Raw genomic sequence first — 111997 nt, 5'->3', positions numbered from 1 at the left:
CGCGCCCTCGCAGCGCACCTTGACCGTAACCCGGCCCAGTGGCGTGGCCGGGCTCTCCAGGGACGCTGTCAATTCCTTGTCGCACATGGGCATGCGCAGCCGCGGATCAATCTGCTTGACCTTGATCTCGTAGCGGCCTTCCGTTTGACTGGTCGCCAGATAGTCTTCTACGGTGAATTCAAGAAAGCCCTGGGTGACGCCGATAAGCATGTCAGGCAAGGTAACCGCGTTAGCAAGGGCAGGGCAGCCAGCGTTGAACAGGCAGACGGCCGACACCGCGCAAAGTAATTTGCGGGTGTTTGATGTCAGGCGTCGGAAAAATGTCAGTTCTGTGTTCATAAGAGTTAAAAAGCAAGCGCCGTGCCGTTTAGTGATGAATGCGCGTCGCAACACACTTAAGCGTTGGTGTAGGAGTCTTTGCATGGCTGGTGTAATGGATGCGGTAAACCAGCGCACGCAACTGGTAGGGCAGAATCGCCTTGAGCTGTTGTTGTTCCGTCTCGACGGTCAGCAGCTGTATGGGATCAACGTGTTCAAGGTTCGGGAGGTGCTGCAATGCCCCAAACTGACGCTGATGCCAAAATCCAGTCCTGTCGTGTGCGGTGTGGCAAATATTCGGGGGGCGACCATTCCGATTCTTGATCTGGCCATGGCGACCGGTTCCGGTGCGCTGAAAGATCAAAGCAATCCCTTCGTGATCATCACGGAGTACAACACCAAGACTCAGGGGTTCCTGGTGCGATCAGTGGAACGCATCGTCAACATGAATTGGGAGGAGATTCATCCGCCACCCAAGGGCACGGGACGCGATCATTACCTGACGGCTGTGACTCGGGTCGACAATCAGTTAGTCGAAATCATCGACGTCGAGAAAGTGCTGGCGGAAGTATCACCGACACCGGAAGCGATTTCCGTTGGCGTGGTGGATGTCGAAACCCAGCACAAGGCGCTCTCTTTGCGAGTACTGACGGTCGATGACTCGTCGGTGGCGCGCAAGCAGGTGACCCGTTGCCTGCAGACGGTCGGTGTCGAAGTGGTGGCGTTGAACGACGGTCGGCAAGCGCTGGATTACCTGCGCAAGCTGGTCGACGAAGGCAAGAAGCCGGAAGAAGAGTTCCTGATGATGATTTCCGACATCGAGATGCCGGAGATGGACGGGTACACCCTCACGGCCGAGATCCGCAACGACCCTCGCATGCAAAAGCTTCACATCATCCTGCATACTTCGTTGTCGGGTGTATTCAATCAGGCGATGGTCAAGAAGGTCGGTGCCGATGACTTCCTTGCCAAATTCCGTCCTGATGACCTGGCATCCCGGGTAGTCAACCGGATCAAAGCAGCAGACATCAGTTAGGGGCCTTCTGCCCCTAACGGTTAACACGATTTAAGAGGCGGTATCTTTGTCTACGGGTAATTTGGATTTTGAACAGTTCCGGGTCTTCCTGGAAAAAGCCTGTGGCATTTTGCTCGGTGAAAACAAGCAGTACCTGGTATCGAGCCGTCTCAACAAACTGATGGAACAGCAAGGCATCAAGTCCCTGGGTGAGCTGGTCCAGCGCATCCAGACCCAGCCGCGCAGCGGTTTGCGCGAAATGGTGGTGGATGCCATGACCACCAACGAAACCCTGTGGTTTCGTGACACCTATCCGTTTGAAGTCTTGAAGAACAAGGCATTGCCGGCAGCGATCAAGGCTGCCCCTGGCCAGCGTCTGCGGATCTGGTCGGCGGCCTGTTCGTCGGGTCAGGAACCGTATTCGCTGTCGATGTCGATCGATGAGTTCGAACGCGTGAACATGGGCCAGTTGAAGATGGGCGTGCAGATCGTTGCCACTGATCTGTCCGGCACCATGCTGACCAACTGCAAGACCGGCGAGTACGACAGCCTGGCCATCGGCCGTGGCCTGTCGCCCGAGCGCCTTCAACGTTACTTTGACCCGAAAGGGCCGGGGCGCTGGGCAATCAAGGCACCGATCAAGAGCCGGGTGGAGTTTCGTTCGTTCAACCTGCTGGACAGCTACGCGAGTCTCGGCAAGTTCGACATCGTGTTCTGCCGCAACGTGCTGATCTACTTCTCCGCCGAGGTGAAGAAGGACATCCTGTTGCGCATTCACAGCACGTTGAAGCCAGGCGGTTATCTGTTTCTTGGTGCTTCCGAGGCGCTGAATGGTTTGCCGGATCATTACCAGATGGTCCAGTGCAGCCCGGGAATCATTTACCAGGCGAAGTGATTCGTTGGCGTTATCAAAAAACGGGAGTCCTCAGGGGTTCTCGTTTTTTTTGCCTGCTCATTTCTCAATCCCTCCCCCCACTGGGTCAGGTGGTGCTCTCCAGACCGTGCAAAGCGGCAGAAAAGCGGCAGGCGGCGGAAATCGGTTGCCGCTTTTCTGGCATTGCCACGTTGCCACTGCCCGCAAAGCCCCGGTTTACGGCCTTTTATCAATTGGCACGACGCTTGCTATGTCCCTGTTACGAAAAATCAGGTCACCCGAAGGTTTCCGACATGAGCATCAGCTTCGATAAAGCGCTCGGTATCCACGAACAAGCCCTGGGATTTCGCGCCCAGCGTGCCGAAGTCCTGGCCAACAACATCGCCAACGCCGACACCCCGAACTACAAGGCTCGGGATCTGGACTTCTCGAAAGTGCTCGCCGCGCAGAACGAGAAGACCAAGAGCGGCACTTTCGCCTTGAACATGACCAACAGCCGTCATATCGAAGCCGAAGGCCTGGGCAATGGCGACGAGTCGCTGCTGTATCGCACGCCGATGCAACCGTCGATCGACCAGAACACCGTGGACGCCCAGCTGGAACAGTCGAACTACGCGGAAAACGCGGTCAACTTCCAGGCCAGCTTCACCCTGCTCAACAGCAAATTCAAAGGGCTGGTGTCAGCCCTTCGTGGAGAGTAAGTCATGTCTCTAGCCAGTGTTTTCAACATTGCCGGTAGCGGTATGAGTGCCCAGACCACTCGCTTGAACACCGTCGCCAGTAACATCGCCAACGCTGAGACCGTCTCGTCGAGCATCGATCAGACCTACCGTGCGCGGCACCCGGTATTCGCCACGATGTTCCGGGGCGGCCAGAGCGGCGGCAGCGGTTCGTTGTTCCAGAACCAGGACGCCGCCGGCCAAGGTGTGCAAGTACTGGGCGTGGTCGAAGACCAGAGCAACCTTGACGCACGCTACGAGCCGAACCATCCGGCGGCCGACGCCAAGGGCTACGTCTACTACCCGAACGTCAACGTGGTGGAAGAAATGGCTGACATGATTTCCGCGAGCCGTTCGTTCCAGACCAACGCCGAAATGATGAACACCGCCAAAACCATGATGCAGAAGGTCCTGACCCTCGGTCAGTGATAAGGGGCGACTCAGATGAGTGTTACCGATACCACCAGTGGTTTGAGCCTCAAGGACATCCTGGCCAACTCCTCGATCAAGACCAACACCAGTGCCGACGGCTTGGCGGTGGCAACGAACAGCGCCACCGGCAACAAGGCCCTGGGCAAGGACGCGTTCCTGCAGTTGCTGGTAACGCAACTGAAAAACCAGAATCCGCTGGAACCGCAGGACAACGGTGAGTTCGTCGCCCAGTTGGCCCAGTTCAGTAGCCTGGAAGGCATCACCACGCTCAACGACACCGTCAGTGGCCTGGCGAGCAACTACAACTCGTCCCAGGCGTTGCAGGCGTCGTCGCTGGTCGGGCGTTCGGTTATTGCACCGGGCGGCACGGCGGTGGTCGATACCGCCAAGAGTTTCAGCGGCACCATTGCCGTACCGGCGTCGGTGGACCCGGTGAAGGTCAAGATCACCGATGCCGATGGCAAGGTTGTCCGCACCATCGACCTGGGCAGCCAGGCGGCCGGTACTTCCACTTTCATCTGGGACGGCAAAGACGATGCAGGCGAAGTGGCCAAGGCGGGTACCTATACCTTCGGCGCCACCGCAACTTACGACGGCCAGGCAACCTCGCTGGTGACGTACCTGCCGGCAACCGTCAACAGCGTGACCATCAGCCAGACCGGCGGTGAGTTGATGCTCAACCTGGCCGGGCTGGGCAGCATCGCGCTGTCCAAAGTACAAACCATTGGTATGTAGAGCCGACTAACACGGCACAAAGGAGTGGAATATGTCTTTCAATATCGGCCTTAGCGGTCTCTATGCAGCCAACAAACAACTGGACGTGACCGGCAACAACATCGCCAACGTCGCGACCACCGGTTTCAAATCGTCCCGTGCGGAATTCGAAGACGTTTACTCTGCGACCAAGCTGGGTTCGGGCAGCAAAACCATCGGTAACGGTGTGCGCCTGGCCAACGTTTCCCAGCAGTTCACCCAGGGCGACATCAATAACACCGGCAACGTGCTGGACTTGGGTATCAACGGTTCCGGCTTCTTTGTGCTGAACACCAATGGATCGTTGTCCTACACCCGTGCCGGGACGTTCAAGGTCGACAAGGACGGTTACGTCACCAACACCGATGGTACTGCGCGTCTGCAGGGTTACGGTGTGGATGCCAATGGCAAGATCCTTAATGGCGTGTTGACGGACTTGCGCATCGATACCTCGAACCTGGCGCCCAAAAACACCTCCACGGTATCGTCGACGATCAATCTTAACTCCACAGCACTGGAAATCGATCAGGCTGTCATCCCGTTCGACCCGACCAAAGAAGCGTCCTTCACCAAGCAGTTCAGTACCCCGATTTACGACACTCAGGGTAACTCGCACGTCATGGACCAATTCATGGTCAAAACGGGCGCGAACACCTGGAAGACCTACACGCTGATTGATGGTCGCAACCCGGATGGCACCGACCCTAGTCCTACCGCGGTTCCGGCGAACCCACCGGTCGCTTCGACCATGGCGTTCGATGCATCAGGCAAACTTGTGTCCGTCACCACTCCAGCCACCCCTACGCCGATTGTCAGCCCCGACCTGAAGGTCACCGGATGGGTTCCCGGCACCGTGACCAATGGCGTATGGAAAGCCAACGGCGCTACCTCCGGTGTTGTGACGGTCTCCATGGACAAAACCACGCAGTACAACGCTGACACCGCGCGTTCGATTCCTTCGCAGAACGGTTACGCCACTGGCCAGATCACCAACCTGACCATCGACGGCAGCGGTGTGATGCTCGCCAACTTCAGCAACAGCCAGACCAAGGCCATCGGCCAGATCTCGCTCGCCAGCTTCACCAACGAACAAGGATTGCAGCCTGTAGGCGGCACCAGTTGGAAAGAAACCTATTCGTCGGGTATCCCGGGTTACGATGCGCCGACCACCGGTACCTTGGGCGAGATTCATTCCAATTCGCTGGAAGAGTCCAACGTCAACCTGACCAATGAGCTGGTCGACCTGATCAAGGCGCAGAGCAACTACCAGGCGAACGCTAAGACCATCTCGACGCAAAGCACCATCATGCAGACCATCATTCAGATGACCTGATGCAGATTGGCTAAAAGTGCTGCACAAAGAGCCCCTCAATCGAGGGGTTTTTTTTGTGGTCGCAGGGGCCCCATCGTCGGGCCGCTACTTTCCTTGTGACAAAAGAAGACCCCCGACAAGCCAGAGGCCTATCGGGGGTTATTGGTCTGATCCAGGATGGAGGATTACTCGGCGGGAGTGTTGAGGTACATCTGGTGAATGTGCAGCCACTTTTACCAACTCGAATCGCACACGACATGAGCGACGACGAGGTTGGTCGTTACTACGGTGATAAAAGTGCTGAGGACTCACAAGAAGCTGAGGCGCTTATGAAGCAAGAAGGGATTGCATTCGCACTCCATACCTTGCAAGGCGATGCAGCCAGCCAAATTGTGGCGTGCTCGCATTCCCTGGGATGTGACAGCATCATCCTAGGTTCACAGGGTAACGGTTTTCTGGCGGGGATCTTTCTGGGCTCTGTCGCGGCAAAGGTGATTCAACTCTCGGATATACCAATCACCTTGGTCAAATAAGAGACCGTGAGTTGATCGTTGATGTTTTCTGAATCAAATACCCTCTCGATAATGACTTGATATCGAATAGCCTCGGATTGCTACCTTAGAAGCCCTCGGTGAATCCAATTATTGCTCAGGGCCTTTTTGACCCTGTTATCGCGTTGTTTGCGTGATGGGCGGGGTCGCGTCGGCACTTGTTTTCTCATCGATGCCGGGGCATAAGTGACCCCTGCTTCAATTTGGGCAATTCTCAGAATATCCAGCACATCATCGCCAACGACGTCGCTGTCTAGGTACTCGACAGTTGTACGAGTGGGTAGTCGGGCGCTTATCCATAGTGATAGCAGGGCGGGAATATAGAAACTTCGTTTTTTGCTGTAAACCAAAAAAAACCCCTGTTTTATCAGGGGTTTTTTTGGTTTCTAAAGCTTAGTGTATCCGCTTATTTGTACCTGGCTGTCATTGGCAAGCTTCACAATCCGGCTCGTCGATGGCGCAAGCTTTCGGCACTGGAGCAGGGCCGGCAGGCGCTGCCAGGACCGAATCTTCACCGTGGTTGCCGCCGCTGGAAACAGCGTTCAGCTTGCCGGTGTTGATGGTCGACTTCTCAGTGCTGGTCGCGGCCAGGGCACGGAGGTAGTAAGTGGTTTTCAGGCCACGGTACCAAGCCATGCGGTAGGTCACATCCAGTTTCTTGCCCGATGCGCCGGCAATGTACAGGTTCAGCGATTGAGCCTGGTCGATCCACTTCTGACGACGGCTTGCCGCGTCAACGATCCACTTGGTGTCCACTTCGAAGGCCGTCGCGTAGAGCTCTTTGAGTTCTTGCGGGATGCGCTCGATCTGTTGCACCGAACCGTCGTAGTACTTCAGGTCGTTGATCATGACCGAGTCCCACAGGCCGCGAGCCTTCAGATCGCGAACCAGGTACGGGTTGATCACGGTGAATTCGCCCGACAGGTTCGATTTCACGTAGAGGTTCTGGTAGGTCGGTTCGATCGACTGCGATACGCCAGTGATGTTGGCGATGGTCGCGGTCGGTGCGATGGCCATGATGTTGGAGTTACGAATGCCTTTCTGAACGCGGGCACGAACCGGTGCCCAGTCCAGGGATTCGTTCAGGTCAACGTCGATGTACTTCTGGCCACGTTGCTCGATCAGGATCTGTTGCGAATCCAGCGGCAGGATGCCTTTGGACCACAGCGAACCCTGGAACGTCTCGTAGGCGCCGCGCTCGTCGGCCAGGTCGCAGGAAGCCTGGATTGCGTAGTAGCTGACCGCTTCCATCGACTTGTCGGCGAACTCGACGGCAGCGTCGGAACCGTAAGGAATGTGCTGCAGGTACAAAGCGTCCTGGAAGCCCATGATGCCCAGACCGACCGGACGATGCTTGAAATTGGAGTTCTTCGCTTGTGGCACCGAGTAATAGTTGATGTCGATAACGTTATCGAGCATGCGAACGGCGGTGTTCACGGTGCGTTCCAGCTTGGCGGTGTCGAGCTTGCCGTTGGTGATGTGGTTCGGCAGGTTGATCGAGCCCAGGTTGCAAACGGCGATCTCGTCCTTGTTGGTGTTCAAGGTGATCTCGGTGCACAGGTTCGAGCTGTGAACCACGCCAACATGCTGCTGCGGGCTGCGCAGGTTGCACGGGTCTTTGAAGGTCAGCCATGGGTGGCCGGTTTCAAACAGCATGGACAGCATTTTGCGCCACAGGTCTTTGGCCTGGATGGTCTTGAACAGCTTGATCTTGCCCGGGTACTCGGACAGGGCTTCGTAGTACTCGTAACGCTCTTCGAAGGCCTTGCCGGTCAGTTCGTGCAGGTCCGGCACTTCGGACGGCGAGAACAGGGTCCACTTGCCGTCATCGAAGACGCGCTTCATGAACAGGTCAGGGATCCAGTTGGCAGTGTTCATGTCGTGGGTACGACGACGATCATCACCGGTGTTCTTGCGCAGCTCGATGAACTCTTCGATGTCCATGTGCCAGGTTTCCAGGTAGGCACACACAGCGCCTTTGCGCTTGCCACCCTGGTTGACGGCGACGGCGGTGTCGTTCACGACTTTCAGGAACGGAACAACGCCCTGGGATTTGCCGTTGGTGCCCTTGATGTACGAACCGAGTGCACGAACCGGGGTCCAGTCGTTGCCCAGGCCGCCCGCAAATTTCGACAACATGGCGTTGTCGTGGATCGCGTGATAGATGCCCGACAGGTCATCCGGCACGGTGGTCAGGTAGCAACTCGACAGCTGTGGACGCAGAGTACCGGCGTTGAACAGGGTCGGAGTCGACGACATGTAGTCGAAGGACGACAACAGGTTGTAGAACTCGATCGCACGGTCTTCTTTGTTTTTTTCTTCGATCGCCAGGCCCATGGCCACGCGCATGAAGAAGATCTGCGGCAGTTCGAAGCGGATACCGTCCTTGTGGATGAAGTAACGGTCGTACAGGGTTTGCAGGCCCAGGTAAGTGAACTGCTGATCGCGCTCGTGGTTGATCGCCTTGCCGAGTTTTTCCAGGTCGAAGGTCGCCAGGATCGGGTTCAGCAATTCGAATTCGATGCCTTTGGCGATATAGGCTGGAAGCGCCTTGGCGTACAGGTCGGCCATTTCGTGGTGGGTCGCGCTTTCGGCGACTTCCAGGAAGCTCAGGCCTTCGGCGCGCAGGGTGTCCATCAGCAGGCGGGCGGTCACGAACGAGTAGTTCGGCTCACGCTCGACCAGTGTACGGGCAGTCATCACCAAAGCGGTGTTGACGTCGGTCAGGGCCACGCCGTCGTACAGGTTTTTCAGGGTTTCGCGCTGGATCAGGTCGCCGTCGACTTCTGCAAGGCCTTCGCACGCTTCGGTAACGATGGTGTTCAGGCGGCCCATGTCCAGAGGAGCAAAGGTGCCATCGGCGCGGGTGATGCGGATCGACGGGTGAGCGTTGACAGCTTCTTCGGCCGGCGCGTGGGCGGCGCGTTCTTTCGAACGACCGTCACGGTAGATCACGTAGTCGCGCGCTACTTTCTGCTCGCCGGCACGCATCAGGGCCAGTTCGACCTGATCCTGGATTTCTTCGATGTGGATCGTGCCGCCCGAGGGCATGCGACGCTTGAAGGTCGCGGTGACTTGTTCGGTCAGACGGGCAACGGTGTCGTGGATTCGCGACGAAGCGGCAGCGCTGCCGCCCTCAACTGCGAGAAACGCTTTGGTGATCGCGACGGTAATCTTGTCATCGGTGTAAGGAACGACAGTGCCGTTACGCTTGATCACGCGCAGCTGGCCAGGCGCGGTGGCGGACAGATCCGAAGTCGAATCAGCGGCCTGCGGCAAGGTGCCCTGCGGGTTCTCGCGAGTTGTGTCGGTTTGCATGGGGGGTTGTCTCCACATTCTCTATGTTTGTTTGGGCACCATCACGGTGCCCACCGTTCCGTCCTGAAGCACTACAACCGGCAAAGGGCCGGGCATACCAACTTCGGGACAGATCAGGAAGGGGCAATTGGGGCGCCGCTTCCATGCCGAAGTCTTTGGTCACAGGCCTTGAGCCTGAAACCGGGATCCATTTGGGTGACAGTAATTGACTGCAACACCCGTACCGTTAACGCCGTTTTCGGGTCAAAAACAGTAGCCATCCGCACGCGGGGTTTGGTCTTTCGAAACTACGTTTGGTTCAACCGGACAGAGGCAATAAAAGCGCTTGAAATCGATGTCTGGTTTGTGTTTGGTTTTTTACGCAAAACCCTACATGTAGGGTTTTTTTGGCGCCGGGGTACAAGATAATGCGTTTTGGGGGGTGTTGCAACGTACTACCTGTGGATAAACCTGTGCGTAAATTGTGTGTGAAAGGTGGAACAGGCGTGTAGGCCGCGACCTAGCTGGAGCGGACCGTTTTTCACTGATTTTCAATGATTGAAAACGGCCATTTGAATTTTTAAGGGCGCGAACCCTATCACAAAAAACCGCGTTGTCCGAACGCATTTACCGGCTTGTGTTCTTGGCGAGCGGCGTTTATACAATCGGCCAATGCAGATGCATTCTTATCCTCCCCCATCATGACAAAAAGACGGGCGGATCCTTCCTTATTAAGTGTTGTTGGCAAGCAGAGGTCACCGTGGAGCAAGAAGCCTGGCAGGTATTGATTGTCGAGGACGACCAGCGTCTGGCCGAACTGACCCGCGACTACCTGGAAGCCAATGGTCTGCGCGTATCGATCGAGGGCAACGGCGCCTTGGCCGCGGCACGGATCATCAAGGAGAAACCGGACCTGGTGATCCTCGACCTCATGTTGCCGGGCGAAGACGGACTGAGCATCTGCCGCAAGGTCCGCGACAAGTATGACGGCCCGATCCTGATGCTCACCGCCCGCACCGACGACACCGATCAGATTCTTGGCCTGGACCTGGGCGCCGACGACTACGTGTGCAAACCCGTTCGCCCACGCCTGCTGCTGGCGCGCATCCAGGCCCTGTTGCGACGCAGTGAAACACCTGAAGTGGCGCCGGAAAAACAACGGCGTCTGCAGTTCGGTCCCTTGGTGGTCGACAACGCATTGCGCGAAGCCTGGCTGAATGACAACGGCATCGAGTTGACCAGCGCTGAGTTCGATCTGCTCTGGCTGCTGGTCGCCAACGCCGGGCGTATCCTGTCCCGGGAAGAGATTTTCACTGCATTGCGCGGCATTGGCTATGACGGCCAGGACCGTTCCATCGACGTGCGCATCTCGCGCATTCGCCCCAAAATCGGCGATGACCCGGAGCATCCACGGCTGATCAAGACCATCCGCAGCAAAGGTTATCTGTTCGTTCCACAAGCCTGCACGCTGTGAACTCTATCTTCCTGCGCATTTATGGCGGCATGTGCGCGGCGCTGATTCTGGTGGCGGTACTCGGCGTGCTGGCCTTGCACCTGCTTAACCAGGTGCGCGGCGAGCAATACCGCGAACGCCTTGCCCATGGCACGTTCTCGCTGATGGCCGACAATCTGAACCCGATGAACGAAACCGAGCGCCACCGAGCCTTGCTGGTGTGGGAACGGTTGTTGGGAATTCCTCTGGCGCTGAAGACCTTTGCTCAAACCGACCTCGACCTCACCCAGCGTACCCGCGTGCTTCGCGGGCAGGCGCTGGTGGAACAGACCGGTCCGCATGCGGCGAGGGTTTACCGGTTGGTCAGCGACAAGGAACAGTTGGTGCTGACCGGCGAAGTTCAGCAGATCAGCGAGCAACTGGCCCGGGCGACTATTTACCTGCTGGCCGATGAACTGGTGCGCTACCCGGTCGCCGAGCAACCCGAGCGCCTGGCGCAGTTGAAGCGCGATAAAGGGTTTGGTTTCGACTTGCGGCTGGTGACGATCGAGCAGGCGGACATGGACGAGGACCAGAGTCGCCGGGTGTCCGAGGGTGACACGGTGATGGCGCTGGGCAAGGGCGGCGATTCGATCCGGGTGTTTGCCGGCATGGTCGGTACGCCGTGGGTGCTGGAAATCGGCCCGTTGTATCAGATGAATCCTTATCCGCCAGAGTGGCTGGTGCTGATCGCCGCGCTGGGTTTGAGCCTGATCGGTTTGATCGTCTATTTGTTGGTGCGCCAACTTGAGCGCCGCTTGCGTGGCCTGGAAGCGGCCGCCACGCGCATCGCCAAGGGCAGCCTGGAAACCCGCGTGCCGGCACGCGGCGCCGACTCGGTGGGACGGCTGGCCTCGGCGTTCAACGGCATGGCCGAGCACTTGCAGCAGTTGCTGGCGATTCAGCGTGAGCTGGTGCGCGCCGTGTCTCATGAGCTGCGCACACCCGTGGCGCGGTTGCGATTTGGTCTGGAAATGATCGGCTCGGCCACCACGCCGCAAGCGTTGGAAAAATACTGCGAAGGCATGGACCACGACATCGAAGATCTCGATCGTCTGGTGGATGAGATGCTCACTTACGCACGACTGGAACAGGGTTCGCCGGCGCTGAATTTTCAGCGGATCGATCTGGATGCGTTGGTCAATCAGGTGATCGAAGAACTGGCGCCGTTACGCGCCGAGGTCACGGTGCAGCGCGGTCTGTGTTTGTCCGCCGCTGACAACGACGACGCGTGGGTCGAGGCCGAGCCACGCTACCTGCACCGGGCGTTGCAGAACCTGGTGAGCAACGCCATGCGCCACGCCCAATCACGGGTGACCGTCAGCTATCAGGTCGGGCAGCAGCGCTGTCGAGTGGATGTCGAGGATGACGGGCCGGGTGTGCCGGAAACGGCCTGGGAGAAGATTTTCACACCCTTCCTGCGCCTCGATGACAGCCGTACCCGTGCCTCCGGTGGGCATGGGTTGGGGTTGTCCATCGTACGGCGAATCATCCATTGGCATGATGGCCGGGCGTTGATCAGCAAGAGCAAAAGCCTGGGCGGGGCGTGTTTCAGCCTGAGCTGGCCGAGGAATCAAGAGAAACGTTGAGCTTGGCGCTTGCCCTGTAACAGCCTTCGGTAGCGGCTACAGAGGAAGCGTTCTCAGGCCTTGATGCTGACCAGACTCAACAACTGCCCATCAATGACCCCGAACTGCGCATCCAGCTCAGTGCCATTGCGCCATTCGCTGGACAGATCTGTCAGCAGCCGCAGCCGTACTTCACCGCTTTCGGCCCACTCCAGAACTTCGGCATGTTCAAAATAAAAGCGCTGCTGAACGATCGGATACAGCGCCTTGAACAGGCTTTCTTTCACCGAAAATGTCAGGGTCACCAGCATCGCCAATTGATCGCGACGGCCGGCGGTCATGCGTTGCAACTCTGGCGGGGTGAGGATTTCCCCGGCCAGTCGCTCGGCCCGTTCAGGGTTGAGCAGGTTTTCCAGGTCCATTCCCAGGCCGCGCCAGTGGGTTTTCTTCGCGACAATCGCCGAGGCCCGGCCGGTGCTGTGAGTGATCGAGCCTGAAATATGCGTCGGCCACACCGGCGCCCGGTCCTCGCCGATGGCCGGGATAAAGCTCAGCCCTTCCAACTGTTGCAACGCCGCTCGAGCGCAAACCCGCCCGGCGAGGAACTCCGCCTGACGCTTGGCGACCGAACGCTGGATGGTGGGCGGCAGCTCGATGGCGCTGCGCTGGAAATCATCACTGGCCAGTTGCGAGGGATCGAAGTGAGTGCTCAACAGCACCGTATCGGGCAGCGCAAACGGCAGCGACCAATGGGCATCAAGTGGAGTACAGCAGACGGGTAGGGCGGGGGCGCGATTCATGCGGGGCATTTTGCCGGGTTGCTCTCAGGCTGGGTAGCACAAAGCTTTGGATTGGCGTCGCGGCCATAGGCTGACAAATTTATAGTCAGCCCGCTCAAGGCCAGCAAGACGAAAGCGAGAAACAAGCGCATGGTCGGATCTCCTGACGGAAAAGTTGTCAAAAACAGCTGGGTCGATCTGGTTCAGCTCAGGTTCAGAGTGCGTTCAGGGGGAGTTCAGGGCCGGGTGAGTAACCTTGCCCCGTACCCAAATAGCAAATAGCACATAAGGAACTCTCCTATGACTGGCTTCAAAAAACTGCTTCTGGCTTTCACTGTCCTGAGCGCAAGTACCGCGGCTTTCGCTTCCGACGACAATTTCGCCAGCCTTACTTTTGGGCAGACCAGCGACAAGGTCAAAAAATCCCACGCCCTGAACGACAACCTCAACAGCCCGAACGCCGACGGCGTGATCGGCAAGAACAACACCTGGGGTGTGCGTCTGGGCCAGCAAAACAGCCAGCGCCGCTACTACGCCACTTACGACAACGTGTCGGGCTCGCACAATGGCATTAAACTGCGTCAGGAAAACCTTCTGGGCAGTTACGATCTGTTCTACCCGGTGGGCGGCAGCACCAAACTGTTCGGCGGCGCCACGGCCGGTTTGACCAAAATGACTCAGGATTCGCCAGGTTTCAGCCGCGACAGCGACATCGGTTACGCCATCGGCGGCCAATTGGGTGTCCTGCAACAGGTCTCGCAAAACACCTCGGTAGAACTGGGTTACCGTTACCTGCGCAGCAACGCCAGCACCGAGATGAGCGAGCGCGGTGGCGGCAAACAGGGTTCGCTGAACCTGACCAGTAGCGCCCAGACTTACCTGTCGGCGAACTACGCTTTCTAAGAAGCGTTGCGCGAAAGGCCTGCGCCGGATCAATCCCAAGGACTGATCCGGCGTCGCCCTGTTAGCCATTGAGGTACGCGTGCCATTGGGTGAGTCGAGCCTCTGGAGATGATGATTTGCCTGGGAGAGCGTTATGAAACTGCTGGTCGTTGAAGATGAAGCGCTGTTGCGCCATCACCTGCAAACCCGCCTGACGGACAGCGGCCACGTGGTCGAGTCCGTGGCCAATGCCGAAGAGGCGCTGTACCAGACCGAGCAGTTCAACCATGACCTGGCGGTGATCGACCTCGGCCTGCCGGGCATGGGCGGGCTCGACCTGATCCGCCAACTGCGTTCGCGCGGCAAGACCTTTCCGATCCTGATCCTCACCGCTCGTGGCAACTGGCAGGACAAGGTCGAAGGCCTCGCCGCCGGCGCCGACGATTATGTGGTCAAGCCGTTTCAGTTCGAAGAACTCGATGCCCGGCTGAACGCGTTACTGCGCCGCTCCAGCGGTTTCACCCAGTCGACCATCGTCGCCGGGCCGTTGCTGCTGGACCTGAACCGCAAACAGGCGTCCCTCGATGAACAACCGCTGGGGCTGACGGCATACGAGTACCGGATTCTTGAGTACCTGATGCGTCATCACCAGCAAGTGGTGGCCAAGGACCGCTTGATGGAACAGCTCTACCCGGACGACGACGAGCGCGATCCGAACGTGATCGAAGTGTTGGTCGGCCGTCTGCGGCGCAAACTTGAAGGTCCGGCCGGCTTCAAACCGATCGATACCGTGCGTGGTCTCGGCTACCTGTTCAATGAGCGCTGCACTTGATTCGTTCCCTTCGTGTCCGTTTGATGCTCGCCGCCACGATCCTGGCGGTGTTGTTCATGCTGGCGTTGCTGCCAGCGATGCAGGGCGCGTTCAGCATGGCGTTGCAGGACTCGATTGAACAGCGCCTGGCGTCAGACGTCACCACGCTGATCTCCGCCGCCCGGGTGGAGAACAACCGCTTGCAGATGCCGGCGCAGTTGCCCGATGAGCGTTTCAACCTGACTGACGGCCGTTTGCTTGGCTACATCTATGACCGCGAAGGGCACCTGGTCTGGCGCTCGAAGGGCACCCAGGAAGAGCACATCAACTACACACCGCGTTACGACGGACGCGGTAACGAGTTCGCGAGAATCAGCGAAGCCAACGGCCAGGAATTCTTCGTCTATGACGTCGAGGTCAAACTGCTCGGCGGCAAGAGCGCGGCGTTCAGCATCGTCGCGCTGCAACCGGTGCGTGAGTACGAAGCCACCCTCGAAGGTCTGCGGGAAAACCTTTACCTGGGATTCGGTGCAGCCTTGCTGGTGTTACTCGCGCTACTGTGGATCGGCCTGACCTGGGGCTTGCAAGCGTTGCGCCGGCTCAGTCAGGAGCTGGACGAGATCGAAAGCGGCACCCGCGAAAGCCTCAGCGAACAACACCCGCGCGAACTGTTGCGCCTGACCGGCTCCCTCAATCGCTTGCTGCACAGCGAGCGCGAACAACGCAGCCGCTATCGCGATTCCCTCGACGACCTGGCTCACAGCCTGAAAACCCCGCTGACCGTGTTGCAAGGCGTCAGCGAAGACATGGCCCAGCGCCCGGCCGATCGTGATCAGGCCTGGGTGCTGCAAACCCAGATCGAGCGCATGAGCCAGCAGATCGGATATCAACTGCAACGCGCCAGCCTGCGCAAAAGCGGTCTGGTGCGCCATCAGGTACGCCTGCGTCCGGTGCTGCAAAGCTTGTGCGACACACTGGACAAGGTCTACCGCGACAAGCGCGTGCGGGTCGCGTTCGATCTGCCAGAGCAGTGTTATGTGCCGATCGAGCAGGGCGCCTTGCTGGAAATGATGGGCAACCTGCTGGAAAACGCCTATCGGCTGTGCCTCGGCGAAGTACGCATCAGCGTGAGCGAAAGCCTTGGCGGGGTTGAATTGTGTGTTGAGGATGACGGGCCGGGCGTGCCACCGGATCAGCGAGCGCGGATTCTGCAGCGGGGGGAACGGCTGGATCGCCAGCATCCGGGGCAGGGGATTGGGCTGGCGGTGGTCAAGGACATTATCGAGAGCTACAACGCGAAGCTGATGCTGGGGGATTCGTCGATGGGTGGGGCGGCGTTTCGGATTCATTTTCCGGTGGTTTGAGATCGGTGCGATCTCTTGACCTTAATTATCCTTGGCGCGGTAGGCCCCCGGCGTCAACCCGGTCCACTTCTTGAACGCCCGGTGAAACGCCGAAGGCTCGGAAAACCCCAGTTGCTCGGCAATCTGCTGCAACGACAAATCCGCCCGCCCCAGGTGATAAATCGCGATGTCCCGGCGCAGCTGATCCTTCAACGCCTGAAAACTCGACCCTTCCTCCCGCAAATGCCGACGCAAGGTTTGCGGACTGATGTGCAGATGCGCGGCCACTGCTTCCAGGTCCGGCCAGCGTGAACTGTCGCGGCTGAGCAATCTTCGCAGCTGGCTGCTCAAACTGTCACCGTCATCCGGGCGCGACAACAGGTCGGCGGGGGAGTGTTCGAGGAAATGTTTGAGCGTCCGTTCGTCCTGCAACAGCGGCATGTTCAGGTAGCGACTGTGAAACAGCAGGCTGCTCTGCGCGCTGGAAAAGATCATGGGGCAGGGGAACAGCAAATCGTATTCGGCGCCGTGTTCGGGTGTCGGGTAGCTGAACGTCACCTGATCCAGCCGAATGCGCTGGCCGATCAGCCAACTACCGAATCGGTGCCACACCATCAACTGGCTCTCGGTGAGAAAGTGGTCCGGGTCGCGGAACTGCGAATCGTCGAGGCTCAGGCGAATCATGTCGTCTTCGCGGGTCAGGGTCAGACGCGGGCTGTCGGGGAATAAGCTGTAAAACAATAGGCCGCGTTGGAGGGCTTTCTCCAGATTACGGCAGTGGATCACTGCATGGCACATCATCGCGAAGCTGCCGGTTTTGCTCGGAACCGGCCCGAAGCCCAGGTATTCGTCGTCCAGTGCCAACCACAGTCCCTGGATCAATCGGGTGAACTGTTCAGGCGCGATTCTCGCTCGTGGCTCTTCAAGCAACTCGGGGCTGATGCCGAGTTGTTGCAGCAAATGTGAATAGTCATAACCCAGCCGGCGTGCGCCCCCGAGGGCGGCACGGGCGAAATGACTGGCGATGGTGCGTTCGCGCATAGAAGGCAAGTCCGTCCATTGAGCGACGGATGGTAGCCGTGGTGCCTGATGATCAACAAGGCGGATATCCGCCAAATTGTAGGACGAGGTCTGGTCGATGGGCGGAAATCCGCCACTTTGCCGTAACCGTTTGGTGACCAAGAAAAACCCGCAACCCTTGAGGTCAACAGGCTGGCTGGCGATTTGACGAAGGTGGCACGGGGCTTGCGATACAACCCGCAGATGCCTGCCGTTGCGCAGCTCGATAAAACAAATCCCTCCAGTGCAGGAGGGTTCGCAATTGAAGTGTCTTTGGCAACAGATGGATGTTGTCACCGGGCACTTTTGAGGAACTTTACAATGACGACTCGTCAGCCACTGTACAAATCCCTGTATTTCCAGGTGATCGTTGCTATTGCCATCGGCATCCTGCTCGGTCACTTCTACCCGCAGACTGGTGTGGCCCTCAAGCCGCTGGGTGACGGGTTCATCAAACTGATCAAAATGATCATCGCCCCCATCATCTTTTGCACCGTCGTCAGCGGTATCGCGGGCATGCAGAACATGAAGTCGGTTGGCAAGACCGGCGGTTACGCGCTGCTCTACTTCGAAGTCGTTTCGACCATCGCCTTGCTGGTCGGTCTGGTGGTGGTCAACATCGTGCAGCCGGGTGCTGGCATGCACATCGACGTTACTACGCTGGATGCCTCCAAAGTCGCTGCTTATGTAGCGGCCGGTGCTGATCAAAGCGTCGTTGGCTTCCTGTTGAACGTGATCCCGTCCACCATCGTCGGCGCGTTCGCCACGGGCGATATCCTGCAAGTGCTGATGTTCTCGGTGATCTTCGGTTTCGCCCTGCATCGTCTGGGAGCCTACGGCAAGCCGATCCTGGACTTCATCGATCGCTTCGCCCACGTGATGTTCAACATCATCAACATGATCATGAAGCTCGCGCCAATCGGTGCCTTCGGTGCCATGGCGTTCACCATCGGTGCCTATGGTGTGGGTTCGCTGGTGCAACTGGGTCAGTTGATGGCGTGCTTCTACATCACTTGCGTGCTGTTCGTTCTGGTCGTGCTGGGCAGTATCGCTCGCGCTCACGGCTTCAGCGTGCTGAAAGTGATCCGCTACATCCGCGAAGAGTTGCTGATCGTGCTGGGTACGTCTTCTTCGGAATCGGTGCTGCCACGCATGCTGATCAAGATGGAACGTCTGGGTGCGCAGAAATCCGTTGTGGGTCTGGTGATCCCGACCGGTTACTCGTTCAACCTCGACGGCACGGCCATCTACCTGACCATGGCAGCGGTGTTTATTGCTCAGGCAACCGACACCCAAATGGACATCACTCACCAGATCACCCTGCTGGTGGTGTTGCTGCTGTCCTCCAAAGGCGCTGCGGGCGTGACCGGTAGTGGCTTCATCGTGTTGGCGGCCACCTTGTCCGCCGTTGGCCACTTGCCGGTTGCCGGCCTGGCGTTGATCCTCGGTATCGACCGCTTCATGTCCGAAGCCCGTGCCCTGACCAACCTGGTCGGTAACGCTGTTGCCACTCTGGTGGTGGCCAAGTGGGTCAAGGAGTTGGATGTTGACGTGATGCACGCCGAGCTGGCTTCTGGCGGTCGCGGCATCGCCGACACCCGTCCTGAAGATGACCTGGGCGTGGCCGAAGGCCCGACCCCAATCAACGTCAAATAAGACGGCTGCACTGAAAAAACCCGCTTCGGCGGGTTTTTTCATGCCTGCGATTTGAGCGCAACGGTCAGCGCATCTGACGCATAAGGTGATTGCTGCAATGCCGTCGGCTGCCTAGTCTGGAAACATCGTTTACGGAGAACGGCCATGCTCGGTCCACTGGCATCACTCAAGGTTCTGGATTTCTCGACACTGCTGCCGGGGCCGTTCGCTTCGCTGTTGCTGGCTGACATGGGCGCCGAGGTGCTGCGCATCGAATCGCCAACGCGCATGGACCTGCTGCGGGTATTGCCGCCTCACGATCAGGGCGTCTCCGCCAGCCATGCCTACCTCAATCGCAATAAGCGCAGCCTGGCGCTGGACCTCAAGCAGCCTGAGGCGCTGGAGGTGATCAAGCAGTTACTTGTCGAGTACGACATCGTGCTGGAGCAGTTCCGCCCCGGCGTGATGGACCGATTGGGCCTGGGTTATGAAGCCTTGAAGGCGATCAAGCCAAAACTGATCTACGTGTCGATCACCGGTTATGGCCAGACCGGCCCCTACAAGGACCGCGCCGGCCACGACATCAACTACCTGGCGCTGGCGGGGCTGGCGAGCCACACCGGTCGCGCCGACAGCGGACCGCTGCCGTTGGGCATGCAAGTGGCGGATATCGCCGGTGGCTCGTTGCACGGGGTGATCGGGCTGCTGGCGGCGGTTATCGCCCGGCAGCAAACCGGGTTGGGGCAACACTTGGATGTGAGCATGACTGACTGTGTGTTCAGCCTGAACGCAATGGCCGGCGCCGGGTATCTGGCCTGTGGCAAGGAGCCGGGAAGGGAAGATCAGATGCTCAACGGTGGCAGTTTCTATGACTATTACCGTTCCCGTGACGGGCGCTGGTTTTCGGTGGGCAGTCTGGAGCCGGCGTTCATGAAGCAGCTGTGTGCAGCGTTGGGACTGGAAGCACTGGAAACCTTGGGGTTATCGCCTGAACCCGCCTTGCAAAAGGCGCTGAAGAACGCGCTGAGGATTGAGTTCGAGACGCGCGATTTCGCCGAGTTGTGTGCACTGTTTTCCAGGTTGGATGCGTGTGTCGAGCCGGTGTTGAGTTTGGGCGAAGCGGTGCGGCATCCGCAGTTGAAGGCTCGGGCGATGGTGGCCGATGTGCCGCGTGGTGACGGGACGACTCAGGCGCAGATGGCGTGTCCGTTGAAGTTTTCGCAAGGGTTGCCCGAGCCACGGCATATCGGCGCGACGTTGGGCCAGCATACCGATCAGGTGTTGGGGGCGTTGGGATACAGCGCTGAGCGGATTGAAGCGTTGCGCCGTGGCAGGGTCGTTACTTAGATCGTGCCCACACAGAGCGCTGGAACGATCAGACGGTCACTCGACGCGCATTTCCCCACTGAACACCAACGTACTCCGGCATCGCCGACACAAATACCGCCGCCCTTGCCGCACCAAACCATGGCGCTGGGCCGAAAACGGAAAGTCGCTGTCCACACACGGGCATTTGTAGATGTAGCGTGTCACGCTGCGGCGTTTGACGTCGTAGGTGTGGCAGCGATTGGGCGGCAGTTCATACACGCCGCGCATGATCAGTTGCCACTCTTCGCCATGGGGCTGGATGCGGTCGCCGAACAGTTGATGAGCGATCAGGTGCGCAACCTCATGGGCCACGGTTTGTTTGAGAAAATCTTCGGAGTTTTCCCGGTACAGCTGCGGATTGAAGCGCAGCAGGTTCTCATGCAAATGCGCGACACCGGCTTTTTGCCCGCGCAGCTTGAGGCTCACCACGGGGCGTTTGAAAGGGCGTTTGAAAAAGGATTCGGCTAGCTGGTAACAGTCTTCGACGCGTGTATTGAGTTGCTCGGGCATGCTTGATGGATCTCCAGAGACGTCGAGTATGCCGCAACGCTCGGGAGTTGCGAATCTCCTAGGCGCCGAATGGTCGTCACCGGTTTCTGTCCTTGAGCATTAGAAGGCCGCCTTGCGGCGGCCTGTGTTGGCAGATCTTGTTTTTGGGTGATGTGTTGCTAATTGGTGTAGACCGGCCCCACGCCGAGTCCCCAGACAATGACAGTGAACGCCATGATGGCTACCAGCACCACGAGGCCTACAGCAAGCACCGAACTCGAAAACAGGAATCCCTCGTCTGATGGAATGTTCATGAAAGTGGGTAGCCCCACATACAGCAGGTACACCGTGTAACAGATGGCCGCGGTGCCGACGATCATCCCAAGCCACATGTGTGGGTACAGCGCCGCCAGACCGCCGATAAACAGCGGTGTCGCGGTGTAGGTCGCAAATGCAACGCAGCGTGCCAGGCTCGGGTTGGCGTCATAGGTGCGAGCCATCCAGTGGATGAACGCGCCCATTACCGCCACACCGCCGAGCATCGCCAGGTACGACATGATCGTCATCCATACCGCACTTTCCATGGTCAGCATCACCGGTGCGCGACTGCCGATGACCCAGCCGACCTGAGTGGTGCCGATAAACGCTGACACGGCCGGAATCGCCGCCAGAATCAGCGTGTGGGTGAGATACATGTGACTGATGCTTTCCTCCTGGTCGCCACGAATCTCTTTCCATTCTTGGTCAGGGTGGGTGAAGAGCCCCACTACGTGATGGATCATGCCAGTCACTCCTCTTGTTTTTACCGTCGCCCCCCAGTGGAGCGCCTGCGGGCCAAAGTGGCCGAGTAAGGAAAGGTCTGGATATGTGTGTGACCTTATGTCGCAGTATAGAAAGGTCTTAACGGTGCAGGTTGCAGGGCTTTAGAGCAAATTGCGCTGTAAACCCTCCTGTTAATCGCCGCAGGGTCTGTCGCGTAGAGGGACTTCGCCCTTGACGCGTTTTTGCGTAAAATGCCGGCCTTTCGTCACACCTCACGGGTTTCGCCTCATGGGCACTCTTACGGTCAACCAGAACAAACTGCAAAAGCGCCTGCGTCGCCAGGCCGGTGAGGCTGTTGCCGATTTCAACATGATTGAAGACGGCGACAAGGTCATGGTCTGCCTGTCCGGTGGCAAGGACAGCTACACCCTGCTCGACGTGCTGATGCACTTGCAGAAGGTCGCCCCGATCAAGTTCAAGATCGTGGCCGTGAACATGGACCAGAAACAGCCGGGTTTCCCTGAACACGTGCTACCGGCCTACCTCAAAAAGTTGGGTGTCGAGTACCACATCGTCGAGAAAGACACCTATTCGGTGGTCAAGGAGCTGATCCCGGAAGGCAAGACCACCTGTTCGCTGTGCTCGCGCCTGCGTCGCGGCACGCTCTACACCTTCGCCGACGAAATCGGCGCGACCAAGATGGCCCTCGGTCATCACCGCGACGACATCGTCGAGACCTTTTTCCTGAACATGTTCTTCAACTGCTCGCTCAAAGCCATGCCGCCGAAGCTGCGCGCCGACGATGGCCGCAACGTAGTGATCCGCCCGTTGGCCTACTGCAACGAAAAAGACATCCAGGCCTACTCGGACTTCAAGCAATTCCCGATCATCCCGTGCAACCTCTGCGGTTCTCAGGAAAACCTGCAACGCCAGGTGGTCAAGGACATGCTTCAGGAGTGGGAACGCAAGACGCCAGGCCGGACCGAAAGCATTTTCCGCAGCTTGCAGAACGTGATTCCGTCGCAGTTGGCGGACCGCAACCTGTTCGATTTCACCAACCTGCGGATCGACGAAACCGCTGCATCACGCTTCGTCAACGTAGTGAACCTTTGAGGCTTAAAACCGCTCTGACACACGGCGCTTGCGGGCGCCGTTTTCATTTCATTCCTTGGGAGAGGGCATGCGCGATTACAAGTGGCTGCACGAATACTGTCTGAACCGCTTCGGTTCAGCGGCTGAACTGGAAGCCCATCTGCCGGTTCCGAAAACCCCGGCGCAATTGCGCAAGATCAGCGACGACCGCTATCTCTCGACCATGGCGCTGCGTGTCTTCCGTGCCGGGCTCAAGCACAGCCTGGTGGATGCCAAATGGCCGACGTTCGAAGAAGTGTTCTTCAAGTTCGACCCTGAGAAAGTGGTGCTGATGAGTGCCGAACACCTTGAGCGTTTGATGCAGGACGCGCGGATCATTCGTCACTTGGGCAAACTCAAGAGCGTGCCGCGCAACGCGCAGTTCATTCTGGATGTGGCGCATGAGAAGGGCAGCTTCGGCGCGATGATCGCCGATTGGCCGGTCACGGATATCGTTGGGTTGTGGACCTGCCTGAAAAAACGCGGTCATCAATTGGGTGGGTTGTCGGCGCCGCGGTTCTTGCGGATGGTGGGCAAGGATACGTTTGTGCCGAGCTACGACGTGGTCGCGGCGTTGAATGCGCAGAAGATCGTCGACAAGGTGCCGACCAGTCTGCGGGACCTGGCCACGGTGCAGGGCGTGTTCAACCAGTGGCATGAAGAAAGTGCTGGGCGGCCGATGAGCCAGATTTCAATGATGCTGGCGTATACCGTCAATCACTGACGAAGATGATCGTTCCCATGCAGAGCATGGGAACGATCACGATAGGAGGTCAGGCGACGTGAATCTCGCCCTCGCCAGCTAACTTGCGGTTCAATTGAAACCGCCACCGCACATACAGCAGCGCCGAGCAGAACACCGCCAGGCTCGCGCCCATTTCCAGTAAACCAAACAGCTGCCGGTTCGGGTCATACGCCGCCAATGCGCCCTTGATGAAATACAGATTCACCACAAAACACATCCATGAATGCCCGCGCGCACTGCCGGAAATCATGCCCGGCGCCAGCAACAGCAGCGGTACCAGTTCGATCAGCAGAATCACCCACGGCCGGGCGCCGTGCAGGTCGGCAATCACCAGGTAGTAGACGCACAGCAAACCCACCAAACCGAAGTAGCACAGCAGGCTGATGACACGCATCGCCCGAACCCGCGGTTCGAGCCATTCGAGGGAGGGCAAAATCTTCGGCTTTTTGGCCACGTCAGTTCCCCAGTTTCTGTGCAGTCTTCGCCAAGCGCAGGCCCAAGGCCCGACACAGCGCGACTTCATGTTCATTCAAGCCGCTTTTGCCATCGGCCCCGGCGTGATGGCTGGCGCCGTAAGGCGTGCCGCCGCCACGGGTTTCCAGCAAGGCCGATTCGCTGTAAGGCAGGCCGGTGATTAGCATGCCGTGGTGCAGCAACGGCAACATCATCGACAGCAGCGTGGTTTCCTGGCCGCCGTGCAGGCTCGCGGTGGAGGTGAACACGCCAGCCGGCTTGCCCACCAGAGCGCCGGTCAGCCACAGATTGCTGGTGCCGTCGAGGAAGTACTTGAGCGGCGCCGCCATGTTGCCGAACCGGGTCGGGCTGCCCATGGCCAGTCCCGCGCAGTTCTTCAAATCGTCGAGGCTGGCGTACAGCGCGCCTTCGTCCGGGATGTCCGACGACACGGCTTCGCATTCGCTGGATATCGCCGGGACCGTGCGCAACCGGGCTTCAAGACCGGCCTGCTCGACACCACGGGCGATCTGCCGGGCCATTTCATTGGTCGAGCCGCTGCGGCTGTAATACAGAACCAGGATGTACGGTGCACTCACGGCAGCAGCTCCAGTACATTCTCCGGCGGCCGGCCGATGATGGCGTTGTCGCCGACTTCCAGAATCGGTCGCTCCATGAGTTTCGGGTTGGCGGCGATGGCGGCGATCAATTGCGCCTCGCTCAGGCTGCTGTCGGCCAGGTTGAGGGTTTTGTACTCGTCCTCACCGGTGCGCAGCAGTTGCCGGGCACTGATGCCCAGCTTGGACAGCAGGCGCTGGATCTGCGCGGCGTCCAGCGGGGTGTCCAGGTAGCGGACCACCGTCGGGGTCAGGCCACGGGCTTCGAGCAGTTCGAGCGCACCGCGGGATTTCGAGCAGCGCGGGTTGTGATAAAGCGTCAGATCGGTCATGTGCGGTTCGCATCTTGCGTAAGGTGACGGCTATTCTAACTGTGCAGCGCGTAATCCAGAACCTTGGGAGGCGATGGGTCGCAGGCGCATTTAATTTTGAACAAGGAATACGACATGACTAGGCGACTGGCAGCGGCATTGGCGATCATCGGTACGTTATTGCTGGGGGGGTGTGGTAACGACTATGGCATCGACCAGAGCGGTCAGAAAGTCGCCGCCGAACGTCTGGACAAGCAATGGCTGGTGCTCAATTACTGGGCTGAGTGGTGCGGGCCTTGCCGGACCGAGATCCCGGAATTGAACAGCCTGGCCGATCAGCTCAAGGACAAGAAGATTGGTGTGTTTGGGGTCAACTTCGACAATGTGCAGGGTGAAGAGCTGAAAAGCGCCAGTGAAAAACTGGGCATCAAGTTCACCGTGCTGGCGTCTGATCCGGCCGATCTTTTTGAGTTGCCACGCAGTGAGGCGTTACCGGTGACTTACATCATCGATAACAAGGGCAAGGTAAGGGAGCAACTGATGGGGGAGCAGACGGCAGCGGGGGTAATGGCGAAGCTTGAGGCATTGCAGGCGAAGAACTGAGTGCGGTGATCGTTCCCTCACAGGCGTGAGGGAACGATCAACTAGAGGGATCAACCCTCTTCAAGCCACCAACGCAACGGCTTCCCTTCTGCTGGCCAGAAGCGCATCTGGTCGATCGGCGAGACGTCCCAGCGCTGAACGTTTTCCAGCGCCTGGAGGAAACGCTTTTCTTGCTCCATCAACGCCGGCGCACACAGTTTGCGGGTGCTGCCAACCTTGCCGAAGCTCAACTGGTCGCCTTCCAGAGTGTACGGCGCGAACCAATGGTTGCAGCCGCCGTTGCCGTAGGCCCGACCGTCTTCATCGAGGGTGATGGTCAGGTGGCTGTAATCCATCAACGGGCGTTCGCCAATCCACTCCAGAATGTAGCTGCGGTTCTGTTGCAATTGCACCGGCCCGGCAGCGCAGCCCAGCAGGCTGGCGCCAACCATCGCCGTCAGAGCGAGGCGTTTCATCACGCGGGCTCCTGGCATTTCGGGCACAGGTGCTTCTCGCCAACCGTGGTCCAGCCCAGTTCGGTGATCCGCGCGGTGGCAGCAGGCTTTTCGGCTTTGTTGCCCTGCTTGGCATCGACCGCGAACTCGAAACTCAGCTCTTTGGCGCAGCTGTCGCAGTTGACTTTCCAGGTGTGGATCGCCAGTTCACCGAACACCGGACCACTGGCCACTGCGACCCATTGGCCGGGCGGGTTGATCAAGTGGCGAACCGTTTCGACGGTCAGGCGCATGGACAAGTCCTTGGCGCCTTTGAGGGTCACTACCAGCACGTCGTTGTTACGAATCGAGCCGCCGTTGCCGGTGACTTGATAACGCCCCGGCACAAGGGCGCGGCATTCGGTGAGGGTGTGTTGCGGGTTCATCAGGCTATAGCGGAAATCGTGTTCGACCATGGGTCCTCCAAATATGCGCGGCATGCTAGCACGGACATCAGCGCAGCATGACGCGGGCGCATGACCTTCGATCTGGTTCAGTCACCCTTCACTAGATTCGTTGGCGCGCCTACCGCCCAGGCGGCGATGTTCTGCAGGGTGGTCGCGGCAATCGCGCCCAGGGCCTCGCGGGTCAGGAAGGCCTGGTGAGCGGTGACGATCACGTTCGGAAAGGTCAGCAGCCGCGCCAGCACATCGTCCTGCAGCGGCAGGTCGGAACGGTCCTCGAAGAACAACTGCGCCTCTTCTTCGTACACGTCCAGCCCCAGATAACCCAGTTGACCGTCCTTTAACGCGTCGATCAACGCCGGGGTGTCCACCAGACCACCGCGCCCGGTGTTGATCAGCATCGCACCCGCTTGCATGTGCGCCAGTGACTCGCGATTGATCAAGTGTTTGCTTTGTTCATTGAGCGGGCAGTGCAGGCTGATGATCTGCGACTCGGCCAGCAGTTTCGGCAGGCTCAGGTAGCGAGCGCCGAGCGCTTCGACTTGCGGGTTGGGGAAGGGGTCGTACGCCAGCAATTGGCAGCCAAAGCCGTTCATGATTTTCGCGAAGGTCGCGCCGATCTGCCCGGTGCCGACGACGCCGACGGTCTTGCCCACCAGGTCGAAGCCGGTCAGCCCGTGCAGGCTGAAATCCCCTTCGCGCGTGCGGTTGTAGGCGCGGTGCAGGCGTCGGTTGAGCGCCAGGATCAGCGCCACCGCATGTTCGGCCACCGCGTGGGGTGAGTAGGACGGGACGCGCGCAATCGCCAGCCCCAGACGCTTTGCCACTGCCAGATCTACATGGTTGTAACCGGCCGAGCGCAGGGCGATCAGGCGTGTGCCGCCCGCGGCCAGGCGTTCGAGCACCGGCGCGCTGAGGTCATCATTAATGAAGGCACAGACCACTTCGTGTTGCTCGGCCAGCGCCACGGTATCAAGGCTCAGTCGCGCCGATTGAAAGTGCAGTTCAATGCCGGCCGGTAGCTCGGCACTGAGAAAACTGTCGCGGTCGTAGGTCTGGCTGCTGAAAAGAATCGTGCGCATGCGGTCCTCCTGGAACGTACATCAAGCATTTATACGGGCATGGGCGGCCAGGCGGTTGATGGCCCGGTCGAGGTCTTCCAGTGCGCTGGGGGTTTTGGGGTCCTGTTGTTTGAGCAGGGTTTCGCTGCGCTGGCAGGCGGCGCGCAGTTGCGGGACACCGCAATAGCGCGTAGCACCGTGCAGGCGATGGACGCGCTCGATCAGGGCATTCTGGTCGTTGTGTTCCCGGGCGAAGCGAATCGCCTCGCGATCGGCTTCCAGCGACGCCAGCAGCATTGCCAACATGTCCGCCGCCAGATCAGCCTTGCCGGCCGCCAGGCGCAAACCTTCTTCGTGATCGAGCACCTGCAACTCATGACCGCCACCGTGGCTGTCGCTGGAGCGCTCCGGCCCATGATTGCGCAGCGCCAGGCCGGTCCACTTCAGCACCACTTGGGCCAATTGCCGTTCGCTGATCGGTTTGGTCAGGTAGTCGTCCATGCCGCTTTGCAGCAGGGCACGTTTTTCGTTGGCCATCGCGTGAGCGGTGAGGGCAACGACCGGCAGCGGCGTGCAATGCCGTTCACTTTCCCACTGGCGAATTGCTTCAGTGCTTTGCCGGCCATCCATGCCGGGCATCTGAACGTCCATCAGCACCAGGTCGAAGGTTTCGGTCTGCACGGCCTTGACCGCCGCGTAACCGCTTTCCACTGCGAGGACTTTGGCGCCCATGTCTTCGAGCAGGGTTTGCACCAGCAGCAAGTTGGCAGGGTTGTCGTCGACACAAAGCACTTTTGGCGCACGGCTGGACACCGGTTCACTAGGTTCGCTGCGGTGCTGGCGCGGGTTGACCAGGTCGGACAAGGCCCGCCGCAGCTTGCGGGTGCAGGCCGGTTTGGCCTGGAGCTGGCTGTGTGGATTAGGCACCGAGAGGTGGAACAGCGTCTGTTCGGTGGTTGGGCATAACACCAGCACCTTGCAGCCCAGGTGTTCGAGGTCCCAGATGTGCTGGTTGAGGCGTTCCGGCGGCATGTCGTTACTGGTGATGCCGAGCACCGCCAGGTCGATCGCCTGATCGGTCTGATGCGCGCCGGTCACGCCATTGGTCAGGCTTTCCAGCGTATTGAACGGGGTGACTTCGAGGCCGCAGTCTTCCAGTTGATGCTGCAATGCCTGGCGGGCCAGTTCGTGGTTTTCCAGCACCGCCACGCGGCGCCCGAGCAACGGCGGACCAGGCAGGTCTTCGGCATCGTCGCGGGCTTTGGGCAGGCTCAGACTGATCCAGAATTCGGAACCTTCACCGGGGGTGCTGTCGACGCCAATTTCGCCACCCATCTGTTCGATCAGACGTTTGGAAATCACCAACCCGAGGCCGGTGCCGCCGGGTTGCCGCGACAGCGAATTGTCGGCCTGGCTGAAGGCCTGGAACAAGGCGCGCACGTCCTGGTTCGACAGCCCGATGCCGGTGTCCTGAATGCTGATGCGCAGTTGCACGCTGTCTTCGTGCTCTTCCTCAAGCATGGCCCGGGCGACAATGGTGCCTTCGCGGGTGAACTTGATCGCATTGCTGACCAGGTTGGTGAGAATCTGCTTGAGCCGCAGCGGGTCACCCACCAGCGACAGCGGCGTATCGCGATAAACCAGGCTCACCAACTCCAGCTGTTTGGCGTGGGCGGCCGGGGCGAGGATGGTCAGCGTGTCCTGGAGCAGGTCGCGCAAGTTGAACGGAATATTGTCGAGTACCAGTTTGCCGGCCTCGATTTTCGAGAAGTCGAGAATCTCGTTGATGATCCCCAGCAGGCTGTCGGCGGACTTTTCGATGGTGCCCAGATAGTCGAGCTGGCGCGGGGTCAGCTCGCTTTTTTGCAGCAGATGCGTGAAGCCGAGAATGCCGTTGAGCGGCGTGCGGATTTCATGGCTCATGTTGGCCAGGAACTCGGATTTGATCCGGCTGGCTTCAAGGGCTTCCTTGCGCGCCAGGTCCAGTTCGATGTTCTGGATCTCGATGGTTTCCAGGTTCTGGCGCACGTCTTCGGTGGCCTGGTCGATGCTGTGTTGCAATTCCTCCTGCGCGTTCTGCAAGGTGCCGGCCATACGGTTGATGCCCGATGCGAGTGTGTCCAGCTCCTGGCTGCCGAGGGGCGGCAGGCGGGTTTCCAGATGACCGTCCTTGAGTTGCGCCACCGCTTGCTTGATCTGGCTCAGCGGCCGATTGATGGCGCGGCCCATGCGTAACGCCAGCAGCGCTGCGCCGGCAAGGCCTGCGCCGATCAGCAATAAGCTGGCGAACAGGCTGCGGTAACCGCGCAGCAGCATGCCGTTGTGGGACAGTTCGAGTTCGACCCAGCCCAGCAGCCGGTCGGCTTCTTCGGGAATCAAATCACCGGCCAGATTGCGGTGCTTGCCGAACACCGGCAGCAAGTAACGCGTCGCGTCATTGCCGCTGCGGCGCAGCATCTGCGAACTGTTGCCGATCGGTGCCTGATTGAGCATGGTCGGGCCGGCATGGGCCAACAGGGAGCGGTCGGGCGCGAGAAACGAAACGGCGCGAACGTCCGGTTGTTCTAGCGATTGGGTCGCGGTGCGTTCCAAAAGCTCGGTGTTCTTGTGGCCCATGGCCGGGGCCACCAGGGGCGCCAGTTGTTCGGCGATCATCTCGCCACGCTGCATAAGCTGGGTTTGCAGGTCGGATTGCTGCATCCAGGTGAAATAACCGCCCAGGACCAAAGCCATCAGGCTGGTCGGCAACAGGGTCAGCAACAATACGCGGCCTTTAATTCCCAGTTTCTTGAGCACGCATCTCTCCTGCATCCAGCGATTTAATGACCTGCACGTACGTCCGGCACGCGCCACCTGCGCAGTGTAGCGATTTGCAGGCGGGCAATCTTCGTAAAATTGATGTCGTCATTCGTCGGCGGGAACAGCACTTTTACGTCAGGGGCAAACCTTGTGTTGCCCGCAGCGAGGCAATCTTGAATAATCGTCAACTGAGAATTATTTGCAGATAGTTATGACTCCCATCACTGTTGGTCCTCCTCGTATCCTGTCTATAGAAGACGACCTCGTACTCGGTGCTTATGTTCATGAGCACCTGGGACGTTGCGGTTTTCAGGTGACGTGGTGCCAGAACGGTCTGGAAGGCTTGACCATCGCCCGCCAGCAAACCTTCGATGTGGTGCTGATGGATATTCTGCTGCCGGGCCTGGACGGGCTGAATGTACTGACGCAATTGCGTCAGAGCCATTCCACCCCGGTGGTGCTGATGTCGGCGCTCGGTGCCGAGTCGGATCGCATCAGTGGTTTTCGGCTGGGCGCCGATGATTACCTGCCCAAACCCTTCAGCATGGTCGAGTTGCGGGTGCGCATCGAAGCGATCCTGCGACGGGTCGCGCTCGATCGCCGGCCAGCGCCGGCACCGACTGCCCCTTCGGCGGGCAGCCTGGGCTTTGACGATGAATCCTGTGATGTTTTTTATGGTGAACACACTGCCGGCTTGACCCGCAGCGAATACCGGTTGCTGGAAACGCTGAACCGCAATGGCGATGAAGTCCTGAGCAAAGCCTTCCTGTATCAGCATGTGCTGCAGCGCGGTTACGCGCCCCATGACCGCAGCCTCGACATGCACATCAGCCAGATCCGTCGCAAGCTCAAGGCCGTCGGTTACGTCGAGCGCGAAGTGCGCACGGTGTGGGGCAAGGGTTACGTACTGAGTGCTGTCGATGAAGTGGGCTGACCTGCCGGGCAGGCATTCGCTGTTCTGGAAACTGGCGTGTTTGTTAGTGGCGTTTTGCCTGCTGATGATCTGGCTCAGTTGGTCCTGGGGTCGCTACATGGAACAAAAAAACCTGTTCCTGTCCCACGAGGCACGGGGCACACTGATGCGCTACGCCGCCAAGGCCGAGCAGGCGTGGAATCAGCGCCAAAGTGCGGGCATCGATACCTGGTTGCAGAGCGTCGGCCATCGCGAGTCGACATGGGTCGGTGTAATTGGCGGCGATTTGCAGTCATTGAGCAGTTACCCGCTGACTGAAAAAGAAACCCGGCGCCTGACCTTTTTACGCGGTCTGGATTGGCCGACGAGTCGCCATAGCAAAGGATTGCCGTGGTTGAGAGTGCCCTTCCCCAAGGATCCGTCCGCTGGCAGCCTGGTGATCGAACTGCCCCGGCGTTTTGTGCCCGGGCACTACCGGGTGTTCTGGCGGGTGATCACCAACGGGGTGATTCCCGGGCTGTTCACCTTGCTGCTGTGCGTCGGTCTGTATCGGTTGCTTGTCGTGCCTTTGAACAGTCTGCGCGAACAGGCCAATGCCTGGCGTGCGGACCAGTTGAACGTGCGGTTGTCGAGCCGCATCACCGATCGTCCGGATGAACTGGGTGAGCTGGGCCGGGCCTTCGATCACATGTCCGAGCGCCTGCAAGGCACGGTGGCCCTACAGCAACAACTGTTGCGCGACTTGTCCCACGAATTGCGCACGCCACTGAGTCGCCTGCGGGTGGCCAGCGAAAGCGAGCAGGGGTTGAGGCAATTGCGCGAGCGCATTGGCCGAGAAGTCGATGGTATGCAGCGTCTGGTGGAAGACACCTTGCAACTGGCCTGGCTCGACACCGAACGCGCGCCGCTGCCCGACGAATCGATCCAGGTTCAGGCGTTGTGGGACATGCTCACGGAAAATGCCTGCTATGAAAGTGGTTGGCCGACGAGCCAGTTGCAGTGCACGGTGGATTCGTCCTGCTGGGTGCGCGGCCATCTCAATACGTTGGCTCAGGCGCTGGAAAACATCCTGCGCAACGCCATTCGTCATTCACCGCCGGGTGGCGTTGTGCGTCTTGCTGGACAGCGCGATGGCGATTTCTGGCATGTGTGGCTGGAGGATGAGGGCGGCGGGGTGGCAGAGGCGGATCTTGAGCGGATCTTCTCGCCGTTCATTCGGCTCGACGGTTCGCGGCCGGGGGATGGTGGGTTCGGGTTGGGGTTGAGCATTGCCAGGAATGCGGTGCAGCGCCAGGGCGGGAGTCTTTGGGCTGAGAATACTGAGGTAGGGTTGCGGCTGAATATTCGATTAGTGGCTGATGGAAGTGTTGACAGTCAGACTGCTTTCGCGAGCAGGCTCGCGATTAGGCCCTTCGGGTCACCATCACGAAAAGTCTCACCACTGGTGCGACAATTATCTTGGTCGCCCAGCGTGATCATTTTTCAGCCAGAGTAAACGCTCGGAAGAGCGCGAGTTCTACCCTGCATATGTGCAGGAACTGTGTTCGAAGCGCGAGATTTAACCACTCAATAACGCGTTAACTTCAATAATATCGGCTTCACTTAAAGCCCCTACTGTGGCCTTAAGCTGTAGCTGAGCCAGCAAGGTGTCATAACGTGCGCGAGACAACTGTTGAACGATGTCACTCAATTTGCCTTGAGCCTCCAGCACATCGATACCAACTCGCATACCTACCTTGTAGCCGATGTGATTGGAGGCAAGCGCCGAATGTGCGGACGACTTCGCAGCCTCAAGTGCCTAAACCTGCTGGTCCTAAGATAAATCCTCCGACTGCGCCGGTCACGGTAGCTCCGATAAGCCCTTCAGCACTACCTTCTCCGGTTGCCATGGAGTTTCCTATATATCCAGCTGCTGCTGTAACACCACCAATTAAGGCTCCGGGGGGGGCTACGGCACCTGCAACAAATTCTAAGTCATATATTGAGAGTTCTTTCATGGTTAAACTCCATTGTTCTATTTTGTCTATCTTGTAATGGTCGGGAGAATATATTTTATTGTTAAGTATGCTATCAGTGGAACTATGTATGCTGTCAGTATGGTTACTGCTAGGCTTCTCTGTATCCCCCATCGCATGCGCAGCAGTTTGAAAAAACAATAGTAGAGAAGAAATGTAATGGCGACGACAATAGAGGGGGTAAGGGCGTCAGAGACTGTGCCCACCACAAAGCGTATGCCAAATATATACATGCTCCACTCTTTATTGTTATCAACAAGGTTTTGCTTGGTCATGAGATTTTGTGCTCTGTTTGCGAATACCTGTTTTATGGTTTTAGTTGTGTTTTATGTTTTTTAGTGGGTAAAAAGTCGAATTACGGTTTTATCGATTTAAGCTTTAAATCATATTTTTTGAGGAGATAGGTCGGTGTGAGAGTATTGCTTTGAACGGTTTGGTGATGTAATCCTACATGTGTAGGGTATGGCTTAAATATTTGAGTTTTTCATTTTTTCTACAAATAGCTCAGATCTAGATTTAACCCCATGTTGATGAAAGATCGAAGATACGTAATCGCGTACCGTGAAGTCGCTTATCCCCAGCTCCCGAGCGATTTGTTTATTGGTCTTTCCTTGTAGAAGTAAATGCAAGATTTCTTTTTCCCTATTAGTCAATTAGGTGTTGCTCCCTGCTGTTCGTGATTAAAGTCAGATTCAATACGAGCGTTTTCCAGTGATTGAATAAATCGGCTCCAGTGCCCATTCATAGAGCCGGCGTTTGTCTTGCACGATATCAGCCTCAAGCAACATGCCGGCCTGCAGTGGTTGTGAGTTGCCGTATAGATTAATCGTCTGGGAATCGAGCTTGACGGTTACGCGGTAGAAGAGTTCGGTTGGCTCGGTTGCTTCATGAACAACGCTTGCAATGTGCGTTGGTAGTTCCTGAACTGCATAAGGGCTTTTCGCCAGATCGATAATTCGACCTCGTGCCATACCGAATTTTTGATAGGGATATGCGGGATATCGGATGAGTACTGTCTGACCCTTTTCTATGAAGCCCACTTTTCGTGAGGCTACATACATGTGAGCTATAAGATCAGCACCTTGGGGAATGAAACTGGCAAGAAGTGCCCCCGCTGTGACCTGTTGGCCAACTTGAACATTCAATCCGGTTATAGTTCCGGCAAATGGGGCAGAGCTGACTTGCTTGTTGCGGATGTCGTTTTCCGCCTGTTCCTGTCTAATCAGTGAGATGCCTTTGTCTATTTCGGCGATTTCGTTGCGGTGCCTTAATTCGGCCTCCTGGCGCTGCATCTGCAGTTCCATTTGTTCGCGATTGAGGCTAGCGCGAGCTCGCTGAATACTTTGCTGTTGTCCAAGCAATGCGAGAAGTTGTCCTTCCTCCTGTTGATACTGGGCGACAGAAATGAAGCCAGCCGCTACTAGGTCTTTTAGTCTCTTATGCTGAATCTCGGACAAATCTACACGTCGAGCGATCAGGCGGACCTCTTCTCGATACTGACCCAACTCTCCGGTAATCGTCACGAGTCGGCTATCAAGTAGGCGAATTTGTCCTGCGATGCGATCATTTGCGGATGTGCGATTACGTTCCAGCGCCAGTAAACGCTGAGTGAGCTGTTCCGCTATCAACTGTTGTGTACCGCCGGTAGCACTGACGCGTTCGCCGGAGATTACAAACAGGTCCTCACCACCGCCTACAGTCTGGCCTTCGTGAGCAAAAACTTCAGTGAGTAGCCCTGTTGTAGGAGATGTCAGGCGTAACATGCCCTGCTCAGGCATGAGCAAACCTCCCACGGTAGCTTTACGGGTATACGTTCCAAAGTAAGAATAGATCACAACCACCAGTATTAAAGCTCCAGCCAAAATGGCTGCGACACCATATCCCCAAGGTTGATGTATCAGTACGCTACCGAAGCGTTGTTCGTTTTTCGCACTGATAGCTTCAGATCGAAATAAAGCTAAAGCGTCGGACATCGTTTTTAGTCTTTAGAAGGTTATCGATGTGCAGCATCGCGCTACTTGGCGTGATCGCACTACAAAGACTATCGATGAAAGTCATTACCCACCAGTTCACGCAAACCGCCAAAGCTTGAGTGAAACGTCCGACGAAAGCGTCCTTAAAAGCCGACATTTTTTAGAAAATCAGTTTTTCCTACATGTCAAATGCTTCCGTCTGTAAGGCGAGGCTTGCACACTAGCGACTGCACACCTCTTCACCCTTATTCCCATAAACCATAAGCACCGTACTTTGCGTGATATGGCCTGGATCGGTTTGCCGGTATGATAGTCGCCCCCGCAGTCTGGATTGCGAATACGCCATGACCTTGCAGTACCCAACCATCGCCGATTGCGTCGGCAACACTCCGCTGGTCCGTTTGCAGCGCCTGCCTGGCGCCACCAGCAATACCCTTTTGCTCAAGCTCGAAGGGAATAACCCGGCGGGTTCGGTCAAGGACCGTCCGGCGCTGTCGATGATCACCCGCGCTGAATTGCGCGGGCAGATCCAGGTCGGCGATACGCTGATCGAAGCGACCTCGGGTAACACCGGGATCGCCCTGGCGATGGCCGCCGCGATCAAGGGTTACAAGATGATCCTGATCATGACGGACAACTCCAGCGCCGAACGTAAAGCCGCCATGACCGCGTATGGCGCCGAGCTGATTCTGGTCACTCAGGAAGAGGGCATTGAAGGCGCCCGCGACCTCGCCCAGCGAATGGAAGCCGAAGGCCGCGGCAAGGTGCTGGATCAGTTCGCCAACGGGGACAACCCCGAAGCGCACTACATCACCACCGGCCCGGAAATCTGGCGCCAGACCGAAGGCACCATCACCCATTTCGTCAGCTCCATGGGCACCACCGGTACCATCATGGGCGTCTCGCGCTACTTGAAAGAGCAGAACGAGCGCGTGCAGATTGTCGGCCTGCAACCGATGGAAGGTTCGGCGATTCCGGGCATCCGTCGCTGGCCGCAGGAATACCTGCCGAAGATTTACCAGGCCGAGCGCGTGGACCGGATCGTCGACATGGCGCAAAGCGAAGCCGAAGACATGACCCGTCGTCTGGCCCGCGAAGAAGGCATCTTCTGCGGCGTGTCCTCGGGCGGGGCGGTGGCAGCGATGCTGCGGCTGTCCAAAGAAGTTGAAAACGCGGTGATTGTCGCGATCATCTGCGACCGGGGCGACCGTTACTTGTCGACCGGCATTTTCGACGCGCCCAACTGATGGCCAAGCAAGAGAGAGGCCTGCGCTTCCAGCCCACCGGTGGCAGCAAGGCCCCGCAAATTCCGACTGGTAAAAAGCAGCGCTTGAGTATTGAACGCCTGGCTAATGACGGTCGCGGTATCGCGTTTTTTGAAGGTCGCACCTGGTTCGTCATCGGCGCATTGGCCGGTGAAGAAGTCGAAGCACGCGTATTGGGTGCCCACGGCAAAGTGGTCGAGGCTCGCACCGAACGGGTGTTCCTGGCCAGCGACATGCGCCGCCCGGCACCGTGTCCGCATGCCGGTCGCTGTGGTGGTTGCAGCGTGCAACATCTGCCGCACAACGAACAACTCGCTCTGAAACAGCGCATGCTCGCCGAGCAGTTGTCGAAGGTCGCCGGTGTCGAACCCGAAGAATGGGCCGCACCGTTGAGCGGTCCTGAATTCGGTTACCGGCGTCGCGCCCGAGTGGCGGTGCGCTGGGACATGAAGGCGAAAAAGCTCGAAGTCGGTTTCCGCGCCGCTGGCAGCCAGGACATCGTTGCGATCAACGAATGCACGGTGCTGGTACAGCCCTTGCAACCGATCATGACCTGCTTGCCGCAAATGTTGCGGCGCTTGAGTAAACCTCAGGCGCTGGGGCATGTTGAATTATTTGCCGGATCGAAGCTGGCCGTTTTATTGCGGCACATGGCGCCGCTGTCCGACGCCGACATGACGATCCTCAAGGAATTCTGCGCCTTCCATGAAGCTCAACTGTGGCTGCACGGTGACGGTGAACCGCAACCGGTTGAGGCTGACCAGTCGTTGGGTTATCGACTTGAACAGTGGGACTTGAGTCTGGCGTACCGGCCAGGGGATTTCATCCAGGTCAACGCCGGGGTCAACGAAGCGATGATCGATCAAGCGCTGGACTGGCTGAAGCCGACGGCGGAGGAGCGAGTTCTCGATCTGTTTTGTGGTTTGGGTAACTTTGCCTTGCCGCTGGCCAAGGTCGTTCGCGAAGTGGTGGCGGTGGAAGGTGTGCAGGCGATGGTCGAGCGTGCAGCCGCGAACGCTGCTAGCAACAATCTTCATAATGTGAAGTTTTTTCAGGCTGATTTATCCCAGCCTTTGACCGATGCCGAATGGGCGCGCGAAGGCTTTTGTGCGGTACTCTTGGACCCACCGCGTGACGGTGCTTTCGAGGCAGTACGCAAGCTTGCGTCCCTGGGCGCCAAACGGTTGGTGTATGTGTCGTGCAATCCGGCAACGCTGGCGCGCGATACGGTCGAATTGATCAAGCAGGGCTACCGGTTAAAACGTGCCGGGATTCTCGATATGTTTCCTCAGACGGCACATGTCGAGGCCATGGCGTTATTTGAAGCGAGCTAGGACGGCTCGTCTGGTCCGCTGGCCCGCCCGTGCAGCCGCGTACCGGCCCTGATGTGGGCGCACGGGCAACGAAGGTCAGCGATTTGACGCATTGAATCTGCGTCGTAGGGAAGGTAAGCAAGATGGTACAGGTGAGAGCACACCAGCCGATCAACACCGACGGCAGTATCAATCTCGAGGCTTGGCTCGATCACGCGGTCAGTGTCGATCCGGCACTGGATCGCGAAGCCTTGAAAGAAGCGTGCGAGTTTGCTCGTGCGTCTGAACAACAAGCCAATGCGGCGAAAAACCTGTGGTCCGAAGGGACCTCGAGTTTTCGCACGGGCCTTGAGATCGCCGAGATTCTCGCCGACCTCAAACTCGATCAGGATTCGTTGGTTGCCGCGATCCTGTATCGCGGCGTGCGCGAAGGCTTGATTGAGTTGCCGGCGGTCAGCCAGCGCTTCGGTCCGGTGGTCGCCAAACTCATCGACGGTGTGTTGCGCATGGCGGCGATCAGCGCCAGCCTCAGCCCCCGTCAATCCCTGGTGCTGGGCACGCAGGGCCAGGTCGAAAACCTGCGCAAGATGCTGGTCGCCATGGTCGACGACGTTCGCGTTGCGCTGATCAAACTGGCCGAACGCACCTGCGCAATCCGTGCGGTGAAAACCGCCGATGACGAAAAACGCAACCGCGTCGCCCGTGAAGTCTTCGACATCTACGCGCCGCTCGCCCACCGTCTCGGTATCGGTCATATCAAGTGGGAGCTGGAGGACTTGTCCTTCCGTTACCTTGAGCCCGACCAGTACAAGCAGATTGCCAAGTTGTTGCATGAGCGGCGCCTGGATCGCGAGCGCTTCATCGCCGATGTGATGAACCAACTTAAAAACGAACTGACCGCCACCGGCGTCGATGCCGACATCAGCGGCCGGGCCAAACACATCTATTCGATCTGGCGCAAAATGCAGCGCAAGGGTCTGGAATTCAGCCAGATCTACGACGTTCGCGCCGTTCGCGTGCTGGTGCCAGAAATGCGCGATTGCTACACCGCGCTCGGTATCGTCCACACACTGTGGCGGCACATCCCGAAAGAATTCGACGACTACATCGCCAACCCGAAAGAGAACGGCTACCGCTCGCTGCACACCGCGGTAATCGGCCCCGAGGGCAAGGTGCTGGAAGTGCAGATCCGCACCCACGCCATGCACGAAGAAGCCGAGCTGGGCGTGTGTGCGCACTGGAAGTACAAGGGCACCGACGTCAAGTCCGGCTCCAACCACTACGAAGAGAAAATTTCCTGGCTGCGCCAGGTCCTCGAGTGGCATGAAGAGTTGGGCGACATCGGCGGCCTGGCTGAACAGCTGCGGGTCGATATCGAGCCGGACCGGGTCTACATTTTTACCCCGGACGGTCACGCCATCGACTTGCCGAAAGGCGCGACGCCGCTGGACTTCGCCTACCGCGTGCACACCGAAATCGGTCATAACTGCCGTGGCGCGAAGATCAACGGGCGCATCGTGCCGCTCAACTACAGCCTGCAAACCGGTGAACAGGTCGAGATCATCACCAGCAAGCACGGCACCCCGAGCCGCGACTGGCTGAACTCGAACCTGGGTTACATCACCACGTCGCGGGCACGGGCGAAGATCGTTCACTGGTTCAAATTGCAGGCGCGCGATCAGAACGTCGCGGCCGGCAAAACTTTGCTCGAGCGCGAACTCAATCGCCTCGGTCTGCCAGCGGTGGATTTCGACAAGCTGGCCGAAAAGGCCAACATGAAGACCGCCGAGGACATGTTCGCCGCCCTCGGTGCCGGCGATTTGCGCCTGGCACAACTGGTGAACCTGGCGCAGCAACTGGTCGAGCCGGAACGCGGCAACGAACAGCTGGAACTGATTCCGCGCAAGGCCACCGGTTACAAACCGGGCAAGCGCGGCGACATCCAGATCCAGGGCGTCGGCAACCTGATGACCCAGATGGCCGGCTGCTGCCAACCGCTGCCGGGGGATGCGATCGTCGGTTACATCACCGTGGGCCGTGGCGTGAGCATTCACCGTCAGGACTGCGCCTCGGTGCTGCAACTGGGCGGGCGCGAGCCCGAGCGGATCATCCAGGTCAGTTGGGGGCCGGTGCCGGTGCTCACCTATCCGGTGGACATCATCATCCGCGCCTACGACCGGTCCGGGTTGCTGCGCGACGTTTCGCAAGTGCTGCTCAACGAGCGAATCAACGTGCTGGCAGTCAATACCCGCTCGAACAAAGAGGACAACACCGCGTTGATGTCCCTGACCATCGAGATTCCGGGGCTGGATGCACTGGGGCGGTTGCTGGGGCGGATTTCCCAGTTGCCGAACATCATCGAAACCCGCCGTAACCGGACGCCGTGAAACCGATGTACAGCCTTGAAGACTTGCTTCATCTGATGAGCCGTCTGCGCGACCCGCAGTACGGCTGTCCGTGGGACATCAAGCAAACCTACGAAACCATCGTCCCGCACACCCTTGAGGAAGCCTATGAAGTCGCCGACGCCATCGAGCGCGGTGACTTCGATCACTTGCAGGGAGAGTTGGGCGATTTGCTGTTCCAGGTGGTTTATTACAGCCAACTGGCACGGGAAGAAGGGCGTTTCGAATTCGCCGGTGTGGTCGACAGCATCACCCGCAAGTTGATTCGCCGTCATCCTCACGTGTTTCCCACGGGTGATGTGTACGCACCGCTGGATGTTCCGCGGCTCAATGAAGATCAGGTCAAGCAGCGCTGGGAAGAGATCAAGGCTGAAGAACGGGCGGAGAAATCTTCGGCACCCGAACAACTGTCTTTGCTCGACGACGTACCCGCAGCACTGCCGGCATTGTCCCGTTCGGCGAAGTTGCAGAAGCGCGCGGGGCAGGTCGGTTTCGACTGGCCGCACGCCTTACCGGTGCTCGACAAAGTGCGCGAAGAGCTCGATGAAGTGCTCGAAGCCATGGCCGACAATGACTCGGCAGCGATTGCCGATGAAGTCGGTGATTTGTTGTTTTCCGTGGTCAATCTGGCGCGTCATCTCAAGGTCGATCCGGAAACCGCACTGCGTGGCGCCAACAGCAAGTTCGAAAGACGCTTCCGTTTTATCGAACAGGCATTGCGCGACACCCACCGTCCCATAGAAGATTGCACCCTCGAAGAGTTGGACGCCTTGTGGGGCGAAGCCAAACGTCAGGAAAAGAATTTGCCCAGCTGCGGTTGAGCAGTTGCCTAAGTGAGTAATAAGCACCATGAGCATTTCCCTTCGCGACCAGTTGCTCAAAGCAGGGCTGGTCAACCAGAAGCAGGCCAAACAGGTCGGCAAAGATAAGCAGAAACAGCAGCGTCTGGCCCACAAAGGTCAGGTTGAACTCGATGACTCGCAGCAGCGGGCGACTCAGGAGGCCATGGCCGAGAAGGTCAAGCGCGATCAGGAGTTGAACCGTCAGCAACAGGAGAAAGCCGAGGCCAAGGCTCGCGCTGCTCAGGTCAAACAATTGATCGAAGTCTCGCGTCTGCCGAAACTGACGACCGAGGACTACTACAATTTCGTTGACGACAAGAAGGTCAAGCGCATCTCCGTTAACACCCTGATGCGCAACAAGCTCAGCAGCGGCTCCCTGGCCATTGTGCATCACGCCGGCGGATACGAAGTGATCCCCCGTGAGGCGGCCCTGAAGATCCAGGAGCGCGATCCACGGCGCATCGTGCAGTTGAATGTGAAGATCGAAGAAGTCGCTGTCGAAGACGATCCGTACGCGGCGTATCAGATCCCTGACGATCTGATGTGGTAAGCCGTTAAAGGCTGCAACAACGACAAACCCCGCTTAAGCGGGGTTTGTCGTTTTCAATGCGGGCATTGCTTATGCGCAGCGGCTAGGCGGATCGTTGTTCGCGTTGCTGCTCCAGTTTTTCCAGTTCGGCCTTGTAACTGTGGGCATCGGTTTCGGAGTGGAACATCCCCACCAGCATGTCTTGTTGGTGCACGTCCCAGATCCGGATACCGGCGGCTACGCCTTCGTGGGATTTATGTGAATCGTCGCGTTCAGTTACTTTTACAGTCATCTGCTAGCTCCAATCTCTGTTATCTGCAGCAAGGCGTGTGCAGGACTCCGTTATATGTTTGGTTAGCCTGCTAAGTAAACGACTGAGTTTGGTAACGAACTTTTGCGAATTTGGTAAAAGTCCTGCAGCCCGCCAAACACGCGACATTCGGTCGCAGGGCGTTGAATTTCATGACAAAAGCTTCATGTTCGTATGCAACAAAATTCATTTTCTCAAGGCACATAAAAACGCCCCGAACCAGTCGGGGCGTTTTTATGTGCAGCGAAGCGGCGGGGTATTACTTGCCCTGCCAGCGCTTCAGCACCAGCGTGGCATTGGTGCCACCGAAGCCGAAGCTGTTGCTCATCACGGTGTTGATGGTGGCGTCTTCACGAGTCTTGGTCAGGATCGGCATGTCAGCCACTTCCGGGTCCAGTTCGTCGATGTTGGCGGAACCCGCCATGAAGTTACCTTCCATCATCAGCATGCAGTAGATCGCTTCGTGAACGCCGGCGGCGCCCAGGGAGTGACCCGACAGGCTCTTGGTGGAGCTGATGGCCGGAGCCTTGTCGCCGAACACTTCACGCACACCTTTCATTTCCATGACGTCGCCGACCGGAGTCGACGTGCCATGGGTGTTCAGGTAGTCGATCGGAGCGTCAACGGTGGACATGGCCATCTGCATGCAGCGGATGGCGCCTTCGCCGCTTGGGGCGACCATGTCGTAGCCGTCGGAGGTCGCGCCGTAGCCAACGATTTCCGCGTAGATCTTCGCGCCGCGGGCCAGAGCGTGTTCCAGCTCTTCGACCACGACCATGCCACCACCGCCGGCGATGACGAAACCGTCACGCTTGGCGTCGTAGGCACGGGAAGCTTTTTCCGGGGTTTCGTTGTACTGGCTGGACAGTGCGCCCATGGCGTCGAACAGGAACGATTGGCTCCAATGCTCTTCTTCACCGCCGCCGGCGAACACGATGTCCTGCTTGCCCATCTGGATCTGTTCCATGGCGGTACCGATGCAGTGAGCACTGGTGGCGCAGGCAGACGCGATGGAGTAGTTCAGGCCCTTGATCTTGAACGGCGTCGCCAGGCAAGCGGAAACGGTGCTGCTCATGGTCCGCGTGACGCGGTATGGGCCGACGCGCTTGACGCCTTTCTCGCGCAGGATGTCCAGCGCTTCCATCTGGTTCAGCGTGGAGGCGCCACCGGAACCGGCTATCAGGCCAGTACGCGGGTTGGAGACTTGCTCATCGCTCAGACCGGAGTCGGCGATGGCGTCTTTCATGGCCAGGTAGGCGTAAGCCGCCGCGTGACCGACGAAGCGAAAGATCTTGCGATCGATCAGCTCTTCGAGGGGAAGGTCAATGGAGCCGGAAACCTGGCTACGCAGACCCATTTCGGCATATTCCGGGTTGAACCGGATGCCAGGGCGGCTTGCACGCAGGTTAGCGGAGACGGTCTCTTTGTCATTGCCCAGGCACGAAACGATGCCCAGACCAGTGATAACGACGCGGCGCATGCGGATAACCCTTAGAAGTTGTCAGTGGAGGTAAAAACGCCGACCCGAAGGCCTTCGGCGGTGTAGATTTCGCGGCCGTCGACGCTGACCGAACCATCGGCGATGGCCAGGTTCAGCTTGCCCTTCAGTACGCGCTTGATCTGAATGTTATAGGTTACTTTCTTGGCTGTAGGCAGAACCTGACCGAAGAATTTCACTTCGCCCGAACCCAGGGCGCGACCGCGGCCCGGCAGACCTTGCCAGCCGAGGAAGAAGCCGACCAGTTGCCACATGGCGTCGAGGCCCAGGCAGCCTGGCATCACCGGATCACCTTCGAAGTGACAGGCGAAGAACCACAGGTCCGGAGTGATATCCAGCTCAGCGACCAATTCACCCTTGCCGTACTTGCCACCCTCGGCGCTGATATGGGTGATGCGATCCACCATCAACATGTTCGGGGCGGGCAGTTGTGCGTTACCTGGGCCGAACAGCTCACCGCGACTGCAGCGCAGCAGGTCTTCCCGAGTAAAGGCGTTTTGTTGGGTCATGCGAGCTCCTCAATAGTCCCATGCGGCAGGTGGGGCAAATCTTCCCGGCCGATCGAAGCGTTCATGCCTCGAGTCAGCAGCCTACTCATAGACTATTGCGTTGTGGTGAAAGTCACAGCACCAAGGACATGAATGTACACTTGTGCACTGAAATTATTATTCAAGCCCCTTTTCGGGCCTGTTCGGGTGCCTAAGACTGCCGCACTTTCGCCTTTCACGCCAGTCGCAGATAGCCGAAAGGCCTGCACTACTGCACCCAGCGTTGCAGAATTTGCTGCAAATCTGTGCGTTTGAAGGGCTTGGCCAGGTAATCGTTCATTCCCGCCGCCAAACAGGCTTCGCGGTCACCCTGCAAGGCGTTGGCGGTCAGTGCGATGATCGGCAAGTCTGTGCAGCCGGGTAATTGGCGAATCTGTCGGGTGGCCTCGTAACCGTCGATGATCGGCAGCCGACAGTCCATCAAAATGGCTTCAAAAATCAGACTCTCCGCACTGCGCACTGCCTGGGCGCCATCGGTGGCGACGCTGACAGTAAAGCCCAGACTGCGCAACATTGCTTCGATGACCGTCTGATTGACCGGATTGTCTTCCACCAGCAACACGTTGCGCCCTTCGCCATCACCGCTGCCGATCGGTGCGCGCGGCGCCAGCACGGGCAGCGTCTGTTTATAGCGCGCCAGCGGGATTTCCAGGGTGAACACCGAGCCGCGACCTTCCTCACTCTGGGCGCGTAACGTGCCGCCCATGCGTTCAGCCAGCGTGCGAGCAATCGGCAGGCCTAGCCCGGTGCCACCGTATCGCCTCGAAATAGAACTGTCGGCCTGCTGGAAGGCGTTGAACATCAATTCCAGTCTTTCAGCCGAGATACCAATCCCGCTGTCGCGCACGGTGCAGGTGAACCACAGCAACTCGTGATCCAGCGACTGCCATTGCGGTTCGATGCTGACGCGGCCCTGTTCGGTGAATTTCAGCGCATTGCCGATCAGGTTGACCAGGATCTGCCTGATCCGCGTCGGGTCGCCCTGCACCTGCAGCGCACGCATGTCGTGCGGAATCGATAGCGCCAGGTCGAGCCCGCGTTGCAAGGCGCTGTGCGAGAACGACTGGGCGCAACTGCCGATCAGGTCCGCAAGGTTGAACGGAATGTGTTCCAGCTCCAGTTCCGAACGTTCGATGCGCGAAAAATCGAGAATGTCGTTGATGACTTTGAGCAGGTGTTCTGTGGACTCCGAGGCAAGCGCCGCGTATTCGACCTGCTCCTCGGTCATCTCGGTGGTTTCCAGCAGTTGCAGCATGCCCAGCACGCCATTCATCGGCGTGCGCAGTTCATGGCTCATCATCGCAAGGAAATCGGATTTGGCGTTGTTGGCTGTTTCGGCTTCCTCACGAGTCTGAATCAACTGCGCCATCGCTTGATGCTGTTCGCGGCTGGCTTGTTCGAGCCCGTTGGCGAGGTTGTTGATGTGTTGCGACAACGCGCCCAGTTCAGTGTCGTCGACGATCGGCAGCGGCGTTTTGTAATCGCCGTCCTGAATCGCCTTGACCGCATTGCCGATGTCGCGGATCGGTTGCGACAGGCTGCCGGCCAGTCGCCGGGCGACCAGGAAAGTAAACAGCAGGGCGAACAGCGCCAGGATCCCGGCCTTGAGCAGGATTTCCTGCTGACGCTGGCTGAAGGCGTCATTGGACAGGCCAACGATCACCCGACCCAGATAATCCTCGGCGGGCGCCGTGTTAGCGACGCGGCTGTCCTGCAGGAAATCATTGTGCAGTTGGATGCGTTGCAGCCGCACCGGGGCCTGGAACACTTCGACCTGGTGCGAGCGGGTGTGGGTTTGCGACGGTTGCTCGACGTACACCAGAATCCGGTTGGCGCTGTCCTGGACTTCCAGAAAGCGCACATTGGGCGTGGCCAGGGTGGCCTTGAGCAAACTGTCGAGCACCTCGATGTTACCCGAGATAACCCCGTATTCAGTGGCCGGCGCCAGCTGGTTGGCAATCAGCTGTCCGGTGTGGTTGAGCTCCTGACGCAGGTCCTGGATCCGCACGAAGGTGAAGAAGCTGATCAACAGCAACGTCAGCAACAGGGCAGGGCCGAGGCTGATGATTTGTGTGCGGGTGTTGATGTCCCAACGGCGACGGAAGGTCATGGGCGGTTTTCTCCTTCGGCCAACTGCGTTGCGACAGACGCTTCATTCATCTGTTCAATGCCTAATGAACGAGCCACTTGCGGGTTACTTAAGACTTTGAAGCGTTGTGGGTAGCGCGTGCGTGGCCAGGTGGCCGGTGGCCGGTCGAGTAGTTCGTCGAGCATCGCCAGCCAATCGCTCTGATCGCTGTAGGTGCTGGCCAGGCTCCCGGCCCTGACGAACCCGGCGTTAGGGCCGATCATTGCCAATTGCCGTGCATAGCTGCTGAGCAACAGGTTTTTCGCGGTTTTGGGGTTGTACAGATCGGGGTCGTCGAGGCCCAGCAACACGTCGCTGTTCTTCAGCAAGGTCTGCAGTGGCCGGTTGTCGTTCGTGTTATCCCAGCGCTCGGTGACCACCTCAAGGCCCAGGGAATGGGCGGCTTGATGCAATTCTTTCAAGAGGAACTCGCTGTGGCTGTCGAAGAGTACGCCGACCCGCTTGGCCTGAGGCAGCAGCAGTCGGGTCAGGTGCAATTGTCGGTCCAGGGGCGGATCGCTCCAGAGCAGGCTGAGGCGCGGGGGCAGGGTCGCCCCCAGATGCTGACGGGCTTGCAAGCGACTGATGCGCAGTACCAGCGTCGCCGGGCCCTGGGCGTCTTGCAGGCGCCAGTCGAGGCTCGGCAGGTCGAGCAGAATCAAACGGGTGCCGACGGGCAGTTTGCCTGGCGCCGGCAGACTGGCCAGTGGCTGGAAGCGCACGTTATCGGCAGGCCGCAACGCGCTCAGGGCCTGGGTGAAGGATTGCATGCCCGGGCTGTCCTCGGCGCCAGTCAGCAAAATGTCTGCGGCGCTGGCTTCCAGGTTGTTCAGCAGCCCGGCAAACACCAGGCACAACCCGGCCAGCAGGCGGCCAAGGATTGGCGTCTTGCGTGACGGGCTATAGCGCATCTTAGAACGCCAGCTCTGCGCTGAAGTAAAGCACCCGGCGCTCATCGTAGTTGTTGTCGACGAAGGTCGTGGGCTGACGGTCGAGGCGTTGCTGGAGCACACCGGCCAACTCCAGGCTGGCCTTGCCCAGGCCGATGCGTTTGGCGATGCGCGTGTCGACCCGTTCGAAGCGATAGCCGTTCAGGGCATCGTCACCATAGTAGAAAAGCGCGCTGTTCCAGCCATGGCCCCAGTGGTGCAGCCAGCCGGCGGAACCGCTGTTTCGAGCCGTCTGTTGCGCATCCTGTGGATTGCTCGCCTCGGCATCGACATAGGCGTAGGTCAGGCGCAGGCGATCGACGCTGCTGAGTCGCCAGTCGAGCTGGGTTTCTGTCCCGGAGAAGCGCGCGCTGTTTGAGTTGCTGGCGATGTACTGGTTGTTGCGCAGCGGCTCGCTGATCATCCCGGTGATTTCGTCGTAGAACAGCTTCACATCGACCGCCAGTCCCCACTGCGCAAAGTAGCCGTTGTAGCCCAGCTCCCGGGAGCGCATGTGTTCCTGGTCGAGGTCTGCGGGGCCACGGGTCTTGACGAAATAACGGGCGCTGGACTGACCATAGGCGCTGGGTCGCAGGTTCTTTACCTGATAGCTCCAGTTGACGTTGTTCTCGAACATGTCCGGCGAGCGGATGGCTTCCGAGTACACCGCCCGCAGGCCATGGCGCGGGTTGATCAGGTAGTTGACCGCCACTCGCGGAGTGAGCGAACTGCCGATCAATTGCGTGTCTTCGAACATCGCTCCGCCCTGGAGCAACCAATGCTCGGTGGCGCGCCACTCGAGTTGGCCGAATGCCCGCCAGGTGGTGTCGTCGAGGGTGCCATTGAAGTAGGTCTCGGAATCTGCCCGGTCGTAACGATAGTTCATGCCGCTGACCAGTCGCAGGCTGTCGGACAGGCTGAGGGTATCCTGCAGTTCAAGGTCGTAGCGCGATTCCCGGGTGCTCTGGTCAATATCGCCACAGAGGGTTTGCCGGGCGCCGTTTCGCCATTGCTTCAGCACTTGATTGGCCAGTGCCCGCTGGGCCGGGTCACCTGCGGGCGCGCCGGGGCCGGTGTAGCGCTCCATGTTACGCGCCAGGCGTTCGGAGTAATTCGGGTTGAGCTGCCAGAGTTCGGTCAACTGCGGGCTGAACGAAACCTCGGCATCGCAGGCACGCCAGGTCTGTTGACGATCCCAGTGCTGCGCCGAGCCCTGGATGTAAAGGCTGTGATCGGGATTGATGTCGAGGTTCCAGCGCAGTGAGCCGGCGTAGTCCTTGGCGATAACGTCGGCATTGTTCCCGGCAGTGGTGATCCCCGAGAAGACCGGGCGGTAGGTATACGGCCGCTGGTTGGTCCCGTCCTTGGCATTCAACTGCCAGTCGATGCTCTGGTTTTCGGTGAGCGTCTGGCTGACGGCGAGGTTAAAGCGGTTCAAGCGGCGGTTGTCGCGGTAGTCGGCGCCGTTACGATCCGAGTCGAAGCCGTCGTCTTGCTGGCCGGACAGTGACAGGCGCAGGTCGCCGCCGTCCCAGTCCACGCCCTGGCTGGCGTAAAAGTCGTCGATGCCGCGCTGCCCGCGGGTGACTTTCATTCGCGTGCCGTGGCTGTCGGCCGGGTTACGCGTGATGATGTTGACCACCGCCATCAGCGCATTGGCGCCATAGCTGACGGTGTTCGGGCCGCGGAAAACTTCAATACGTTCGATGTCCTCCATGGCCACCGGAATGTCACTCCAGTCCACCGTGGCCAGGCCTGCGCGGTACACCGAACGGCCGTCGATCAACACTTGCATGCGTCGCGCTTCGGTCGCATTGGTGCCGTGATAGTTCACCGCCGCCTGGTTACCGTTGATGTTGCCGACCATCATGCCCGGCACCAGTCGCAGCAACTCACTGATGTCCCGGGCGCCACTGGCGTTGATCAGTTCGCTGTCGATCACCGTCATGCTCCCCGGTACCGCGGCTGGCGACTGCTTGAGCCGCGTAGCGGTCAATACTTGCGGCAGCGACTCGCTGTCGAGGAACAAGTCGTCGGCGAGCAATGGCGAGCTGATAATCAGCGCCAGAACCAGCGGCGAGCGAGGTGATGGGGAGCCAAACAACACAACACATCCTTGATAGCGAACAGTTGGCGCGCATGTTAACCGAGAGCAATGACTTTTCCAGTCACGTTGTGGGCATTTTCCTCGGTTTTCTTGGTCTTCTTCCTACAAGTGTCGGTATTTGATGCGGGGGCTGGCCGCCACTGGGCCGCTCCGTATAATGCCGACATCGCCACTGGTATGGATTAACGGATTGCATATGACTGAACAGCGCCCAATTGCGGTCCTGGGAGGCGGAAGTTTTGGTACCGCCGTGGCTAACCTGCTGGCCGAGAACGGGCATCAGGTCCGACTGTGGATGCGTGACCCCGAGCAGGCCGAGGCCATTCGGGTCAATCGCGAAAACCCGCGCTACCTCAAAGGCATCAAGATTCTGCCGGCCGTGGAAGCGGTCACCGACCTGCTGGCCACGCTACAAGCCTGCGACCTGTGCTTCGTCGCACTGCCGTCCAGCGCGCTGCGCTCGGTATTGATGCCGCACGCCGAACGTTTGAGCGGCAAATTGTTGGTGAGCCTGACCAAAGGCATCGAAGCCCACACCTTCAAATTAATGAGCGAAATCCTCGAAGAGATCGCCCCGCAAGCGCGCATCGGCGTGCTGTCCGGGCCGAACCTGGCCCGTGAAATCGCCGAACACGCGCTGACTGCCACGGTGGTCGCCAGCGAAGACGAAGATCTCTGCCAGCGGGTCCAGGAGGCGTTGCACGGTCGGACCTTTCGCGTGTACGCCAGCGCCGACCGCTTCGGTGTGGAGTTGGGCGGCGCGCTGAAGAACGTTTACGCAATCATCGCCGGCATGGCGGTGGCGCTGGGCATGGGCGAAAACACCAAGAGCATGCTGATCACCCGGGCGCTGGCGGAAATGACCCGCTTTGCGGTGAATCAGGGCGCCAACCCGATGACCTTCCTCGGTTTGGCGGGCGTCGGCGATTTGATCGTCACTTGCTCGTCGCCGAAAAGCCGTAACTATCAGGTCGGATTCGCCCTTGGCCAGGGTTTGAGCCTGGACGATGCAGTGACACGCCTTGGCGAAGTCGCTGAAGGCGTGAACACCCTCAAGGTGCTCAAGGCCAAGGCTCAGGAGGTGGGCGTGTACATGCCGCTGGTCGCCGGGCTGCATGCCATCCTGTTCGAAGGGTGCACGCTGGAGCAGGTGATCGGTCTATTGATGCGTGCCGAGCCGAAAACCGACGTCGACTTTATTTCCACCAGCGGTTTCAATTGAGCACTCAATTGACAGGGGCAGGGAGCGAGACATGAACGATCCGAAAACAGAAGCCAAGTACGAATCTATCCTGCTGCGCGTGTTGTGGATGATCGTCTACGTGCTGGTCTGGCAAGTGGCGCAATTCATCCTTGGCGCCGTGGTGTTGGTTCAGTTGATCTATCGTTTGATCTATGGCGCGCCAAGCGCCAGCCTGATGAACTTCGGCGACAGCCTGAGCCAGTTTCTGGCGCAGATCGGTCGATTCGGCAGTTTCCACAGTGACCAGAAGCCTTGGCCGTTCGCCGACTGGCCGACGCCGCGTACACCGGAAGGTGAAGCGCCGCACACTGTGGCGCCAGCCCCGCATCCGGCCCGAGATGAGGAGCCGAAACTATGAAACTCTGGGTATTGCGTCATGGTGAAGCCGAGCCATACGGTACTCGCCCGGACTCCGAGCGGACCCTGACCGTCAAGGGTCGCGAAGAGGTGTTGCGCACTGCGGCGCAGTTGATCGGTAAGCCGCTCACTGCCATTTATGCCAGTCCTTACCTGCGAGCGCAGGAGACGGCAGAAATTGTGCGTGCCGCGCTGAATTTCGCACCGCAGATTCGCACCGTCGATTGGCTGACCCCCGACAACCGCCCGCAAGCGGTGGCAGAGCAGTTGGTGTCTGAGGATCACGCGTTGCTGGTCAGTCATAACCCGCTGGTGGGCAACCTGTTGGGTTACTTGCAGCACGGCCATGTGCAAGACCCGGAAGCGGTCCGCACCGCAGGCCTGGCAGAACTTGAAGGCGATTTGCCGATGGCCGGCGCGATGAAACTCAACGGCATCAAGCACCCGTAAAATAGTCAGCCGAGCAACTGCTTGGTTGGCTACGCTTGCTCCAGACCAAAAGTAAAGGAGCGAGTCGCATGCCTGTTGCTTTTCGTTTGCCGCTGGACATCTTCCTATGCGCGAGGCCCGTCATCCCCGCCAGCGGACTGGATCATCGCCGACCTGGCGGTCTGGATGGCGGGCCATGTGTCGGTGCCGCTCTATCCGAACCTCACCGCAGACTCTGTGGCCCGGGTTCTTGAACACTCCGAAGCGGCCCTGGTTTTCATCGGCAAACTCGATGATTGGCCTGATATGGCTGTTGGCGTCCGCGCCGATCTGCCGACAATCAACCTGCCGTTGCATCCGCTTGGTACTTTCGCCTACAGCTGGGCCGACCTGCAAAAGAGCTCACCGATCCAGGACGATCCCACGCCATCCGCCGATCATCGGCAAGCGGGTCGGCCATAAAGTCCTGGTCGGACTTGGGCTGGATGCCTTGCGCATTGCCCTGTCCGGCGCCGCGCCAGTGCCGCAGACCTTGCTGCTGTGGTACCGCAAGCTGGGACTGGATGTGCTGGCGGTCTAGGGCATGACCGAAAACTGCGGCTATTCGCACGTTTGCCTGTCGGGCCAGAACAAACCCGGCTGGATCGGCAAGCCCTGCCCGGAGGTCGAGGAGCGGATCGCTGAGTCGGACGAGGTTATGGTGCGTAGCGGCGCGCCTGCATTCAAGCCTGGAAAAACGCCGTTGGGCGGTGGAAAACGGCTTTCTGACGCCGACCCTGAAGATCAAGCGCAACGTGATCGAAGCCGCCTACGGTGCCCGCTTCGAAGAATGGAGCGAGCGCAGCGAGGCGGTGCTGTGGCAGGATTGAGTCACGAATAAAACCAACAAAGGAAAGCAACAATGAGTCTGTGGCGTACCACTCCCAACGTCGAGCAGTTGAACGCAATCCAGAAAAACACCATCGGCGAAGTACTGGATATTCGCTTCGAAGCCTTCGACGAAGAATCGCTGACCGCGAGCATGGTCATCGACCATCGCACTCACCAGCCTTACGGCTTGCTGCACGGCGGCGCCTCGGTGGTGCTGGCCGAAACGGTCGGCTCGATGGCCAGTTACCTGTGCATCGACGCCAGCAAATTTTACTGCGTGGGCCTGGAAATCAACGCCAACCATTTGCGCGGCTTGCGCAGCGGACGGGTCACGGCGGTGGCCAAGCCGATTCACATTGGCCGCACGACGCATGTCTGGGATATCCGTTTGACCAGCGATGAGGGGAAGGCTAGCTGTGTGTCTCGGTTGACCATGGCGGTGGTGCCATTGGGTGAGAATCCGCCGGGACGTTGATCTTCGCGACACCTCCTACCACCATTCCTGGCAGTTATGGTCATTGCTGTAGGACGTCGTCTTACGGACAATCCACCCTTGTTTTCGTTGATGGATCATCGGTATGTCGCAACAGATATTTTTCGCCCACGCCAACGGTTTTCCCTCGGGCACCTACGGCAAATTGTTCGCGGCGCTGGCGCCCGAGTATCAGGTGACGCATCTGCATCAGCACGCCCATGACCCGCGTTTCCCGGCGGACGACAACTGGTACAACCTGGTCGACGAGCTGATTCATCACCTCAAGCAACAATCGGAGCCTGTGTGGGGAGTCGGCCATTCCTTCGGAGGCGTGTTGCATCTGCACGCGGCGTTGCGGTGCCCCGAACTCTATCGCGGCGTGGTGATGCTTGATTCGCCGGTGCTGACCCGCGCTGATCAATGGGTGATCCGCGCCGCCAAACGTTTCGGTTTTATCGATCGCCTGACCCCGGCCGGCCGTACGTTGGGACGTCGCGAAGAGTTCACCGACCTGGAGGCGGCCCGACTCTATTTCGCTGGCAAAACCCTGTTTCGCAGTTTCGACCCGGAATGCTTTGACGCTTACCTGCAACACGGCTTGCACAAGGTGGGCGACAGATTGCGCCTGCGCTTCGATCCGGCCACGGAAATCAGTATCTACCGTGGCGTGCCGCACACCAGTCCCGGCCGCACACGGCAACTGAAAGTGCCGCTGGCGGTGGTTCGGGGGCACAAGAGCCGGGTGGTGATGCGCCATCACGCAAGCCTCGTGGGACGCTTGCCGCTGGGCGAGTCCCTGACGATGCCAGGTGGCCACATGTTTCCCCTCGAACGTCCCCAGGACACGGCCACGCTGCTGAAAAACCTGCTCAGCCGTTGGGAAGGTCGCCGCCAACAGGATTGCGCATGAGCAACGTCGTTGAAGAAGTTCGTCTGAGCCTGCCGCATATCGAGTTGGCAGCGCACTTGTTCGGCCCCGAAGATGGCATGCCGGTGATCGCTTTGCATGGCTGGCTGGACAACGCCAACAGCTTCGCCCGGTTGGCGCCGAAGCTCAAAGGTTTGCGCATCATCGCGCTGGACATGGCCGGTCACGGTCATTCCGGGCATCGGCCGGCCGGTGCCGGTTACGCACTGTGGGACTACGCCCATGACGTGCTGCAAGTGGCCGAGCAATTGGGTTGGAAGCGCTTCGGTCTGCTGGGGCATTCCATGGGCGCGATTGTTTCGCTGGTGCTGGCCGGTTCGTTACCGGAACGCGTGACCCATCTGGCGTTGATCGACGGCATCATTCCTCCTACAGACAAAGGCGAAAACGCTGCCGAGCGGATGGGCATGGCCCTGCAAGCGCAGCTGAATTTGGGCGCGAAGCGCAAACCGGTCTACAACACCCTCGACCGGGCCATCGAGGCGCGCATGAAAGGCTTGGTCGCGGTCAGTCGCGAAGCTGCAGAACTGCTGGCCCAGCGTGGATTGATGCCGGTGCCGGGTGGTTATACCTGGCGCACCGATAACCGTCTGACCTTACCGTCGCCGCTGCGTCTGACCTCCGAACAGGCGATGGCCTTCGTCCAGCGAGTCAGTTGCCCTGCAAAACTGGTGGTGGCTGCCGACGGTATGCTTGCCAAACATCCCGAGTTGCTGGAGCGTCTACCCTTTAGCCGTGAACAGCTGCCTGGCGGCCATCATTTACACCTGAATGACGAACCCGGCGCCGACTTTGTCGCAGACTGTTTCAATCGGTTTTTCACCGTTCCTTGACTTGCGCCGGGCAACTGTCGAGGCTGGGCGAGTTGAAATGGGAGACAACCATGATAGATCTCTACACCGCTGCGACTCCGAATGGCCACAAGGTCTCTATCGTGCTCGAGGAACTCGGCCTGCCCTACACGGTGCACGCCTTGAGTTTCGACAAAAAGGAACAGAAGTCCGAGGGCTTCTTCAAGATCAATCCCAATGGCCGGATTCCGGCGATTGTCGATCGCACCAACGGCGGTTTCGCCGTGTTTGAATCCGGCGCGATCCTGAGGTACCTGGCTGAACCGAGCGGCAAACTGCTGCCAAAAGACCCCAAGGGGCGTCCGGCGGTACAGCGCGGTTTGCGGGTGTCTGAGCGCATCGATGACGTCAGTACCATCAAGGGTGCCCAGGCCATGCTGATCCGATGAGTCTATCCATGCGTTCATTCAGTTTGCTGGCGCTGTGTTGCTTCAGTCCCCTGTTATTTGCCGACGATGTCCCGGGCAGTCAGGACTTGCCGATCGTGCCGCGTATGGCCGATGCGCAGATCGTCGACTATCGTCCGGTCGCGGAGCTTGAGCGAATTTTCCCACTGGGTTCGGTGCGCAAAATCAGCGGCCAGTTACGCTTTGACGGCCAGGTCAGTGTTCGAGGGCAAGCCACGTCGGTGACCTACGAGTTGCCACTGGAGCACTCCGCCACCGAGGCCTTCACCTCCGCTCGTGAAGCCTTGCAGAAGCAGGGCGCCCAATTGCTGTTCTGGTGCCAGGCCCGGGATTGCGGCGAAAGTAGCCTGTGGGCCAATGAGGTCTTCGACAATCCCAAGCTTTATGGCGCTGATAGTCAGCAAGCGTATTTGCTGTTGCGCCTGGCGGCCCCACAGGACAACACGCTGGTGGCGCTTTACAGCATCACGCGCGGCAATCGTAAAGCTTATCTGCACGTTGAACAGTTTGACTCCGCCGCGCCGCTGGGTGATTTGCTGCCGACGTCTGCAACCTTGCTTCGAGAGCTCAAAAGCACCGGTGAACTTGATCTCCCCACATTGACCGGCGATCCTGACGATACCTGGCTACGCCTGATCTCTCGTGGGCTGAACCTGGACACCACGTTGCGGGTCAGTATTTCCGGGGCGAAGGCCGAAGCTTGGCGTCAGGCACTGATCGGGCAGGGTGTGCGTACCGCCAGGATGGAAGCGGGGGGCGTCGAGGGCGCTGGCTTGCACATCGAACTGTTGCGATAAGCTTTATCAGGCGAACGTACACCCTACGTTCGCCTACTCTTTTGCGAACTGACTTTTTTCGAGATTTAGATGATCAATAACGATCGGCTGTTGGTGCAGATCCTGCTCCTGGTGCTGTTTGGCGCGAGCTTCTGGGTGATGGCGCCATTCTGGTCGGCGCTGTTCTGGGGCGCGGTGCTGGCGTTTGCCAGCTGGCCGCTGATGCGTTTGCTGACGCGTTTGCTTAATGGTCGCGAATCTTTGGCGGCAGCCGTGCTGACGCTGGGCTGGATGTTGCTGGTGGCGTTGCCGTTGGTCTGGCTGGGGTTCAACCTCGCGGACCATGTGCGCGATGCCACGGCGTTCATCAAGGATGTGCAGGTCGCCGGGCTGCCGGAAGCGCCGACCTGGCTGGGGGGTATTCCCTTGGTGGGCGAGCGACTGGTGGGGGTCTGGAACAGCATCGATCAGCAGGGTGCGGCGATGATACTGGCGGTCAAACCTTATCTGGGTCAGGTCGGCAATTGGTTGCTGGCGCGCAGTGCGCAGATTGGCGGCGGGATTCTCGAGCTGACGTTGAGTATCGTCTTTGTGTTCTTTTTCTACCGTGACGGGCCGCGTCTGGCGGCGTTTATTCACGGGTTGCTGGAACGTCTGATTGGTGACCGTGCCGGCTATTACATTGAATTGGTGGCGGGCACGGTGCAGCGGGTGGTGAACGGCGTGATCGGGACGGCGGCGGCCCAGGCGGTTCTGGCGTTGATCGGGTTTATGATTGCCGGGGTGCCCGGGGCGCTGGTGCTGGGGATCATTACGTTTTTGTTGAGCCTGATTCCCATGGGGCCGCCGCTGGTGTGGATTCCGGCCACGGCCTGGCTGGCCTGGAAGGGCGAGTACGGGATGGCGGTGTTTCTCGGAGTTTGGGGGATGTTCATCATCAGTGGCGTCGACAACGTGCTCAAACCGTACCTGATCAGTCGGGGCGGTAATTTGCCATTGGTGATTGTCCTGCTCGGGGTGTTTGGCGGGTTGATCGCCTTTGGGTTTATTGGTTTGTTTATCGGCCCGACGTTGTTGGCGGTGGCCTACAGCCTGCTGAACGACTGGAGCAAGAGTCAGGCCCGGATCGAGGATCGCCGGCCCTGAGTCGGTATGAACGCGCGATGACCTGAAGCCCACTGAACCTGAGAAGGTCAGTGGGTTTTTCGTTCGGGCTCAAGGCCACTTTGCGGGCAAGGACTCAGGTCGCGACGTTCAGGTACTTGCCCACGGTCGCCACGTTGTCGAGCGAGTACTGCTTGCTCAGGCTGATCAGCAGGCCGTCGTCGGTTTTCTGCGACAGGGCGCTCTTGAGTTCATCTTGATCGACTGCGCCGTCACTGTTGCTGTCGAGTTTGGTGAGCAATTCTTTCTGAAATTGCTGGCTGCGGGCGGTGCTGGTGGTACTGCTGCTGGTATAGCTTGTATAACTGCTGACGCTACCGATCATTGCGCTCACTCCTTGGAATGGATAACCGGTGGGTGCACCGGCTTATGCAGCCTCATGGGGTAAGTTGTCGTGGGTATATGGGGTTTGTACCGAACGGCACACAGAGCGGTCATCAGGCTCGGGGCAGGCGAATCACCGCTGTCAGACCGCCGCCGGGAGTTTCTTCCAGGCTCAACTGCCCACCCAGTCGTTCGGCCGCCTCGCGGGCGATGGTCATGCCCAGTCCGACGCCACCGGAGTTGCGGTTGCGCGATCCTTCCAGACGAAAGAATGGCTCGAACACGGCTTCACGTTTATCCGCCGCAATACCCGGCCCATGATCGATGACCCGGATCACCAGGGTTTCGCGTGTGTCTTCAAGCGTAATCATTGTCTGCCCGGCATAACGCAGGGCATTGTCCAGCAGGTTGTTGATGCACGAACGCAAAGCCATCGGCTGCACGTGCAACGGCGCGCAGTGGCCGCGGGTGAGAACATCGGCGCCCTGGTCCTGGGCGTTTTCACTCAGGGACTCGACCAGCGCCTGCACATCCATCCATTGCACCACTTCACTGGTCCGCTGTTCATGCAGGTAAGTGAGGGTGGCGTCGAGCATGTTGATCATGTCGTCCAGATCCTGACGCATCTGGCCTTGCAGTTTGTTGTCGTCGATCTGCTCCAGTCGCAGCTTGAGTCGCGACAGCGGCGTGCGCAGGTCGTGGGAGACGGCGCCAAGCATCCGCGAGCGTTGCTGCACTTGTTCACGAATGCGTTGCTGCATCTTGTTGAAGGTGTGTGCCGCTTGCCGTGCTTCCCGTGGGCCGGACTCATCCAGAGGCGGGCTATCAAGGTTTTCGCTCAGACGCTCGGCCGCATCGCTCAAGCGCTGGATCGGCCGGCTCAGCAGTTTGGCACCGTACCAGGCGGCGATGATCAGCGAGACCAGTTGAAAGGTCAGCGGCACCAAGGGGCCGCCGAACCACGGCCGCGGTGGCCGATTTCCCACGCGCGGGTCCATCGGCGGGCGCTGTGCGTCGACGTTTTCGGAAAACCCCGGCGGCGGAGGGGGCGGTGGCGGGCCGTAATAGTGAAACCAGAAAAACGCCAACAAGTGCGCCAGGAGGATCGCCACCAGCAGCATGCCAAACAGGCGGCCAAAGAGCGTATCGAAGCGCGCACGCATCAGCCGATGTCTCTGGCGTCGAACAGGTAACCCTCACCGCGAACGGTCTTGATCAACTGCGGGGCTTTGGGGTCATCACCGAGTTTCTGGCGTAGGCGCGAGACCAGCAAGTCGATGCTGCGATCAAAGGCTTCGATCGAGCGACCGCGAGCGGCATCCAGCAGTTGTTCGCGGCTGAGTACCCGGCGAGGACGTTCGATGAACACCCACAGCAAACGGAATTCGGCGTTGGACAACGGCACCACCAGGCCGTCAGCGGCGATCAATTGGCGCAGCACGCTGTTCAGGCGCCAGTTGTCGAAACGGATGTTCGTCCGTTGTTCGGTGCGATCGTCGCGTACCCGGCGCAGGATCGTCTGGATGCGCGCCACCAATTCTCGCGGCTCGAACGGCTTGGCCATGTAGTCGTCGGCCCCCAGTTCCAGGCCGATGATCCGGTCGGTGGGTTCGCAGCGGGCAGTGAGCATCAGAATCGGGATGTCCGATTCGGCGCGTAGCCAGCGGCACAGTGACAAACCGTCTTCGCCAGGCAGCATCAGGTCGAGCACCACCACGTCAAAATGCTCCGCTTGCAGCGCCAGGCGCATCGCGACGCCATCGGTGACGCCGCTGGCGTGAATGTTGAACCGGGCCAGATAGTCGATCATCAGCTCGCGGATCGGGACGTCATCGTCGACGATCAGGGCGCGAATGCTCCAGCGTTTGTCGTCGCTGGGCGCTTTTTGATCGTCGTTCACTGGTGCGTGGAGGTTGTGCATGCGTGCGTTCATCTGCCAAGTAGGCTGCCAACCACAAAGATGGGCTGCGAGGTTGTGGTTTCAGCATAGGCATCCTGCTAGGAGGCGGGAAGTGCTGTAAGGACGTGTTGCGGGTGCCGAAGGTAACGTTGGAGGGTGTTGCAGGCGTGTCATATGTGTATCCGACTCGACACAATTGGCGCAAGGACTAGTCTTGCTTGAGCCGCCTCGACGAATTACCGATCATCGGGTCCCGCAGAGGCGCTGGTTCCGCTACAATGCGCGCCGATTTCGACCTGCCTGAGAGCCCACTCATGTCCGCCTGCCAGACTCCTATCATCGTCGCCCTGGATTTCCCCACCCGTGACGCCGCACTGAAGCTGGCCGATCAGTTGGACCCGAAGCTGTGCCGGGTCAAAGTCGGTAAAGAATTGTTCACCAGCTGCGCTTCGGAAATCGTGGGCACCCTGCGTGACAAGGGGTTCGAAGTGTTTCTGGACCTCAAGTTCCATGACATCCCGAACACCACCGCCATGGCCGTCAAGGCGGCGGCGGAGATGGGCGTGTGGATGGTCAACGTGCACTGCTCCGGTGGTTTGCGCATGATGGCCGCGTGCCGCGAAGTGCTTGACCAGCGTACCGGTCCGAAACCACTGCTGATCGGCGTGACCGTGCTGACCAGCATGGAACGTGAAGACCTGGCGGGTATCGGTCTGGATATCGAGCCGCAGGAGCAGGTGTTGCGCCTGGCCGCGTTGGCGGAAAAAGCCGGGATGGACGGTCTGGTTTGTTCGGCTATGGAAGCCCAGGCCCTGAAATCGGCGCACCCGTCGCTGCAACTGGTGACCCCGGGGATTCGTCCGACGGGCAGCGCCCAGGACGATCAGCGCCGCATTCTGACCCCGCGTCAGGCGCTGGATGCCGGTTCCGATTATCTGGTGATCGGCCGTCCGATCAGCCAGGCCGCGGATCCGGCCAAGGCGTTGGCCGCCGTAGTCGCCGAACTCGCGTGAGCAAACGCTGAAGATCAAAGATGTGGGAGCGAGCAAGCTCCCACATTGGTTTGTGGTGCATTGAAATATCGGGTTAAACCTTCAGCACCAACTTCCCGAAATTCTCGCCGCTGAACAACTTCATCAGCGTCTCCGGGAACGTCTCCAGGCCTTCAACAATATCTTCCTTGCTTTTGAGTTGCCCCTTGGCCATCCAGACGGCCATTTCCTGTCCGGCGGCGGCGAATTGAGCGGCATAATCCATCACCACAAAACCTTCCATCCGTGCGCGGTTGACCAGCAGCGCCAGGTAGTTGGCCGGGCCTTTGACCGCTTCCTTGTTGTTGTACTGGCTGATGGCGCCACAGATCACCACCCGCGCCTTCATGTTCAGACGGCTGAGCACCGCGTCGAGGATATCGCCGCCGACGTTATCGAAATACACATCGACACCTTTCGGACATTCGCGCTTGAGGCCGGCGTGGACGTCTTCGTTTTTGTAATCGATGGCACCGTCAAAACCCAGTTCGTCGATCAGGAACTGGCACTTGTCTGCGCCCCCGGCAATGCCGACTACCCGGCAACCTTTGATCTTGGCGATCTGCCCGGCAATGCTGCCGACCGCACCGGCCGCGCCTGACAGCACCACGGTGTCACCAGCCTTTGGCGCGCCGACATCGAGCAGGGCGAAATAAGCGGTCATCCCGGTCATGCCCAGCGCCGACAGATATCGCGGTAGCGGGGCCAGTTTCGGATCGACCTTGTAGAAACCTCGTGGCTCGCCGAGGAAGTAATCCTGCACACCCAAGGCGCCGTTGACGTAGTCCCCGACCGCGAAGCCCGGATTATTCGAGGCAACGACTTTGCCTACGCCCAATGCGCGCATCACTTCGCCGATACCGACCGGTGGGATGTAGGACTTGCCCTCGTTCATCCAGCCACGCATGGCCGGGTCCAGGGACAGGTATTCGTTTTTGACCAGGATCTGACCCGCAGCCGGTTCGCCAACCGGTACTTCTTGATAGGTGAAGGTCTCGCGGGTCGCCGCGCCCACAGGACGTTTGGCGAGCAGGAACTGGCGATTGGTCTGGGTAGTCATGACAGGCACTCAAGATGAATGAAGACTTGTTGATAGACCTTCATGAACGATGCCGCAAGTGTGGCTGATGCGGCGAATGCATATCGATCCAGTGCAGTGATAGTCGAACCGGCGGTTTTATCACTGTCACTCATGGGCACCCAACTGGCCTTCTGATAGTGCTGCCGCGCCGCAGACCCTTGTGGCTAGATTGCGAACACGCGATCCCCGCATCTTTTCTTCGAGGCATAACAATGAGCATGACGTTTTCTGGCCAGGTCGCCGTTGTCACGGGCGCCGCTAATGGCATTGGTCGCGCGACCGCCCAGGCATTTGCCGCTGAAGGCTTGAAAGTGGTAGTGGCCGACCTGGACGTGGCCGGTGGCGAGGACACAGTGGCGCTGATTCGTACCGCTGGCGGTGACGCCACCTTCGTGCGCTGCAACGTCACGCTGGAAAGCGATGTAAAAAATCTGATGGACGAGGTGGTCAATGCCTACGGCCGTCTCGACTATGCCTTCAACAACGCGGGTATCGAGATCGAGAGAGGCAAGTTGGCCGAAGGCACGGTCGATGAGTTCGACGCGATCATGGGTGTCAACGTCAAAGGCGTCTGGTTGTGCATGAAGTACCAGTTGCCATTGCTGTTGGTCCAGGGTGGCGGTGCAATCGTTAACACCGCTTCGGTCGCCGGCCTCGGGGCCGCGCCGAAGATGAGCATTTACGCGGCGTCGAAACATGCGGTGATCGGCTTGACCAAATCGGCGGCCATCGAATACGCCAAGAAAAAGATTCGGGTGAACGCGGTGTGTCCGGCAGTGATCGACACCGACATGTTCCGCCGTGCCTATGATGCCGACCCGAAGAAAGGCGAGTTCGCCAATGCCATGCACCCCGTCGGGCGCATCGGCAAGGTCGAGGAAATTGCCAGTGCGGTGTTGTACCTGTGCTGCGACGGCGCAGCGTTCACCACGGGGCATTCACTGGCGGTGGACGGTGGCGTTACGGCGTTCTGAAGCCAGGCACTGCAACGTAGGAAAAAACCCGCATTTGTGCGGGTTTTTTCGGTTCCTTAGAGGCGCCAGACAATGTGTTTCAAATGGTTAGAAACGGTGGTTTTATCGGCGTTTTCGCACAGCTGATCGAGCGCTCCTGTGATTAACTGTTTTCCGCAAAACGGACAGGAGTTTGCTTGCTCATGGAGTTGAGAATCGATCGACAGGCATTGGTGCCGGTCGTACAGCAAATCGTCGACGCGCTAGCCTGCTGGCTTTGCCGTGGCGAGGTGCCGCCGGGGACGCGTTTGCCTTCTGTGCGGCAAATCGCCCGGATCAATTTGCTCAGTCAGTCCAGCGTCGTTGAGGCCTGTGAGCGTCTGGTGGCTCAAGGGGTGCTGGCGTCGCGTCATGGCGCCGGTTTCATGGTCGCCATGCCAGCGCTGGTCGCTCAGGGGCAACAGGATTGCCCTTGGTTTGAGGGGGCAGCAATGCAGCAGGGCGGCACTTCGGGCGAACTCAAACTGGGGTGTGGCGGACTACCCGAGAGCTGGCGCGAAACTGACGACCTGAGCTACGCGATCCGTCACGTCAGTCGTACCGACATGACCGGGCTGTTCAACTACAGCACGCCGCTGGGCCTGCCAGCCTTGCGCCAGCAGATCCACAAACGCCTGAAACATCTGGATATCGTGGTCGAGGAAAGCCAGATTCTGACAACGGCGGGGGCCAGTCAGGGGCTGGACCTGATCGTGCGGACCTTGTTCAAACCGGGCGATTGTGTGGTGGTGGAGAGTCCCGGTTATTCCTTGCTGTTCGATTTGTTCAGGCTGCACGGTATCAACATGATCGAGGTGCCGCGAACCCCGCACGGACCGGACATTGAAGTGCTTGAGGCACTTCTGGTTAAACACAGGCCCTGCGGGATCTTTATCAATAGCTTCCATCACAATCCCACTGGGAGCAGCCTGGCGCCGGCGGTTGCGCAGCGGGTTGTGCAACTGGCCAATACCTATGGCCTTCTGGTAATCGAAGACGATGTCTATGCGGACTTTCACAGTGGACCCGGTGCGCGCCTCGCTGCGTTGGGTATCGATGACAACGTGATCTACGTCGGCAGCTACTCCAAAACCCTCAGCAGTTCGTTGCGGGTCGGTTTTGTAGTGGCCGGCGCCGGGGTTATTTCGCGGCTGGCCGAAGTCAAGATGATCAGCAGTATGGGCGCTTCACCTTTTTGCGAGTCGGTGCTGGCAAGCCTTTTAGCCAGCGGTGCCTACCGCAAACTGGTTCAGCGCCAGCGCCAGCGTTTGAGCAATGACAGGGACGCTGCGTTGCAAGTGCTTGAAGACGCCGAGTGGGAGGTCTTCGGCAAACCGGTCGGGGGACTGTTTATCTGGGCGCGATCGCAGGTGTCCGACTACGCTCAGGTGCGGACACTGGCACAGCACTTTGGTGTGCTGTTGTCTTCTGCGACGGCATTCAGTCCCACCGCAGAGGTCAGTGACTGGCAGCGTATCAATGTGGCCTATGCCTGTGATCCGCGAGCCCGGGCGTTTTTTCAAGCCACCGCTCTGGATCGACCTCAAACGTTCTGAAAGCGACGTGAGCGTAGCTTTTTGCCATTATTCCGACGCCAGAGACTTGTGTTGATACAGGCCCATTGCGAATCTGCGTCAACAGACTATGTCAGGGGACTAAGTGCAATGATTTCGGCCGTGCAAGGACGTTTTGCCAACCTCGGTATGGCGAAAAAACTGGGTGTCGGGTTTGTACTGGTGCTGCTGTTGACAGCCTTGGTAGCGGCCATCGGCGTATGGTCTCTGCAAACCATCAGCCAGCGCTTCGACGGGCTCAAGCAGATGTCGTCGCTCAACAGCGGTTTGCTCAAGGTGAGACTGCTCGAGCAGGAATACGCCTTGCAGGGCAACCCGAAAACCGCTGATGCGCTGCGCGAGGGCGTTGACGGCCTGATCGCTCTGGCGACCCAACTGAAAGCGGCGTCTGCGGCTAACGTGCCGGTGATGAATGACGTCGAGCAGTCCCTAGGGGCTTACCGCAAGGCCTTCGACGAGTTCGTCTCGCTCAGCCAGGCCAAGGACCTGGCGCTGGAGATGGCCAGTTGGTCGGTGTCCAGCGTGGCCAACAACCTCGACGTGTTGCAGGCCGGGCTGGCCGATGACGGGGCATATACCTTGAAGGAGTCCGAAGGCAAGGACGGTGGGCAGTTTATCGAACAGGCCAATCAGGTCAGCCAGGTGTCGCGGTTGATGTTGCAAGCCATGAGCGAGGCGCGTGTGCGCCTGGACCTGAGCCGCAAGGGCGACGACAGCGCAGGGCAGGGCAAGATCGAGCAGGCCGACCAGGCACTGACCCAGGCCGGGCAGCTGAAAACCACGGTCAAGGATGAGGGTTACCAGACAGTCCTCAACGAAGTGGTCGGACACATTGGCGGATTCAGCGAAAAACTCGCTGAATACACCGACCTGCTGGCGCAGGAAAAAACCGTTTATGAGCAACTCCATCAGCGCGCCGCTCAGGTGGTGGCGCGGGTGGATCAGGCCTATGTCGCTGAAGACCAGTCGATGCAGGCGGAGCTGAAAAAGAACTCACTGCTGATCATCGGTTCCTCGGCGCTGGCGCTGCTGGTCGGGCTGATTGCGGCCTGGGTGATTACCCGGTTGATTGTGGCACCGTTGCGCAGTGTGATCCGTGTTGCTCAACAGATTGCCTCTGGCGATTTGAGTGCGACGGTTGACGTGACCCGTCGTGATGAGATCGGGCAACTGATGCAGGCCATGCAGCAGATGGGCGCGGGACTTAGCAGCATTGTCAGCGGTTTGCAGGCGGGTATCGAACAGTTGGCCAGTTCAGCGCAGTCACTGTCGGCGGTGACCGAGCAGACCAATCTTGAAGTCAGCAGCCAGAAGGAAGAAACCGAACAGGTCGCTACCGCGATGAATCAGATGACCGCCACCGTGCACGACGTTGCGCGCAATGCGGAGGAGGCGGCTCAGGCGGCGCAGACAGCGGACGGCAAGGTTGAAACTGGCCAGCAGGTGGTGCGTCAGAGCATGGCACGGATCGAGCAGTTGGCAGATTCCGCCACCTCGGCCAGTTCGAGCATCGAAAGTCTGAGTGCGGAAATCCAGAACATTGGCACCGTGCTGAGCGTCATCAAGAGTGTGGCCGAGCAGACCAATCTATTGGCCCTCAATGCCGCGATCGAGGCGGCTAGAGCTGGCGAGCAGGGGCGGGGCTTTGCGGTGGTGGCCGATGAAGTGCGGGCCCTGGCCAAGCGAACTCAACAATCGACCGAGGAGATTGAACGACTGGTGAGCGCCTTGCGCTCGGCGGCTCAGTCTTCTGTTCAGCAGATTCAGAACAGTGGCGAGCTGGTGAAGCTGGCGGTGAGTGATGCGTTGCAGACGGAGAGTGCGCTGGGGAGTATTGCAGCGGCAGTGTCTTTGATTCAGCAGATGAACCAGCAGATTGCAGCGGCTGCCGAGGAGCAGAGTTCAGTGGCCGAGGAGATTAACCGCAGTGTCACGAGTATTCGGGCCAGCGCGGATCAGTCTTCGTTGGCGATGCAGGGGAATGCGGCTTCCAGTATTGAGTTGGCGCAGCTGGGGGGCGAGTTGAAGGGGATGGTAGGACACTTTCGGCTCTGATTTTTGATTGGCTACCTATCCGTTGCTGCGGTAACGGCCACTTAGGGTTTCGCCCTTACGGGAGGCGACCTTCCGGCCGGCCTGTCTTTCCTGGGTGTACACGCCAAACTCGACGCAAAAAAGAGCCACCTGTTCAGGTGGCTCTTTTTTCTGTTTTCTTTGATCAGTCGTAGATCACTTTTTTCTTCCAGTCCGCATCGGCCTCGACGTCTTTGAGGCCTTCGGTTAGCTGGTTAATTTCGCCATCAGCCGGGGTGATGTTGTCCATGACTTGTGCGTTGGCGCGGGCCAGGAGTTTTTCCAGGTATTCCAGCTGTTCGGCGTAGAGCTGAGGTTCCTGTTGTTTGCGCAGGTATTGCACGCCGCGTTCGAATGCCAGGCGAGCCTGGCCGGGCTGGTTCTGTTGCAGAGCGTGCTGGCCAAGGTTGTTGAAGAACTCGATGTGCAGCAGGACCAGGATGTGGCGAACTTCGCGGATCCAGCGTTTGGCTTCGTTGGTTGGCAGGAAGCCGTCTTGTGCGGCGCGAGTGATTTGGCCGTGCAGGGCTTCGAGCAAGAAGCGTACGTCTTTGGCTTTGGCTTCGGTCTGGATCGGTGCAGGGGGGTTGTTGACCGGGATCGATTCGCCCTGACCAACCAGGGCGTTCAGCTCGCCAATCCGTGCCTTGAGGTTGGCGCTGGTTTTTTCCAGATTGAGCAGGCGTTGGCACACGTTCAATTCCAGACGGGCCAACAGCAGCTTGAGTGCCGGTGTCATCAATTGGCCGGGAAAGGTCTCGGTGATTTCGCCGCAACGACGCAGACGATCGTTGAGCTCAACGTTGGTGCGGGCCTTTTCCAGCTTATTGTTTTCCACCACATGGTTCATGTAGCCAATGGCGATCAATAGTGCGATCCCGGCTACGACTAGCAGGGTGATCATGAGTGGTGTCACCGGTAAGACCTCTTTATGGGGTTCGCGTGCGAGTGTAGTGGCTTGGCATTGGGACGCATAGCGCCGCTCGGCGAGTTGAATCGGCTACTGCACTGCCTGTATCGGCCGCGTTCCTGCTTATATAAGTAATAGTGTGCGAGGTGCACATTGCCATCATCCTTGGCGTGGGTGGACTATAACGTCTTGGCGGGTGTCAGAATATAGGCGTCAAACCCCGGGCGACGGAAAAGCTGGATTAGTGTCTCAAAGCAGGGCGAAGTCATTGATTTAAATAAATTTATATCAGGGGGTTGACGCCCCTTCAATCCATCCATAGAATGCGCGCCACTTACAGCGTAAAGCACACAGCGAAACGCGGTAGGCAGTGAATGTTGTACGTGTGTCCCCTTCGTCTAGTGGCCTAGGACACCGCCCTTTCACGGCGGTAACAGGGGTTCGAGTCCCCTAGGGGACGCCAATGCGGGAATAGCTCAGTTGGTAGAGCACGACCTTGCCAAGGTCGGGGTCGCGAGTTCGAGTCTCGTTTCCCGCTCCAATTTTAAACAGCGTTGCTTTCGGGCAGGGCTGAGTGAAACCAGAACCGGTATCTTCGGATGCGGATTTGGGCACTGAAATACACACCATGTGTTTCAGTTAGCGTGTCCCCTTCGTCTAGTGGCCTAGGACACCGCCCTTTCACGGCGGTAACAGGGGTTCGAGTCCCCTAGGGGACGCCATTTGCGGGAATAGCTCAGTTGGTAGAGCACGACCTTGCCAAGGTCGGGGTCGCGAGTTCGAGTCTCGTTTCCCGCTCCATATTTAACGAAAACGCCGCTCAGCAATGAGCGGCGTTTTTGTTTGTGTTGCATTCGAGACGATCAAAGAGTCGGACCCGCCAAAATAGCGGGTCCGAATGGGGGTCAGAGCTTCGGCAACTGCCCAATACGGCCCATCATTTCGGTCACGATCTGCAGATCCAGCAGGAACTGGTCGACGGTCTTGAACTCGTTGTCAGTGTGGCCGGTGTACTTTTCCTCGGGCCTGGCCAGGCCGAACTGCACACCATTGGGCAGTTCATGGACCGAGGTGGCGCCCGCGGAAGTACCGAACGCGTGCTCCATGCCAAGGTTTTCGCTGGCCACGGCCAGCAGGGCCTTGACCCATTCACCCTCAGGGTTGCGGTACATCGGCTCGGCGATCGAGTAGTCGAAGGCCACCGCAACGTGGGTCTTCTTGCTCCAGGCGCCAAGCTTTTCGGCGATTTCGGCCTTCAGCACTTCGGGGGACTTGCCCTTCGGCACCCGCAGGTTGACCGCGAGCTTGAAGGTTTTCTCATCCATCCCGACATAGGTCAGGGAAGTGGTCAGCGGCCCCATGAAGGTATCGGAAAAGCCGACCGCCAATTTGCCGCCCAGGTAGTCCAGTCCCCAGTTGTCGGCAGCGTAGCGAGCAGCATCGGTAATGTGGTTGTGCTTGAGCGCAACTTTTCCGTCAAGGCTGTTGATAAAGCCCAGCATCCTGGCCACTGGGTTGACGCCTGACTCGGGCTCGGAGGAGTGGGCCGAAACGCCGGTGACCGTCAACTTGACGTCCTTGCCGACGACCTTGGCGGTTACCTCGAAGTTGCCGCCATTGCGCTTGGAATAATCGCTCCCTGCCTTCTGCAGGCTGGCGGCCAAATCAGCAGGCTTCTCGCTCAAAAGGGTGGCGACCGATGTTGATGGAATCTGGTTGGTGGCCATGCCGCCCGTCATTGATATGATTTCAGCGCCCTTGCCCTCTGCCTTGCGCTTGGCGAAGCTCGCCATGACAGTGCCGTAGCCTTTCTCGGCAATCACTACCGGGTAGCCACCATCCAGCGCCAGGTTGTAGTGGGGAGTCGGGTTGTTTTCGAAGTAATAGGGGATCGCGTCGCCGGTGGTTTCTTCGGTGGTGTCGACCAGCAGTTTGAAATTCCTGGCCAGTGGCAATTTCTCTTCTTTGATGACCTTCATGGCATAGAGCGACACCACGATGCCATTCTTGTCATCCTCGGTGCCCCGGCCATACATGCGGTCGCCGATCAGAGTGACCTTGAACGGATCAAGTCGGGTGCCGTCTTTGAGGACCCAGTTCTCCGGCGTTACGGGCACCACATCGGCATGCGCGTGAATGCCCACGACTTCATCGCCGCTGCCCTCCAGGGATATCTCATAGACGCGATTGTCGATGTTTCGAAAGTTCAGGTTGAAGGCCTGGGCAAGGTTCTTGATTTTGTCGGCGATCTTGATGAATTCAGGATTGTCGTGCTGGGCAACGCCATCCACACGGAAGGTCGGGATTGCCACCAGCTCGCGCAGGGTCTCGGTGGCAGCATTGCCGTATTTCACCCGTGCATAGAGGCCGAGCAGGCGATGGATCTCGTTCTGCTGTTCTGAGGAAAGGGTCTTGTTGTCGAGAAAGGCACCAATGGCCGGGCCGAGGTCGTCGGTTTTGCCAAGATCGCTTTTGGCCAGTCCACCCAGGAACTGCCTGAAATCCGTTACCGAAGCGTCGCTGAAGGTCTTGAGGATGGCCGCGCTCTGTTGCGGGGTGATGTTTGCATGCGCTGTCAGGGTGAACGACGAAAGGCTGGCCAGTATCAGGGTCGACGCGGCCAGGTGCTTAAGTGAGAAATTCATTGCTGGGGGGGCATTCCTTTGCAGGCGTTTATGAGAGGTTTTTGATCGATGAGACGAGAAGACGTTCCCAAACTAACACCGCAAGTGAGCAGTATGGGAGTCCCTGAAGTGAGATCTGTCGCACAGAAATGCAAAAGCGCCACAGAAACGAAAAACGCCCGCCAGTTGACTGAGCGGGCCTTTTTCATGGGGGCAGGTTTTACATCGACAGAATCAGGCGCCCGGCGAACAGGATCAGAATCACCCCCATGGTGCGTTCGAACCAGTGCCCCATGCGTATAAACAGCAGCCGTACCCGAGCACTGGAAAAGAACAGCGCGACGATCACAAACCACAGCGCATTGACGAAACACATCCAGATTCCGTAAAGCGCCTGGATCTTCAGTGGCGTTGTGGCGCTGATGATGGTGGTGAAGATCGCCAGGAAAAACAGAGTGGCTTTCGGGTTGGTCGCGTTGGTCAGGAAACCGGTGGTAAATGCCTTCAGCAAAGTTTGTTCTACGACCGGTTCGTCAGACTTGTCGCCTTCCAGTACGGTCTTGGGCTTGCTGCGCAACAGGCTGACACCGAGGTACAAAATGTAAGCGCCACCCACCACCTTGGCCACCGTCAGCAGCCAAGGTGTCGTGTGCATCAGGGCGCCGACCCCGAGCAAGGTGTAAAGCACATGCACGGAAATGCCCGCACCGATGCCCAGCGCCGTGCAAATCCCGACCAGTCGACCAAAGCGCACACTCTGACGGATGGTCACTGCGAAGTCCGGTCCGGGGGCAACCACGGCCAGAAAGTGAATAGTCGCCAGCGCCAGGAACTCGCCCAGGTAATTGGAAAGCATCTCAACTCCAGAACGTAAGGGGTGAAGCATTGCCGCGATAGCCGACAAAGAACGAAAGGCTCAAGCGCGGATCAGCCACACCCGGTGTCACCGAGTGCATACAGCGCGAATTGAACATGATGAAATCACCCGGCTCGGGAGGAATCTCCAGGGTCGGCGTCCCGAGCAGAGTCGGATCGATTCCGTAACTGTCGCCACGCATTTCGTCGAACTGGTCCGGGGATATGTCGTGGTCCCACATCTGCAGTGCACCGCCCTCGGAGGGCATGTTCAGGTAAACATTGCAGGCGAACTGCGCTTCCAGGCTTTTGGCCTGGTAACTGTCGGGGGCGTCCTTGGCGAAAATGTCGTGGTGAGCCAGAAAACAGATCCCGGGTTTCACTACTCGGGACAGCCCGACATACATCTTGCGACCGTAGAGATTTTCCAGGTGCGCGCCCGCCGGCCAGGACTCGTCGAGCATGCAGCGCAGGGTGTCGACGGGGGACGAATAGGGCGCACACCGGTTGCGTAATTCAGCAATGTTGCGAGTGGCGCGTTCGAAATAATCTTCGATCAGCAGCGGCTGGTTTTCCGCTTCATAAAATGCCATGCCGATGCGACCGATACTCGGCGCATTGATATAGCCTTCGAAGCCCGGGGCGAGGATCTTGTTGCCAATCTGAATCGCCAGCGGCTTGGGCAGCAAGCCTTTGACGCGGATGGCGAGGACTTCTTCGTTGGCCAGTTTTTTTATGCACGTCTCATCGAGACGCTCGACGTCAAGCATCATGTCTTAGGTCCATCTATCTGATAGTCAACAGAACCCGCGACCGCAGGTTCCCCCAGCGTCAGGCGATGACAGGAACGGCATCGCCCAAATGTTCAATCCACGCTGTAGTGGACCGACAGCGTTCCCTTCTTCAGTGAAAGGGAAGTGATCGTGACCGCGCCCAAATCCTTCAGGCTGCGTACATGGGTGCCGCCGCAGCCGTAGGCGGGCAGTTCACCAAAACCGATTTCCCGGGCGCCTTCACGCATCGACGTCAGGCGCGGCAGACCATTGACGATCCACTGCTCGATGCCGTGCTGAATCATCTCGGCATCAACCTCTTTTGCCGACTCTGCCGGTTTGAATTGCACGCGTCCTTCGCCCGGCCAGTGATGAGCCTTGATCGGCATCCAGCCCATGGCCTGGACGAAGTGGCCGATCAAGTGGCCGGCCGAATGCATGCGTGAATTGAACTGGCGACGTTCTTCGTCGACCCGAATCTGATTCATGCCCGGTTTTACCGGATGGTCGACGAAATGAATGATCCGGTCCGGATCCTGAACCACGCGCAGCACCCGGCTTTCGCCGATCCAACCGGTGTCAAAGGGCTGGCCACCGCCTTGGGGATGAAACAACGTGGCGCGCAGCTCCACGGCAAATTCGTTCTCGTGGGGCGTGCAATCCAGGACTTCCACATCGGCCTTGAGGTCATCACTATGGAAAAAGAGGCGAAGCGTCATATTCCATGCCCTTATTAATAATTCTATTTTTTATTATATGGAGCGTGGAGTTGCGTGATAATCCGTTCAAATATCAAAGGACTGTTGCGCTGTGAGCATAAATCTTCCACTGCCGTTGCTCGGTGAAATGGCAATTTTCGTCAAGGTTGTCGAGACCGGCAGTTTTTCCGAGGCTGCTCGCCAGTTGGGCTCTTCACCCTCGGCGGTCAGTCGCAGCATTTCGCGTCTGGAGAAGGCGCTCGGCACCCGATTGCTGCAGCGAACCACGCGCAAGTTGCGTTTGAGCGACGGTGGCGAAGAGGTGTTCAAGCGTTGCCAGGAGATGGTCAGCGCAGCCAAGTCGGTGATGGAAATCAGCGGTCAGTTCACCCATGAAGCGCAGGGATTGATACGCGTCAGTGTGCCGAAGGCAGTGGGGCGGTTCGTGATTCATCCGCATATGCCGGAGTTTTTGCGTCGCTATCCCAAAGTGGATGTGGAACTGTTGCTTGAGGACCGCCAGGTGGATTTGATCGACGATAACGTTGATCTGGCGATTCGTATTACAGATCGGCCACCGGCTGGACTGGTCGGGCGGCAATTGCTGACCATTGATCATTTGCTCTGTGCAACGCCGCAATACCTGGCCGAACACGGCACCCCGACCCATCCCCATGACTTGCTCAATCACAGCTGCATCTATCTGGGCGAAACGCCGAGCGATGCACGCTGGAAATTCAAGAAAGGCACCAAGGCTGTAACCGTTGGCGTGCGCGGACGTTATGCGGCCAATCACACCGGCGTGCGGTTGGGCGCAGTGTTGCAGCACATCGGGATTGGCAGTCTGCCGTACTTCACCGCACGTTTTGCGCTGGAGCAGGGGCTGATCGTGCAGGTGTTGCCGGACTGGACCTTTCTGGCTTCATACCACGGCGGTGCCTGGTTGCTGCACTCACCAACCCGTTATTTGCCACCGAAGTTACGGGTGTTGATCGACTATCTGGTGGAGTGCCTGGAAAAGGAACCAACGCTGGGCAAGCCGGGCAAGTTGAGCAGTGCGGGCAAGCTCGCGGCGGAGTATGAGTTGCCGGAGAGTGATGGGTTGCTCTGAAGCGAAGATCAAAAAAAGGCCCGCATTTCAACCATGCGGGCCTTTTGCATTTCTGAGCGAGGATCAGTGCTTGCTGTCGTCTTTCGACATCGCCAGTAGCTGTTTTTCCTGGTTCCAGTCGAACGGTTCGTCGTTTTGTTCAGCTTCGAAACGACGTTCTTCCAGCGCCTGGTACAGGTTGATCTCATCGTCGGGCATGTAATGCAGGCAGTCACCGGCGAAGTACCACAGCAGGTCGCGCGGAACCAAGTGGGCGATTTGCGGGTAGCGGGTGATCACCTGGCACAGAATGTCCTGGCCCAGGTATTGGCTTTCGATCGGGTCGACCGGCAGCAACGCACGCAGTTCGTCGAAGCGCTCCAGGAACAAGGCATGGCTTTCTTCGGGAACCTGTTCGGCCTCACCTACGGCGACCAGGATGCTGCGCAGGTGGTCGAGCAAGACAAGATGATCGGCAACGACATTGGACACGAGATAAGTCCTCAAGAGCAAAACGGGCGCGGGAGTATAAAGCGCCCGCGCCTTTTTTGCATGGTAGAGCGGTATGACTTGCCGGATCAGCGGACCTTTCCTTTGCCCAGCACCAGTTCCTTTTTGTCGAAATCATCGACATCAATCACCTTGCGTCGCGCCGCTTCTGCGTCACGCAGGGTTTGCGCTTCCACAGGTTGCAACACGCCAGCCTCAAGCGCTGCATCGATGGCGTGTTCCCCGGCGACCGGTTTGACCTGGCCGCTTTTGAGCGCGACATGAAGCTTTTTCTGCAGCGGTTGCGCGGCACTCAGCAGGTTACACGCATGTTGCAGGGCGCCGACCGGGTCATCAGTGGATTGCGGCCGGTAGCAACCGCCGAGCAACTCTTCCAGGGTTGGATCGCCCTTGGCGCGACCGATCACCGCCGCCACTTCGGCGTCGAGTTTGTCCGATGGACCTTTGTGACGACGACCGAACGGGAACACGATCACCCGCAACAGGCAACCCAACACCTTGTTCGGGAAGTTGCTCAGTAGTTCATCCAGCGCTCGTTCCGACTGCCCCAGACTTTCTTCCATGGCCCAGGTAAACAGAGGTGCCATGTGCTCCGGCGAATCGAGTTCGTGGTAACGCTTGAGTGCGGCGGAGGCGAGGTACATGTTGCTGAGCACATCCCCCAGCCGTGCGGACAGACGTTCGCGTCGTTTCAATTCGCCGCCCAGCAGCATCATGCTCAAGTCGGCGAGCATGGCGAACGCAGCAGCCTGGCGATTGAGCGCGCGGAAGTAACCCTGACTGAGCTTGTCGCCGGGGGCGCGTTCGAAGTGACCGAAACCAAGGTTCAGCACCAGCGTGCTGGCGGCGTTACTCACGGCGAAACCGATGTGCTTGAGCAGCAGGCCGTCAAACTCGGTGAGTGCCTGGTCCTTGTCTTCACGACCGGCGAGGGCCATTTCCTTAAGCACGAATGGATGGCAGCGAATCGCACCCTGACCGAAGATCATCAAGTTGCGCGAGAGAATGTTCGCGCCTTCCACGGTGATGAAAATCGGCGCGCCGTTCCAGCTGCGACCGAGGTAGTTGTTCGGCCCCATGATGATTGCCTTGCCGCCATGAACATCCATGGCGTGGCTGATGCACTCGCGGCCGCGCTCAGTGAGGTGGTACTTGAGAATCGCCGACAGCACCGATGGCTTCTCGCCCAAATCCACCGCATTGGCGGTGAGCATCCGCGCGGCGTCCATCATCCAGGCGTTGCCGCCGATGCGCGCCATCGCTTCCTGAATACCTTCGAAGGCCGACAGTGGGACATTGAATTGTTCACGGACCTGAGCGTACTGGCCGGTCACCAGACTGGTGAACTTGGCGGCGCCGGTGCCGACCGCTGGCAACGAAATCGAACGCCCGACCGACAGGCAGTTCATCAACATCATCCAGCCTTTGCCAAGCATTTCCTGGCCGCCGATGAGGAACTCCAGCGGTACGAACACATCTTTGCCGGAGTTTGGGCCGTTCATGAATGAAGCGCCCAACGGCAAGTGACGGCGGCCGATTTCGACACCGGCGGTATCGGTCGGGATCAATGCCAGACTGATCCCCAGGTCTTCCTCCTCACCCAGCAGGTGATCCGGGTCGTAGGCCTTGAACGCGAGGCCAAGCAGGGTGGCGACAGGGCCAAGTGTGATGTAACGCTTTTCCCAGTTCAGGCGCAGGCCCAAGGTTTCCTTGCCTTCCCATTCACCTTTGCAGATCACCCCGGAGTCGGGCATGGAGCCGGCATCAGAACCGGCCAGTGGGCCGGTCAGTGCGAAGCATGGGATGTCATCGCCGCGCGCCAGCCGTGGCAGGTAGTGGTTGCGCTGCTCGTCGGTACCGTAATGCAACAGCAGTTCGGCCGGGCCTAGGGAGTTGGGGACCATCACGGTAGAGGCAAGATCGCCGCTGCGGGTTGCCAGTTTCATCGCCACTTGGGAGTGGGCATAGGCAGAGAAACCTTTGCCGCCAAACTCCTTGGGAATGATCAGGGCAAAGAAGCCGTTTTCCTTGATGTAGGCCCAGGCTTCGGGAGGCAGGTCCATGGTTTGACCGAGCTGCCAGTCGCTGACCATGGCGCAGAGTTCTTCAGTCGGGCCGTCGATAAAGGCCTGTTCCTCCTCGCTCAGCTGCGCTTTTGGATAGGCCAGCAATTTGTTCCAGTCCGGGCGACCGCTGAACAGTTCTCCATCCCACCAAACCGTGCCGGCATCGATCGCATCGCGTTCGGTTTGCGACATCGGCGGCAGGGTTTTCTGGAACCAGCTGAACAGCGGCGCGCTCAAGTATTTGCGGCGCAAGTCGGGCAACAACAAGGGCGCGGCCACGGCCGCGATCAACACCCAGAAAATCAGCAACAGCCAGCCTGGCGCGCGGCTGAAAACACCCATCGCCACCAGGTAGACGGCAACGATACCCAAGGCAGGCAGTGGAGCGATGCGTCGGTGGGCTAAATAAGCAATCCCGACAACCAGAACCAGTATCCACAACAGCAACATATTTAATCCTCCGTGAAACCAAGGTAAAACCAACTTTCAGAGCTTAGACGGCATCCGCAAAACAGGGTGGTCAGAGTGATGTGATTGAATTCGTGGGAAACCATGGATGAGTTTTGTAGGTCCGGTGGGCAACAAACCGGGGGAATCGTTCGTTGGGCGGGCGGCAAAGCGTCCATGTTTGGCCGAAACGTCGTTATCTCTGTGCTGAGCGTGACACTAGACTCGTGGCTTCTCCAGGAGATTGTTCTCATGCACGAGTATCTGAGTCCCGGCCGGCTCATTGATAGTGACCACCCGTCGGTGATGGAGTTCGCCGAAAAACATCGCGGCAGTCGTCGCGATCCTCTCGAGCAGGCGATCAAACTTTATTACGCCGTGCGCGAAGCCGTGCGTTACAACCCTTACACCTTCAGTCGCGCCCCGGGCACCTTGCGCGGCAGTTATGCGTTGGCGGCGGGAGAGAGTTATTGCGTACCCAAAGCCACACTGCTGGCAGGTGCAGCCCGGCATTGCGGGATTCCCGCGCGGATCGGTCTGGCGGATGTACGTAATCATTTGTCGACGCCGCGGTTGCTCGAGCGGCTCAAGAGCGACCTGTTCAGCGACACACTGCCAGCGCTGCTGGGTGACATGCAGAACGATTTGAGTCGCACCTGATCCGGCGTATGCTGCCTGCGCATTCATCCATAAAGAGGCGGTCATGCTGAAGATCTGGGGTCGGAAAAACTCGTCGAATGTCAGGAAATCTTTGTGGGCCGCCGAGGAGTTGGGCCTGGACTATGAAGCCATCGATGCGGGTGGTGCCTTTGGTATAGTCGATACGTCGGAGTACCGTGCGATGAACCCCAATGGTCGCGTGCCGGTGATTGACGACGAGGGTTTCGTGCTGTGGGAATCCAACACGATCGTGCGTTACCTGATGGCTCGCCACGCCAACGGCACAGCCTGGTATCCAGAGAATCTGCAGGCCCTGGCTTCTGCCGACAAGTGGATGGACTGGACCACTTCAAGTTTTGCCGGGACGTTCCGCACGGTGTTCTGGGGTGTGTTACGTACACCGGAAAGTCAACAGGACTGGCCCGCAATCAACGCTGCGATCAAGGAGTGTGATGGCCTGTTGGCTATGGCTGATCAGGCGCTGGCGGCCCAACCGTATCTGTCGGGCGATGAGATCGGCATGGGCGACATTCCGCTGGGCAGTTTCATTTATGCCTGGTTCGAGATGCCGATCGAGCGCGCGCCGCAGCCGCATCTACAAGCCTGGTATGCACGCCTGAAAGAGCGTCCCGCGTATCAGAAAGCCGTTATGACTGCGTTGACTTAATACTCACTATCGACACGCTTGACTGTACTTGTGTGACGGCGACAAGCACCATTGCGCTCGTGCGCCACGGTTGTATTAGTCGCGGCCCGCCCTTATTTGTCCCTTTCTTCCCTTCTTGGTGCGTAAATCCGATATGAGTTCCGCTCTGTCCATCCGGCAGCTAACCAAAACCTACGGCAACGGTTTCCAGGCCTTGAGTGGTATCGATCTGGACGTCGCCGAAGGTGATTTTTTTGCCTTGCTCGGCCCAAACGGTGCGGGCAAATCCACAACCATCGGCATTCTCTCGACCTTGGTGAACAAGACCAGCGGGACGGTGAATATCTTTGGTCACGACCTGGACAAGAATCCTGCGCAGCTCAAGCGCTCCATCGGCGTAGTGCCTCAGGAATTCAACTTCAACCAGTTCGAAAAAACCTTCGATATCGTCGTGACTCAGGCCGGTTACTACGGCATCCCGCCGAAAATCGCCAAGGAACGCGCCGAGCAATACCTGACCCAACTCGGTCTGTGGGACAAGCGCGATACGCCATCGCGTTCACTGTCCGGCGGCATGAAGCGTCGCCTGATGATCGCCCGTGCGCTGGTTCACGAACCGCGCCTGCTGATCCTCGACGAACCGACAGCGGGTGTGGATATCGAACTGCGTCGCTCGATGTGGACGTTCCTCACCGAGCTGAACAAGAAAGGCATCACCATCATCCTCACCACCCACTACCTGGAAGAGGCTGAGCAGTTGTGCCGCAACATCGGTATCATCGATCACGGCATCATCGTCGAGAACACCAGCATGAAACAGTTGCTCAGCCAACTGCATGTAGAAACATTCCTGCTCGACCTCAAAAACACAGTCAACGCCGCGCCGCAGTTGCTCGGTTACCCGACCAGGTTGCTCGACAGCCACACCCTTGAAGTTCAGGTCGACAAGGCCATGGGCATCACCGCGCTGTTCAACCAATTGGCGCAGCAGAACATTGAAGTGTTGAGCCTGCGTAACAAAACCAATCGCCTCGAGGAGTTGTTCGTGTCCCTGGTGGAGAAAAATCTGTCGAAGGTGGCGGTATGAGTTCCGAGCTGCAACCCAACCTCGTTGCTCTCAACACCATCGTTTACCGAGAGATCAGACGCTTTACCCGGATCTGGCCGCAGACGCTGCTGCCGCCGGCCATCACCATGGTTCTGTACTTTGTCATTTTCGGTAATCTGATAGGCCGACAGATCGGTGACATGGGCGGTTTCACCTACATGGAGTACATCGTGCCGGGGCTGATCATGATGTCGGTGATCACCAACTCCTACGGCAACGTGGTGTCGAGTTTTTTCGGCAGTAAATTCCAGCGTTCCATCGAAGAATTGATGGTGTCGCCAGTGTCGCCGCATACGATTCTGATCGGCTACACCCTGGGCGGTGTGCTGCGCGGCTTGATGGTCGGGCTCATCGTGACCCTGCTGTCGCTGTTTTTCACCCAATTGCAGGTGCATCACCTGGGAGTGACCATTCTGGTGGTGGTGCTGACGGCGACGATCTTCTCGCTGCTGGGCTTCATCAACGCCGTGTTTGCGCGCAACTTCGATGACATCTCGATCATCCCGACGTTCGTGCTGACACCGCTGACCTACCTGGGCGGGGTGTTCTACTCGATCTCCTTGCTGCCACCGTTCTGGCAGACCGTGTCCCTGGTCAACCCGGTGCTGCACATGGTCAACGCTTTCCGCTACGGCATTCTTGGCGTTTCGGACATCAAGATCAGCGTGGCGATCACCTTCATGCTGGTGGCGGCCGTCGTGTTGTATATCGGTTGCGCACGACTGTTGGTCAGCGGTCGCGGGATGCGCACGTAATCGCGCACTGTTCAATCAAAAACGGCACCTCAGGGTGCCGTTTTTTATTCTTGCGTTCGGTTTTTCTTGCGTCGCTTCCACTGCCGTCCTACCCACCAGCGCCAGTACATCATGGTCAGGCAATAGGCGAGCGCGCCAAGCACCAGTCCCGTCAACACCGAACCGAGTAAAAACGGCTGCCAAAGGGTTGAGAGTTCCCCGCTGATCCACTCCCAGGTCAGCTCGTCCGGCAAATGGCGGGAGGGAACGTCCATCAGCCAGGCCCCGGTCTTGTAAGTGCAGAAGAACACCGCCGGCATGGTGATCGGATTGGTCAGCCAGACCAGGCTGACCGCAATCGGCAGATTGCCGCGCACCATGATGGCGAGAATGGCGGCGACCAGCATCTGCAGCGGAATCGGCAGGAACGCTGCGAACAGACCAACCGCCATGGCCCGTGCGACGGAATGGCGGTTGAGGTGCCAGAGGTTCGGGTCATGCAGCAGGGTGCCGAGAAAGCGTAAGGATTTGTGTTCCCTGATGCTGGTCGGGTCTGGCATGTAACGTTTGAGTAAGCGCCGGGGCATAAGGCTTCTCGGTCGGTTAAGGCGGCAAGTATGTCTGGATTCTATGAGCCGCCCATTCAGACTTTGTGACAATTAATAACGATGCCTGTGCGGTTAGCCGGCTATGCCTAGGAGGGGACTCTCAAGGACGGGCGTATGCGCACAGGGATGATAGCGCTGGCGTTGGGTCTGTTGACCCTGCGTTTGTTACCGGTTTTACCGCCGGTCTGGTTATGGATGTTACTGCCGGTAATCGGTTTGATGTTGCTGCCGTTTCGCAGCTATCCACTGGCATTTTTGCTGTTCGGCTTCAGTTGGGCGGGCGCGAATGCACAGTGGGCGCTGGATGATCGGCTGCCGATGAGCCTCGATGGCGAAACCCGTTGGGTCGAAGGTCGAGTGACGGGATTACCCCACAACAACGAGGCTGTCGTGCGTTTCGAGTTGGCGGACGCCCGGTCGCGACACGGCAAGGTGCCGCAATTGATGCGTCTGGCCTGGTATGACGGGCCACCGGTTAACAGCAGCGAACATTGGCGACTGGCGGTCAAGTTGAAGCGTCCTGCGGGACTGCTCAATCCCCATGCCTTCGATTACGACGCCTGGTTGTTGGCGCAACGCATCGGCGCTACCGGGACGGTCAAGGCGGGCGAGCGGCTCAAGGACGCCCAGTGGGCCTGGCGTGACGGCATCCGTCAGCGGTTGCAGGCCGTGGATGCTCAGGGGCGAACGGGAGCGCTGACGGCGTTGGTGCTGGGGGATGGCGCCGGACTGAGTCGCGAAGACTGGCAGGTGTTGCAAGACACCGGCACCGTCCATCTGTTGGTGATTTCTGGACAACACATCGGGTTGTTGGCAGGGCTGGTGTATTTGTTGATCGCCGGGCTGGCTCGTTATGGCCTGTGGTCGAAACGCTTGCCTTGGCTGCCGTGGGCCTGTGGACTGGCGTTCGCGGCCGCTCTCGGTTATGGGCTGCTGGCCGGTTTCGAGGTGCCGGTGCGGCGGGCCTGCGTGATGATCGGTCTGGTGCTGTTGTGGCGCCTGCGATTTCGTCACCTCGGCGCCTGGTGGCCACTGTTGCTGGCGCTCGACGGTGTTTTGCTGCTGGATCCGCTGGCGAGTTTGCAACCGGGTTTCTGGCTGTCGTTCGCGGCAGTGGCGGTATTGATATTCACCTTCGGTGGTCGGCTGGGCCCATGGCGTTGGTGGCAAACGTGGACCCGCGCCCAATGGCTGATCGCGATTGGTCTGTGCCCGTTGCTGCTGGTGCTCGGTTTGCCGATCAGCCTCAGCGGGCCGGTGGCCAATTTGCTCGCGGTGCCGTGGATCAGCCTGGTCGTGCTGCCTCCGGCATTGCTGGGTACGTTGTTTTTACCTCTTCCTTACGTGGGCGAAGGGCTGCTGTGGTTGGCGGGAGGTTTGATCGACCTCTTGTTCAAGGGCCTGACGCTGATGGCGGGGTACTTGCCCGCGTGGGTGCCGGTGGCCATCCCGTTGTGGATATGGGCACTCGGCACGCTCGGCGCCTTTCTACTATTGATGCCTCGAGGTTTGCCGTTTCGCTCGTTGGGTTGGCCGATGCTGCTGTTGCTGGTTTTTCCACCCAGGCAGCTCTTGCCTGAAGGCATCGCCGAAGTCTGGCAACTGGATGTCGGCCAGGGTTTGGCAATCCTGGTGCGCACCCGTCATCACACACTGTTGTATGACACCGGGCCACGTTTCGGCGATTTTGACCTGGGCGAGCGGGTGGTATTGCCGACATTACGCAAGCTGGGCGTGGCGGGGCTCGATTTGATGCTGATCAGCCATGCTGACGCCGACCATGCGGGCGGCGCCCGGGCCGTTGCCAATGGCCTGCCGGTGAAGCAGGTGGTCAGTGGCGATCACCTGGCGCTGCCGATCGAGTTGCAGGCAGAAGGCTGTGAGAGCGGCAAGCAGTGGGTCTGGGATGATGTGAGGTTCCAGCTTTGGCAATGGTCTTCGGCCAGCAACAGCAATCAAAAATCCTGCGTCCTGCAGATAGAGGCCAACGGTGAGCGCCTGTTATTGACCGGTGATATAGACGCCGCCGCCGAGCGGGCACTGCTCGACAGTCCACTGGCCGTCACCACTGATTGGTTGCAGGCGCCGCACCACGGCAGTCGCAGTTCGTCATCAATGGCGTTGCTAGCCGCGCTGCAGCCCCAGGCGGTGTTGATCTCCCGCGGTCAGGGCAATTCATTCGGTCATCCCCATCCCACGATCATGGCGCGCTATCGAAAGCGCGGCATATCGATCCATGACAGCGCCGAACAGGGTGCCATCCGTCTGCAACTGGGACGCTTCAAGCCGCCATGGACGATGCGTCAAGAGTGGCGTTTCTGGCGCTCTGCGCAGTAATCCAGAGTGATTGAAGCCCGACCGGATGCGACATCACGGTCTTCGGTGCATGGACCCCCTATGTTAGAGTGGCGCACTTTTTCGAGGGGACTATCACTGTGTGGGAATTGGTCAAATCCGGCGGCTGGATGATGCTGCCGATCATTCTGAGTTCCATCGCGGCCATGGCAATCGTCGCCGAGCGACTCTGGACCCTGCGTTCCAGCCGTGTGACCCCGGAGCATTTGCTCGGGCAAGTCTGGATCTGGATCAAGGACAAACAACTCAATAAAGAAAAACTCAAAGAGCTGCGCGCCAACTCGCCTTTGGGTGAAATCCTGGCCGCTGGCCTGGCGAACTCCAAGCATGGTCGCGAGATCATGAAAGAGTGCATCGAAGAGGCTGCTGCGCGGGTTGTCCACGAACTCGAGCGCTACATCAATGCACTGGGGACCATCGCTGCCATGGCCCCGTTGCTGGGCCTGTTGGGTACGGTGCTTGGCATGATCGACATCTTCAGCGCGTTCATGGGCACGGGCATGGGCACTAACGCCGCGGTGCTGGCCGGTGGTATTTCCAAGGCCCTGATCACCACGGCCGCGGGCCTGATGGTCGGTATTCCGGCGGTATTCTTCCACCGGTTCCTGCAACGCCGGATCGATGAACTGGTGGTGGGCATGGAGCAGGAAGCGATCAAACTGGTCGAGGTGGTACAGGGTGACCGTGACGTTGACCTGAATGGGGGTAAAGCGTGAAATTCCGCCGTAAACCGCGGGAAACGGTAGACATCAACCTCGCGTCGCTGATTGACGTGGTGTTTATCCTGCTGCTGTTTTTCGTCGTGACCACCACGTTTACCCGTGAAACTCAGTTGCGCGTTGATCTGCCGGAAGCGGTCAGCGGCTCGCCTGCCGAAGACCAGAAGGTCAAACATCTGGACGTTGCCATCAGCGCCGAAGGCGTATTCTCGGTGAACAACCAATTGTTGCCGAAAAACGATCTGGCCACGCTGATGGACGCGCTGCAGAAAGAATCCAGTGGCGACACCAACCTGCCGCTGTCCATCAGCGCTGATGGCAAGACTCAGCATCAGTCCGTCATCATCGCCATGGACGCCGCCGGTAAACTCGGTTTCAGTCACCTGCGCATGACCACTGTCGAGGCGGCCCCCGCGCCCTGATGGCCATGTCCGATCGCTTGCTCGCCGCGTGGTACCAAGGTCATCCGGCCCTGAAGCTGTTGCAGCCGCTGGAGTGGCTGTATCGGCGCGTGGTCGTGAACAAGCGCAAGCGTTTTTTGGCGGGGGAGGGCGAGATCTATCAACCGCCGGTGCCGCTGATCGTAGTCGGTAACATCACTGTCGGCGGCACCGGCAAGACGCCGTTGATTCTGTGGATGATCCAGCACTGCCAGCGCAGCGGTTTGCGGGTCGGTGTGGTCAGCCGGGGTTACGGCGCCAAACCACCGCAACTGCCTTGGCGCGTCGAGGCGGATCAAAGCGCCGAGATCGCAGGCGACGAACCGCTGCTGATCGTCCAGCGCACCGGCGTTCCGTTGATGATCGACCCCGACCGCAGCCGTGCTGTCAAAGCGCTGCTGGCGAGTGAGCCGTTGGACCTGATCCTGTCCGACGACGGCATGCAGCATTACCGACTGGCCCGCGACCTTGAACTGGTGCTGATCGACGCCGCCCGCGGGCTGGGCAACCAGCGTTGCCTGCCCGCCGGGCCGTTACGTGAGCCGGCCGAGCGTCTGCAAAGTGTCGACGCGGTGCTCTACAACGGCGCTGCTGCCGATCGCGACGACGGTTTTGCCTTCCAGCTTCGACCCACCGAACTGGTCAATTTGCACAGCGGCGAGCGTCGTCCCCTCGACTACTTTCCCGCAGGCCAGGCGCTGCACGCCGTGGCCGGGATCGGCAATCCGCAGCGTTTCTTCACAACCCTTGAAACGCTACACTGGCAGCCAGTGCCACATGCGTTTGCCGACCACGCCGAATACAGCGTGCAGGCCTTGAATTTCACACCGTCATTGCCGTTGGTGATGACCGAAAAGGACGCGGTGAAGTGCCGTGCTTTCGCCGCCGCCGATTGGTGGTACCTGTCGGTTGATGCTGCGCCATCGCCGGCCTTCGTGGCCTGGTTCGATACGCAGCTGATGCGCCTGTTGCCGGCTCGTCTTTTGCCTTAAATCCGTTTTTATCCAGGGAATGCTCATGGACACCAAATTGCTCGATATCCTCGCTTGCCCGGTCTGCAAAGGCCCGCTCAAGCTCAGTGCCGATAAAACCGAGCTGATCAGCAAGGGCGCAGGTCTCGCTTACCCGATTCGCGACGGCATCCCGGTGATGCTCGAAACCGAAGCCCGCACCCTGACCACCGACGAGCGTCTGGATAAATGACCACTGCCTTTACCGTTGTCATTCCATCGCGTTATGCCTCCACTCGTTTGCCGGGCAAACCGCTGCTGTTGATCGCCGGCAAGCCAATGATCCAGCACGTTTGGGAACAGGCGAGCAAAAGCAGCGCCCAACGCGTGGTGGTGGCCACTGACGATGCGCGCATCGTCGAGGCCTGCAACGGGTTTGGCGCTGAAGTGGTGCTGACCCGCGAAGATCACAATTCCGGCACCGACCGTTTGGCCGAAGTCGCCGCGAAACTGGGCCTGGCACCCGACGCCATTGTGGTCAACGTCCAGGGCGACGAACCGCTGATTCCACCGAGTGTGATCAATCAGGTCGCCGCCAACCTGGCGGCCCACACCGAAGCGCGCATGGCCACATTGGCCGAGCCGATCGAAGACGTGGAAACCCTGCTCAACCCCAACGTGGTCAAGGTTGTCAGCGACCTTAACGGCCTGGCGCTGACCTTCAGTCGTGCCCCGTTGCCGTGGGCACGTGATGCATTCGCCAAAAGTCGCGAGCATTTGCCAGAAGGCGTGCCGTATCGTCGGCACATTGGCATCTATGCCTACCGCGCCGGTTTCCTGCATGACTTCGTCAGTTGGGGCCCATGCTGGCTGGAAAATACCGAATCCCTGGAACAGCTGCGTGCCCTGTGGCACGGCGTGCGGATTCATGTCGCCGACGCGCTGATCGCACCGCCGACCGGCGTCGATACCGTCGAAGACCTTGAGCGCGTTCGTCGCCTGCTGGAGGTCTGATGCGGGTTTTGTTTGTCTGCCTGGGCAACATCTGCCGTTCGCCAACGGCCGAAGGCGTGCTGCGGCATAAACTGCGCGAAGCGGGGCTGGCCGATCAAATCGAAGTCGCCTCCGCGGGTACCGGTGACTGGCACGTCGGCAAGGCCCCGGACAAACGCAGCCAGGCGGCAGCGAAACTGCGCGGTTATGACCTGTCCGCTCAGCGCGCCCAGCAAGTGTCCCGCGCCGATTTCGCCACCTACGACCTGATTCTGGCGATGGACCACAGCAACCTGCGCCACCTCAAGACCTTGCAACCGGCCAAGGGCAAAGCCGAGCTGGATCTGTTCCTGCGTCGCTACCAGTCGGAAATCGATGAAGTACCGGATCCGTATTACGACGGGGTCCAAGGCTTCGAGCAGGTGCTGGACCTGATCGAGCGCGCCAGTGATTTGCTGGTGATCGAATTGAAGGGACGGTTATGAGTTTGCAGGTGCGCGCCCAGGTTTCGCTCAAACCGTTCAACAGCTTTGGTGTCGACGTTAAAGCCCGGCTGTTTGCCGAAGCCCACAGCGATGCCGACGTGTGTGAAGCCTTGGCTTACGCGGTGGAGCATGACGTGCCGCTCTTGGTGATTGGCGGTGGCAGCAACTTGCTGCTCACGGCTGATATCCAGTCGTTGGTGCTGCGCATGGCCACGCGCGGGACTCGTATCCTGAGCGATGACGGCAGCAAAGTCGTGATCGAAGCCGAGGCCGGCGAGCCTTGGCATCCGTTCGTGCAGCACACTCTGGCGAAGGGTTTGTCAGGCCTGGAAAACCTTAGCCTGATCCCCGGCACTGTCGGCGCGGCACCGATGCAGAACATCGGTGCCTATGGTGTGGAGATCAAAGACGTGTTTGCCGGCCTGACGGCTCTGGATCGCCAGACCGGCAACCTTCGGGACTTCACCCTGGAAGAATGCAACTTTGCTTACCGCGACAGCCTGTTCAAACAGGAACCGGGGCGTTGGTTGATCCTGCGGGTTCGTTTCATCCTGGACCGTGCCGCGCACCTGCACCTGGAATACGGCCCGGTGCGTCAGCGCCTGACTGCGCAAGGTATCGATCACCCAACCGCCACCGATGTCAGCCAGGCAATTTGCAGCATCCGCAACGAAAAACTTCCGGACCCGGCGGTGCTGGGCAATGCCGGCAGCTTCTTCAAGAACCCTTTGGTGCCAGCGGCACTTGTCGCGCAACTCAAAGGTGAGTACCCGGATCTGGTGGCCTACGCACAACCCGACGGTCAGATGAAACTGGCGGCAGGCTGGCTGATCGAGCGGGCCGGATGGAAAGGTGTTCGTGAGGCCGATGCCGGCGTGCATAAATTGCAGGCATTGGTGCTGGTCAACTACGGCAACGCGACGGGTTTGCAATTGCTGAACCTGGCGCAACGCATCCAGAAAGACATTTCAGAACGTTTTCATGTCGACCTGGAGATGGAGCCCAATCGGTATTGAAGGATGCGCTTTCAAGACTGATTTAAAAGCCCTGCACACCTTCATCTGTGCAGGGTTTTTTGTTAATGCTGAGTTAACTTAGCCACCTAACGATGCAAACGTTTGCTCCACCAAAGGCCCGATGCAGACGTTATCGTCCGCATATGAGAGCCTCATTAGCCTGAGCCGATCTGCGTGATACCAACCGCCCCCCCCTGGCGGCAGATTGCTCGACCCCATAACCAATAACTATGCGGGCGTGCCCATGATTACCCTGAAACTCAATGGTCAAGACCATCAACTCGATGTCACCGAGGACATGCCGCTGCTCTGGGCGATCCGCGACGTGGCCGGTTACAACGGCACCAAATTCGGCTGCGGCATGGGCCTGTGCGGTGCCTGCACTATTCATATCGAAGGCGCCCCGGCGCGCAGTTGCATCACACCGATCGGTTCAGTAGTCGGCCAGAACGTCACCACCATCGATAACCTGCACGCCGACCCGGTCGGGCAAGTCGTTCAGCAAGTCTGGCTCGACACCGCCGTGGCCCAGTGCGGCTTCTGTCAGGGCGGGCAGATCATGTCCGCCACGGCGCTGCTCAAGACCAACCCGAACCCCAGCGACGAACAGATCGAAGAGGCGATGGTCGGCAATATTTGTCGCTGCGGCACTTACAATCGTATCAAGACCGCCATCCGCCAGGCATCCACTCACCTGAAGGAGGCCAAGGCATGAGCCAGTTACCGAATGATTTCGCGCTGAGCAACCTCAGTCGTCGCGGTTTCCTCAAAGGCGTTGGCGCCTCCAGTGCGCTGGTACTGGCGGCAAGCTGGGGCTGGCAAGACGCTTTCGCTGCCGAGAAAGAGAAAAAATTCGGCGCCGATGGCATGCCCAACGGCTGGGTCGACGATCCCAAGGTTTACGTCAGCATCGCCGCTGATGGCACGGTGACAGTGGTCTGCAACCGTTCGGAAATGGGCCAGGGTGTGCGCACCAGCCTGACGATGGTGGTGGCCGATGAACTGGAAGCCGACTGGGCGATGATGAAGGTGCAACAGGCGCCGGGCGACGAAGTGCGCTTCGGCAACCAGGACACCGATGGTTCGCGCAGCATGCGCCACTGGTACGAGCCAATGCGCCGCTGTGGTGCTGCCGCGCGGACCATGCTTGAGCAAGCGGCTGCCGAACAGTGGAAAGTGCCGGTCAGCGAATGCCGCGCGCAACTGCATAAAGTCATTCACAAGCCGACCGGCCGTGAATTGGGTTACGGCGCATTGGCCGCCACGGCCGGTGCGTTGGCAGTGCCGGCGCGTGACAGTCTGCGGCTCAAGCAGCCGTCAGAGTTCCGCTATATCGGCAAGGAAGGCACCAAGGCGATCGACGGTGCCGACATCGTCAATGGCCGCGCCATTTACGGTGCAGACGTCCATTTTGACGGCATGCTCTACGCCACCATTGCGCGCCCTGCGGTGTACGGCGGCAAGGTCAAGTCCGTCGATTCCAGCGCCGCGATGAAAGTCCCGGGGGTGATCAAGGTCGTGCAGATCGAAGGCCATCCGCTGCCGTCGGAGTTTCAGCCCTTGGGCGGCGTGGCCGTGGTGGCCAGCAATACCTGGGCGGCGATCAAGGGCCGCGAGGCGTTGAACATCGAGTGGGATGAGGGTCCTAACGCCAGTTATGACTCGATCGCCTACCGCAAGGAACTGGAAGCCGCGTCCCTCAAACCGGGCAAAGTGGTGCGCAATACCGGCAACATCGATGAGGCGATGGGCGGCGCCAACAGCACGTTCGAAGCGTCCTATTACCTGCCGCACCTCACCCAGGCGCCAATGGAACCGATGGTTGCCATCGCCCGCTTCAAGGACGGTGTGTGCGAAGCCTGGGCCCCAAGCCAGGCACCACAAGTCGCCCGCGAACGCATTGGCGAACGCCTCGGCATTGCGTTCGATAACGTCACCTTCAACGTCACCTTGCTGGGCGGCGGTTTCGGGCGTAAATCCAAGCCGGACTTCATCATCGAGGCCGCCATCCTTGCCAAGGAATTCCCTGGCAAGGCAGTGCGCGTGCAATGGACCCGTGAAGACGACATCCACTGCTCCTATTTCCACACGGTATCGGCCGAGTACCTGAAGGCCAGCCTGAATAAGGACGGCCTGCCCTCCGGCTGGTTGCACCGCACCGTGGCGCCGAGCATCACCGCGCTGTTTGCGCCGGGCATGAACCATGAGGCGGCCTTCGAGCTGGGCATGGGCTTTACCAACATGGCTTACGCGATTCCTAACGTGCGCCTTGAAAACCCGGAAGCGACGGTCCATACCCGCGTCGGCTGGTATCGCTCGGTGTCGAACATTCCTCACGGTTTTGCGATTCAGAGTTTTGCCGATGAACTGGCGCATAAGGCTGGCCAGGATCCGCTCAAGTACCAGATCAAATTGCTTGGCCCTGACCGCCAGATCGATCCGCGCACTTTGAGTGAAGAGTGGAACTACGGCGAATCCCCCGAGCGTTATCCGATCGACACTGCGCGGATGCGCACGGTACTGGAAACCGCTGCCAAAGCCGCCGGTTGGGGCCGTGAGTTACCCAAGGGCCGAGGCCTGGGGCTGGCGGTGCATTACAGCTTCGTGACTTATGTGGCGGCGGTGATTGAGGTCGAAGTCAAAGACGACGGCACGCTGATCGTGCACAAGGCTGACATCGCGGTGGATTGCGGCCCGCAGATCAACCCCGAGCGGATTCGCTCGCAGTTCGAAGGCGCCTGTGTCATGGGCTTGGGCAACGCGGTGCTGGGGGAAATCAGCTTCAAGGACGGCAAGGTCCAGCAGGACAACTTCCACATGTACGAAGTGGCGCGCATGTCCCTGGCACCGAAAGAAGTTGCGGTTCATCTGGTCACCCCACCGGGTGATGTGCCATTAGGCGGTGTCGGTGAACCGGGCGTACCTCCGATCGCACCTGCTCTGTGCAATGCAATCTTTGCTGCCACGGGCAAGCGCATCCGCAACCTGCCGGTTCGCTATCAGCTGCAAGGTTGGCAGAAGGCGCAAGCCTGATGGACAGCGTCGATCTGAACGTCCTGCGCAGCGTGCTCGAATGGCGCCGAGCGGGGCAGCGGGTGGTGTTGTACAGCGTGGTCCAGACCTGGGGCACTGCGCCTCGAATGCCTGGTGCGATGTTGGCCTTGCGTGAAGATGGTGTGGTCATTGGCTCGGTGTCCGGCGGATGTGTTGAAGACGATTTGATTGCCCGGCTGCACGACGGTCGTATTCCAATCGATGGGCCGCCAGTGCAATTGATCACCTACGGCGTCACTCGTGAGGAGGCGGCACGCTTTGGTTTGCCGTGCGGCGGCACCTTGCGCCTGACCGAGGAGCGGGTCGGCGACCCGGCTTGGGTTGCCGAGTTGCTGGCACGCTGCCAGGCGCATGAAATCGTTGCTCGCTCGCTCAGTATCGAGACGGGTGAAGTCATGCTGCAACCGGCTGACAAGACTGATTTCCTGACGTTCGATGGCAAGACGTTGCGGGCCATTTACGGTCCGCGTTGGCGGTTGTTGCTGATCGGCGCCGGGCAGTTGTCCCGGTATGTGGCTGAGATGGCGCGGCTGCTGGATTTCGAAGTGCTGATCTGCGATCCGCGCACCGAGTTCGTTTACGGCTGGGAAGAGCAGCATGGGCGATTTGTGTCGGGCATGCCCGATGAAGCGGTGCTCAGCATCCAGCCTGACGAGCGTACGGCCATCGTCGCGCTGACCCACGATCCTCGGCTCGATGACATGGCACTGCTCACAGCTTTGGACTCCAAAGCGTTTTATGTCGGTGCGCTGGGCTCCCGGGTCAACAGCGTGAAGCGCCGGCAAAACCTCGGGCTGCTAGGCTTGTCACAAAGGGCCATCGAGCGGCTGCATGGCCCGATCGGTTTGCACATTGGCAGCCACACACCGGCGGAAATCGCCTTGTCGCTGCTGGCCGAAATTGTGGCGATCAAGAACGGCGTCGAACTGAAGCAGAAGAAGCTGTTGCAGGAAGTGGTATGAGTGAGCCCATTGGCGTCATCGTGCTGGCAGCGGGGCAGGGCAGTCGGTTCCGACAAGAAGCCGGTGCCGAGAGGGACAAGCTGGTGGCGGATTGTACGGGGCGCGAGGGTGCTGTTCATTCGATGATCGAGCAAGTGCTGGTGAATTTGCCGGCTTCCCTTGAGACGCGCGTCCTGGTGACCACTGTGGATCGACCGCAAGTGATCCGCCTGGCCAAGGCTTATGGTTGCGAGATTGTGCTGATCGAATCGACCGGCATGGGCGACAGCATCGCGGCCGGGGTGGCAGCGTGTCCGCAGCTCAGTGGCTGGCTGATTGTGCTGGGGGATATGCCGTTCATCCTTGCGTCGAGTATTGAGCGTGTGGTGGCGCAGATTGCTGAAGACGCCGTCAGTGTTCCGGTGCATGAAGGCAAGTATGGGCATCCGGTTGGTTTTGGGCGCAACTCTGGTGTTGCGTTGATGGCGTTGTCCGGTGATCAAGGTGCCAGGGCGTTGTTTGCGCAGGCGAGGGTAGTCGAGGTGGTCGTAGACGATCCCGGGGTGTTGTGGGATGTGGATGTGCCGAACGCGCTGATCTACCCGTAATGATCGTTCCCACTCAGAGTGTGGCAATGATCAGATAAAAAAAGCCCCGCCTGGATCACCAGGCGGGGCTTTTTAGTGGCCGATGGAATCAGACGAGAGGTTTAGGCTCGTGTTCTTTTTCCAGGGCTTGCTCGTGTTGCTCTACCGCTTCCCGAACGGAGCGCGGTGCTTCGTCGATCACCGATTCAACGGGTTCGGCAGCAGCGACTTCCGCAGCCGGGGCAGGTGCTGCCTCGACGACTTCAGCGACAACCGGTGCTGGTTCGACAGCAGCTGGAGCAGCAGCGGCAGCCAGTTCAGCTTCCTTCTGCTGACGCTCGGCTTCACGCTTGCGGCGACGCACTTCACGTGGGTCGTTCGGTGCACGGCCACTTGGCGTCAGGGCACTGACAGGGGCGGCTTCGACTTCCGGTGCGGCCACTTCTTCGGCAACCACCGGCGCTTCAACCACCGGAGCAGGCTCGGCAGCAGCAACCGTTGGCTCGGAGACCATGGCTTCGGCTTCTGGCGCTTCGGTGGCGGCTGGCTCGGCAACCCAGTTGAACGCGGTTTGCTCTTCGCGAACTTCACGGACTGTTTCGGTGGCTGTTTCGACAACCGGTTCTGCGGCAACCACTGGCTCAGCGGCAGCTTCAAATACAGGCTGTTCTTCACGAGCCGGGGCCACTTCGATTTCCGGAGTGGTGTTGGCTTCGACCGGAGTCGTTGCTTCAACCACTGGCGCTTCCACTGGAGCAGTTTCCAGGGTGGCGGCAGTCGCGCGTTCGGCTTGTTCGTTAGCCTGCGCTTCGGCTGGAGCGCTGATCACGGTGCTGGCAACGGCTGCGGTAACAGCCAGGCCGGCGGCCAGATCGGCACTGCTTGGCGCTTCGTTGGTTTCGGCAGCTTCGTTACCTTCGGCGGCCTCGGATTCTTCTGAACCTTCGATCACATTACCGTTGGCATCGCGCTGACGCTCACGACGGTTGCTGCGACGACGCTGACCACGGGAACGGCGGCGTGGACGATCGCCTTCGGCGCTGTCCTGACCGTCTTCCTGCAGTTGCTCTTCGTTGGTGGTCAGTTCTTCTTCAGCTACTGCGGCAGCGGCTTGCTCGGTACGAGGCTGACGTTCTTCACGCGGTGGGCGTGGAGCACGTTCTTCGCGTGGCTGACGGGCTGGACGCTCTTCAGCGGTAGCCGCGGCGGCCGGAGCGGCATCCAGAGGCTCACGCAATTCACGAACCGGGCGTTCTTCGCGATCGCCGCGTGGTTTGCGATCTTCGCGAGGTGCGCGCGGTGCACGTTCTTCACGAGGGGCGCGTGGTGCGCGTTCTTCGCGGGCGACTGCAGGCGTTTCTTCGCGGGCTTCGCGTGGCTCACGTGGTGCGCGCTCTTCACGCGGTGCACGTTCCTCGCGAGGCTTGCGCTCTTCATCGCGGCGACCGTTACGGTTGCGGCTCTGCTGACGACCGTTGCGACGCTCTTCGTTGCGGGCCGGACGCTCGGCGGCCGGTTTTTCAACCACCACCGGCGCAGCAGGCTCTTCCTTGGTCGCAAACAGGCTGACCAGCGACTTCACCAGACCTTTGAACAGGCTTGGCTCAGGCGCGGCGACCGGTACAACCACCGGCGCGGCGACGACTTCGGTCGGAACCGGAGCGTTGGCGCGAGCCGGAGCTGTCTTGACCGCGGCTTCCTGGCGAACCAGGGTGCGGGTCGCAGCGGCTGGCTGGATTTCTTCGACTTCGGCAGCGGCAGCAGCGATTTCGTAGCTGGACTGGCCGACCGCGGCTTCCGGGCTGTCATCGCGCAAACGCTGCACTTCGAAGTGCGGCGTTTCGAGGTGATCGTTCGGCAGAATGACGATGCGGGCACGGGTGCGCAGTTCGATCTTGGTGATCGAGTTGCGTTTTTCGTTGAGCAGGAACGCGGCGACCGGGATCGGCACTTGTGCGCGAACTTCGGCGGTGCGGTCTTTCAGGGCTTCTTCTTCGATCAGGCGCAGGATCGCCAGTGACAGCGATTCAACGTCACGGATGATGCCGGTACCGTTGCAACGCGGACAAACGATGCCGCTGCTTTCGCCCAGCGATGGACGCAGGCGCTGACGGGACATTTCCAGCAGGCCGAAGCGCGAGATGCGACCGACTTGCACGCGAGCGCGGTCCGCTTCCAGGCATTCGCGGACCTTCTCTTCCACGGCGCGCTGGTTCTTGGCAGGGGTCATGTCGATGAAGTCGATGACGATCAGGCCGCCGATGTCGCGCAGGCGCAACTGACGGGCGATTTCTTCGGCGGCTTCTAGGTTGGTCTGCAGAGCGGTTTCTTCGATGTCGCTGCCTTTGGTGGCGCGCGCCGAGTTGATGTCGATAGACACCAGCGCTTCGGTCGGATCGATAACGATGGAGCCGCCGGAAGGCAGCTCAACGACGCGCTGGAATGCGGTCTCGATCTGGCTTTCGATCTGGAAACGGTTGAACAGCGGCACGCTGTCTTCGTACAGCTTGATCTTGCTGGCGTACTGCGGCATTACCTGGCGAATGAAGGTCAGGGCTTCGTCCTGGGCTTCAACGCTGTCGATCAACACTTCGCCGATATCCTGGCGCAGGTAATCGCGGATGGCGCGGATGATCACGTTGCTTTCCTGGTAGATCAGGAACGGCGCGGAGCGATCCAGCGAGGCTTCTTTGATGGCAGTCCACAGTTGCAGCAGGTAGTCGAGGTCCCACTGCATCTCTTCGCTGCTGCGGCCCAGGCCGGCAGTGCGAACGATCAGACCCATGTCGGCTGGGGCAACCAGGCCGTTCAGGGCTTCACGCAGTTCGTTGCGCTCTTCACCTTCGATGCGACGGGAAATACCGCCGGCACGCGGGTTGTTCGGCATCAGCACCAGGTAACGACCGGCCAGGCTGATGAAGGTGGTCAGGGCGGCGCCCTTGTTGCCACGTTCTTCTTTTTCGACCTGCACGATGACTTCCTGGCCTTCGCTCAGGACGTCCTTGATGTTGACGCGGCCTTCGGGGGCTTTCTTGAAGTATTCGCGGGAGATTTCTTTGAGGGGCAGGAAGCCGTGGCGCTCAGAGCCGAAATCGACAAAGGCAGCCTCAAGGCTTGGTTCGATGCGAGTAATCCGGCCTTTATAGATGTTGGCCTTTTTCTGCTCGCGTGCACCGGATTCGATGTCCAGGTCGTAGAGGCGTTGGCCATCTACCAGTGCAACACGCAACTCTTCGGGTTGAGTTGCGTTAATCAGCATTCTTTTCATGTAGTACCGTCGGTTTCCGGGCTGCCGGAAACGGCGTTCGGCACACACGACTTCTCATGGTCGGTGTCAGGTGCGTCAGGAGTGGTTGGACACTCCAGTGTCTAGCGAACCCCGACCAATTGGGCCGGCGTCGCGACGTACGCGTCCTGCTTGCTGTGGCTACTTAAGCACTCAGTCAGGAGGAGGAATCAACCAGCGGCTGTGGACGAGATGAAGCGTCTTGATAAAGCCTATTGCTACACAGTCCAGCGGTTGTGCATCTCCACCCTACACGTATCCCTGATAATTCGGGTGCTGCCGCGCGCAGAATCCGCAGCGGGTTGGCATTTACCGTGAGCTCCGAAAGGGGAGGTCACGCATCATGGCTAATTTAGGCGTTGTTTCCGAAGCGTTCGCTCGGGGTCATTCGCAGCTGACTGCACTTTGTGAACTGGCCATGAATATTGGCTGGCAAGGCGAGTAAAAGCTCTGCTTTGCCGCTTGATTCAGGCCTCATGTCACCTGCGCTCGTTACACCTGCAAACTCCACCGTTACGTAGCGAAAGCCCCGTAGGACGGCCTCGCGTCCTGGTGAATTGCGTTGGTCAGGGCCGGTTTTTGACCGTTAGTCCGCTGTCCAGGCCGCTTTTGGCGGCGTTCGCGACTATAGCAGCAATGATTAAGTGCTTCAATTCCATAAAAAATTGTTATCATCCGCGCCATGACAACTACTGCCCCTTCGACCCCAGCCGTACAACTGCTGGAGGTCTCGCCGGAATATGCCGGCCAACGTATTGATAACTTCCTTCTCGCTCGGCTCAAAGGCGTGCCCAAGACCTTGATTTACCGCATTTTGCGTAAAGGCGAAGTGCGAGTGAACAAAGGCCGGATCAAGCCCGAATACAAGCTGCAGGCGGGCGATATCGTGCGCGTGCCGCCGGTTCGCGTGCCTGAGCGCGACGAGCCGGTGCCGCTGGCACAAGGCCTGCTACAGCGCCTCGAGGCCTCGATTGTCTTCGAGGACAAGGCGTTGATCGTGATCAACAAGCCTTGCGGGATCGCGGTTCACGGTGGCAGTGGCTTGACTTACGGGGTGATCGAAGCCTTTCGTCAGTTGCGTCCCGATTGCAAAGAGCTTGAACTGGTTCACCGTCTCGACCGTGACACCTCCGGCCTGCTGATGATCGCCAAGAAGCGCAGCATGCTGCGTCACTTGCACACGGCATTGCGCGGCGATGGCATCGATAAACGCTACATGGCGCTGGTTCGCGGCAACTGGGCGGCCTCGATCAAGCAAGTCCGAGCGTCGCTCGGCAAGAGCAATCTGCGCTCCGGCGAGCGTATGGTCGAGGTCGACGAGGAGGAGGGCAAGGAGTCTGTGACCGTGTTCAAGGTCCTGCGTCGTTTCGGCGACTTTGCCACCCTGATCGAAGCCAAACCGATTACCGGCCGGACTCACCAGATCCGCGTCCACACCTTGCACGCCGGACATTGCATTGCCGGTGATACCAAGTACGGCGATGAAGGCTTCAGCAAAGAGATCCGTGATCTGGGCGGCAAGCGCCTGTTCCTGCACGCCTACATGCTGACCGTGCCGTTGCCCGATGGCGGTGAGTTGAAATTGCAGGCGCCCGTGGATGAGATGTGGGCCAAAACCGTGGAGCGCCTGAGTGCACCCATCTGATTACAAACTGCTGATTTTCGACTGGGACGGCACGTTGGCTGATTCCATTGGTCGGATTGTCGAGGCCATGCATGTCGCGTCCGAGCGCTCCGGATTTCCGTTGCGCGATGATGATGCCGTCAAGGGCATCATTGGTCTGGGTTTGCCGGAAGCGATTCGTACGTTGTATCCGCAAATCGGCGATACCGAACTGATCGCATTCCGTGAGCATTATGCGCAGCATTACATCGCCTCTGAGGCTGTTCCTTCGCCGTTGTTCGAGGGTGTGGTCGAGTCGATGGAAGCGTTTCGCGCTGATGGTTACCGCTTGGCGGTCGCGACCGGCAAGGCCCGTCGCGGGCTGGATCGGGTGCTGAAGGCGCATGGCTGGGAAGATTATTTCGACATCACCCGGGCGGCCGACGAAACCGCCAGCAAACCCCATCCGCTGATGCTTGAACAGATCCTCGCTCACTGTCAGGTTCGCCCGGAGCAGGCGCTGATGGTGGGCGATTCGTCCTTTGATTTGCAGATGGCGCGCAATGCCGGCATGGAGTCGGTGGCCGTCAGCTATGGCGCGCAATCGATCGAAGCGTTGAAATTATTCGAGCCGGCACTGGCCATTGATCGTTTTTCACAATTGCATGCCTGGCTGAGTCAGCGGGCTTAATAGGTTTTTGCTGGGGTAGATGTCATGACCGACGAATGGAAAGCGCCCGCCAAGGCAGGCGCAGAGAGCGGTGACGAGAAAAGCTGGAAGTTGCTGGAAAAGACCCTGCTGGCCGGCGTGCAGGAGCAGCGCCGGTCCCGTCGCTGGGGGATCTTTTTCAAGCTGCTGACCTTTGTGTACCTGTTTGGCGCGTTGATTCTGTTCACGCCGTTGATCGACATGGAAAAAGCTGCCGCCCGCAGTGGCAACTACACCGCGCTGATCGACGTGACCGGCATGATCGCCGACAAGGAACCTGCCAGCGCTGACAACATCGTCGGCAGTCTGCGTGCCGCGTTCGAGGACGAGAAGGTCAAAGGTGTCATCCTGCGAATCAACAGTCCGGGCGGCAGTCCGGTGCAATCGGGCTACGTTTATGACGAGATTCGCCGTTTGCGCGGCCTGCATCCGGACACCAGGCTTTATGCGGTGATCTCGGATTTGGGCGCTTCCGGCGCTTACTACATCGCCAGTGCGGCGGATCAGATCTACGCCGACAAGGCGAGCCTGGTGGGTTCCATTGGTGTGACGGCGGCCGGCTATGGCTTTGTCGGGACGATGGAGAAGCTCGGTGTCGAGCGTCGCACTTATACTTCCGGCGAGCACAAATCGTTTCTCGATCCGTTTCAGCCGCAAAAGCCTGAAGAAACTCAGTTCTGGCAGGGCGTACTCGATACCACTCATCAGCAATTCATCAGCAGCGTCAAGAAGGGTCGTGGCGATCGCCTCAAGGATAAGGAGCATCCGGAGCTGTTTTCCGGGTTGGTCTGGTCTGGCGAGCAGGCACTGCCGCTGGGTCTGATCGACGGCCTGGGAAATGCCAGTTCGGTGGCGCGTGACGTGATCGGCGAGAAAGAGTTGGTGGATTTCACCGTTCAGGAATCGCCGTTCGATCGCTTCTCGAAAAAACTCGGTGCCAGCGTGGCTGAGCATCTGGCGATGTGGATGGGCTTTCAGGGGCCCTCGTTGCGCTGATTCTCCTGGTTGCATCGGAAACCGGCCTTCGTGGCCGGTTTTTTGTCTTCAGGGGATTTGCACGCCTTCGGCCAGTAACATGTCCACCAGACAAATCAATGGCAGGCCGATCAGGCTAGTGGCGTCAGGGCCTTCGGTGCTTTGAAACAGGCTCACCCCCAAACCTTCGGCTTTGAAGCTGCCAGCACAGTCGTAGGGCTGTTCGGCGCGCAGGTAGTGTTCGATGCGCGCCGGATCGAGGGTGCGCATGTGTACGGTGAAGGGCACGCAATCGACCTGGCAGTCGCCAGTCTGGCTGTTGAGCAGCGCCAGGCCGGTGAGAAAGGTCACGCTGGCGCCGCTCGACGCCAGCAATTGTTCGCGGGCCTTTTCGAACGTGTGGGGTTTGCCGATGATCCGATCGCCCAGTACGGCGACCTGATCGGAGCCGATGATCAGGTGGTCGGGGTGGCTGCTGGCCAGTGCGCGTGCTTTTTCCTCGGCGAGGCGCTTGACCAGCTCAGTGGCGGACTCGTCTGGACGATGGCTTTCGTCAATATCCGGCGAGCTGCAGGTAAACGGCAACTGCAAGCGGGCCAGCAATTCCCGGCGATAAATCGAGCTTGAAGCGAGTAATAAAGGCAGCATGCGCATCTCCACAGGACAGGCGCGAATTCTAGCGGAGGCTTGCAAGTGACGGACAGGGCTGAATTTCCTTTGACATGGCTGGGGGCATCCCTATAATGCTGCGCCTATGTTGAATGACCCGATTCCACCTCACGTTGACCCGCGCAAATTGGCTGATCGTGGCACCACCCTTCAAGGTGAACTGCTGCTGGCCGATTTGGAGAGACTCTGCGACCCGCTTTCCGACACTGTCGGTACGGTGCAGGCTAAATTCGTTTTTGAACGAGATGAACGTAAGTCTGTGGTAATTCACAGTTTTATCGACACCGAAGTCAAAATGGTTTGCCAGCGATGTCTTGAGCTGGTCACCCTGCCGATCCATAGCGAATGCAGTTATGCTGTGGTGAAGGAGGGTGCGAATACCCAGTCGTTGCCGAAAGGTTATGACGTGCTGGAACTGGGCGAAGATCCTTTGGATCTGCAGTCACTGATCGAGGAGGAGCTTTTGCTCGCCTTGCCCATTGTGCCTGCTCATCATCCGGAAGAATGCCAGCAGCCGGCGGGTCTCGATGAGCCCGAACCGAGCGAGGACGAGGTAACGCGGTCCAACCCGTTCAGTGTATTGGCGCAGTTAAAGCGTGACCCAAACGTTTAGGAGTTAATCAATTATGGCTGTTCAGCAGAACAAAAAATCCCGCTCTGCCCGTGACATGCGTCGTTCGCACGACGCCCTGACGGCAAGCACTCTGTCTGTAGAAAAAACCACCGGTGAAATTCACCTGCGTCACCACGTATCGCCAGAAGGCGTATACCGTGGCCGTAAAGTGATCGACAAGGGCGCTGACGAGTAATCACTTGTCTGCTCAAGTCATCGCGATTGACGCAATGGGCGGGGACTTCGGTCCCCGCAGCATTGTTCAGGCCAGCCTTGCTTGTCTGTCTGCTACCCCCTCGCTGCACCTGACCCTCGTCGGTCAACCTTCCCTTCTTGAAGAATTGCTCTCTGGCCAATCGGCTGTGGATCGCTCGCGTCTGTCGATCGCGCCGGCGTCCGAAATCATCACCATGGACGAAAAACCTGCTCAGGCCCTGCGCGGCAAGCCCGACTCATCGATGCGCGTGGCGCTGGAGTTGCTGCGAGACGGCAAGGTCCAGGCTTGTGTCAGTGCCGGTAATACCGGTGCGCTGATGGCGTTGTCGCGGTTTGTGCTCAAAACGTTGCCGGGTATTGATCGTCCGGCGATGGTAGCGGCAATTCCGACGCAAAAGGGTTATTGCCAGTTGCTCGACCTGGGCGCCAATGTCGATTGCAGTGCCGAGCACTTGTTGCAGTTCGCGGTGATGGGGTCGGTGGCAGCGCAAGCCTTGGGGATCGTTCGTCCGCGAGTGGCGCTGCTGAACATTGGTACTGAAGACATCAAGGGCAATCAACAGGTCAAGCTGGCGGCCACCTTGTTGCAGCGGGCTCGTGGCATCAACTACATCGGTTTTGTCGAAGGTGACGGCGTGTACCGTGGCGAGGCGGATGTGGTGGTATGTGACGGTTTTGTCGGCAATATCCTGCTGAAGTCCAGCGAAGGACTGGCGACCATGATTGCCGGGCGCATCGAAGCCTTGTTCAAGAAAAACCTCGCGTCAAAAGTGGTTGGGGCTTTGGCATTGCCGCTGATGAGGCGCTTGCAAGCCGATCTGGCGCCTGCGCGGCATAACGGCGCAAGCTTCCTCGGGTTGCAGGGGATTGTGGTGAAAAGCCATGGTTCGGCGGGGGTTCAGGGCTTCCAGAGTGCGATTCAGCGCGCCTTGATCGAGATCCAGGAAAACCTGCCGGACCGTATTCACGGTCGTCTGGAGGATTTGTTGCTTTAGGCGTTTTCGTCGGACAATGCTTAAATGTGACCGCTCAATTCAATTTGCCATCCAACTGTCAGTTTCTTGCGTCCCTCAAGCGGGACGTCAATTCTCCGACGACAAGATCATTAGGGGCTTGTTACATGTCTGCTTCCCTCGCATTCGTCTTTCCGGGACAGGGTTCGCAGTCCCTCGGCATGCTGGCCGAGTTGGGCGCACAACATCCGGTTGTCCTCGAAACATTCAAAGAAGCTTCCGATGCTCTGGGTTACGACCTGTGGGCACTGACCCAGCAAGGGCCGGAAGAGCAACTCAATCAAACCGATAAAACCCAGCCGGCCATTCTGACTGCCTCGATTGCTTTGTGGCGTCTGTGGCTGGCTGAAGGTGGTGCGCGTCCGGCTTATGTTGCCGGTCACAGCCTGGGCGAATACAGCGCTCTGGTCGCCGCGGGCAGTCTGAGCCTGGCCGACGCGGTGAAGCTGGTTGAATCCCGCGGCAAGCTGATGCAGGAAGCTGTTCCGGCCGGGCAAGGTGGCATGGCCGCCATTCTCGGTCTGGACGATGCTGATGTGCTGGCAGCCTGTGCCGAAGCGGCGCAAGGTGAAGTGGTCAGTGCGGTCAACTTCAACTCCCCTGGCCAAGTGGTCATCGCCGGTGCGAAGGCAGCGGTCGAGCGCGCCATCGAAGGCTGCAAGGCTCGTGGTGCCAAGCGCGCCATGCCGTTGCCGGTCAGCGTGCCGTCCCATTGCGAGCTGATGCGTCCGGCGGCCGATCGTTTCGCCGCGTCGATTGCAGCGATCGCCTGGCAGGCACCGCAGATTCCAGTGGTTCAGAATGTCAGCGCCAATGTGCCGGCGGATCTGGAAACCCTCAAGCGCGATCTGCTTGAGCAGCTTTACAAGCCTGTACGCTGGGTCGAATCGGTTCAGGCGCTGGCCGCCAAAGGTGCTACCCAGTTGGTCGAATGCGGCCCAGGCAAAGTGCTGGCTGGCCTGAACAAGCGTTGCGCCGAAGGCGTGTCGACATCCAATCTCAATACCCCCGACGCCTTCGCTGCCGCTCGCGCAGCGCTGGCGTGAATCAGGAGAAGCCTGCATGAGTCTGCAAGGTAAAGTTGCACTGGTCACTGGCGCGAGCCGCGGTATCGGCCAGGCTATCGCCCTGGAACTGGGTCGTCAGGGCGCCATCGTTATCGGCACCGCGACGTCCGCCTCGGGTGCCGAGCGCATTGCGGCAACCCTGAAGGAAAACGGGATTCAAGGCACTGGCCTGGAACTCAATGTCACCAGCGACGAATCCGTTGCTGCAGTGCTGGCGAGCATTGCATCGCAGTTCGGTGCGCCGGCGATCTTGGTCAATAATGCCGGTATCACCCGCGATAATCTGATGATGCGCATGAAAAATGACGAATGGCATGACGTCGTTGATACCAATCTGAACAGCCTGTTCCGCCTATCCAAGGGCGTTTTGCGCGGTATGACCAAAGCCCGTTGGGGACGAATTATCAGTATTGGTTCGGTAGTGGGTGCCATGGGCAACGCAGGCCAAGTAAACTACGCAGCCGCCAAGGCCGGTCTGGAAGGTTTCAGCCGTTCACTGGCGCGTGAAGTCGGTTCGCGTTCGATTACGGTAAACTCGGTGGCCCCTGGGTTCATCGACACCGATATGACTCGCGAACTGCCCGAGGCACAGCGTGAAGCCTTGCAGACGCAGATTCCGCTGGGCCGTTTGGGGCAAGCTCAAGAGATCGCGTCTGTGGTCGCTTTTCTTGCATCCGACGGTGCGGCATACGTTACTGGGGCTACAATCCCGGTGAACGGCGGGATGTACATGAGTTAAATGTGACGGATTGCTTCAAAAAAATGTCATACGAGCTGTCTAAAATCCGTTATAAAGCTGCAATCTATTTATAGACAGAGGGCCACCGGGTTTGAGGAGTGAAGCTTTCAGTTGAAAAACTGAAAAGTCTTTCTATACACTTACCCACTGGCCAGCTGCCTGAATTTGTCCATTAGGAGTGAAAACAAGGTATGAGCACCATCGAAGAGCGCGTCAAGAAAATCGTTGCTGAGCAACTGGGCGTTAAAGAAGAAGAAGTGGTCAACACGGCTTCCTTCGTTGAAGACCTGGGTGCCGACTCCCTTGACACTGTTGAGCTGGTGATGGCTCTGGAAGAGGAATTCGAGACCGAAATCCCTGACGAAGAAGCTGAGAAGATCACTACTGTACAAGCCGCAATCGATTACGTTACTAACCACCAGGCTTAATAGCTTGTAATCGTTGCTTGCTGTCATGGAAAAACCGCACTGCCATCACGGCGTGCGGTTTTTTCTTTAGGCCTGATGCAACGTCGTCATTTGAAAAAGGAGAGTGCTGTGTCGCGTAGACGCGTCGTAGTCACCGGTATGGGTATGTTGTCGCCACTGGGCACGGATGTGCCGAGCAGTTGGCAGGGCATTCTGGCTGGCCGTAGTGGCATTGGTCTGATCGAACACACCGACCTTTCTGCCTATTCCACCCGTTTTGGCGGCTCGGTAAAGGGCTTCAATGTCGAGGAATACCTGTCGGTCAAGGAGGCTCGCAAGCTCGACCTGTTCATTCAGTACGGCCTGGCCGCAGGTTTTCAGGCCGTTCGTAACGCCGGCCTGGAAGTCACCGACGCCAACCGTGAGCGCATCGGCGTGGCCATGGGTTCGGGTATTGGTGGACTGACCAATATCGAGGAAACCAGCCGCACGCTGCATGATTCCGGCCCGCGAAGGATTTCTCCGTTTTTCGTGCCAGGCTCGATCATCAATATGATTTCCGGTTTCCTGTCCATCCATCTGGGCGCACAGGGACCTAACTACGCCATCGCCACCGCGTGTACCACGGGTACGCACTGCATCGGCATGGCGGCACGCAACATCATGTACGACGAAGCCGACGTGATGATTGCCGGCGGCGCTGAAATGGCGGCTTGTGGCCTGGGCATGGGTGGCTTCGGTGCCTCCCGCGCACTGTCGACCCGTAACGACGAACCGACCCGCGCCAGCCGTCCATGGGACAAGGGCCGTGATGGCTTCGTACTGTCCGACGGTGCCGGCGCTCTGGTTCTGGAAGAACTGGAGCACGCCAAGGCCCGCGGTGCGACGATCTACGCCGAGCTGATCGGCTTTGGCACCAGTGGCGATGCTTACCACATGACTTCGCCACCGGCTGATGGTGCAGGTGCTGCACGTTGCATCACCAATGCGCTACGCGATGCCAAGATCAATGGCGATCAGGTCCAGTACGTTAACGCCCACGGCACCTCGACGTCGGCTGGCGACCTCGCTGAAGCCTGTGCAATCAAGTCGGTGTTCGGCGATCACGCTTACAAGCTGGCGGTCAGTTCGACCAAGTCCATGACCGGTCACCTATTGGGTGCGGCGGGCGCGGTCGAGGCGATCTTCAGTGTGCTGGCGATCAACAGCCAGGTAGCGCCGCCGACCATCAACCTTGATGAGCCGGACGAAGGTTGCGACCTCGATTTCGTACCGCATACCGCGCGTAATATGGATATCGATGTGGTGTTGTCCAACTCCTTCGGGTTTGGCGGTACCAACGGTTCATTGGTGTTCCGCCGGTTCGCTGACTGATGGACAGCTGGGTCGATGGTCGGCCGGCTGACGCTTTGTCGCTGAAAGATCGCGGCCTGGCTTACGGTGATGGTCTGTTTGAGACCATTGCCGTGCGCAACGGCGTTCCGGTGTTGCTGGATCGGCATTTGGTGCGTTTGGTCAAAGGTTGCCAGCGGTTGGCAATTAATCTCGATCATGCGGCTGTCTACACAGAGTTGCTGACCTATGCCCAAGCGTTGGGCGAAGGTGTGCTCAAACTCATCGTCACGCGTGGCGAAAGCGCGCGCGGTTATGCGCTCGATCCTTCGGCTCAGGCGCGGCGCATCATGCTGGGCAACCCTCCTGCGGTTTATCCTGCTGCCAATGCGGGGCAGGGTGTTCGCCTCTTTCCCTGTGCGACACGGCTTTCCAGGCAGCCTCTGCTTGCAGGACTCAAACACCTGAACCGTCTTGAGCAGGTCATCGCCCGTTCCGAATGGCAAGACACCGATCATGCCGAAGGCTTGATGCTCGATCAGGCCGGGCGCGTCATTGAAGGCGTGTTCAGTAATCTGTTCCTGATCCGCGATGGTGTGCTGATCACGGCTGATTTGAAGCGCTGCGGCGTGGCCGGCGTGATGCGTGCCGAATTATTGTTTCAAGTCGAGTCATTGGGGATCCCCGCGCAAATCACCGACATCACCCTCGATCAGCTGCAATGGGCTGATGAAGTCTTTGTCTGCAACAGCGTGTATGGCGTTTGGCCGGTGCGGGCCTATGCCGCACTGAGCTGGCCGGTTGGTCCGCTCACCCGTAAACTCCAAACCATTGCCCGCGCGCTACTGGATGCTTGATACGTGAGACGTAAATTCTTACTGCTGCTGGAAACCGGATTGGTTCTGGCAGGGCTGTGTCTGGGCGCTTCCGCCTGGAAAATCCATTCGGCGCTGGAACAACCGCTGAACATCACTCAGGAAGAGCTGCTGGACGTGCCAAAAGGTACGACCCCGACTAGCACCTTCTATCGACTCGAAGCCGATGGCGTCATCAAGGACACTTTCTGGTTGCGTGTGTATTGGCGCCTCAATCTTGCCGAACAACCGTTGCACAAGGGCGAATACCGGATGCAGCCCGGCATGACTGTCGAAGGACTGATTGACCTGTGGAAACGCGGGGAAATGGTTCAGTACAGCCTGACCTTCGTCGAAGGCTGGAATTTCCATCAGGTCCGCGCTGCGCTGGCCAAGGATGAAAAGCTCGAAAAGACCCTCGACGGTTTGAGTGATAGTGAGGTGATGGACAAACTCGGCCACACCGGGATTTTTCCGGAAGGGCGGTTCTTCCCTGACACCTATAGCTTCGTGCGTGGCATGACCGATGTCGAACTGCTGAAAAAAGCCTACGACCGCCTCGACGAAGTCCTTGCCAAAGAGTGGAGCCAGCGCGCCGCTGACGTGCCGTACACCGAACCCTATCAGGCGCTGATCATGGCCTCGCTGGTGGAGAAGGAAACCGGCGTGCCGCAGGAGCGCGGGCAAATCGCTGGTGTGTTTGTTCGGCGCCTGGCAATCGGCATGTTGTTGCAGACTGATCCGACCGTGATCTACGGCCTCGGTGATCGTTACAACGGTAAATTGACTCGCGCCCATCTCAAGGAAGCGACGCCGTACAACACCTACATGATTTCGGGACTGCCGCCGACTCCGATCGCCATGGTCGGCCGCGAAGCGATTCATGCAGCGCTGAATCCTGTGGCTGGCCATAGCCTCTATTTCGTTGCTCGTGGTGATGGCAGCCACGTGTTCTCCGATGATCTGGACGCGCACAATAATGCTGTGCGTGAGTTCCAGATCAAGCGCCGTGCCGACTACCGCTCCAGCCCCGCGCCGGCTACGGCGCCAGAGGCGACGGATGAGCAGGCACCGATTCCGGCGGCTTCGCCCGACACAGCCCCCGAGGCTTTGCCGCAAGTGCCTGACCCGTCGCCATCATCGGAGCCGGCTCCAGAACCCGCTCAAGAGCCCGCACCCGCCCCCGCGCCGCAAAGCTCGCAATGACTCTGACTAAGGACTGCCTGTGACTGGCTTGTTTATTACCCTGGAAGGTCCGGAAGGCGCGGGCAAGAGCACTAATCGCGAATACCTGGCCGAGCGCCTGCGCGCCGCGGGTATCGAGGTCGTGCTGACTCGCGAACCAGGCGGCACGCCGTTGGCCGAGCGGATCCGAGAAGTGTTGCTGGCGCCGGTTGATGAGGTCATGAACCCCGACACCGAGTTGCTGTTGGTGTTCGCTGCACGATCCCAGCATCTGGCCGCGGTGATTCGCCCGGCGCTGGCCCGCGGGGCGGTGGTCCTGTGTGATCGCTTTACCGATTCGACCTACGCCTATCAGGGTGGCGGTCGGGGCCTGTCGCTGGAACGCATAGCGACTCTGGAAGCCTTCGTCCAGGGCGATCTGCGCCCGGACCTGACGTTGATTTTCGATCTGCCGGTGGAAGTGGGCCTGGCCCGCGCCAGCGCTCGCGGTCGTCTGGATCGCTTCGAACTCGAAGGCCGAACCTTTTTTGACGCGGTACGCAGTGCTTTCCTCAAGCGTGCTGAAGAGGATCCTGCGCGTTATGTGCTGGTCGATGCCGCCCAGCCGTTGGCGCAGGTTCAGCAGTCACTGGATGCCTTGCTGCCGCGTCTGCTGGAGTTGACCCGTGGCTGAAGCCTATCCGTGGCAGGACAGTCTCTGGCAGCAGTTGGCCGGTCGCAAGCAACATGCTCACGCCTATCTGTTGCATGGCCCGGCCGGAATCGGCAAGCGTGCGTTGGCCGAGCGCTTGATGGCCAGTTTGTTGTGTCAGCGCCCGAGCGCCGCCCACGATGCTTGCGGCGAATGCAAATCCTGTCTGTTGCTCAAGGCCGGCAGTCACCCCGACAATTACATTCTGGAGCCGGAAGAAGCCGATAAGGCGATCAAGGTCGATCAGGTTCGTGATCTGGTCAGCTTCGTGGTTCAGACCGCTCAGATGGGCGGCCGCAAAGTGGTGTTGATCGAGCCGGTCGAGTCGATGAACATCAACGCCGCCAACGCTTTGCTCAAAAGCCTTGAAGAACCTTCCGGCGATACGGTTTTGCTGTTGGTCAGCCACCAGACCAGTCGTCTGTTGCCGACCATCAAGAGCCGCTGCGTGCAGCAGGCTTGTCCATTGCCGAGCGAAGCCATGAGTCTTGCATGGCTGGCGAAAGCGTTGCCGGACTGCTCGGAAGAAGAGCGTATCGAGTTGCTGACCCTGGCCGCCGGTTCGCCACTGGCCGCCGTCAACTTGCAGGCTCAGGGCGTGCGTGAGCAGCGGGCGCTGGTGGTCGATGGCGTGAAGAGGTTGCTCAAGCAGCAACAGTCACCGACGCAACTGGCCGAAGGCTGGAATGCGATTGCGCTATTGCTGTTGTTCGACTGGTTCTGCAACTGGTCGAACCTGATCCTGCGCTATCAGCTGACTCAGGACGAAGCCGGCCTGGGACTGACGGACATGCGCAAGGTGATTCAGTACCTGGCGCAGAAAGCCGGCCAGGACAAAGTCTTGAATATTCAGGACTGGATCCTCGCCCAGCGCCAGAAAGTGATGAGCAAAGCCAACCTCAATCGGGTGTTGTTGCTGGAGGCGTTGCTGGTGCAATGGGCATCCTTACCTGCCCAGAAGTAATCGTCTGCGCCTAGACTCTGGTTATCAGTAACGGAGGTCAGCATGAAGGGTGGCCTGTTTATCCCGACCAACAAGAGCGATAAGTTGGGTGATGAGGTATTCATGCTGTTGAACCTGATGGACGAGCCGCAGAAAATTCCGGTCGCCGGCAAGGTCGCCTGGGTCACCTCCCAAGGTGCGCAGAGCAACCGGGCCGCTGGGGTCGGCGTACAATTCAACGATGGCGACAATACCGCGCGCAGTCGAATCGAAACCCATCTGGCCGGAGCCCTGAAGTCCGACCGTCCCACTCATACGATGTAAGTTGCAGCCCTTTATGCTCGTAGATTCCCATTGCCACCTTGATCGCCTTGACCTTGCCGCCCACGATGGCTCGCTGGATGCTGCACTTGATGCGGCCCGTCTGCGCGGGGTAGGGCACTTTCTGTGTATCGGCGTCAGCGTCGAGAATGCCGCCGACGTCAAAGCCTTGGCTGAGCGTTACGACGACGTCGACTGTTCGGTTGGCGTGCATCCGCTGGATGTGCAGCCGGGCGCGGCGCCTGCACTTGATTGGCTGTTGCGCGAGCTCAACCACCCGCGTGTTGTGGCGATCGGTGAAACCGGACTGGATTACCACTACGAGCCGGAAGCGGCGGAGTTGCAGCAGGAGTCGTTTCGCCTGCACCTGCAAGCGGCGCAGCAGACGGGCAAACCGGTGATCATTCACACCCGTGGTGCCCGTGCCGATACATTGAATCTCCTGCGTGACGCGGCGCTTCCCCAGGCAGGCGTGCTGCATTGTTTCACCGAAGACTGGGAGATGGCCAAAGCAGCATTGGACATGGGGTATTACATTTCCTTGTCCGGAATTGTCACTTTCCGCAATGCCGACGCTCTGCGTGACGTAGCCAGTAAAGTGCCGGCTGATCGATTGCTGGTGGAAACCGACTCGCCTTACCTGGCGCCGATCCCACATCGCGGTAAGCCCAACCTGCCTCAGTACGTGCGCGACGTAGCGGAATTTCTGGCAATGTTGCGAGGTGAGCCCTACGAGCGGTTTGCCGAGCAAACCACCGAGAATTTCAAGCGACTGTTTCCGCTGGCGCATGTGAAAGGTTAAATCGCAGGCAAAAAAAACCCGGGTTCTGGGGGGGGAATCCGGGTTAAGACCATTAGGAGTAAAACAAAGGCACGCGGTCCGTTGGTGCCTATATCGGCGCAACACTTGGGGGAGATGTCCCGCCGACAGTTGAAGTATTGATCAGTATTGCGGCGAGTCCAGTTTACCTGCGCCGGTTTTTAAACAAATTTGGAATACGGGCGCTTCGGTTGAGTTCTCATTAGTCTGCGAGGCTGCCGGAATTCATCAACAAACACATATATGGTCGGATGATCCGTGCATTTTTGCGCAAGTTAGGCATAATACGCGGCTTCGAATTTTGACCCCTACAGACCTTTTCTTATGCATAAAGAACCTCGTAAGGTCCGTGAGTTTCGTCGCCGCGAGCAAGAAATTCTCGATACCGCGCTCAAGCTGTTCCTCGATCAAGGTGAAGACAGTGTCACCGTCGAGATGATTGCTGATGCCGTCGGTATCGGCAAAGGCACGATCTACAAGCACTTCAAATCCAAGGCTGAGATCTATCTGCGCCTGATGCTCGATTACGAGCGCGATTTGAACGAGCTGTTGCATTCGGCCGATGTCGACAAGGACAAGGAAGCCCTGTCCCGGGCCTACTTCGAATTCCGCATGCGCGACCCTCAACGCTATCGGTTGTTCGATCGCCTGGAAGAAAAGGTGGTCAAGGGCAATCAGGTGCCGGAGATGGTCGAGGAGTTGCACAAGATTCGCGCCTCGAACTTCGAACGCCTGACCCTGCTGATCAAGGGCCGGATCAGCGAAGGCAAACTTGAAGACGTGCCGCCTTACTTCCATTACTGCGCATCCTGGGCGCTTGTGCACGGCGCCGTGGCGCTGTATCACTCGCCATTCTGGAGCAATGTGCTGGAAGATCAGGAAGGTTTCTTCCAGTTCCTGATGGACATCGGCGTGCGCATGGGCAACAAGCGCAAGCGCGATACCGACACCCCGAGCAGCTGAACCATTCAGTTGCGTTATTGCGCCATGATTTCGCTACATGGTGCGGTACCGCAGGAATATACTCAGGCATAAGACTTGCTAAAACTTGATTATTGAGTCAAGTTTTGGGGGTCCGAATATCCTTCCGCCGGAGTAGTCCATGATCGTTGACCGTCAAGGCAGGCGTTTCCGCAATTTGCGAATCAGCCTGACTTCAGCCTGCAATTACGCTTGTACCTACTGCGTGCCCAACGGCAAGCGGTTGGTGGCTGCGCAGGATGAATTGTCGGCCGACGCCATGGCACGTGGCGTGGCCTATCTGATCGAGGCCGCCGGCATCGAGCGTTTGCGCATCACCGGCGGCGAGCCGCTGGTCAGCCCCAAACTCGAAACGTTCATGACCGCCGTCGGGCAGATGGGCCTGGAGGACATCAGCCTCACCACCAACGGTCAATTGCTGGCGAAGAAACTGCCACTACTGGTGGGCGCCGGCATTCGTCGCATCAACGTTTCCCTCGACACCCTGGATGCCAGCGCCTTTCGCAGCATTGCCCGTGGCGGCGATCTGGCAACTGTACTCGACGGTATGGACCAGGCCAGCGCCGCCGGCCTGAAAATCAAGGTCAATATGGTGCCGCTGCGTGGGCAGAACCTCGATCAAGTGATGCCGCTACTCGATTACTGTCTGGAACGCGGTTATGAGCTTCGCTTCATCGAGTTGATGCGCATGGGCCACCTGGCCAGCGATTCCAATGCTTTCCTGCAACAGTTCGTCAGCCTTCAGCAATTGCTGAGCCTGATCGGCGAACGCTACGAATACCTTCAGGCTGATGCGCCGGTAGATGCCACCGCCGTGCGTTACGAAATTCCGGGGCAGGGCTACTTCGGTGTGATCGCCAACGAAAGTGTTCCATTCTGCCGCACCTGTTCTCGGCTGCGCCTGTCATCTACGGGCTGGTTGCACGGCTGTTTGTCGTCGAGCAATCGCCACTACGTTGGCGACTTGTTGGATAAACCTCGTCATCAAGCACTGCCAGCGTTGCAGCGACTCTTGGTGAAAGCCTTGGGTGATAAACAGGAAGTGGCATTTTCTGGTGGCGCGACCGTCATGAAAATCATCGGCGGCTGACCAAATCTCATCGCGAGCCTGCTCGCGATGAGAACGGTGAGGCGCCGCTGATCCCGAGCTGGCGCGGAAGCTGCATCCCATGGCCATTCGCCGGTTTTCCGTCACCGGCCTCTGGAGGGTAGGATGCGTAGCCTGGTTTTGCTGCTGGCCGTTTTGGCGCTTGGTGGCTGCATGAATGTCAGCGATCTGGCTGAAGGGACTCGCTACCACATGAGCGACGCGGGGTTGCTCGACCATAGCGACAGCCGCCGTGTGAATAACCTGCGTATTCAACCGGACTCATTCGTCTATATCGCCCAAGGCGCCTTTGTGCCGCCGGGCAGCGCGGTCTATCCACGACCTAACGTCATCGCCGAAGTCGCCTTCGATGGCTTTGTCGAATACTTTCCCATGGTCCGCCGCGCCCGTGCCCCGGAAGGGCTTGATCAAGCCATGGGCGAAGCCCGTGCCGCCGGTGCGCATTACCTGCTCTATACCCGGTTTGCCAAGTCTGACGACCGTATCGGCAACTCGGACGAATGGCTTGATCAGGAAGCCCTGGATCGCCTCGGTATCGATGGCGGTGTGATTCAGATCATGTTGATCGAGACCAGCACCCAGTATTTGATTGATACTGCACGTATCAAGAGCCGTGGCGGTTTACTGACGTTCCACGACAAAAAACCAGAAGACCTGATGGGCCCGCCGCTGGAACAATACGCGCGCAGCCTGCTTGGGCTCAGCGACCAGTAGTTCAAAAGGAGAACGCCATGAGTGGCCCGCAAAAAGCCAACGATCTGTTGGGGCAAATCCCCAAAACCAAAGGCTTGCCGCCGGTCCACCTGTGGAACCCCGACTTCTGCGGCGACATCGACATGCGTATCGCCCGTGACGGCACCTGGTATTACCTGGGTACGCCGATCGGGCGCAAGCCGATGGTCAAGCTGTTCTCCACCATCATTCGTCGCGATGGTGACGATTACTTCCTCATCACCCCGGTCGAGAAGGTTGGCATCAAGGTCGACGATGCGCCCTTCGTGGCGATTGCCGTGGAGGTCGAAGGCGCAGGTGAAACCCAGGTCTTGCGCTTCACCACCAATGTTGACGAGACCGCCGAGGCTGGCATCGAACACCCCATGCGTGTAGTGATCGACCCGGTCACGCAGGAGCCTGCGCCTTACGTGCATGTGCGCACCAACCTCGAAGCCCTGATCCACCGTAACGTGTTCTACCAACTGGTGGAGTTGGCCGTCACTCGCGAGATGGACGGGCAGCGCTGGTTAGGTGTGTGGAGCGCTGGCGAGTTCTTTCCCATCGGGCTTGAGCCGTAACACATAACACTGTGGGGGCGCGCAAACTCGCTTCCACCTTTTTGTGTGTGGCGTACTGAAAATTCAAATTGACACTCAATCCTATGATGAGTGGCGTGGGCTCCCATCGCGATCGGCGTGGTGCCGTCCCTGAATTGAGGTGTCCAGGTCCAGCAGCTTTCATGCGTCGACGGTCGATTGGCTGGGTTGCTGGATCGCCACGGGGCAGGTCAAGTAGGGTGAGACGCTTGAGGTTGAAGCCGGCCTGGGTGAGCAACTCGGTTTCAGTCGCACCGTTATCCGCGAAGCCATCAAAACCCTGGTCGCCAAAGGCATGCTCGAAGTCGGGCCGAAGGTCGGTACGCAGGTGTTACCGGTGCGTCGCTCTCTTCGATCCGCAAGTCGTAGGCTGGCTGTCGCGCAGCGGCTTGCCGGAAAACTTCGTCCATGACTTGCTCGACCTGCGCCGCGCCATCGAACCTATGGCCGTGCGCTGGGTTTGCGAGCGCGCTACCGTCGAGCAGGTACAGAAAGCACAAGCCAAACCCCCAGTTACGCTGGTTATGTGTGAGTCGGATCAACTGATCGGCGATCTCGGCGTTTTCAGACGACAAGCGTG

At 59.0% G+C, this 111997-nt stretch carries 107 protein-coding genes, 4 tRNA genes and 7 pseudogenes (1 of these 118 cut by a window edge); 81 read left to right on the top strand and 37 right to left on the bottom strand.

Annotated features, from left to right (window positions below; all coding sequences use genetic code 11):
• Positions 1-339: the beginning of a flagellar basal body P-ring formation chaperone FlgA gene (gene flgA, locus ACXPVS_RS18415; RefSeq protein ID WP_458511200.1), read on the bottom strand. 423 nt of this gene lie to the left of the window's left edge; only the first 339 of its 762 coding nucleotides appear in the window; it begins with the start codon at positions 337-339; the stop codon falls past the left edge of the window.
• 82 nt (positions 340-421) lie between these two features.
• Here flgA and ACXPVS_RS18410 point away from each other — a divergent pair, with 82 nt between their 5' ends.
• The 7 genes from ACXPVS_RS18410 (at position 422) to ACXPVS_RS18380 (ending at position 5956) form a co-directional block, all read left to right on the top strand.
• Positions 422-1354 carry a chemotaxis protein CheV gene (locus ACXPVS_RS18410; protein WP_458511199.1) on the top strand — a complete coding sequence of 311 codons (933 nt, stop codon included), beginning with the start codon at positions 422-424 and terminating at the stop codon, positions 1352-1354.
• A gap of 46 nt (positions 1355-1400) precedes the next feature.
• Complete coding sequence (cheR, locus tag ACXPVS_RS18405; protein ID WP_458511198.1) at positions 1401-2228, top strand: protein-glutamate O-methyltransferase CheR; 828 nt, start codon at positions 1401-1403, stop codon at positions 2226-2228.
• A 272-nt stretch (positions 2229-2500) separates the two neighbouring features.
• Positions 2501-2908, top strand: a complete 408-nt coding sequence (gene flgB / locus ACXPVS_RS18400; protein ID WP_282482664.1) for a flagellar basal body rod protein FlgB — start codon at positions 2501-2503, stop codon at positions 2906-2908.
• Positions 2909-2911: 3 nt separating this feature from the next.
• A complete protein-coding gene (gene flgC, locus ACXPVS_RS18395; protein ID WP_458511197.1) occupies positions 2912-3355 on the top strand; it encodes a flagellar basal body rod protein FlgC in 444 nt (147 codons plus the stop codon).
• Positions 3356-3370: 15 nt separating this feature from the next.
• Positions 3371-4093 carry a flagellar hook assembly protein FlgD gene (gene flgD / locus ACXPVS_RS18390; protein ID WP_458511196.1) on the top strand — a complete coding sequence of 241 codons (723 nt, stop codon included), beginning with the start codon at positions 3371-3373 and terminating at the stop codon, positions 4091-4093.
• Between the two features lie 31 nt (positions 4094-4124).
• Complete coding sequence (gene flgE, locus ACXPVS_RS18385) at positions 4125-5444, top strand: flagellar hook protein FlgE (protein WP_458511195.1); 1320 nt, start codon at positions 4125-4127, stop codon at positions 5442-5444.
• A 95-nt stretch (positions 5445-5539) separates the two neighbouring features.
• Positions 5540-5956, top strand: coding sequence for a universal stress protein (locus ACXPVS_RS18380; RefSeq protein WP_458511194.1), 417 nt, complete (start codon positions 5540-5542; stop codon positions 5954-5956).
• Between the two features lie 441 nt (positions 5957-6397).
• Here ACXPVS_RS18380 and ACXPVS_RS18375 read toward each other — a convergent pair whose 3' ends face one another.
• Positions 6398-9292 (bottom strand): ribonucleoside-diphosphate reductase subunit alpha, encoded by a 2895-nt coding sequence (locus ACXPVS_RS18375; RefSeq protein ID WP_458511193.1) that lies wholly within the window; start codon positions 9290-9292, stop codon positions 6398-6400.
• A gap of 739 nt (positions 9293-10031) precedes the next feature.
• Between ACXPVS_RS18375 and ACXPVS_RS18370 the strand changes: the two genes are divergently transcribed.
• Both ACXPVS_RS18370 and ACXPVS_RS18365 read left to right on the top strand, forming a co-directional pair.
• Positions 10032-10745, top strand: a complete 714-nt coding sequence (locus ACXPVS_RS18370) for a response regulator (protein ID WP_458511192.1) — start codon at positions 10032-10034, stop codon at positions 10743-10745.
• Positions 10742-12352 carry an ATP-binding protein gene (locus ACXPVS_RS18365; protein WP_458511191.1) on the top strand — a complete coding sequence of 537 codons (1611 nt, stop codon included), beginning with the start codon at positions 10742-10744 and terminating at the stop codon, positions 12350-12352. The genes ACXPVS_RS18370 and ACXPVS_RS18365 overlap by 4 nt, the downstream gene beginning before the upstream one ends.
• Positions 12353-12405: 53 nt before the next feature.
• On the opposite strand, the gene ACXPVS_RS18360 is transcribed toward ACXPVS_RS18365, so the two are convergent.
• Positions 12406-13131, bottom strand: a complete 726-nt coding sequence (locus ACXPVS_RS18360) for a 4'-phosphopantetheinyl transferase family protein (RefSeq protein WP_458511190.1) — start codon at positions 13129-13131, stop codon at positions 12406-12408.
• A 279-nt stretch (positions 13132-13410) separates the two neighbouring features.
• Here ACXPVS_RS18360 and ACXPVS_RS18355 point away from each other — a divergent pair, with 279 nt between their 5' ends.
• The 3 genes from ACXPVS_RS18355 to ACXPVS_RS18345 all read left to right on the top strand — a co-directional run bounded on the left by ACXPVS_RS18355 (position 13411) and on the right by ACXPVS_RS18345 (position 16167).
• The gene (locus tag ACXPVS_RS18355) at positions 13411-14013 is read left to right on the top strand and encodes a hypothetical protein (RefSeq protein ID WP_458511189.1); all 603 of its coding nucleotides are present in this window, start codon (positions 13411-13413) and stop codon (positions 14011-14013) included.
• A 133-nt stretch (positions 14014-14146) separates the two neighbouring features.
• On the top strand, positions 14147-14824 hold the full coding sequence (locus ACXPVS_RS18350; RefSeq protein ID WP_458511188.1) for a response regulator: 678 nt from the start codon (positions 14147-14149) through the stop codon (positions 14822-14824).
• Positions 14821-16167, top strand: a complete 1347-nt coding sequence (locus ACXPVS_RS18345; RefSeq protein WP_458511187.1) for an ATP-binding protein — start codon at positions 14821-14823, stop codon at positions 16165-16167. The genes ACXPVS_RS18350 and ACXPVS_RS18345 overlap by 4 nt, the downstream gene beginning before the upstream one ends.
• 21 nt (positions 16168-16188) lie before the next feature.
• On the opposite strand, the gene ACXPVS_RS18340 is transcribed toward ACXPVS_RS18345, so the two are convergent.
• Entirely contained in the window at positions 16189-17187 is a 999-nt protein-coding gene (locus tag ACXPVS_RS18340; protein ID WP_458511186.1) for an AraC family transcriptional regulator, read from the bottom strand.
• A gap of 339 nt (positions 17188-17526) precedes the next feature.
• On the opposite strand from ACXPVS_RS18340, the gene ACXPVS_RS18335 reads away from it, so the two are divergent.
• Together ACXPVS_RS18335 and ACXPVS_RS18330 are read left to right on the top strand one after the other, a co-directional pair.
• Entirely contained in the window at positions 17527-18861 is a 1335-nt protein-coding gene (locus ACXPVS_RS18335; RefSeq protein WP_458511185.1) for a dicarboxylate/amino acid:cation symporter, read from the top strand.
• 144 nt (positions 18862-19005) lie between these two features.
• Positions 19006-20187 carry a CaiB/BaiF CoA transferase family protein gene (locus ACXPVS_RS18330; RefSeq protein ID WP_458511184.1) on the top strand — a complete coding sequence of 394 codons (1182 nt, stop codon included), beginning with the start codon at positions 19006-19008 and terminating at the stop codon, positions 20185-20187.
• Positions 20188-20223: 36 nt separating this feature from the next.
• Here the strand turns inward: ACXPVS_RS18330 and ACXPVS_RS18325 are convergent, their stop codons facing one another.
• Positions 20224-20718 carry a SprT family zinc-dependent metalloprotease gene (locus ACXPVS_RS18325; protein ID WP_458511183.1) on the bottom strand — a complete coding sequence of 165 codons (495 nt, stop codon included), beginning with the start codon at positions 20716-20718 and terminating at the stop codon, positions 20224-20226.
• Between the two features lie 158 nt (positions 20719-20876).
• Positions 20877-21479 (bottom strand): Yip1 family protein, encoded by a 603-nt coding sequence (locus tag ACXPVS_RS18320; RefSeq protein ID WP_458511182.1) that lies wholly within the window; start codon positions 21477-21479, stop codon positions 20877-20879.
• Between the two features lie 268 nt (positions 21480-21747).
• Between ACXPVS_RS18320 and ttcA the strand changes: the two genes are divergently transcribed.
• Complete coding sequence (gene ttcA / locus ACXPVS_RS18315; RefSeq protein ID WP_458511181.1) at positions 21748-22572, top strand: tRNA 2-thiocytidine(32) synthetase TtcA; 825 nt, start codon at positions 21748-21750, stop codon at positions 22570-22572.
• A gap of 67 nt (positions 22573-22639) precedes the next feature.
• Entirely contained in the window at positions 22640-23314 is a 675-nt protein-coding gene (locus ACXPVS_RS18310; RefSeq protein WP_458511180.1) for a DNA-3-methyladenine glycosylase I, read from the top strand.
• A gap of 49 nt (positions 23315-23363) precedes the next feature.
• Here ACXPVS_RS18310 and ACXPVS_RS18305 read toward each other — a convergent pair whose 3' ends face one another.
• The 3 genes from ACXPVS_RS18305 to arsC are packed head-to-tail and all read right to left on the bottom strand — an operon-like array spanning position 23364 to position 24737.
• Positions 23364-23789: a DUF2069 domain-containing protein gene (locus tag ACXPVS_RS18305; protein ID WP_458511179.1), complete on the bottom strand. Its 426-nt coding sequence runs from the start codon at positions 23787-23789 to the stop codon at positions 23364-23366.
• A gap of 1 nt (position 23790) precedes the next feature.
• Positions 23791-24387, bottom strand: a complete 597-nt coding sequence (gene wrbA / locus ACXPVS_RS18300) for an NAD(P)H:quinone oxidoreductase (protein WP_458511178.1) — start codon at positions 24385-24387, stop codon at positions 23791-23793.
• Positions 24384-24737, bottom strand: a complete 354-nt coding sequence (gene arsC / locus ACXPVS_RS18295) for an arsenate reductase (glutaredoxin) (RefSeq protein ID WP_458511177.1) — start codon at positions 24735-24737, stop codon at positions 24384-24386. Before arsC ends, wrbA begins: the two co-directional genes overlap by 4 nt.
• A 114-nt stretch (positions 24738-24851) precedes the next feature.
• On the opposite strand from arsC, the gene ACXPVS_RS18290 reads away from it, so the two are divergent.
• Positions 24852-25319: a redoxin domain-containing protein gene (locus ACXPVS_RS18290; RefSeq protein ID WP_458511176.1), complete on the top strand. Its 468-nt coding sequence runs from the start codon at positions 24852-24854 to the stop codon at positions 25317-25319.
• Between the two features lie 50 nt (positions 25320-25369).
• Here the strand turns inward: ACXPVS_RS18290 and ACXPVS_RS18285 are convergent, their stop codons facing one another.
• The 4 genes from ACXPVS_RS18285 to ACXPVS_RS18270 all read right to left on the bottom strand — a co-directional run bounded on the left by ACXPVS_RS18285 (position 25370) and on the right by ACXPVS_RS18270 (position 30053).
• Complete coding sequence (locus ACXPVS_RS18285) at positions 25370-25774, bottom strand: META domain-containing protein (RefSeq protein ID WP_458511175.1); 405 nt, start codon at positions 25772-25774, stop codon at positions 25370-25372.
• The gene (locus ACXPVS_RS18280) at positions 25774-26208 is read right to left on the bottom strand and encodes a hypothetical protein (RefSeq protein ID WP_458511174.1); all 435 of its coding nucleotides are present in this window, start codon (positions 26206-26208) and stop codon (positions 25774-25776) included. Before ACXPVS_RS18280 ends, ACXPVS_RS18285 begins: the two co-directional genes overlap by 1 nt.
• 77 nt (positions 26209-26285) lie before the next feature.
• The gene (locus tag ACXPVS_RS18275) at positions 26286-27278 is read right to left on the bottom strand and encodes a 2-hydroxyacid dehydrogenase (RefSeq protein WP_458511173.1); all 993 of its coding nucleotides are present in this window, start codon (positions 27276-27278) and stop codon (positions 26286-26288) included.
• A gap of 21 nt (positions 27279-27299) precedes the next feature.
• Entirely contained in the window at positions 27300-30053 is a 2754-nt protein-coding gene (locus ACXPVS_RS18270; protein WP_458511172.1) for a response regulator, read from the bottom strand.
• A gap of 214 nt (positions 30054-30267) precedes the next feature.
• On the opposite strand from ACXPVS_RS18270, the gene ACXPVS_RS18265 reads away from it, so the two are divergent.
• A complete protein-coding gene (locus ACXPVS_RS18265) occupies positions 30268-30990 on the top strand; it encodes a response regulator transcription factor (RefSeq protein ID WP_458511171.1) in 723 nt (240 codons plus the stop codon).
• Positions 30977-32464: a histidine kinase sensor domain-containing protein gene (locus tag ACXPVS_RS18260; RefSeq protein WP_458511170.1), complete on the top strand. Its 1488-nt coding sequence runs from the start codon at positions 30977-30979 to the stop codon at positions 32462-32464. The genes ACXPVS_RS18265 and ACXPVS_RS18260 overlap by 14 nt, the downstream gene beginning before the upstream one ends.
• 63 nt (positions 32465-32527) lie before the next feature.
• Here ACXPVS_RS18260 and ACXPVS_RS18255 read toward each other — a convergent pair whose 3' ends face one another.
• From ACXPVS_RS18255 to ACXPVS_RS18240, 4 genes are all read right to left on the bottom strand, one after another.
• A complete protein-coding gene (locus ACXPVS_RS18255) occupies positions 32528-32716 on the bottom strand; it encodes a hypothetical protein (protein WP_458511208.1) in 189 nt (62 codons plus the stop codon).
• A gap of 43 nt (positions 32717-32759) precedes the next feature.
• Positions 32760-32966 (bottom strand): hypothetical protein, encoded by a 207-nt coding sequence (locus ACXPVS_RS18250; protein ID WP_458511169.1) that lies wholly within the window; start codon positions 32964-32966, stop codon positions 32760-32762.
• 485 nt (positions 32967-33451) lie between these two features.
• Positions 33452-33637: a response regulator transcription factor gene (locus ACXPVS_RS18245; protein ID WP_458511168.1), complete on the bottom strand. Its 186-nt coding sequence runs from the start codon at positions 33635-33637 to the stop codon at positions 33452-33454.
• Between the two features lie 39 nt (positions 33638-33676).
• Entirely contained in the window at positions 33677-34957 is a 1281-nt protein-coding gene (locus tag ACXPVS_RS18240) for an HlyD family secretion protein (protein ID WP_458511167.1), read from the bottom strand.
• 344 nt (positions 34958-35301) lie between these two features.
• Between ACXPVS_RS18240 and cysM the strand changes: the two genes are divergently transcribed.
• From cysM to ACXPVS_RS18215, 5 genes are all read left to right on the top strand, one after another.
• On the top strand, positions 35302-36204 hold the full coding sequence (gene cysM / locus ACXPVS_RS18235; RefSeq protein WP_458511166.1) for a cysteine synthase CysM: 903 nt from the start codon (positions 35302-35304) through the stop codon (positions 36202-36204).
• The gene (gene rlmD / locus ACXPVS_RS18230) at positions 36204-37556 is read left to right on the top strand and encodes a 23S rRNA (uracil(1939)-C(5))-methyltransferase RlmD (protein WP_458511165.1); all 1353 of its coding nucleotides are present in this window, start codon (positions 36204-36206) and stop codon (positions 37554-37556) included. Before cysM ends, rlmD begins: the two co-directional genes overlap by 1 nt.
• Positions 37557-37678: 122 nt before the next feature.
• Entirely contained in the window at positions 37679-39922 is a 2244-nt protein-coding gene (gene relA / locus ACXPVS_RS18225) for a GTP diphosphokinase (protein WP_458511164.1), read from the top strand.
• Between the two features lie 5 nt (positions 39923-39927).
• On the top strand, positions 39928-40761 hold the full coding sequence (mazG, locus tag ACXPVS_RS18220) for a nucleoside triphosphate pyrophosphohydrolase (RefSeq protein WP_458511163.1): 834 nt from the start codon (positions 39928-39930) through the stop codon (positions 40759-40761).
• Between the two features lie 28 nt (positions 40762-40789).
• Positions 40790-41332, top strand: a complete 543-nt coding sequence (locus ACXPVS_RS18215; RefSeq protein ID WP_458511162.1) for a DUF2058 domain-containing protein — start codon at positions 40790-40792, stop codon at positions 41330-41332.
• 82 nt (positions 41333-41414) lie between these two features.
• On the opposite strand, the gene ACXPVS_RS18210 is transcribed toward ACXPVS_RS18215, so the two are convergent.
• From ACXPVS_RS18210 to ACXPVS_RS18185, 6 genes are all read right to left on the bottom strand, one after another.
• On the bottom strand, positions 41415-41603 hold the full coding sequence (locus tag ACXPVS_RS18210) for a hypothetical protein (RefSeq protein WP_458511161.1): 189 nt from the start codon (positions 41601-41603) through the stop codon (positions 41415-41417).
• Positions 41604-41880: 277 nt separating this feature from the next.
• Entirely contained in the window at positions 41881-43101 is a 1221-nt protein-coding gene (gene fabB / locus ACXPVS_RS18205) for a beta-ketoacyl-ACP synthase I (protein ID WP_458511160.1), read from the bottom strand.
• An 11-nt stretch (positions 43102-43112) separates the two neighbouring features.
• Positions 43113-43628 carry a 3-hydroxyacyl-[acyl-carrier-protein] dehydratase FabA gene (gene fabA, locus ACXPVS_RS18200; protein WP_008148022.1) on the bottom strand — a complete coding sequence of 172 codons (516 nt, stop codon included), beginning with the start codon at positions 43626-43628 and terminating at the stop codon, positions 43113-43115.
• A 247-nt stretch (positions 43629-43875) separates the two neighbouring features.
• A complete protein-coding gene (locus ACXPVS_RS18195) occupies positions 43876-45777 on the bottom strand; it encodes an ATP-binding protein (RefSeq protein ID WP_458511159.1) in 1902 nt (633 codons plus the stop codon).
• Positions 45774-46706 carry an ABC transporter substrate-binding protein gene (locus ACXPVS_RS18190; protein ID WP_458511158.1) on the bottom strand — a complete coding sequence of 311 codons (933 nt, stop codon included), beginning with the start codon at positions 46704-46706 and terminating at the stop codon, positions 45774-45776. Before ACXPVS_RS18190 ends, ACXPVS_RS18195 begins: the two co-directional genes overlap by 4 nt.
• A 1-nt stretch (position 46707) precedes the next feature.
• Positions 46708-48831, bottom strand: a complete 2124-nt coding sequence (locus ACXPVS_RS18185) for a TonB-dependent receptor plug domain-containing protein (protein ID WP_458511157.1) — start codon at positions 48829-48831, stop codon at positions 46708-46710.
• A 196-nt stretch (positions 48832-49027) separates the two neighbouring features.
• Here ACXPVS_RS18185 and ACXPVS_RS18180 point away from each other — a divergent pair, with 196 nt between their 5' ends.
• The 10 genes and pseudogenes from ACXPVS_RS18180 (at position 49028) to ACXPVS_RS18135 (ending at position 56313) form a co-directional block, all read left to right on the top strand.
• On the top strand, positions 49028-50053 hold the full coding sequence (locus ACXPVS_RS18180; RefSeq protein ID WP_458511156.1) for an NAD(P)H-dependent glycerol-3-phosphate dehydrogenase: 1026 nt from the start codon (positions 49028-49030) through the stop codon (positions 50051-50053).
• Positions 50054-50084: 31 nt separating this feature from the next.
• Positions 50085-50432, top strand: a complete 348-nt coding sequence (locus tag ACXPVS_RS18175; RefSeq protein ID WP_458511155.1) for a DUF4389 domain-containing protein — start codon at positions 50085-50087, stop codon at positions 50430-50432.
• Positions 50429-50881 carry a phosphohistidine phosphatase SixA gene (sixA, locus tag ACXPVS_RS18170; protein ID WP_458511154.1) on the top strand — a complete coding sequence of 151 codons (453 nt, stop codon included), beginning with the start codon at positions 50429-50431 and terminating at the stop codon, positions 50879-50881. The genes ACXPVS_RS18175 and sixA overlap by 4 nt, the downstream gene beginning before the upstream one ends.
• A gap of 132 nt (positions 50882-51013) precedes the next feature.
• A pseudogene (locus tag ACXPVS_RS18165) lies at positions 51014-51729 on the top strand (AMP-binding protein); the annotation flags it as partial.
• Between the two features lie 32 nt (positions 51730-51761).
• Positions 51762-52205 carry a hotdog fold thioesterase gene (locus ACXPVS_RS18160; protein ID WP_438661994.1) on the top strand — a complete coding sequence of 148 codons (444 nt, stop codon included), beginning with the start codon at positions 51762-51764 and terminating at the stop codon, positions 52203-52205.
• 103 nt (positions 52206-52308) lie between these two features.
• Positions 52309-53115, top strand: coding sequence for an alpha/beta fold hydrolase (locus tag ACXPVS_RS18155; protein WP_458511153.1), 807 nt, complete (start codon positions 52309-52311; stop codon positions 53113-53115).
• A complete protein-coding gene (locus ACXPVS_RS18150) occupies positions 53112-53966 on the top strand; it encodes an alpha/beta hydrolase (RefSeq protein ID WP_458511152.1) in 855 nt (284 codons plus the stop codon). The genes ACXPVS_RS18155 and ACXPVS_RS18150 overlap by 4 nt, the downstream gene beginning before the upstream one ends.
• Positions 53967-54016: 50 nt before the next feature.
• Positions 54017-54295 (top strand): annotated as a pseudogene (locus ACXPVS_RS18145) (glutathione S-transferase N-terminal domain-containing protein); the annotation flags it as partial.
• An 86-nt stretch (positions 54296-54381) separates the two neighbouring features.
• Positions 54382-55188 carry a DUF4892 domain-containing protein gene (locus tag ACXPVS_RS18140; RefSeq protein ID WP_458511151.1) on the top strand — a complete coding sequence of 269 codons (807 nt, stop codon included), beginning with the start codon at positions 54382-54384 and terminating at the stop codon, positions 55186-55188.
• A gap of 69 nt (positions 55189-55257) precedes the next feature.
• On the top strand, positions 55258-56313 hold the full coding sequence (locus ACXPVS_RS18135) for an AI-2E family transporter (protein ID WP_458511150.1): 1056 nt from the start codon (positions 55258-55260) through the stop codon (positions 56311-56313).
• A gap of 142 nt (positions 56314-56455) precedes the next feature.
• Here ACXPVS_RS18135 and ACXPVS_RS18130 read toward each other — a convergent pair.
• The 3 genes and pseudogenes from ACXPVS_RS18130 to ACXPVS_RS18120 all read right to left on the bottom strand — a co-directional run.
• A pseudogene (locus ACXPVS_RS18130) lies at positions 56456-56656 on the bottom strand (histidine kinase); the annotation flags it as partial.
• Positions 56657-56768: 112 nt separating this feature from the next.
• Positions 56769-57818 (bottom strand): sensor histidine kinase, encoded by a 1050-nt coding sequence (locus ACXPVS_RS18125; RefSeq protein WP_458511149.1) that lies wholly within the window; start codon positions 57816-57818, stop codon positions 56769-56771.
• Positions 57818-58576 carry a response regulator gene (locus ACXPVS_RS18120; RefSeq protein ID WP_458511148.1) on the bottom strand — a complete coding sequence of 253 codons (759 nt, stop codon included), beginning with the start codon at positions 58574-58576 and terminating at the stop codon, positions 57818-57820. The genes ACXPVS_RS18125 and ACXPVS_RS18120 overlap by 1 nt, the downstream gene beginning before the upstream one ends.
• Before the next feature lie 293 nt (positions 58577-58869).
• Between ACXPVS_RS18120 and pyrF the strand changes: the two genes are divergently transcribed.
• Complete coding sequence (pyrF, locus tag ACXPVS_RS18115; RefSeq protein WP_458511147.1) at positions 58870-59568, top strand: orotidine-5'-phosphate decarboxylase; 699 nt, start codon at positions 58870-58872, stop codon at positions 59566-59568.
• Between the two features lie 73 nt (positions 59569-59641).
• Here the strand turns inward: pyrF and ACXPVS_RS18110 are convergent, their stop codons facing one another.
• Positions 59642-60646 (bottom strand): NADP-dependent oxidoreductase, encoded by a 1005-nt coding sequence (locus ACXPVS_RS18110; protein WP_458511146.1) that lies wholly within the window; start codon positions 60644-60646, stop codon positions 59642-59644.
• A 233-nt stretch (positions 60647-60879) separates the two neighbouring features.
• Here ACXPVS_RS18110 and ACXPVS_RS18105 point away from each other — a divergent pair, with 233 nt between their 5' ends.
• From ACXPVS_RS18105 to ACXPVS_RS18090, 4 genes and pseudogenes are all read left to right on the top strand, one after another.
• On the top strand, positions 60880-61641 hold the full coding sequence (locus ACXPVS_RS18105; protein WP_458511145.1) for an SDR family oxidoreductase: 762 nt from the start codon (positions 60880-60882) through the stop codon (positions 61639-61641).
• A 182-nt stretch (positions 61642-61823) separates the two neighbouring features.
• Positions 61824-63215: an aminotransferase-like domain-containing protein gene (locus ACXPVS_RS18100; RefSeq protein WP_458511144.1), complete on the top strand. Its 1392-nt coding sequence runs from the start codon at positions 61824-61826 to the stop codon at positions 63213-63215.
• 108 nt (positions 63216-63323) lie between these two features.
• Positions 63324-64427: pseudogene (locus ACXPVS_RS18095) on the top strand (HAMP domain-containing protein); the annotation flags it as partial.
• Positions 64407-65288: a methyl-accepting chemotaxis protein gene (locus ACXPVS_RS18090; RefSeq protein ID WP_458511207.1), complete on the top strand. Its 882-nt coding sequence runs from the start codon at positions 64407-64409 to the stop codon at positions 65286-65288. The pseudogene ACXPVS_RS18095 and the gene ACXPVS_RS18090, both read left to right, overlap by 21 nt.
• Before the next feature lie 163 nt (positions 65289-65451).
• Here ACXPVS_RS18090 and ACXPVS_RS18085 read toward each other — a convergent pair whose 3' ends face one another.
• Positions 65452-66210 (bottom strand): hypothetical protein, encoded by a 759-nt coding sequence (locus tag ACXPVS_RS18085; RefSeq protein ID WP_458511143.1) that lies wholly within the window; start codon positions 66208-66210, stop codon positions 65452-65454.
• A 393-nt stretch (positions 66211-66603) separates the two neighbouring features.
• On the opposite strand from ACXPVS_RS18085, the gene ACXPVS_RS18080 reads away from it, so the two are divergent.
• The 4 genes from ACXPVS_RS18080 to ACXPVS_RS18065 all read left to right on the top strand — a co-directional run bounded on the left by ACXPVS_RS18080 (position 66604) and on the right by ACXPVS_RS18065 (position 67017).
• Positions 66604-66679 (top strand) — tRNA-Glu (locus ACXPVS_RS18080).
• Between the two features lie 2 nt (positions 66680-66681).
• Positions 66682-66757: transfer RNA gene (locus tag ACXPVS_RS18075), tRNA-Gly, on the top strand.
• Positions 66758-66862: 105 nt separating this feature from the next.
• Positions 66863-66938, top strand: a tRNA-Glu gene (locus tag ACXPVS_RS18070).
• Between the two features lie 3 nt (positions 66939-66941).
• Positions 66942-67017: transfer RNA gene (locus ACXPVS_RS18065), tRNA-Gly, on the top strand.
• A 104-nt stretch (positions 67018-67121) separates the two neighbouring features.
• Here the strand turns inward: ACXPVS_RS18065 and ACXPVS_RS18060 are convergent.
• The 4 genes from ACXPVS_RS18060 to ACXPVS_RS18045 form a co-directional block, all read right to left on the bottom strand.
• Positions 67122-68861: a dipeptidase gene (locus tag ACXPVS_RS18060; protein ID WP_458511142.1), complete on the bottom strand. Its 1740-nt coding sequence runs from the start codon at positions 68859-68861 to the stop codon at positions 67122-67124.
• Between the two features lie 199 nt (positions 68862-69060).
• Complete coding sequence (locus ACXPVS_RS18055) at positions 69061-69696, bottom strand: LysE family translocator (RefSeq protein ID WP_458511141.1); 636 nt, start codon at positions 69694-69696, stop codon at positions 69061-69063.
• Between the two features lies 1 nt (position 69697).
• Positions 69698-70468, bottom strand: a complete 771-nt coding sequence (locus ACXPVS_RS18050; RefSeq protein ID WP_458511140.1) for a 2OG-Fe(II) oxygenase — start codon at positions 70466-70468, stop codon at positions 69698-69700.
• A 92-nt stretch (positions 70469-70560) separates the two neighbouring features.
• Positions 70561-71187 (bottom strand): alanyl-tRNA editing protein, encoded by a 627-nt coding sequence (locus ACXPVS_RS18045; protein ID WP_458511139.1) that lies wholly within the window; start codon positions 71185-71187, stop codon positions 70561-70563.
• Positions 71188-71278: 91 nt separating this feature from the next.
• Here ACXPVS_RS18045 and ACXPVS_RS18040 point away from each other — a divergent pair, with 91 nt between their 5' ends.
• Positions 71279-72277: a LysR substrate-binding domain-containing protein gene (locus ACXPVS_RS18040; RefSeq protein WP_458511138.1), complete on the top strand. Its 999-nt coding sequence runs from the start codon at positions 71279-71281 to the stop codon at positions 72275-72277.
• A 63-nt stretch (positions 72278-72340) separates the two neighbouring features.
• Here ACXPVS_RS18040 and ACXPVS_RS18035 read toward each other — a convergent pair whose 3' ends face one another.
• Complete coding sequence (locus ACXPVS_RS18035; RefSeq protein ID WP_458511137.1) at positions 72341-72748, bottom strand: PA2817 family protein; 408 nt, start codon at positions 72746-72748, stop codon at positions 72341-72343.
• Between the two features lie 86 nt (positions 72749-72834).
• Positions 72835-75282: an acyl-CoA dehydrogenase gene (locus ACXPVS_RS18030; RefSeq protein WP_458511136.1), complete on the bottom strand. Its 2448-nt coding sequence runs from the start codon at positions 75280-75282 to the stop codon at positions 72835-72837.
• Positions 75283-75531: 249 nt separating this feature from the next.
• Here ACXPVS_RS18030 and ACXPVS_RS18025 point away from each other — a divergent pair.
• The 4 genes and pseudogenes from ACXPVS_RS18025 to ACXPVS_RS18010 form a co-directional block, all read left to right on the top strand.
• Positions 75532-75885: pseudogene (locus ACXPVS_RS18025) on the top strand (transglutaminase-like domain-containing protein); the annotation flags it as partial.
• Between the two features lie 97 nt (positions 75886-75982).
• Positions 75983-76606 carry a glutathione S-transferase family protein gene (locus ACXPVS_RS18020; protein ID WP_458511135.1) on the top strand — a complete coding sequence of 208 codons (624 nt, stop codon included), beginning with the start codon at positions 75983-75985 and terminating at the stop codon, positions 76604-76606.
• Between the two features lie 133 nt (positions 76607-76739).
• Positions 76740-77672, top strand: coding sequence for an ABC transporter ATP-binding protein (locus ACXPVS_RS18015; protein ID WP_458511134.1), 933 nt, complete (start codon positions 76740-76742; stop codon positions 77670-77672).
• The gene (locus ACXPVS_RS18010) at positions 77669-78448 is read left to right on the top strand and encodes an ABC transporter permease (RefSeq protein WP_458511133.1); all 780 of its coding nucleotides are present in this window, start codon (positions 77669-77671) and stop codon (positions 78446-78448) included. Before ACXPVS_RS18015 ends, ACXPVS_RS18010 begins: the two co-directional genes overlap by 4 nt.
• A gap of 44 nt (positions 78449-78492) precedes the next feature.
• Here the strand turns inward: ACXPVS_RS18010 and ACXPVS_RS18005 are convergent, their stop codons facing one another.
• On the bottom strand, positions 78493-79014 hold the full coding sequence (locus tag ACXPVS_RS18005) for a DUF2062 domain-containing protein (protein WP_458511132.1): 522 nt from the start codon (positions 79012-79014) through the stop codon (positions 78493-78495).
• 135 nt (positions 79015-79149) lie between these two features.
• Between ACXPVS_RS18005 and ACXPVS_RS18000 the strand changes: the two genes are divergently transcribed.
• The 12 genes from ACXPVS_RS18000 to ACXPVS_RS17945 all read left to right on the top strand — a co-directional run bounded on the left by ACXPVS_RS18000 (position 79150) and on the right by ACXPVS_RS17945 (position 90596).
• Complete coding sequence (locus ACXPVS_RS18000; protein ID WP_458511131.1) at positions 79150-81372, top strand: DNA internalization-related competence protein ComEC/Rec2; 2223 nt, start codon at positions 79150-79152, stop codon at positions 81370-81372.
• 98 nt (positions 81373-81470) lie between these two features.
• Positions 81471-82106, top strand: a complete 636-nt coding sequence (locus tag ACXPVS_RS17995) for a MotA/TolQ/ExbB proton channel family protein (protein WP_458511130.1) — start codon at positions 81471-81473, stop codon at positions 82104-82106.
• Positions 82103-82531 carry an ExbD/TolR family protein gene (locus ACXPVS_RS17990; RefSeq protein ID WP_458511129.1) on the top strand — a complete coding sequence of 143 codons (429 nt, stop codon included), beginning with the start codon at positions 82103-82105 and terminating at the stop codon, positions 82529-82531. The genes ACXPVS_RS17995 and ACXPVS_RS17990 overlap by 4 nt, the downstream gene beginning before the upstream one ends.
• Entirely contained in the window at positions 82531-83541 is a 1011-nt protein-coding gene (gene lpxK / locus ACXPVS_RS17985; RefSeq protein WP_458511128.1) for a tetraacyldisaccharide 4'-kinase, read from the top strand. The genes ACXPVS_RS17990 and lpxK overlap by 1 nt, the downstream gene beginning before the upstream one ends.
• 25 nt (positions 83542-83566) lie before the next feature.
• Entirely contained in the window at positions 83567-83752 is a 186-nt protein-coding gene (locus ACXPVS_RS17980; protein WP_007945752.1) for a Trm112 family protein, read from the top strand.
• The gene (kdsB, locus tag ACXPVS_RS17975; RefSeq protein WP_458511127.1) at positions 83749-84513 is read left to right on the top strand and encodes a 3-deoxy-manno-octulosonate cytidylyltransferase; all 765 of its coding nucleotides are present in this window, start codon (positions 83749-83751) and stop codon (positions 84511-84513) included. The genes ACXPVS_RS17980 and kdsB overlap by 4 nt, the downstream gene beginning before the upstream one ends.
• Positions 84513-84977 (top strand): low molecular weight protein-tyrosine-phosphatase, encoded by a 465-nt coding sequence (locus ACXPVS_RS17970; RefSeq protein ID WP_458511126.1) that lies wholly within the window; start codon positions 84513-84515, stop codon positions 84975-84977. The genes kdsB and ACXPVS_RS17970 overlap by 1 nt, the downstream gene beginning before the upstream one ends.
• Entirely contained in the window at positions 84974-85993 is a 1020-nt protein-coding gene (gene murB, locus ACXPVS_RS17965; RefSeq protein WP_458511125.1) for a UDP-N-acetylmuramate dehydrogenase, read from the top strand. Before ACXPVS_RS17970 ends, murB begins: the two co-directional genes overlap by 4 nt.
• Positions 85994-86237: 244 nt before the next feature.
• Positions 86238-86708 carry a (2Fe-2S)-binding protein gene (locus ACXPVS_RS17960; protein ID WP_458511124.1) on the top strand — a complete coding sequence of 157 codons (471 nt, stop codon included), beginning with the start codon at positions 86238-86240 and terminating at the stop codon, positions 86706-86708.
• Complete coding sequence (locus tag ACXPVS_RS17955; protein ID WP_458511123.1) at positions 86705-89026, top strand: molybdopterin cofactor-binding domain-containing protein; 2322 nt, start codon at positions 86705-86707, stop codon at positions 89024-89026. Before ACXPVS_RS17960 ends, ACXPVS_RS17955 begins: the two co-directional genes overlap by 4 nt.
• Entirely contained in the window at positions 89026-90009 is a 984-nt protein-coding gene (locus ACXPVS_RS17950; RefSeq protein WP_458511122.1) for an XdhC family protein, read from the top strand. The genes ACXPVS_RS17955 and ACXPVS_RS17950 overlap by 1 nt, the downstream gene beginning before the upstream one ends.
• The gene (locus tag ACXPVS_RS17945) at positions 90006-90596 is read left to right on the top strand and encodes a nucleotidyltransferase family protein (RefSeq protein WP_458511121.1); all 591 of its coding nucleotides are present in this window, start codon (positions 90006-90008) and stop codon (positions 90594-90596) included. The genes ACXPVS_RS17950 and ACXPVS_RS17945 overlap by 4 nt, the downstream gene beginning before the upstream one ends.
• 88 nt (positions 90597-90684) lie before the next feature.
• Here the strand turns inward: ACXPVS_RS17945 and rne are convergent, their stop codons facing one another.
• Positions 90685-93843, bottom strand: coding sequence for a ribonuclease E (rne, locus tag ACXPVS_RS17940; protein WP_458511120.1), 3159 nt, complete (start codon positions 93841-93843; stop codon positions 90685-90687).
• A 700-nt stretch (positions 93844-94543) separates the two neighbouring features.
• Here rne and rluC point away from each other — a divergent pair.
• From rluC to ACXPVS_RS17925, 3 genes are read left to right on the top strand one after another with little or no spacing between them, the layout of a single operon-like run.
• Positions 94544-95506, top strand: coding sequence for a 23S rRNA pseudouridine(955/2504/2580) synthase RluC (rluC, locus tag ACXPVS_RS17935; protein ID WP_458511119.1), 963 nt, complete (start codon positions 94544-94546; stop codon positions 95504-95506).
• Positions 95493-96155: an HAD-IA family hydrolase gene (locus ACXPVS_RS17930; protein WP_458511118.1), complete on the top strand. Its 663-nt coding sequence runs from the start codon at positions 95493-95495 to the stop codon at positions 96153-96155. The genes rluC and ACXPVS_RS17930 overlap by 14 nt, the downstream gene beginning before the upstream one ends.
• 24 nt (positions 96156-96179) lie before the next feature.
• Positions 96180-97169 (top strand): S49 family peptidase, encoded by a 990-nt coding sequence (locus ACXPVS_RS17925; protein WP_458511117.1) that lies wholly within the window; start codon positions 96180-96182, stop codon positions 97167-97169.
• Between the two features lie 48 nt (positions 97170-97217).
• Here ACXPVS_RS17925 and ACXPVS_RS17920 read toward each other — a convergent pair whose 3' ends face one another.
• Positions 97218-97796: a Maf family protein gene (locus ACXPVS_RS17920; protein WP_458511116.1), complete on the bottom strand. Its 579-nt coding sequence runs from the start codon at positions 97794-97796 to the stop codon at positions 97218-97220.
• Positions 97797-97902: 106 nt separating this feature from the next.
• On the opposite strand from ACXPVS_RS17920, the gene ACXPVS_RS17915 reads away from it, so the two are divergent.
• The 18 genes and pseudogenes from ACXPVS_RS17915 to ACXPVS_RS17830 form a co-directional block, all read left to right on the top strand.
• On the top strand, positions 97903-98430 hold the full coding sequence (locus ACXPVS_RS17915; protein ID WP_004371317.1) for a YceD family protein: 528 nt from the start codon (positions 97903-97905) through the stop codon (positions 98428-98430).
• Between the two features lie 13 nt (positions 98431-98443).
• Complete coding sequence (gene rpmF / locus ACXPVS_RS17910) at positions 98444-98626, top strand: 50S ribosomal protein L32 (protein WP_008152339.1); 183 nt, start codon at positions 98444-98446, stop codon at positions 98624-98626.
• Positions 98627-98630: 4 nt separating this feature from the next.
• Positions 98631-99641 (top strand): phosphate acyltransferase PlsX, encoded by a 1011-nt coding sequence (plsX, locus tag ACXPVS_RS17905; protein WP_458511115.1) that lies wholly within the window; start codon positions 98631-98633, stop codon positions 99639-99641.
• A gap of 125 nt (positions 99642-99766) precedes the next feature.
• Positions 99767-100705, top strand: coding sequence for an ACP S-malonyltransferase (gene fabD, locus ACXPVS_RS17900; RefSeq protein ID WP_458511114.1), 939 nt, complete (start codon positions 99767-99769; stop codon positions 100703-100705).
• Between the two features lie 16 nt (positions 100706-100721).
• Entirely contained in the window at positions 100722-101465 is a 744-nt protein-coding gene (gene fabG, locus ACXPVS_RS17895) for a 3-oxoacyl-ACP reductase FabG (RefSeq protein ID WP_458511113.1), read from the top strand.
• A 191-nt stretch (positions 101466-101656) separates the two neighbouring features.
• The gene (gene acpP, locus ACXPVS_RS17890) at positions 101657-101893 is read left to right on the top strand and encodes an acyl carrier protein (RefSeq protein WP_003442511.1); all 237 of its coding nucleotides are present in this window, start codon (positions 101657-101659) and stop codon (positions 101891-101893) included.
• Between the two features lie 108 nt (positions 101894-102001).
• The gene (gene fabF, locus ACXPVS_RS17885; RefSeq protein WP_095132060.1) at positions 102002-103246 is read left to right on the top strand and encodes a beta-ketoacyl-ACP synthase II; all 1245 of its coding nucleotides are present in this window, start codon (positions 102002-102004) and stop codon (positions 103244-103246) included.
• Complete coding sequence (pabC, locus tag ACXPVS_RS17880; protein ID WP_458511112.1) at positions 103246-104061, top strand: aminodeoxychorismate lyase; 816 nt, start codon at positions 103246-103248, stop codon at positions 104059-104061. The genes fabF and pabC overlap by 1 nt, the downstream gene beginning before the upstream one ends.
• Before the next feature lie 3 nt (positions 104062-104064).
• The gene (gene mltG, locus ACXPVS_RS17875) at positions 104065-105264 is read left to right on the top strand and encodes an endolytic transglycosylase MltG (RefSeq protein WP_458511111.1); all 1200 of its coding nucleotides are present in this window, start codon (positions 104065-104067) and stop codon (positions 105262-105264) included.
• 19 nt (positions 105265-105283) lie between these two features.
• Positions 105284-105916 (top strand): dTMP kinase, encoded by a 633-nt coding sequence (gene tmk / locus ACXPVS_RS17870; RefSeq protein ID WP_458511110.1) that lies wholly within the window; start codon positions 105284-105286, stop codon positions 105914-105916.
• Entirely contained in the window at positions 105909-106898 is a 990-nt protein-coding gene (locus tag ACXPVS_RS17865; RefSeq protein ID WP_458511109.1) for a DNA polymerase III subunit delta', read from the top strand. The genes tmk and ACXPVS_RS17865 overlap by 8 nt, the downstream gene beginning before the upstream one ends.
• 48 nt (positions 106899-106946) lie before the next feature.
• A pseudogene (locus ACXPVS_RS17860) lies at positions 106947-107201 on the top strand (PilZ domain-containing protein); the annotation flags it as partial.
• A gap of 13 nt (positions 107202-107214) precedes the next feature.
• Positions 107215-108000, top strand: a complete 786-nt coding sequence (locus ACXPVS_RS17855) for a TatD family hydrolase (RefSeq protein WP_458511108.1) — start codon at positions 107215-107217, stop codon at positions 107998-108000.
• A 342-nt stretch (positions 108001-108342) separates the two neighbouring features.
• Positions 108343-108981 carry a TetR/AcrR family transcriptional regulator gene (locus ACXPVS_RS17850; protein ID WP_008152317.1) on the top strand — a complete coding sequence of 213 codons (639 nt, stop codon included), beginning with the start codon at positions 108343-108345 and terminating at the stop codon, positions 108979-108981.
• A gap of 139 nt (positions 108982-109120) precedes the next feature.
• On the top strand, positions 109121-110089 hold the full coding sequence (locus ACXPVS_RS17845; protein WP_458511107.1) for a GTP 3',8-cyclase MoaA: 969 nt from the start codon (positions 109121-109123) through the stop codon (positions 110087-110089).
• 123 nt (positions 110090-110212) lie between these two features.
• Entirely contained in the window at positions 110213-110821 is a 609-nt protein-coding gene (locus ACXPVS_RS17840) for a DUF4823 domain-containing protein (protein WP_458511106.1), read from the top strand.
• A 17-nt stretch (positions 110822-110838) separates the two neighbouring features.
• Positions 110839-111399: a DUF1285 domain-containing protein gene (locus ACXPVS_RS17835; protein ID WP_458511105.1), complete on the top strand. Its 561-nt coding sequence runs from the start codon at positions 110839-110841 to the stop codon at positions 111397-111399.
• Positions 111400-111538: 139 nt separating this feature from the next.
• Positions 111539-111908: pseudogene (locus ACXPVS_RS17830) on the top strand (FadR/GntR family transcriptional regulator); the annotation flags it as partial.
• Between the last annotated feature and the right edge of the window lie 89 nt (positions 111909-111997).

The sequence above is a fragment of the Pseudomonas sp. Ma2-10 genome (genome assembly GCF_054330215.1).
The sequence above is the reverse complement of the archived record's forward strand: the minus strand, read 5'-3'. Positions and strand labels throughout refer to the sequence as shown.

What these genes read in the sequence shown, in the direction of transcription:
- ACXPVS_RS18410 (WP_458511199.1), top strand. Translation starts at nt 422, where the DNA reads ATGGCTGGTGTAATGGATGCGGTAAACCAGCGCACGCAACTGGTAGGG.
- flgB (WP_282482664.1), top strand. Translation starts at nt 2,501, where the DNA reads ATGAGCATCAGCTTCGATAAAGCGCTCGGTATCCACGAACAAGCCCTG.
- flgC (WP_458511197.1), top strand. Translation starts at nt 2,912, where the DNA reads ATGTCTCTAGCCAGTGTTTTCAACATTGCCGGTAGCGGTATGAGTGCC.
- flgD (WP_458511196.1), top strand. Translation starts at nt 3,371, where the DNA reads ATGAGTGTTACCGATACCACCAGTGGTTTGAGCCTCAAGGACATCCTG.
- flgE (WP_458511195.1), top strand. Translation starts at nt 4,125, where the DNA reads ATGTCTTTCAATATCGGCCTTAGCGGTCTCTATGCAGCCAACAAACAA.
- ACXPVS_RS18375 (WP_458511193.1), bottom strand. Translation starts at nt 9,292, where the DNA reads ATGCAAACCGACACAACTCGCGAGAACCCGCAGGGCACCTTGCCGCAG.
- ACXPVS_RS18360 (WP_458511190.1), bottom strand. Translation starts at nt 13,131, where the DNA reads ATGAATCGCGCCCCCGCCCTACCCGTCTGCTGTACTCCACTTGATGCC.
- ACXPVS_RS18355 (WP_458511189.1), top strand. Translation starts at nt 13,411, where the DNA reads ATGACTGGCTTCAAAAAACTGCTTCTGGCTTTCACTGTCCTGAGCGCA.
- ACXPVS_RS18350 (WP_458511188.1), top strand. Translation starts at nt 14,147, where the DNA reads ATGAAACTGCTGGTCGTTGAAGATGAAGCGCTGTTGCGCCATCACCTG.
- ACXPVS_RS18340 (WP_458511186.1), bottom strand. Translation starts at nt 17,187, where the DNA reads ATGCGCGAACGCACCATCGCCAGTCATTTCGCCCGTGCCGCCCTCGGG.
- ACXPVS_RS18335 (WP_458511185.1), top strand. Translation starts at nt 17,527, where the DNA reads ATGACGACTCGTCAGCCACTGTACAAATCCCTGTATTTCCAGGTGATC.
- ACXPVS_RS18330 (WP_458511184.1), top strand. Translation starts at nt 19,006, where the DNA reads ATGCTCGGTCCACTGGCATCACTCAAGGTTCTGGATTTCTCGACACTG.
- ACXPVS_RS18325 (WP_458511183.1), bottom strand. Translation starts at nt 20,718, where the DNA reads ATGCCCGAGCAACTCAATACACGCGTCGAAGACTGTTACCAGCTAGCC.
- ACXPVS_RS18320 (WP_458511182.1), bottom strand. Translation starts at nt 21,479, where the DNA reads ATGATCCATCACGTAGTGGGGCTCTTCACCCACCCTGACCAAGAATGG.
- ttcA (WP_458511181.1), top strand. Translation starts at nt 21,748, where the DNA reads ATGGGCACTCTTACGGTCAACCAGAACAAACTGCAAAAGCGCCTGCGT.
- ACXPVS_RS18310 (WP_458511180.1), top strand. Translation starts at nt 22,640, where the DNA reads ATGCGCGATTACAAGTGGCTGCACGAATACTGTCTGAACCGCTTCGGT.
- arsC (WP_458511177.1), bottom strand. Translation starts at nt 24,737, where the DNA reads ATGACCGATCTGACGCTTTATCACAACCCGCGCTGCTCGAAATCCCGC.
- ACXPVS_RS18290 (WP_458511176.1), top strand. Translation starts at nt 24,852, where the DNA reads ATGACTAGGCGACTGGCAGCGGCATTGGCGATCATCGGTACGTTATTG.
- ACXPVS_RS18285 (WP_458511175.1), bottom strand. Translation starts at nt 25,774, where the DNA reads ATGAAACGCCTCGCTCTGACGGCGATGGTTGGCGCCAGCCTGCTGGGC.
- ACXPVS_RS18280 (WP_458511174.1), bottom strand. Translation starts at nt 26,208, where the DNA reads ATGGTCGAACACGATTTCCGCTATAGCCTGATGAACCCGCAACACACC.
- ACXPVS_RS18275 (WP_458511173.1), bottom strand. Translation starts at nt 27,278, where the DNA reads ATGCGCACGATTCTTTTCAGCAGCCAGACCTACGACCGCGACAGTTTT.
- ACXPVS_RS18265 (WP_458511171.1), top strand. Translation starts at nt 30,268, where the DNA reads ATGACTCCCATCACTGTTGGTCCTCCTCGTATCCTGTCTATAGAAGAC.
- ACXPVS_RS18260 (WP_458511170.1), top strand. Translation starts at nt 30,977, where the DNA reads ATGAAGTGGGCTGACCTGCCGGGCAGGCATTCGCTGTTCTGGAAACTG.
- ACXPVS_RS18250 (WP_458511169.1), bottom strand. Translation starts at nt 32,966, where the DNA reads ATGAAAGAACTCTCAATATATGACTTAGAATTTGTTGCAGGTGCCGTA.
- ACXPVS_RS18240 (WP_458511167.1), bottom strand. Translation starts at nt 34,957, where the DNA reads ATGTCCGACGCTTTAGCTTTATTTCGATCTGAAGCTATCAGTGCGAAA.
- cysM (WP_458511166.1), top strand. Translation starts at nt 35,302, where the DNA reads ATGACCTTGCAGTACCCAACCATCGCCGATTGCGTCGGCAACACTCCG.
- rlmD (WP_458511165.1), top strand. Translation starts at nt 36,204, where the DNA reads ATGGCCAAGCAAGAGAGAGGCCTGCGCTTCCAGCCCACCGGTGGCAGC.
- relA (WP_458511164.1), top strand. Translation starts at nt 37,679, where the DNA reads ATGGTACAGGTGAGAGCACACCAGCCGATCAACACCGACGGCAGTATC.
- mazG (WP_458511163.1), top strand. Translation starts at nt 39,928, where the DNA reads ATGTACAGCCTTGAAGACTTGCTTCATCTGATGAGCCGTCTGCGCGAC.
- ACXPVS_RS18215 (WP_458511162.1), top strand. Translation starts at nt 40,790, where the DNA reads ATGAGCATTTCCCTTCGCGACCAGTTGCTCAAAGCAGGGCTGGTCAAC.
- ACXPVS_RS18210 (WP_458511161.1), bottom strand. Translation starts at nt 41,603, where the DNA reads ATGACTGTAAAAGTAACTGAACGCGACGATTCACATAAATCCCACGAA.
- fabB (WP_458511160.1), bottom strand. Translation starts at nt 43,101, where the DNA reads ATGCGCCGCGTCGTTATCACTGGTCTGGGCATCGTTTCGTGCCTGGGC.
- fabA (WP_008148022.1), bottom strand. Translation starts at nt 43,628, where the DNA reads ATGACCCAACAAAACGCCTTTACTCGGGAAGACCTGCTGCGCTGCAGT.
- ACXPVS_RS18195 (WP_458511159.1), bottom strand. Translation starts at nt 45,777, where the DNA reads ATGACCTTCCGTCGCCGTTGGGACATCAACACCCGCACACAAATCATC.
- ACXPVS_RS18190 (WP_458511158.1), bottom strand. Translation starts at nt 46,706, where the DNA reads ATGCGCTATAGCCCGTCACGCAAGACGCCAATCCTTGGCCGCCTGCTG.
- ACXPVS_RS18180 (WP_458511156.1), top strand. Translation starts at nt 49,028, where the DNA reads ATGACTGAACAGCGCCCAATTGCGGTCCTGGGAGGCGGAAGTTTTGGT.
- ACXPVS_RS18175 (WP_458511155.1), top strand. Translation starts at nt 50,085, where the DNA reads ATGAACGATCCGAAAACAGAAGCCAAGTACGAATCTATCCTGCTGCGC.
- sixA (WP_458511154.1), top strand. Translation starts at nt 50,429, where the DNA reads ATGAAACTCTGGGTATTGCGTCATGGTGAAGCCGAGCCATACGGTACT.
- ACXPVS_RS18160 (WP_438661994.1), top strand. Translation starts at nt 51,762, where the DNA reads ATGAGTCTGTGGCGTACCACTCCCAACGTCGAGCAGTTGAACGCAATC.
- ACXPVS_RS18155 (WP_458511153.1), top strand. Translation starts at nt 52,309, where the DNA reads ATGTCGCAACAGATATTTTTCGCCCACGCCAACGGTTTTCCCTCGGGC.
- ACXPVS_RS18150 (WP_458511152.1), top strand. Translation starts at nt 53,112, where the DNA reads ATGAGCAACGTCGTTGAAGAAGTTCGTCTGAGCCTGCCGCATATCGAG.
- ACXPVS_RS18140 (WP_458511151.1), top strand. Translation starts at nt 54,382, where the DNA reads ATGCGTTCATTCAGTTTGCTGGCGCTGTGTTGCTTCAGTCCCCTGTTA.
- ACXPVS_RS18135 (WP_458511150.1), top strand. Translation starts at nt 55,258, where the DNA reads ATGATCAATAACGATCGGCTGTTGGTGCAGATCCTGCTCCTGGTGCTG.
- ACXPVS_RS18125 (WP_458511149.1), bottom strand. Translation starts at nt 57,818, where the DNA reads ATGCGTGCGCGCTTCGATACGCTCTTTGGCCGCCTGTTTGGCATGCTG.
- ACXPVS_RS18120 (WP_458511148.1), bottom strand. Translation starts at nt 58,576, where the DNA reads ATGCACAACCTCCACGCACCAGTGAACGACGATCAAAAAGCGCCCAGC.
- pyrF (WP_458511147.1), top strand. Translation starts at nt 58,870, where the DNA reads ATGTCCGCCTGCCAGACTCCTATCATCGTCGCCCTGGATTTCCCCACC.
- ACXPVS_RS18110 (WP_458511146.1), bottom strand. Translation starts at nt 60,646, where the DNA reads ATGACTACCCAGACCAATCGCCAGTTCCTGCTCGCCAAACGTCCTGTG.
- ACXPVS_RS18105 (WP_458511145.1), top strand. Translation starts at nt 60,880, where the DNA reads ATGAGCATGACGTTTTCTGGCCAGGTCGCCGTTGTCACGGGCGCCGCT.
- ACXPVS_RS18100 (WP_458511144.1), top strand. Translation starts at nt 61,824, where the DNA reads ATGGAGTTGAGAATCGATCGACAGGCATTGGTGCCGGTCGTACAGCAA.
- ACXPVS_RS18090 (WP_458511207.1), top strand. Translation starts at nt 64,407, where the DNA reads ATGCAGGCCATGCAGCAGATGGGCGCGGGACTTAGCAGCATTGTCAGC.
- ACXPVS_RS18085 (WP_458511143.1), bottom strand. Translation starts at nt 66,210, where the DNA reads ATGATCACCCTGCTAGTCGTAGCCGGGATCGCACTATTGATCGCCATT.
- ACXPVS_RS18060 (WP_458511142.1), bottom strand. Translation starts at nt 68,861, where the DNA reads ATGAATTTCTCACTTAAGCACCTGGCCGCGTCGACCCTGATACTGGCC.
- ACXPVS_RS18055 (WP_458511141.1), bottom strand. Translation starts at nt 69,696, where the DNA reads ATGCTTTCCAATTACCTGGGCGAGTTCCTGGCGCTGGCGACTATTCAC.
- ACXPVS_RS18050 (WP_458511140.1), bottom strand. Translation starts at nt 70,468, where the DNA reads ATGATGCTTGACGTCGAGCGTCTCGATGAGACGTGCATAAAAAAACTG.
- ACXPVS_RS18045 (WP_458511139.1), bottom strand. Translation starts at nt 71,187, where the DNA reads ATGACGCTTCGCCTCTTTTTCCATAGTGATGACCTCAAGGCCGATGTG.
- ACXPVS_RS18030 (WP_458511136.1), bottom strand. Translation starts at nt 75,282, where the DNA reads ATGTTGCTGTTGTGGATACTGGTTCTGGTTGTCGGGATTGCTTATTTA.
- ACXPVS_RS18020 (WP_458511135.1), top strand. Translation starts at nt 75,983, where the DNA reads ATGCTGAAGATCTGGGGTCGGAAAAACTCGTCGAATGTCAGGAAATCT.
- ACXPVS_RS18015 (WP_458511134.1), top strand. Translation starts at nt 76,740, where the DNA reads ATGAGTTCCGCTCTGTCCATCCGGCAGCTAACCAAAACCTACGGCAAC.
- ACXPVS_RS18010 (WP_458511133.1), top strand. Translation starts at nt 77,669, where the DNA reads ATGAGTTCCGAGCTGCAACCCAACCTCGTTGCTCTCAACACCATCGTT.
- ACXPVS_RS18005 (WP_458511132.1), bottom strand. Translation starts at nt 79,014, where the DNA reads ATGCCCCGGCGCTTACTCAAACGTTACATGCCAGACCCGACCAGCATC.
- ACXPVS_RS18000 (WP_458511131.1), top strand. Translation starts at nt 79,150, where the DNA reads ATGCGCACAGGGATGATAGCGCTGGCGTTGGGTCTGTTGACCCTGCGT.
- lpxK (WP_458511128.1), top strand. Translation starts at nt 82,531, where the DNA reads ATGGCCATGTCCGATCGCTTGCTCGCCGCGTGGTACCAAGGTCATCCG.
- ACXPVS_RS17980 (WP_007945752.1), top strand. Translation starts at nt 83,567, where the DNA reads ATGGACACCAAATTGCTCGATATCCTCGCTTGCCCGGTCTGCAAAGGC.
- kdsB (WP_458511127.1), top strand. Translation starts at nt 83,749, where the DNA reads ATGACCACTGCCTTTACCGTTGTCATTCCATCGCGTTATGCCTCCACT.
- ACXPVS_RS17970 (WP_458511126.1), top strand. Translation starts at nt 84,513, where the DNA reads ATGCGGGTTTTGTTTGTCTGCCTGGGCAACATCTGCCGTTCGCCAACG.
- murB (WP_458511125.1), top strand. Translation starts at nt 84,974, where the DNA reads ATGAGTTTGCAGGTGCGCGCCCAGGTTTCGCTCAAACCGTTCAACAGC.
- ACXPVS_RS17960 (WP_458511124.1), top strand. Translation starts at nt 86,238, where the DNA reads ATGATTACCCTGAAACTCAATGGTCAAGACCATCAACTCGATGTCACC.
- ACXPVS_RS17955 (WP_458511123.1), top strand. Translation starts at nt 86,705, where the DNA reads ATGAGCCAGTTACCGAATGATTTCGCGCTGAGCAACCTCAGTCGTCGC.
- ACXPVS_RS17950 (WP_458511122.1), top strand. Translation starts at nt 89,026, where the DNA reads ATGGACAGCGTCGATCTGAACGTCCTGCGCAGCGTGCTCGAATGGCGC.
- ACXPVS_RS17945 (WP_458511121.1), top strand. Translation starts at nt 90,006, where the DNA reads ATGAGTGAGCCCATTGGCGTCATCGTGCTGGCAGCGGGGCAGGGCAGT.
- rne (WP_458511120.1), bottom strand. Translation starts at nt 93,843, where the DNA reads ATGAAAAGAATGCTGATTAACGCAACTCAACCCGAAGAGTTGCGTGTT.
- rluC (WP_458511119.1), top strand. Translation starts at nt 94,544, where the DNA reads ATGACAACTACTGCCCCTTCGACCCCAGCCGTACAACTGCTGGAGGTC.
- ACXPVS_RS17925 (WP_458511117.1), top strand. Translation starts at nt 96,180, where the DNA reads ATGACCGACGAATGGAAAGCGCCCGCCAAGGCAGGCGCAGAGAGCGGT.
- ACXPVS_RS17920 (WP_458511116.1), bottom strand. Translation starts at nt 97,796, where the DNA reads ATGCTGCCTTTATTACTCGCTTCAAGCTCGATTTATCGCCGGGAATTG.
- ACXPVS_RS17915 (WP_004371317.1), top strand. Translation starts at nt 97,903, where the DNA reads ATGTTGAATGACCCGATTCCACCTCACGTTGACCCGCGCAAATTGGCT.
- rpmF (WP_008152339.1), top strand. Translation starts at nt 98,444, where the DNA reads ATGGCTGTTCAGCAGAACAAAAAATCCCGCTCTGCCCGTGACATGCGT.
- fabD (WP_458511114.1), top strand. Translation starts at nt 99,767, where the DNA reads ATGTCTGCTTCCCTCGCATTCGTCTTTCCGGGACAGGGTTCGCAGTCC.
- fabG (WP_458511113.1), top strand. Translation starts at nt 100,722, where the DNA reads ATGAGTCTGCAAGGTAAAGTTGCACTGGTCACTGGCGCGAGCCGCGGT.
- acpP (WP_003442511.1), top strand. Translation starts at nt 101,657, where the DNA reads ATGAGCACCATCGAAGAGCGCGTCAAGAAAATCGTTGCTGAGCAACTG.
- pabC (WP_458511112.1), top strand. Translation starts at nt 103,246, where the DNA reads ATGGACAGCTGGGTCGATGGTCGGCCGGCTGACGCTTTGTCGCTGAAA.
- ACXPVS_RS17855 (WP_458511108.1), top strand. Translation starts at nt 107,215, where the DNA reads ATGCTCGTAGATTCCCATTGCCACCTTGATCGCCTTGACCTTGCCGCC.
- ACXPVS_RS17850 (WP_008152317.1), top strand. Translation starts at nt 108,343, where the DNA reads ATGCATAAAGAACCTCGTAAGGTCCGTGAGTTTCGTCGCCGCGAGCAA.
- ACXPVS_RS17845 (WP_458511107.1), top strand. Translation starts at nt 109,121, where the DNA reads ATGATCGTTGACCGTCAAGGCAGGCGTTTCCGCAATTTGCGAATCAGC.
- ACXPVS_RS17840 (WP_458511106.1), top strand. Translation starts at nt 110,213, where the DNA reads ATGCGTAGCCTGGTTTTGCTGCTGGCCGTTTTGGCGCTTGGTGGCTGC.
- ACXPVS_RS17835 (WP_458511105.1), top strand. Translation starts at nt 110,839, where the DNA reads ATGAGTGGCCCGCAAAAAGCCAACGATCTGTTGGGGCAAATCCCCAAA.